The sequence below is a fragment of the Sphingomonas sp. CV7422 genome, assembly GCF_027945725.1.
Taxonomy (GTDB): domain Bacteria; phylum Pseudomonadota; class Alphaproteobacteria; order Sphingomonadales; family Sphingomonadaceae; genus Sphingomonas; species Sphingomonas kyungheensis.
The window spans coordinates 510208-624661 of the sequence record NZ_CP115900.1; the positions used below are offsets into that span (position 1 = coordinate 510208).

Annotated in this window: 100 protein-coding genes, 1 tRNA gene and 2 riboswitches (2 of these 103 running past the window's edge); of the genes, 42 read left to right on the forward strand and 59 right to left on the reverse strand. The window is 70.0% G+C overall.

Annotation, left to right across the window (positions count from 1 at the left end; genetic code table 11):
• The 4 genes from PBN85_RS02480 to PBN85_RS02495 form a co-directional block, all read right to left on the reverse strand.
• Positions 1-349 carry the 5' end (the start) of a beta-glucosidase gene (locus PBN85_RS02480; protein WP_271300044.1) on the reverse strand. Its footprint begins 1862 nt before the window's first position, so only the first 349 of its 2211 coding nucleotides appear in the window; the start codon lies at positions 347-349; its stop codon lies beyond the left edge, outside the window.
• Positions 350-429: 80 nt separating this feature from the next.
• Positions 430-1584 (reverse strand): DUF1624 domain-containing protein, encoded by a 1155-nt coding sequence (locus tag PBN85_RS02485; protein ID WP_271300045.1) that lies wholly within the window; start codon positions 1582-1584, stop codon positions 430-432.
• Between the two features lie 40 nt (positions 1585-1624).
• Positions 1625-2011 carry a hypothetical protein gene (locus PBN85_RS02490; protein ID WP_037534035.1) on the reverse strand — a complete coding sequence of 129 codons (387 nt, stop codon included), beginning with the start codon at positions 2009-2011 and terminating at the stop codon, positions 1625-1627.
• Between the two features lie 22 nt (positions 2012-2033).
• A complete protein-coding gene (locus PBN85_RS02495; protein ID WP_037534037.1) occupies positions 2034-2435 on the reverse strand; it encodes a hypothetical protein in 402 nt (133 codons plus the stop codon).
• Between the two features lie 165 nt (positions 2436-2600).
• Here PBN85_RS02495 and PBN85_RS02500 point away from each other — a divergent pair, with 165 nt between their 5' ends.
• Positions 2601-4835 carry a M3 family metallopeptidase gene (locus PBN85_RS02500; RefSeq protein ID WP_271300046.1) on the forward strand — a complete coding sequence of 745 codons (2235 nt, stop codon included), beginning with the start codon at positions 2601-2603 and terminating at the stop codon, positions 4833-4835.
• A 3-nt stretch (positions 4836-4838) separates the two neighbouring features.
• Here the strand turns inward: PBN85_RS02500 and uvsE are convergent, their stop codons facing one another.
• Both uvsE and PBN85_RS02510 read right to left on the reverse strand, forming a co-directional pair.
• Positions 4839-5993, reverse strand: coding sequence for a UV DNA damage repair endonuclease UvsE (gene uvsE / locus PBN85_RS02505; protein ID WP_037534039.1), 1155 nt, complete (start codon positions 5991-5993; stop codon positions 4839-4841).
• Positions 5990-7060 carry a DHH family phosphoesterase gene (locus tag PBN85_RS02510; RefSeq protein WP_271300047.1) on the reverse strand — a complete coding sequence of 357 codons (1071 nt, stop codon included), beginning with the start codon at positions 7058-7060 and terminating at the stop codon, positions 5990-5992. The genes uvsE and PBN85_RS02510 overlap by 4 nt, the downstream gene beginning before the upstream one ends.
• A 202-nt stretch (positions 7061-7262) precedes the next feature.
• Between PBN85_RS02510 and PBN85_RS02515 the strand changes: the two genes are divergently transcribed.
• Complete coding sequence (locus tag PBN85_RS02515; protein WP_271300048.1) at positions 7263-9878, forward strand: glycosyl hydrolase 115 family protein; 2616 nt, start codon at positions 7263-7265, stop codon at positions 9876-9878.
• 63 nt (positions 9879-9941) lie between these two features.
• Entirely contained in the window at positions 9942-10946 is a 1005-nt protein-coding gene (locus PBN85_RS02520) for an alpha/beta hydrolase (RefSeq protein ID WP_271300049.1), read from the forward strand.
• Between the two features lie 41 nt (positions 10947-10987).
• Here PBN85_RS02520 and PBN85_RS02525 read toward each other — a convergent pair whose 3' ends face one another.
• Positions 10988-11635: a glutathione binding-like protein gene (locus PBN85_RS02525; protein ID WP_271300050.1), complete on the reverse strand. Its 648-nt coding sequence runs from the start codon at positions 11633-11635 to the stop codon at positions 10988-10990.
• A 96-nt stretch (positions 11636-11731) separates the two neighbouring features.
• Between PBN85_RS02525 and PBN85_RS02530 the strand changes: the two genes are divergently transcribed.
• Together PBN85_RS02530 and PBN85_RS02535 are read left to right on the forward strand one after the other, a co-directional pair.
• On the forward strand, positions 11732-12595 hold the full coding sequence (locus PBN85_RS02530) for a LysR family transcriptional regulator (RefSeq protein WP_271300051.1): 864 nt from the start codon (positions 11732-11734) through the stop codon (positions 12593-12595).
• A gap of 130 nt (positions 12596-12725) precedes the next feature.
• The gene (locus PBN85_RS02535) at positions 12726-14867 is read left to right on the forward strand and encodes a TonB-dependent receptor (protein WP_271300052.1); all 2142 of its coding nucleotides are present in this window, start codon (positions 12726-12728) and stop codon (positions 14865-14867) included.
• A gap of 23 nt (positions 14868-14890) precedes the next feature.
• On the opposite strand, the gene PBN85_RS02540 is transcribed toward PBN85_RS02535, so the two are convergent.
• Together PBN85_RS02540 and PBN85_RS02545 are read right to left on the reverse strand one after the other, a co-directional pair.
• Positions 14891-16732 (reverse strand): glycoside hydrolase family 9 protein, encoded by a 1842-nt coding sequence (locus PBN85_RS02540; RefSeq protein WP_271300053.1) that lies wholly within the window; start codon positions 16730-16732, stop codon positions 14891-14893.
• 154 nt (positions 16733-16886) lie between these two features.
• On the reverse strand, positions 16887-19709 hold the full coding sequence (locus tag PBN85_RS02545) for a TonB-dependent receptor (protein ID WP_271300054.1): 2823 nt from the start codon (positions 19707-19709) through the stop codon (positions 16887-16889).
• A gap of 172 nt (positions 19710-19881) precedes the next feature.
• Between PBN85_RS02545 and PBN85_RS02550 the strand changes: the two genes are divergently transcribed.
• Together PBN85_RS02550 and PBN85_RS02555 are read left to right on the forward strand one after the other, a co-directional pair.
• Positions 19882-20373 carry an RNA polymerase sigma factor gene (locus PBN85_RS02550; RefSeq protein ID WP_051583416.1) on the forward strand — a complete coding sequence of 164 codons (492 nt, stop codon included), beginning with the start codon at positions 19882-19884 and terminating at the stop codon, positions 20371-20373.
• Positions 20370-21236, forward strand: a complete 867-nt coding sequence (locus tag PBN85_RS02555; RefSeq protein ID WP_037534049.1) for an endonuclease/exonuclease/phosphatase family protein — start codon at positions 20370-20372, stop codon at positions 21234-21236. The genes PBN85_RS02550 and PBN85_RS02555 overlap by 4 nt, the downstream gene beginning before the upstream one ends.
• A gap of 4 nt (positions 21237-21240) precedes the next feature.
• On the opposite strand, the gene PBN85_RS02560 is transcribed toward PBN85_RS02555, so the two are convergent.
• Positions 21241-21564 carry a YnfA family protein gene (locus tag PBN85_RS02560; RefSeq protein WP_271300826.1) on the reverse strand — a complete coding sequence of 108 codons (324 nt, stop codon included), beginning with the start codon at positions 21562-21564 and terminating at the stop codon, positions 21241-21243.
• Between the two features lie 200 nt (positions 21565-21764).
• Between PBN85_RS02560 and PBN85_RS02565 the strand changes: the two genes are divergently transcribed.
• Complete coding sequence (locus tag PBN85_RS02565; protein ID WP_271300055.1) at positions 21765-23045, forward strand: MFS transporter; 1281 nt, start codon at positions 21765-21767, stop codon at positions 23043-23045.
• A 118-nt stretch (positions 23046-23163) separates the two neighbouring features.
• Here the strand turns inward: PBN85_RS02565 and PBN85_RS02570 are convergent, their stop codons facing one another.
• On the reverse strand, positions 23164-24207 hold the full coding sequence (locus PBN85_RS02570; protein WP_037534050.1) for a rod shape-determining protein: 1044 nt from the start codon (positions 24205-24207) through the stop codon (positions 23164-23166).
• A gap of 161 nt (positions 24208-24368) precedes the next feature.
• Here PBN85_RS02570 and PBN85_RS02575 point away from each other — a divergent pair, with 161 nt between their 5' ends.
• Positions 24369-25004, forward strand: coding sequence for an exonuclease domain-containing protein (locus PBN85_RS02575; protein WP_271300056.1), 636 nt, complete (start codon positions 24369-24371; stop codon positions 25002-25004).
• On the opposite strand, the gene pnuC is transcribed toward PBN85_RS02575, so the two are convergent.
• The 3 genes from pnuC to PBN85_RS02590 are packed head-to-tail and all read right to left on the reverse strand — an operon-like array spanning position 24931 to position 28939.
• Positions 24931-25506, reverse strand: coding sequence for a nicotinamide riboside transporter PnuC (gene pnuC / locus PBN85_RS02580; RefSeq protein ID WP_271300057.1), 576 nt, complete (start codon positions 25504-25506; stop codon positions 24931-24933). The genes PBN85_RS02575 and pnuC overlap by 74 nt on opposite strands.
• Positions 25503-26597: a phosphotransferase enzyme family protein gene (locus tag PBN85_RS02585; protein WP_271300827.1), complete on the reverse strand. Its 1095-nt coding sequence runs from the start codon at positions 26595-26597 to the stop codon at positions 25503-25505. Before PBN85_RS02585 ends, pnuC begins: the two co-directional genes overlap by 4 nt.
• A 44-nt stretch (positions 26598-26641) precedes the next feature.
• Positions 26642-28939, reverse strand: a complete 2298-nt coding sequence (locus PBN85_RS02590) for a TonB-dependent receptor (RefSeq protein ID WP_271300058.1) — start codon at positions 28937-28939, stop codon at positions 26642-26644.
• A gap of 30 nt (positions 28940-28969) precedes the next feature.
• A riboswitch (TPP riboswitch) is annotated at positions 28970-29079 on the reverse strand.
• 262 nt (positions 29080-29341) lie between these two features.
• Here PBN85_RS02590 and PBN85_RS02595 point away from each other — a divergent pair.
• Positions 29342-30313, forward strand: a complete 972-nt coding sequence (locus PBN85_RS02595; RefSeq protein WP_271300059.1) for a hypothetical protein — start codon at positions 29342-29344, stop codon at positions 30311-30313.
• 40 nt (positions 30314-30353) lie between these two features.
• Here PBN85_RS02595 and PBN85_RS02600 read toward each other — a convergent pair whose 3' ends face one another.
• Positions 30354-33209, reverse strand: coding sequence for a TonB-dependent receptor domain-containing protein (locus PBN85_RS02600; RefSeq protein WP_271300060.1), 2856 nt, complete (start codon positions 33207-33209; stop codon positions 30354-30356).
• Between the two features lie 133 nt (positions 33210-33342).
• Between PBN85_RS02600 and PBN85_RS02605 the strand changes: the two genes are divergently transcribed.
• Complete coding sequence (locus tag PBN85_RS02605; RefSeq protein ID WP_271300061.1) at positions 33343-34686, forward strand: multidrug effflux MFS transporter; 1344 nt, start codon at positions 33343-33345, stop codon at positions 34684-34686.
• A gap of 24 nt (positions 34687-34710) precedes the next feature.
• On the opposite strand, the gene PBN85_RS02610 is transcribed toward PBN85_RS02605, so the two are convergent.
• Genes PBN85_RS02610 through PBN85_RS02620 form a run of 3 tightly spaced genes read right to left on the reverse strand, consistent with a single transcriptional unit; the run spans position 34711 to position 38539 of the window.
• Positions 34711-37041 (reverse strand): xanthine dehydrogenase family protein molybdopterin-binding subunit, encoded by a 2331-nt coding sequence (locus tag PBN85_RS02610; RefSeq protein ID WP_271300062.1) that lies wholly within the window; start codon positions 37039-37041, stop codon positions 34711-34713.
• A complete protein-coding gene (locus PBN85_RS02615) occupies positions 37038-38021 on the reverse strand; it encodes an FAD binding domain-containing protein (protein WP_271300063.1) in 984 nt (327 codons plus the stop codon). The genes PBN85_RS02610 and PBN85_RS02615 overlap by 4 nt, the downstream gene beginning before the upstream one ends.
• A complete protein-coding gene (locus PBN85_RS02620) occupies positions 38018-38539 on the reverse strand; it encodes a 2Fe-2S iron-sulfur cluster-binding protein (RefSeq protein WP_271300064.1) in 522 nt (173 codons plus the stop codon). Before PBN85_RS02620 ends, PBN85_RS02615 begins: the two co-directional genes overlap by 4 nt.
• Positions 38540-38649: 110 nt before the next feature.
• On the opposite strand from PBN85_RS02620, the gene PBN85_RS02625 reads away from it, so the two are divergent.
• Positions 38650-39654 carry a zinc-dependent alcohol dehydrogenase family protein gene (locus tag PBN85_RS02625; protein ID WP_271300065.1) on the forward strand — a complete coding sequence of 335 codons (1005 nt, stop codon included), beginning with the start codon at positions 38650-38652 and terminating at the stop codon, positions 39652-39654.
• A gap of 3 nt (positions 39655-39657) precedes the next feature.
• Here PBN85_RS02625 and PBN85_RS02630 read toward each other — a convergent pair whose 3' ends face one another.
• Together PBN85_RS02630 and PBN85_RS02635 are read right to left on the reverse strand one after the other, a co-directional pair.
• Positions 39658-40665 carry a zinc-binding alcohol dehydrogenase family protein gene (locus PBN85_RS02630; protein ID WP_271300066.1) on the reverse strand — a complete coding sequence of 336 codons (1008 nt, stop codon included), beginning with the start codon at positions 40663-40665 and terminating at the stop codon, positions 39658-39660.
• A 71-nt stretch (positions 40666-40736) separates the two neighbouring features.
• On the reverse strand, positions 40737-41516 hold the full coding sequence (locus PBN85_RS02635; protein WP_037534059.1) for an IclR family transcriptional regulator: 780 nt from the start codon (positions 41514-41516) through the stop codon (positions 40737-40739).
• 81 nt (positions 41517-41597) lie between these two features.
• Here PBN85_RS02635 and PBN85_RS02640 point away from each other — a divergent pair, with 81 nt between their 5' ends.
• Positions 41598-41981, forward strand: coding sequence for an L-rhamnose mutarotase (locus tag PBN85_RS02640; RefSeq protein ID WP_271300067.1), 384 nt, complete (start codon positions 41598-41600; stop codon positions 41979-41981).
• Positions 41978-42832 (forward strand): amidohydrolase family protein, encoded by an 855-nt coding sequence (locus tag PBN85_RS02645; protein ID WP_271300068.1) that lies wholly within the window; start codon positions 41978-41980, stop codon positions 42830-42832. The genes PBN85_RS02640 and PBN85_RS02645 overlap by 4 nt, the downstream gene beginning before the upstream one ends.
• Before the next feature lie 187 nt (positions 42833-43019).
• On the opposite strand, the gene PBN85_RS02650 is transcribed toward PBN85_RS02645, so the two are convergent.
• The gene (locus PBN85_RS02650) at positions 43020-43217 is read right to left on the reverse strand and encodes a hypothetical protein (RefSeq protein WP_271300069.1); all 198 of its coding nucleotides are present in this window, start codon (positions 43215-43217) and stop codon (positions 43020-43022) included.
• 77 nt (positions 43218-43294) lie between these two features.
• Entirely contained in the window at positions 43295-43636 is a 342-nt protein-coding gene (locus tag PBN85_RS02655; RefSeq protein ID WP_271300070.1) for a PilZ domain-containing protein, read from the reverse strand.
• Positions 43637-43792: 156 nt separating this feature from the next.
• Here PBN85_RS02655 and PBN85_RS02660 point away from each other — a divergent pair, with 156 nt between their 5' ends.
• Positions 43793-43933 carry a hypothetical protein gene (locus PBN85_RS02660; protein ID WP_153810798.1) on the forward strand — a complete coding sequence of 47 codons (141 nt, stop codon included), beginning with the start codon at positions 43793-43795 and terminating at the stop codon, positions 43931-43933.
• Positions 43934-43936: 3 nt separating this feature from the next.
• Here the strand turns inward: PBN85_RS02660 and PBN85_RS02665 are convergent, their stop codons facing one another.
• The 9 genes from PBN85_RS02665 to PBN85_RS02705 all read right to left on the reverse strand — a co-directional run bounded on the left by PBN85_RS02665 (position 43937) and on the right by PBN85_RS02705 (position 53796).
• A complete protein-coding gene (locus PBN85_RS02665; RefSeq protein ID WP_271300071.1) occupies positions 43937-46342 on the reverse strand; it encodes a hypothetical protein in 2406 nt (801 codons plus the stop codon).
• A gap of 297 nt (positions 46343-46639) precedes the next feature.
• On the reverse strand, positions 46640-47434 hold the full coding sequence (locus tag PBN85_RS02670) for a MetQ/NlpA family ABC transporter substrate-binding protein (RefSeq protein WP_037534064.1): 795 nt from the start codon (positions 47432-47434) through the stop codon (positions 46640-46642).
• An 11-nt stretch (positions 47435-47445) separates the two neighbouring features.
• A complete protein-coding gene (locus PBN85_RS02675) occupies positions 47446-48111 on the reverse strand; it encodes a methionine ABC transporter permease (protein ID WP_037534066.1) in 666 nt (221 codons plus the stop codon).
• Positions 48108-48842, reverse strand: coding sequence for a methionine ABC transporter ATP-binding protein (locus tag PBN85_RS02680; protein WP_271300072.1), 735 nt, complete (start codon positions 48840-48842; stop codon positions 48108-48110). The genes PBN85_RS02675 and PBN85_RS02680 overlap by 4 nt, the downstream gene beginning before the upstream one ends.
• A gap of 119 nt (positions 48843-48961) precedes the next feature.
• On the reverse strand, positions 48962-49591 hold the full coding sequence (locus PBN85_RS02685) for a hypothetical protein (protein WP_271300073.1): 630 nt from the start codon (positions 49589-49591) through the stop codon (positions 48962-48964).
• Complete coding sequence (locus tag PBN85_RS02690; protein ID WP_271300074.1) at positions 49591-50391, reverse strand: metallophosphoesterase family protein; 801 nt, start codon at positions 50389-50391, stop codon at positions 49591-49593. Before PBN85_RS02690 ends, PBN85_RS02685 begins: the two co-directional genes overlap by 1 nt.
• Entirely contained in the window at positions 50381-51292 is a 912-nt protein-coding gene (locus PBN85_RS02695; RefSeq protein ID WP_271300075.1) for a transporter, read from the reverse strand. Before PBN85_RS02695 ends, PBN85_RS02690 begins: the two co-directional genes overlap by 11 nt.
• A gap of 96 nt (positions 51293-51388) precedes the next feature.
• Positions 51389-51994 carry a biliverdin-producing heme oxygenase gene (locus PBN85_RS02700; RefSeq protein WP_271300076.1) on the reverse strand — a complete coding sequence of 202 codons (606 nt, stop codon included), beginning with the start codon at positions 51992-51994 and terminating at the stop codon, positions 51389-51391.
• Between the two features lie 11 nt (positions 51995-52005).
• Positions 52006-53796, reverse strand: coding sequence for a PAS domain-containing sensor histidine kinase (locus PBN85_RS02705; protein WP_333781842.1), 1791 nt, complete (start codon positions 53794-53796; stop codon positions 52006-52008).
• Positions 53797-53925: 129 nt separating this feature from the next.
• On the opposite strand from PBN85_RS02705, the gene PBN85_RS02710 reads away from it, so the two are divergent.
• Positions 53926-54606, forward strand: a complete 681-nt coding sequence (locus tag PBN85_RS02710; RefSeq protein ID WP_037532582.1) for a response regulator transcription factor — start codon at positions 53926-53928, stop codon at positions 54604-54606.
• The gene (locus PBN85_RS02715; RefSeq protein ID WP_271300077.1) at positions 54603-55970 is read left to right on the forward strand and encodes a sensor histidine kinase; all 1368 of its coding nucleotides are present in this window, start codon (positions 54603-54605) and stop codon (positions 55968-55970) included. Before PBN85_RS02710 ends, PBN85_RS02715 begins: the two co-directional genes overlap by 4 nt.
• On the opposite strand, the gene PBN85_RS02720 is transcribed toward PBN85_RS02715, so the two are convergent.
• Both PBN85_RS02720 and cobU read right to left on the reverse strand, forming a co-directional pair.
• Complete coding sequence (locus PBN85_RS02720) at positions 55940-58540, reverse strand: TonB-dependent receptor (protein ID WP_271300078.1); 2601 nt, start codon at positions 58538-58540, stop codon at positions 55940-55942. The two genes, PBN85_RS02715 and PBN85_RS02720, sit on opposite strands and share 31 nt — an antisense overlap.
• Positions 58541-58650: 110 nt before the next feature.
• Positions 58651-59196, reverse strand: a complete 546-nt coding sequence (gene cobU / locus PBN85_RS02725; RefSeq protein WP_051583308.1) for a bifunctional adenosylcobinamide kinase/adenosylcobinamide-phosphate guanylyltransferase — start codon at positions 59194-59196, stop codon at positions 58651-58653.
• 28 nt (positions 59197-59224) lie between these two features.
• Positions 59225-59427: riboswitch (cobalamin riboswitch) on the forward strand.
• 127 nt (positions 59428-59554) lie between these two features.
• Here cobU and PBN85_RS02730 point away from each other — a divergent pair.
• From PBN85_RS02730 to PBN85_RS02785, 12 genes are read left to right on the forward strand one after another with little or no spacing between them, the layout of a single operon-like run.
• Positions 59555-61489, forward strand: coding sequence for a TonB-dependent receptor plug domain-containing protein (locus PBN85_RS02730; protein ID WP_271300079.1), 1935 nt, complete (start codon positions 59555-59557; stop codon positions 61487-61489).
• 4 nt (positions 61490-61493) lie between these two features.
• Positions 61494-62456, forward strand: a complete 963-nt coding sequence (locus tag PBN85_RS02735) for an aminotransferase class I/II-fold pyridoxal phosphate-dependent enzyme (RefSeq protein ID WP_271300080.1) — start codon at positions 61494-61496, stop codon at positions 62454-62456.
• Positions 62453-63067 (forward strand): cob(I)yrinic acid a,c-diamide adenosyltransferase, encoded by a 615-nt coding sequence (gene cobO / locus PBN85_RS02740; RefSeq protein WP_271300081.1) that lies wholly within the window; start codon positions 62453-62455, stop codon positions 63065-63067. Before PBN85_RS02735 ends, cobO begins: the two co-directional genes overlap by 4 nt.
• Complete coding sequence (locus PBN85_RS02745; RefSeq protein ID WP_271300082.1) at positions 63064-63873, forward strand: ABC transporter substrate-binding protein; 810 nt, start codon at positions 63064-63066, stop codon at positions 63871-63873. The genes cobO and PBN85_RS02745 overlap by 4 nt, the downstream gene beginning before the upstream one ends.
• Complete coding sequence (locus PBN85_RS02750) at positions 63870-64832, forward strand: FecCD family ABC transporter permease (RefSeq protein WP_271300083.1); 963 nt, start codon at positions 63870-63872, stop codon at positions 64830-64832. Before PBN85_RS02745 ends, PBN85_RS02750 begins: the two co-directional genes overlap by 4 nt.
• Positions 64829-65599, forward strand: a complete 771-nt coding sequence (locus tag PBN85_RS02755; RefSeq protein WP_271300084.1) for an ABC transporter ATP-binding protein — start codon at positions 64829-64831, stop codon at positions 65597-65599. The genes PBN85_RS02750 and PBN85_RS02755 overlap by 4 nt, the downstream gene beginning before the upstream one ends.
• Positions 65596-66513, forward strand: a complete 918-nt coding sequence (cbiB, locus tag PBN85_RS02760; RefSeq protein ID WP_271300085.1) for an adenosylcobinamide-phosphate synthase CbiB — start codon at positions 65596-65598, stop codon at positions 66511-66513. Before PBN85_RS02755 ends, cbiB begins: the two co-directional genes overlap by 4 nt.
• Complete coding sequence (locus PBN85_RS02765) at positions 66501-67958, forward strand: cobyric acid synthase (RefSeq protein WP_271300086.1); 1458 nt, start codon at positions 66501-66503, stop codon at positions 67956-67958. The genes cbiB and PBN85_RS02765 overlap by 13 nt, the downstream gene beginning before the upstream one ends.
• Positions 67955-68971, forward strand: coding sequence for a nicotinate-nucleotide--dimethylbenzimidazole phosphoribosyltransferase (cobT, locus tag PBN85_RS02770; RefSeq protein ID WP_271300087.1), 1017 nt, complete (start codon positions 67955-67957; stop codon positions 68969-68971). Before PBN85_RS02765 ends, cobT begins: the two co-directional genes overlap by 4 nt.
• Positions 68968-69732, forward strand: a complete 765-nt coding sequence (locus tag PBN85_RS02775; protein ID WP_271300088.1) for an adenosylcobinamide-GDP ribazoletransferase — start codon at positions 68968-68970, stop codon at positions 69730-69732. The genes cobT and PBN85_RS02775 overlap by 4 nt, the downstream gene beginning before the upstream one ends.
• Positions 69729-70304 carry a histidine phosphatase family protein gene (locus tag PBN85_RS02780; protein ID WP_271300089.1) on the forward strand — a complete coding sequence of 192 codons (576 nt, stop codon included), beginning with the start codon at positions 69729-69731 and terminating at the stop codon, positions 70302-70304. Before PBN85_RS02775 ends, PBN85_RS02780 begins: the two co-directional genes overlap by 4 nt.
• 30 nt (positions 70305-70334) lie before the next feature.
• A complete protein-coding gene (locus tag PBN85_RS02785; protein ID WP_271300090.1) occupies positions 70335-72239 on the forward strand; it encodes a CocE/NonD family hydrolase in 1905 nt (634 codons plus the stop codon).
• Positions 72240-72603: 364 nt separating this feature from the next.
• On the opposite strand, the gene PBN85_RS02790 is transcribed toward PBN85_RS02785, so the two are convergent.
• The 4 genes from PBN85_RS02790 to PBN85_RS02805 all read right to left on the reverse strand — a co-directional run bounded on the left by PBN85_RS02790 (position 72604) and on the right by PBN85_RS02805 (position 77326).
• The gene (locus PBN85_RS02790; protein ID WP_271300091.1) at positions 72604-74157 is read right to left on the reverse strand and encodes a sensor histidine kinase; all 1554 of its coding nucleotides are present in this window, start codon (positions 74155-74157) and stop codon (positions 72604-72606) included.
• Positions 74154-74852, reverse strand: coding sequence for a response regulator transcription factor (locus PBN85_RS02795; RefSeq protein WP_271300092.1), 699 nt, complete (start codon positions 74850-74852; stop codon positions 74154-74156). Before PBN85_RS02795 ends, PBN85_RS02790 begins: the two co-directional genes overlap by 4 nt.
• Before the next feature lie 11 nt (positions 74853-74863).
• A complete protein-coding gene (locus tag PBN85_RS02800; RefSeq protein WP_271300093.1) occupies positions 74864-76354 on the reverse strand; it encodes a DUF4153 domain-containing protein in 1491 nt (496 codons plus the stop codon).
• A 111-nt stretch (positions 76355-76465) separates the two neighbouring features.
• Positions 76466-77326, reverse strand: coding sequence for an oxygenase MpaB family protein (locus tag PBN85_RS02805; protein ID WP_271300094.1), 861 nt, complete (start codon positions 77324-77326; stop codon positions 76466-76468).
• Positions 77327-77373: 47 nt separating this feature from the next.
• On the opposite strand from PBN85_RS02805, the gene PBN85_RS02810 reads away from it, so the two are divergent.
• Both PBN85_RS02810 and PBN85_RS02815 read left to right on the forward strand, forming a co-directional pair.
• On the forward strand, positions 77374-78117 hold the full coding sequence (locus PBN85_RS02810) for a class I SAM-dependent methyltransferase (RefSeq protein ID WP_037532540.1): 744 nt from the start codon (positions 77374-77376) through the stop codon (positions 78115-78117).
• A gap of 63 nt (positions 78118-78180) precedes the next feature.
• Positions 78181-78657: a DUF1440 domain-containing protein gene (locus tag PBN85_RS02815; RefSeq protein WP_271300095.1), complete on the forward strand. Its 477-nt coding sequence runs from the start codon at positions 78181-78183 to the stop codon at positions 78655-78657.
• Here PBN85_RS02815 and PBN85_RS02820 read toward each other — a convergent pair.
• From PBN85_RS02820 to PBN85_RS02855, 8 genes are all read right to left on the reverse strand, one after another.
• Positions 78654-79664 (reverse strand): sensor histidine kinase, encoded by a 1011-nt coding sequence (locus PBN85_RS02820; protein WP_271300096.1) that lies wholly within the window; start codon positions 79662-79664, stop codon positions 78654-78656. The two genes, PBN85_RS02815 and PBN85_RS02820, sit on opposite strands and share 4 nt — an antisense overlap.
• Positions 79665-79692: 28 nt before the next feature.
• On the reverse strand, positions 79693-80139 hold the full coding sequence (locus PBN85_RS02825) for a response regulator (protein WP_037532533.1): 447 nt from the start codon (positions 80137-80139) through the stop codon (positions 79693-79695).
• Positions 80136-81578: a sensor histidine kinase gene (locus PBN85_RS02830; protein ID WP_443026777.1), complete on the reverse strand. Its 1443-nt coding sequence runs from the start codon at positions 81576-81578 to the stop codon at positions 80136-80138. The genes PBN85_RS02825 and PBN85_RS02830 overlap by 4 nt, the downstream gene beginning before the upstream one ends.
• A 135-nt stretch (positions 81579-81713) precedes the next feature.
• Positions 81714-82472 carry an exonuclease domain-containing protein gene (locus PBN85_RS02835; protein WP_037532529.1) on the reverse strand — a complete coding sequence of 253 codons (759 nt, stop codon included), beginning with the start codon at positions 82470-82472 and terminating at the stop codon, positions 81714-81716.
• A gap of 629 nt (positions 82473-83101) precedes the next feature.
• Positions 83102-83569 (reverse strand): PH domain-containing protein, encoded by a 468-nt coding sequence (locus PBN85_RS02840; RefSeq protein WP_037532527.1) that lies wholly within the window; start codon positions 83567-83569, stop codon positions 83102-83104.
• Between the two features lie 31 nt (positions 83570-83600).
• Positions 83601-84968 carry a phosphoglucomutase/phosphomannomutase PgmG gene (pgmG, locus tag PBN85_RS02845; protein WP_037532526.1) on the reverse strand — a complete coding sequence of 456 codons (1368 nt, stop codon included), beginning with the start codon at positions 84966-84968 and terminating at the stop codon, positions 83601-83603.
• The gene (locus tag PBN85_RS02850) at positions 84968-85228 is read right to left on the reverse strand and encodes a J domain-containing protein (protein WP_037532523.1); all 261 of its coding nucleotides are present in this window, start codon (positions 85226-85228) and stop codon (positions 84968-84970) included. The genes pgmG and PBN85_RS02850 overlap by 1 nt, the downstream gene beginning before the upstream one ends.
• Positions 85225-86013: a division plane positioning ATPase MipZ gene (locus tag PBN85_RS02855; RefSeq protein WP_037532615.1), complete on the reverse strand. Its 789-nt coding sequence runs from the start codon at positions 86011-86013 to the stop codon at positions 85225-85227. The genes PBN85_RS02850 and PBN85_RS02855 overlap by 4 nt, the downstream gene beginning before the upstream one ends.
• Before the next feature lie 86 nt (positions 86014-86099).
• Here PBN85_RS02855 and panC point away from each other — a divergent pair, with 86 nt between their 5' ends.
• Positions 86100-86945, forward strand: coding sequence for a pantoate--beta-alanine ligase (panC, locus tag PBN85_RS02860; protein WP_271300098.1), 846 nt, complete (start codon positions 86100-86102; stop codon positions 86943-86945).
• A 78-nt stretch (positions 86946-87023) separates the two neighbouring features.
• Complete coding sequence (locus PBN85_RS02865; protein ID WP_271300099.1) at positions 87024-87317, forward strand: SEL1-like repeat protein; 294 nt, start codon at positions 87024-87026, stop codon at positions 87315-87317.
• A 268-nt stretch (positions 87318-87585) separates the two neighbouring features.
• On the opposite strand, the gene gyrB is transcribed toward PBN85_RS02865, so the two are convergent.
• Both gyrB and recF read right to left on the reverse strand, forming a co-directional pair.
• The gene (gyrB, locus tag PBN85_RS02870; RefSeq protein WP_271300100.1) at positions 87586-90108 is read right to left on the reverse strand and encodes a DNA topoisomerase (ATP-hydrolyzing) subunit B; all 2523 of its coding nucleotides are present in this window, start codon (positions 90106-90108) and stop codon (positions 87586-87588) included.
• Between the two features lie 240 nt (positions 90109-90348).
• Positions 90349-91404: a DNA replication/repair protein RecF gene (gene recF, locus PBN85_RS02875; RefSeq protein ID WP_271300101.1), complete on the reverse strand. Its 1056-nt coding sequence runs from the start codon at positions 91402-91404 to the stop codon at positions 90349-90351.
• A 131-nt stretch (positions 91405-91535) separates the two neighbouring features.
• Here recF and PBN85_RS02880 point away from each other — a divergent pair, with 131 nt between their 5' ends.
• Positions 91536-92000 carry a hypothetical protein gene (locus PBN85_RS02880; protein ID WP_037532511.1) on the forward strand — a complete coding sequence of 155 codons (465 nt, stop codon included), beginning with the start codon at positions 91536-91538 and terminating at the stop codon, positions 91998-92000.
• Between the two features lie 27 nt (positions 92001-92027).
• Here the strand turns inward: PBN85_RS02880 and PBN85_RS02885 are convergent, their stop codons facing one another.
• Positions 92028-92189, reverse strand: a complete 162-nt coding sequence (locus tag PBN85_RS02885) for a hypothetical protein (RefSeq protein WP_200870360.1) — start codon at positions 92187-92189, stop codon at positions 92028-92030.
• 114 nt (positions 92190-92303) lie between these two features.
• Between PBN85_RS02885 and PBN85_RS02890 the strand changes: the two genes are divergently transcribed.
• Together PBN85_RS02890 and PBN85_RS02895 are read left to right on the forward strand one after the other, a co-directional pair.
• Positions 92304-92705 carry a glycine zipper 2TM domain-containing protein gene (locus tag PBN85_RS02890; protein ID WP_037532509.1) on the forward strand — a complete coding sequence of 134 codons (402 nt, stop codon included), beginning with the start codon at positions 92304-92306 and terminating at the stop codon, positions 92703-92705.
• 66 nt (positions 92706-92771) lie between these two features.
• Positions 92772-94682 carry a prolyl oligopeptidase family serine peptidase gene (locus PBN85_RS02895; RefSeq protein ID WP_271300102.1) on the forward strand — a complete coding sequence of 637 codons (1911 nt, stop codon included), beginning with the start codon at positions 92772-92774 and terminating at the stop codon, positions 94680-94682.
• 7 nt (positions 94683-94689) lie between these two features.
• On the opposite strand, the gene PBN85_RS02900 is transcribed toward PBN85_RS02895, so the two are convergent.
• Positions 94690-95700, reverse strand: coding sequence for a cell wall hydrolase (locus tag PBN85_RS02900; RefSeq protein WP_271300103.1), 1011 nt, complete (start codon positions 95698-95700; stop codon positions 94690-94692).
• Positions 95701-95755: 55 nt separating this feature from the next.
• Positions 95756-98590, reverse strand: coding sequence for a M16 family metallopeptidase (locus PBN85_RS02905; RefSeq protein ID WP_271300104.1), 2835 nt, complete (start codon positions 98588-98590; stop codon positions 95756-95758).
• A gap of 224 nt (positions 98591-98814) precedes the next feature.
• On the opposite strand from PBN85_RS02905, the gene PBN85_RS02910 reads away from it, so the two are divergent.
• The 3 genes from PBN85_RS02910 to PBN85_RS02920 all read left to right on the forward strand — a co-directional run bounded on the left by PBN85_RS02910 (position 98815) and on the right by PBN85_RS02920 (position 103003).
• On the forward strand, positions 98815-100095 hold the full coding sequence (locus PBN85_RS02910) for an MFS transporter (protein WP_271300105.1): 1281 nt from the start codon (positions 98815-98817) through the stop codon (positions 100093-100095).
• Positions 100092-101222: a metallophosphoesterase family protein gene (locus tag PBN85_RS02915; RefSeq protein ID WP_271300106.1), complete on the forward strand. Its 1131-nt coding sequence runs from the start codon at positions 100092-100094 to the stop codon at positions 101220-101222. The genes PBN85_RS02910 and PBN85_RS02915 overlap by 4 nt, the downstream gene beginning before the upstream one ends.
• A gap of 290 nt (positions 101223-101512) precedes the next feature.
• Entirely contained in the window at positions 101513-103003 is a 1491-nt protein-coding gene (locus PBN85_RS02920; RefSeq protein ID WP_271300107.1) for a PAS domain S-box protein, read from the forward strand.
• On the opposite strand, the gene PBN85_RS02925 is transcribed toward PBN85_RS02920, so the two are convergent.
• Positions 102958-105189, reverse strand: a complete 2232-nt coding sequence (locus tag PBN85_RS02925; RefSeq protein WP_271300108.1) for a hybrid sensor histidine kinase/response regulator — start codon at positions 105187-105189, stop codon at positions 102958-102960. The genes PBN85_RS02920 and PBN85_RS02925 overlap by 46 nt on opposite strands.
• Positions 105190-105307: 118 nt before the next feature.
• Between PBN85_RS02925 and PBN85_RS02930 the strand changes: the two genes are divergently transcribed.
• On the forward strand, positions 105308-106486 hold the full coding sequence (locus tag PBN85_RS02930; RefSeq protein WP_037532503.1) for an MFS transporter: 1179 nt from the start codon (positions 105308-105310) through the stop codon (positions 106484-106486).
• Here the strand turns inward: PBN85_RS02930 and PBN85_RS02935 are convergent.
• From PBN85_RS02935 to PBN85_RS02960, 6 genes are all read right to left on the reverse strand, one after another.
• Positions 106483-108297: a DUF885 domain-containing protein gene (locus PBN85_RS02935; protein ID WP_271300109.1), complete on the reverse strand. Its 1815-nt coding sequence runs from the start codon at positions 108295-108297 to the stop codon at positions 106483-106485. The two genes, PBN85_RS02930 and PBN85_RS02935, sit on opposite strands and share 4 nt — an antisense overlap.
• Before the next feature lie 49 nt (positions 108298-108346).
• A complete protein-coding gene (locus tag PBN85_RS02940; protein WP_271300110.1) occupies positions 108347-108922 on the reverse strand; it encodes an SAM-dependent methyltransferase in 576 nt (191 codons plus the stop codon).
• Positions 108919-109560, reverse strand: coding sequence for a PIG-L deacetylase family protein (locus tag PBN85_RS02945; protein ID WP_271300111.1), 642 nt, complete (start codon positions 109558-109560; stop codon positions 108919-108921). The genes PBN85_RS02940 and PBN85_RS02945 overlap by 4 nt, the downstream gene beginning before the upstream one ends.
• Entirely contained in the window at positions 109557-110540 is a 984-nt protein-coding gene (locus PBN85_RS02950; protein ID WP_271300112.1) for an acyl-CoA dehydrogenase, read from the reverse strand. Before PBN85_RS02950 ends, PBN85_RS02945 begins: the two co-directional genes overlap by 4 nt.
• A complete protein-coding gene (locus tag PBN85_RS02955) occupies positions 110537-111526 on the reverse strand; it encodes a glycosyltransferase (RefSeq protein ID WP_271300113.1) in 990 nt (329 codons plus the stop codon). Before PBN85_RS02955 ends, PBN85_RS02950 begins: the two co-directional genes overlap by 4 nt.
• Positions 111527-111646: 120 nt before the next feature.
• Positions 111647-111955, reverse strand: a complete 309-nt coding sequence (locus PBN85_RS02960) for a hypothetical protein (RefSeq protein WP_037532492.1) — start codon at positions 111953-111955, stop codon at positions 111647-111649.
• Between the two features lie 117 nt (positions 111956-112072).
• Between PBN85_RS02960 and PBN85_RS02965 the strand changes: the two genes are divergently transcribed.
• Positions 112073-112717, forward strand: coding sequence for a nicotinamidase (locus PBN85_RS02965; RefSeq protein WP_271300114.1), 645 nt, complete (start codon positions 112073-112075; stop codon positions 112715-112717).
• A gap of 8 nt (positions 112718-112725) precedes the next feature.
• Here the strand turns inward: PBN85_RS02965 and PBN85_RS02970 are convergent, their stop codons facing one another.
• A complete protein-coding gene (locus PBN85_RS02970; protein WP_271300115.1) occupies positions 112726-113289 on the reverse strand; it encodes a GAF domain-containing protein in 564 nt (187 codons plus the stop codon).
• Between the two features lie 402 nt (positions 113290-113691).
• Positions 113692-113778: transfer RNA gene (locus tag PBN85_RS02975), tRNA-Leu, on the reverse strand.
• A 110-nt stretch (positions 113779-113888) separates the two neighbouring features.
• Between PBN85_RS02975 and PBN85_RS02980 the strand changes: the two genes are divergently transcribed.
• On the forward strand, positions 113889-114454 hold the 5' portion of the coding sequence (locus PBN85_RS02980) for a complex I NDUFA9 subunit family protein (RefSeq protein ID WP_037532486.1). The gene runs 364 nt beyond the window's last position; only the first 566 of its 930 coding nucleotides appear in the window; it begins with the start codon at positions 113889-113891; its stop codon lies beyond the right edge, outside the window.

Sequence of the window (114454 nt, forward strand, 5' to 3'; positions counted from 1 at the left end):
TGCGTTCGCGCTTGCGCGGCGCGGCGCCCTGGCTGGCGACGCCGATCCCCGCATCGCTCTGCCATTGCGGCGGAATGCCGAGCCGCGGGATGCCGGGGACGTAGCCCGCCGAGCCGAGCCGCGCCTCGGCCGGCGCCTTGAACTGCTTGGGCGGGAAGTCGGTGGCGAAATAGCCGAAGACGAGCCGGAGTTTCTCGGCGCGCGTCATCTGCGGCAGCAGCAGCGCGACGCGTCGCGCCGGCGCAAGCGCGGCATCGCCCCACGGCTGCGCGGCGGGGGCCGCCGGGGCGGCGAGCGCAGGGGCGGTCAGCGTCGCCATCACGGCGAACGCGGTGCGGGTCATGGTCATCGCGGCATCCTCTCCAAGCCCGGTGACCATGCGGATATGACGGCCGGCGTCTACTGAAAAATCGCGTCTTTCTGTCGATGTCAGAGGTAGCGCAGCCACCGGGCGGGATGCGCGCGCTTGTAGGCGGCAAAGGCGCGGGCGGCGAACCAGCACGGCAGCGCGACCGACGCGGCGACCAGCCAGATGCCGGCGACCGATCCGACGCTGACCGCCCCGGCGCTCCCCGTCAGCACGGCGGCGAGGCGATTGGCGCCATGCAGCAGATAGAGGTGGAGGATATAGACGAACAGCGGCACCGATCCGAAGCCGACCAGCACGCTGGCGACCCGCCGGGGCAGATGCTCGAACGCGGCGAGCAGTCCCGCGCCGAGGCCGAGCGTGAGCAACAGGAAATCGGCCGAGGGCGGATATTTGGTCACGTTGAGGATGCCGATCATCGTGGTGAGCGCATCCGGCTGGATCTGCCACGCCGTCGGGTCGCCGTAGCGATTGACGAGCCGCAAGAGCAGAAAGGCGGCTAGTGCCGCGCCGCTGATGCCGACGAGCAGGCGGCGACGGTCGCGCGGCGGCGTATCGCGCGCGAAGACGGGGCCGAGGGCATAGCCGAGCGCGATCACGCCGATCCACGGCAGCACCGGATACGAGGTGCGCGCCTGCCCGCCCCAGGGCAGGTCGATCATCCCGCGATCGTGCAGGATCGCCCACAGGCCATGCCCCGGCGCGCCCGGGGGAAAGCTGATCGGGTCGAGCAGATTGTGCCCGAGCGTGAGAGCGAGGCCGATGGCGAGCAGTGCGGCGCGCGGCAGATGGACGAGCGCGGCCAGCGCGAGCATCGCCAGGCCGATCGCCCAGATCACCTGCAGATAGACGAGCGACGGGGTCGGATCGAACGTCCAGGCGAAGTTGATCACCGTCCATTCGAGCGCGATCAGGAACAGGCCGCGCTTGGCGAGGAAGCCGGCGGCCGCGCGCGCGCCGCCGCGCGGCGCGGCGTAGAGCCAGGCGGCGACCCCGGTCAGCGCGACGAAGATCGGCGCGCACAGATGTGCGGCGAGCCGGGTGACGGCGAGCGCCGGCGGTACGGTGCGAAGATCGATCGGATCGCCGACCGGCACCTGCGCGAAGAAGAATTCGCGGCTGTGGTCGACCAGCATTAGCAGGATGACGAGGCCGCGCAGGGCATCGATCGAGGCGATGCGGGGAAGGCGCGCGGCGGTGGCGGCAAATGGCGTCATCCGCGCGGTATGATATTATGTCACACGCAATGCAAGGCGGTCAGCCGGCGAACGTCTCGCGCATCCACGCCACCGCGGCGTCGTAATCGAGGAAGGTGCGGCAATTGGGGGCGCTGAGATAGCGTTCGGTCTGCAATTTGGCGAGGCTGGAGCCGACCACCGCGGCGATCGGCGCGCTGGTGAGCTTGAGCGCCTTGGGCATCATCGCGGCGAGCGCGTCGATCACCTGCGTCGGCTGGATCGCCGCCTGCCGCAGGTCGGCGAGCGTGCAGAAGCTGCCGTGGCGCAGCCGGAGCGCCGCGCCGCGCGCGAGCAGGTCGGCACTGAACATCGTCGTCACGGGCAGCGACCAGAAGCCGTTGGTGACGATATGCAGCGTGCGCGTCGGCGCATCGAAGGCGATGGTATAATGATCGCTGAGAGACATGACGGTCCTTTGCCGGTCGGCGTCAGGCGAGGGCGCGCAGCGCGGGGAGCAGGACGTGCCGTTCGCGCCGCAGCCGTTCGTCGAGGCGCGCCAGAAACCGCGCCGACGCCTCGCGATAGCCCTGCCAGTCGTCGCGAATCGCGGCGACCGACCAGCGCGCGATATGCGCGCTCATCGCCGATCGCAGGTGCGAGAGATCGCGATCGAGTTCGTCACGCAGCGCGGCGAGCGCGGGCGTTGCGGCGATCAGCCGCGGCAGGACGCTGGTCTGGATATAGCGCGAGCGGGTCAGGCTGGCGGCGATCAGCCCGTGGCGCGCGCGGCAGAGCGCGTCGATGTCCGGCACCGGCGCGGTGCACGCCTGCCGCAGCGTCGCCAGGCGCGCGCCGGTGGTGGTGAAATGGTCTTCGAGGGTATCGATCATCGGTCTGGACGCGCTGTTAGGAAAGGCACGCCCTAGCAAGCGATTGTCTAACAAAGGTTAAGTTCATCGTGGACGCGTCGGCGAAGCGGCGTGCCGGGTCGCTTGCCATTGATCCGGCCGCGCACCGGTGCGAGAGAGGCGGTCTATCCGGAGATGGGACATTCGATGCGTCTTTTTGCCGCCACTGCCACGTTGATGCTGCTGTCGAGCAGCGCGCTCGCGCAAACCGCGCCGGCTGCCGCCACCGCCAGGGCGACGCTGCCCGCGAGCAACCCGTTCGCCCAGCCGAGCAGCCTGCCGCTCCAGGCGCCGCCGTTCGACCGGATCAAGAGCAGCGACTATGCCCCGGCGCTGCTCGCCGGCATGGCGGCGCAGCGGGCCGAGATCACTGCGATCACCCGGGCGCGCAGCGCGCCGACATTCGAGAATACGATCGCCGCGCTGGAACGCTCGGGCCGGCTGCTCGAGCGCGCCAGCATGGCCTTCTACGGCGTCGTCGGCGCAAACACCGACGATACGTTGCAGAAGACGCAGGCCGACCTCGCCCCCGCCTTCGCCGCGCATCAGGATGCGATCAACCTCGACCCCGCCTTGTTCGCGCGGGTCAAGACGCTGTACGACGCGCGCAGCACGCTGGGCCTCGAGCCCGAGCAATTGCAGGTGCTGACGCTGACCTATCAGAACATGGTCCGCGCCGGCGCGTTGCTGTCGCCCGCCGACAAGATCACGCTGAGCAAATACAACGCCGACCTGTCGACGCTGGAGACCGCCTTCCAGCAGAAGCTGCTCGCCGCGGCCAAGGCCGGCGCGCTGGTGATCGACGACAAGGCGAAGCTCGCCGGCCTGTCCGATGCCGAGATCGCCGCCGCCGCCGATGCCGCCAAGGCGCGCGGTATGGCGGGCAAATACGTTCTGACGCTGCAGAACACGACGCAGCAGCCCGAACTGGCGACGCTCAAGGATCGCGCGACGCGGGAAGCCTTGTTCAACGCGAGCTGGACGCGCGCGGTGAAGGGCGACGCCAACGATACGCGCGACACGATCGCGCAGATCGCGCTGCTGCGCGCGCAGAAGGCGAAGCTGCTCGGCTTCGCGACCTGGGCCGACTACGTGCTCCAGGATCAGATGGCCAAGACGCCCAAGACCGCGCTCGGCTTCATGCAGCAGCTCGGCACGCCGGTGGCGGCGGAGCAGCGCCGCGAGGCGGCCGAACTCCAGGCGCAGATCAAGGCGACCGGCGGCACTTTCCAACTCAAGCCGTGGGACTGGGACTTCTATTCGGAACAGGTGCGCAAGAGCCGCTACGACCTCAACCAGGACGAGCTGAAGCCCTATTTCGAGATCAACAAGGTGCTGACCGACGGCGTCTTCTACGCCGCCAACCAGCTCTATGGCCTGACCTTCAAGCGGCGCACCGACCTGCCGGTCTATCAGCCCGACGTGATGGTCTATGAAGTCGACGAGGCGGACGGCACGCTCGTCGGGCTGATGTACTTCGACTATTGGAAACGCGACAACAAGAACGGCGGCGCGTGGATGTCGAACTTCGTCAACCAGTCGAAGCTGCTCGGCACCAAGCCGGTGATCTACAACGTCGCCAATTTCACCAAGCCCGCCGCCGGCCAGCCCGCGCTGATCAGCTTCGACGACGTGACGACGATGTTCCACGAATTCGGCCATGCGCTGCACGGCCTGTTCGCCAACCAGACCTATCCGAGCGTGTCGGGCACCAATACGGCGCGCGACTTCGTCGAATTCCCGTCGCAGTTCAACGAACATTGGGCCTTGGACGCCAAGGTGCTGCCGCATTATGCGGTCAATTACCGCACCGGCGCGGTGATTCCGCAGGCCCTGGTCGACAAGATCAAGCGCGCCGGCACGTTCAACTCGGGCTATTCCTTCGGCGAGGCGCTCGCCGCCGCCGAGATGGACATGAGCTGGCATTCGCTCACCGCCGCGCAGGGCAAGCAGAATGCCGATGCGTTCGAGACGCAGGCGCTCGCCGCCACCGGGCTCGACGTCGCCGACGTGCCGCCGCGTTACCGGTCGAGCTATTTCCTGCACATCTGGGGCAACGGCTATTCGGCCGGCTATTATGCCTACAGCTGGACCAAGATGCTGAGCGCGAACGCGTTCAACTGGTTCGAACAGCATGGCGGCATGACCCGCGCCAACGGCCAGCGCTTCCGCGACATGATCCTGTCGAAGGGCCATACCGAGGATTACGCGCCGATGTTCCGCGCCTTCAACGGTGCCGATCCGCAGGTCGCGCCGCTGCTCAGCGACCTCGGCCTCAACGCCGACGGATCGCGCATCGCCCCCGCGGGCGGGGCGATGCCGGTCAGCGACGGCCCGGTGACGACCGCGCCGACGGCGAAGACCGGCAAGACGGGGAAATAGGCCTCAGGCCGCGATGCCCTCGTCGACGTCGGCGTCCTCGTCGGCGTCGGCGCCGTCTTCGAGCCGCGCCTCGTCTTCGGCGAGCGCGTCGGCATCATCGACGGTGATGCCGAAGCGCGCGGCGACGTCGGGGGCGTAGCGCAGCAGGTCGGGGCGCAGCCGCAGCAGGCTGAGGTCCTTCGACTTGCCCTCCATCATCACGTCGAACACCAATCCTTCGGCCATGCGCATGAAGGTGGCGAACTCGAACGGGTTGGTGAAATCGGCATGGCCGGTCCAGATCGGCGGGCGCAGCACCGTCTTGATCCGCGCGGTCGCCTTGACCGGCGCCTTGAGCAATTCGCCCTTCTTCGCCGTGGCGCGGCCGGTCTTGGCTGCGGCGCGCTGCTTGGGCGTGATCTTCTGCTTGATCTCGCGCAGCTCGGTTCGCGGGCTGGAGAAATGGATCTTCGGCCGCACGCCGGCGGGCCAGGTCGCGAGGAAGCGCTCCAGCGTCTCGCGCATGTCGAGCCGTTCGGGGTTAAGGCACCAGAAATGCTGATAGTCGAAGATCAGCCGCACGCCGGTGCGCTCGTGGATCCACAAGACGTCGGCGGCGGAGAAGCGGATGTCGTCATTCTCCAGCACCAGCCGGCGGCGGACATGCTCGGGGCATTGCTCCCAGCCGGCGATCCAGCGTTCGCGGCTGGCGTCATGATCGTCGTAGACGCCGCCGACATGGGTGATCATCACCGCCTCGTCGTCAAGCTCCATCCGGTCGAGCATCTCGGCCTGGCTCGACAGGTCCCAGATGCTCTTGGCGGTGAGATCGGGATTGGGCGCGTTGAGCAGGACATATTGCGACGGGTGGAAGGACAGGCGGATGTCATAGGCGCGCGCCTTGGCCCCGAAGGCGCGCAATTCCGCGTCGCTGTCGGCGACCATGGTGTGGAATTGCGGCATGTCGGGATGCGTCGCATAGGGCGCGATGTCCGACGACAAGCGGTACATGTCGAGCCGTTCCGACTTGAGATAGTCGAGCACGTCGTCGAGCAGTTCGAGCGAGCATTTGAGATGCGGGTTCTTCTGCCAGCGCCGCGTGTCCTGCGACTTGAGGCCGGGCCGCCCCATCACCTTGACCGGGAAGCCGAGGCGGAGCGGGCGTTCGGGGTCGGTCATGCGTCTACCTGTGCCTGGGGCAGGCCGAGGCCCGCGATGAACGTGTTCCACGCCGCGATCGGCAGCGCGCCGCCGGTCGCCTGCGCATGGCCGTTGCCGTAGCGGCCGTCCGCCTCGGGCGGGCGGTGTTCGGCGAGGAAGGCGATGAGATCGCGGCCGGTGGCGGAGCGCGCCGCGAAATGCACCCAGCCGGGCCGGTAGCCGCGGTTGGCGGCGATGACGATCTTGTCCTTGAGCCGCCCGCGCCATTGCTGCGCGATCAGCGGATGGATCTGGCAGGCGGTGTCGAGCCGGAGCAGCGCGACATCGCCGGCGACGAGCGGCGCGCTGCGCTTGGCGACGTCCATCGCCGCGCGCACCTCGGCCTTGGCGGCGTGCAGCGCGCGCGTGTCGTCGTCGTCGCCCTTGGTGATCGTCTTGGGGCCGTCGCCGCGCAGCAGCAGGCGCAGCGCCGGACCGGCATCGGCGGCGGCGGTGCGTCGCGGCGCGTTGATCAGCGCGGTGGCATCGCGCAGCGCGGTCTTGCCCCAGCGTGCCTGCGCCTCGGCCAGTTCGGGAAAGCCGGCGTCGTCCGCCATGTCGCCGATCAGCCCGATCGCGGCGAGCCAGAGCAGATCACCCTGGTCGCCGAGCGCGCCCGCCGCCCACCAGGCGAGCAGCGCGCTGGTCGGTTCGGGATCGAGGCCGTTGCCGCTGATCGTGACCGCATCCTGCGGCGTGCCGGTCGGGCGGTGATGATCGATGACCAAGGTCGGCGTGCCGGCGAGGACGGGGTCGGGACGCGTGCCGAGATCGGCGACGATCAGCAGCGCCGGGGCGAGCGCGGCGAGCCGCGCGGCGACCGCCTCGTCCCACGGGCTTTCGGTCTTGCCGATCGCCAGCGGTTCGACGGTCCGGCCGGCCCGGCGCAGCGCGCGGACGAGGATCGCGACCGCGGTCAGGCCGTCCGCATCGAAATGGCCGAGCACGACGACCGGACCGTCGCCCCCGGCGCGATCGAGCGCCTTCGCCATCGCCGCCCGCGCCGCGGCGCGTGGGTCATCTGTTTGGAAAAGCTCGCCGATCATTGCTCGGGTAACGAAGCGGGGCGATGTCGGGTCCGCCGCGCCTCACCTATGTTGCCCGCCCCCGGCGAGGGCCATCTCTTATCGCAAATCACTGTAAGACCGATTGCATCATGATCGGCATGACAGCATGGTCCGGTACGGCATACCAATCGGGCGTCCGCAGGCCGTTTCGGCGTGATGCGACGATCAAGGGAGAGGATCGATGATCGACACCGCAGTCTCGCGGCGGACGTTACTGGCGGGAAGCGCGCTCGGCGCGCTCGCCGCGCTGCCCGTGCCAGCGGTCGCGCGGGTCCTCGCCGGCCGGACGGGGTCGCAGCCGGCCTTTCCGCTGATCGTCGCGGGCGCGCCGGCGACGGTGTTCGTCGATGCCGGCGCGGACAGCGCGGTGCGGCGCGTCGCGGCGAGCTTCGCCGAGGATCTCGGGCGGGTCGGCGGCACGCGCGCGCGGGTGGTCGATACGCCGGCGGCGCTGACCGGCACGGTGGTGATGATCGGCGTGCTCGGCGCGAGCCCGGCGATCGACGCGCTGGTCGCGGCGGGCCGGCTCGACGTCGCCGACCTGCGCGGCAGCTGGGAGGCCTATCGCCGCGTCGTCGTCGATCATCCGATGCCCGGCGTCGCGCGCGCGCTGGTCATCGTCGGCGCCGACCGGCGCGGGGCGGTGTTCGGCACCTATGATCTGTCGGAGACGATCGGCGTATCGCCCTGGTATTGGTTCGCCGATGTCGCGGTGACGCGGCAGCGCAACGTGACGGTGCCGGCCGATCCGGTCGCCGACCGCCCCCGCGTCCGCTACCGCGGCTTCTTCATCAACGACGAGGATCCCTGCCTGTCGGGCTGGGCGAAGAAGCATTTCGGCGGGGTCAATGCGGCGATGTACGCGCATGTCTTCGAGCTGCTGCTGCGCATGAAGGGCAATTACCTGTGGCCCGCGATGTGGGGCAAGGCGTTCGCCGACGACGATCCGAACAGCATGGTGCTGGCGGATGCGATGGGCGTGGTGATGGGCAATTCGCATCACGAACCGATGCTGCGCGCGCAGGCGGAATGGCATCGCCACCACGACGAGGACCCGACGCGCGGCGGCGCCTGGGACTATAGCCGCAACCGCGACAATCTGCGCCGCTTCTGGCGCGGCGGTATCGAGCGGATGATGTCCAAGCCGGGCGGGCGCTATGAGTCGGTGGTCACCGTCGGCATGCGCGGCGACGGCGACGAGGCGATGGCGGAGGGCACCGCGACCGACCTGCTCGAGCGGATCGTCACCGATCAGCGCGCGATCATCGCCGACGTCACGCACCGTCCCGCCGCCGAGACGCCGCAGGTCTGGGCGCTCTACAAGGAGGTGCAGGATTATTACGACCACGGCATGAAGGTGCCCGACGACGTCACCTTGCTGTTCGCGGACGACAATTGGGGCGATATCCGGCGCCTGCCCGATCCGGCGGCGGCGGCGCGGCCGGGCGGCTACGGCATCTATTATCATTTCGATTACGTCGGCGTGCCGCGCAACTACAAATGGCTCAACACCAACCAGATCGAGAAGGTCTGGCAGCAGATGGACCTCGCCTATGCGCGCGGTGCGCGGGCGATGTGGATCGTCAACGTCGGCGACATCAAGCCGATGGAATATCCGCTGGGCTTCTTCCTCCAACAGGCGTGGAACCCGGAGGCGATGACGCCGGCGACGCTCGCCGCCTATCCGCGCGACTGGGCGGCGGCGACGTTCGGGCCGGCCCAGGCGCCGGCGATCGGCGAGATCGTCACCCTCTACAGCCGCTATGCCTCGCGCCGGAAGCCCGAGCTGATCGACGAGACCAGCTTCCCGCTCGGCGGCGTGACCGCGGACGGGCTCGACGGCGGCGTGTTCGGCGCGATGATCGCCGCCTGGGACGCGCTCGAAGCGAAGATGACCGCGGTGCGCGCGACGCTGCGGCCCGACCAGCTCGACGGCTGGTTCCAGCTGATCGAGTTTCCGATCCTCGCGGTGGCGAACCTCTATCGCATGTATTACGCCACCGCCTGGAACCGGCTGCTCGCGCGCAGCAACGACGCGCGCGCCAATTACTTCGCCGACGCGGTCGAGGCGGCCTATCGCCGCGACGGCGAGCTCACCCGCCAATATCACACGATCCACCACGGCAAGTGGGACGGGATGATGGCGCAGGTGCACATGAACTACGTCATCTGGAACGACCCGACGCAGCAGACCATGCCCTCGATCGTCCGGGTCGGCGGCGATACGCCGCGCGATCGTCAGCAGCCGCGGCCGCGCTTCGTCGCAAAGCCCGCGCCGGCGCGGGATCTGGTGGTGATCGCCGCGACCGACTTCGCCCGCACCGAGGATCGCGATGGGCTGCGCTGGACCAAGGTGGCGAACCTCGGCCATGGCGCCGGCACCGGCGCGATGGTCGCGCTGCCGCAGGGGCGGCCGTCGAGCGCGGCGGGCGAGGGCGCCTGGCTCGACTATGACGTCACGCTGCCGCGCGCCGGTGCGACGACGCTGACGCTCTACCTCGCGCCGACGCTCGACACGCTCAACCGGGGCGGGGTGCGGATCGGCGTGTCGGTCGACGGCGGCGCGATGCGGCCGGTACAGGCGGCGTTGCAGGCGACCGGCGGATCGGCGGACAAGCCCGATCAGGCGCGCTGGGCGACGGCGGTCTGCGACAACACTGTCCGCCTCGCGCTCGATCTCGGCGCGCTTGCCGCGGGGCGGCACCGGCTGCGCCTGTCGCGGATCGACGACAATGTCGTGGTCGAGACTTTGGTGCTGAGCCAGGGCGCGGCGGCACCGGCCTATCTGGGCGCGTGAGTGATGCTGCTATAATCTAGCGGTCGTCCTCATGGCGGGAGATGCGATGTGTCACGGATCGGGTTGCTGGCGTCTGCTCTCGTCGCGCTCGGCCTTGCCGGCGCGGCTGTGGCACAGTCCGGCAGGCCTGCACCGTCGCCCGCCAGGATCGCCGTCCCCAAGGTCGAGCGGGCCGGCGTGTGGCAGCCGACGCCGGGCGGAACGCAGGTGCCGCTGTGGCCGGCGGGCGTCGCTTTGGCCAAGCCGGACAGCGGCGATCATCCCGAGGCGACCGGCAACGGGTCGCCGCTGGTCGGCGGGCGGATGTGGCATTGGGCGAGCTATGTCACCCGGCCGACGATGACGCTCTACAGGCCGAAGGGGCGGAATACCGGCGCGGCGATGATGGTCCTGCCGGGCGGCGGCTTTTACGCGGTCGCGACCGACCTCGAGGGCACCGAGATCTGCGACTGGGTGGTGCGGCAGGGCATGACCTGCGCGATGGTCAAATACCGGACGCCGCAGGTCTGGGAACGGGCGGCGGGACAGCCGCAGCAGCGGCCCAAGGTGCTGCTCGGGCTGGAGGATGCGCAGCGCGCGATGGGCCTGCTGCGGCAGCGCGCCGCCACCTACGGCATCGATCCGCACCGGATCGGCGTGATCGGCTTTTCCGCGGGCGCCTATCTGGTCGCCGACATGAGCAACACGGTCGAGCGCAGCTATCCGCTGACCGATGCCGCCGACCGCCAGTCGCCGCGGCCGGACTTCGCGATCCTCGCCTACGGGGCGCGGATGCTCGACGCCGGCAAGGGCCGCAACAGCCTCGACCTCAAGCCCTGGGTGAGGATCAGCCCGACGGCGCCGCCGACGCTGATCCTCCACGCGATGAACGATCCGACCGACAATGTCCGCCAGGGCATGGCCTATGCGCTGGCGCTCACCGACGCCGGCGTGCCGGTCGACATGCGCCTGTATGCCAGGGGCGGCCACGCCTTCGGCCTGCGCCCCACCGCCGACCCGATCACCCGCGAATGGCCGGGGCAGGTGCGGCAGTGGTTGGAGGATCTGGGGGTGCTCGACGATCGCTGATCCACGCGGCCCACCCGGCGGGTAACGACCCGGCTCGCCGATCAATCGGCCGCGATCAGCGCGTGCGGCGCGCCCTCGACCTCCAGGGTCTCTGCAACGGCGGGACGATCCATCATGCGATCGTAGAATGCTGCGAGACTGGGCCAGGTCCCGAGATCGAGCGCATGCCGCAACGCCCATGTCAGCATCGTGAAGAGGTAGACATCCGGACAGGTCATGTGATCGCCGGCGAGATACCGTCGCCCGTCAAGCTGACGATCGACCCATGCGAGCCGCGGCGATACGCGGATGCGGGTCTGCTCCTGGCCGTCCGGCGTGTTGGCCAGGAAGTTCGCTGCGACGCCATCGTGCCGGTCGGGCGTGATGAACGTCTTGTGCACTTCCGTGGCGATGAAGGTCAGCCACGCCAGCGCGTGGTAGCGGGCGAGTGAACCGACCGGTGGCAGGAAATTCCGCGAGGGGTCCTGATCCGCGATCCATTGCAGGATGACCGCGCATTCTGTGAGCAGATCGCCGCTGTCGAGCCGCAGCGCAGGCACATACCCCTTGGAGCAGACCTGCCGGTATTCTCCCCCCGACCACCGATGCGCGGCAAGATCGACGCGTTCGAGCGCGAAAGGCAGTCCGGCCTCGCGCAGCAGGATATGGGGAGCCTGTGAACTGGCGCCCGCGGCGTAGAACAGGATCATCGGCCTTCTCCGTGTCTGAAGCTGGCGGCCGGCAAACAGGGACCCGATCGGTCCGAAACGCGTGATCCCGAGAGCGAGGCGTGCGAAGCTGCACCGATGTTCGACTGGCAAGACATGCGCTATTTCCTCGCCGTCGCCAAAACGGGATCATTGACGGCCGCAGCCAAGGCGCTCGGGGTCGATCACGCGACGGTCGGCCGGCGCGTCGCGCGATTGGAGGGGGCGATCGATGCGAAGCTTCTCCATCGCCTGCCGCGATCGACGCGCCTCACCGATGCCGGTGCCGCTCTCGTGCAGGCGGCCGCGGCGATGGAAGGCGGCGCGGACGCCGCGGTGCGTTACCTGCGTGGCCAGACCGACGGGGCGGCCGGGTCGGTGACCGTCAGCGTTCTGTCGGCGATCGCCGCCTTCGCCATCACGCCCGGCCTGCCGCGGCTGCTCGACGCGAATCCCGGCCTTCGGCTGACACTGTCGACCACCTTGGCCATCGCATCGCTGGAACGGGGCGAGGCCGACATCGCCATCGGGTTCGTCCGTCCCGACCGGGCGAGCCGCATCGTCCGTCAGCTGACGACCCTGCGCTTTGCCCTTTATGGTGCGCCGGGGATCGCCGGCCGCCCTTCGGCCGACTGGACCTTCATCGGTTTCGAAGAGGCGCTGGCCGATATCGTCCAGCAGGCGTGGCTGAATGACTATGCGGCGGGACGACCCTTCGTGCTGCGCACCAATGACGTCGCCACGCAGGCGCAGGCCGCCAGTGCCGGACTGGGCGTCGCGCTTCTTCCGTGCCTGGTCGGCGATGCGGTGCCTGGTCTCATCCGGCTGGAGACCAGCGCTCCTCCACCGTCACGGCCGTTGTGGATGTCCGTCCACGCAGACGTCCGCCGCTCCGCAGCCGTGCGCATCGTCATGGATCATATGGTCCGGTGCTTCGGCGTCCTATCGGTGGAACACGCTTGAATGGCCGCGTGTCCGGTACCGGCCGCCGCTACGGTTTTCGCCCGTGTCCGGACGCAGCTCATCGATTCACCCCTTGATACAATATAACATGGCGCTATGGGGCGACGCCTTGGTTCAGGGGAAAGCGATCATGACCTCCTATCTCGTCGGCGTCAGCCTGTTGTCGATCCTCGCCGCGCCGGCGCTGGCGCAGACCGGGGCCGATCCTGCCGCGCCGCCCGCGGCCTCCACGCGCGCGGCCGCGTCGAACGACATCATCATCACCGCGCCGGTGCAGCAGAGCGAGCGCGACGTGCTCCAGGGAACGTCGGTGCTCGCCGGCGAGGCGCTGACGCGCAACCTGCGGCCGACGATCGGTGAGACGCTGGCGCGGTTGCCGGGCGTGTCGGCGACGTCGTTCGGGCCGTCGGCGTCACGGCCGATCCTGCGCGGCTTCCAGGGCGAGCGCATCCGCGTGCTCACCGACGGGATCGGCTCGATCGACGTGTCCAACACCAGCGTCGACCATGCGGTGATCATCGATCCGCTGCTCGCCGAGCGGATCGAGGTGCTGCGCGGCCCGTCGGCGCTGCTGTTCGGATCGTCGGCGGTCGGCGGCGTCGTCAACGTCATTGACACGCGCATCCCGCGCTCCGTGCCCGACAAGGGCTATCGCCTCGCCGGCATCGCCAATTACGGCAGCGCCGCCAGCGAGCGATCGGTCGAGGGCGCGGGCGATGTCGCGGTCGGCCAGCATCTCGTGCTGCATGCCGACGGATCGTACCTCAAGTCCGACGATCTGCGCATCGGCGGCTATGCCTTGTCGCGCGCGGCGCGGGCGGCGGCGGCGAGCCAGATCGGCCTGCCGCAGGACAGCGAGGAGCCGATCGACTTCGCCGCCTCGACCCGCATCCGCGGCCGCCTGCCCAATTCGGCCGCGGAGACGTGGACCGCGGGCGTCGGTGCGGCGATCATTACCGACACCGGCAACCTCGGCGTGTCGTACAGCCATTACGACAGCCTCTACGGCGTGCCGATCCGCTATGCGACCGCGGTCGGGCAGGAGCAGGAGGCGCCGCGCCTCTCCGTGGTGCAGAACCGCTACGATCTGCGTGGCGAGGTGCAGACCGGCGGCGGCGTGCTCGATCGCATCCGCATCCGCCTCGGCCATGCCGATTACCGCCATTTCGAGCTGGAGGAGGACGGCAGCGTCGGCACCGCCTTCTACAACAACGGCACCGAAGGGCGGCTCGAACTGGTCCAGGCGAACCATGGCGGCTGGAGCGGCGCGTCGGGCGTGCAATATTTCAACCGGCTGTTCAACGTCGTCGGCGACGAGGCCTTTCTGCCGCGCAACGCCACCGACCAGACCGGGCTGTTCACGCTGCAACAATTCGCCAGCGGGCCGTTCCGCGCCGAAGGCGGGCTGCGTTACGAATGGAGCACGCTCGCCGCCCGCGCCGATCAGGACAATCGCTTCTTCAGCGGGCAGCGCAGCTTCCAGGCGCTGTCGGGGTCGCTCGGCGCCTCTTATGCGCTGAGCGATGCGGTGCGGATCGGCATCAACGGTTCGCGCACCGAACGCGCGCCCTCGGCGGAGGAGTTGTTTGCCAATGGCGGCCATGCGGGGACGCAGGCCTATGAGCTCGGCAGCCCCGACTTCCGGCTGGAAAAGTCATGGGGCCTCGAAGCGACGCTGCACGCGCATACCGCCGAGGTGAATTTCGACGCCTCGGCCTATTACAACTGGTTCAGCAACTATATTTCGGAGAACCAGGTCGATCCGTCGGTCTGCGTCGCCGCCGCCTCGCCGTCCGGCCGCGTCGTCGACCTGCCCTGCTTCCAGTATCAGCAGGCGGATGCGCGCTATTACGGGTTCGAGGCGGACGTGTCGGCGACGCTGTTCCGGCTGGGGCAGGTGCGCGTCAACGGCGACCTGCTCGGCGATTACGTCCATGCCTCGATCGTCGATCTGGGGCCGGTGCCGCGCATCCCGCCGGCGCGCGTGCTCGGCGGACTCGAGGCGCAGGGCGACCGCTTCACGCTGCGCGGCGAGGTCGAGCATCTGTTCGAGCAGAACCGCATCACCGCGTTCGAGACGCCGACGCAAAGCTATACGATCGCCAATGCGAGCCTCAGCCTGTCGCCGTTCGGGCGCGACAGCAAGACGACGCTGCTGCTCTCGGCGAACAATCTGTTCGACGTCAACGTCCGCCGCCACGCGAGCTTCCTCAAGGATTTCGCGCCGCTCGCCGGACGCGACCTGCGCGCCACATTGCGCTTCGCGCTATAGGCGCCGCCGCCGCGGCGTGCCGCTCAGCCCTTCGCGGGCGGCACGCTGCGCGTCGCATCGAGGAAGGCGGTGACCCAGACGAGCGGGGCGTTCCAGTTGATCGCCACCTCGTTCACCGTGAACGCCTGCCAGTCGTCGCGCCAGCAGGTCTGGCCGATACAGCCCCTGAGCTGCGCGTCGGCTTTGCTCGCGCCGTCGTTGGGGCCGCCCGACAGCACGCCGGGCGGCGGCTCCGGGAAGCGCGGATCGGCCGCCTGCGCCCAGAAGCGGTGGTGCGGATGCCGCATCGGCCGGCTGCCGAAGCCGGTGACGTAGGAGCGATCGAGCGCGTTGCGGCCGAAGACGTAGTCGGCGACGTCGATCATCGCGGCGCGATAGGCGGGGCGATGGCTGATCTGCCAGGCGACGCCGAGCAGCATCGCGCGGTTGAGCAAGGTCGCGTTGGAGCCCCAGACGTATTTCCGGCCTGCCAGCGGCAATTGGTAGCCGCTGCGCGCGCGCTCGCCGAGCAGCCGGTCGGCGAGGCGCAGCAGCTGCGCGCGGATCGCGGCTTCGGTCGCCGCGGGCAGGCGGTTGGGCGTCGTCGCCAGCGTCATCATCCCGGCGAGCGCGGTGCTGCCCCAGCTGAGATCGACGCCGTCGTCGCCCAGATAGGGCGAGGTGGTGATGACCTGGGCATAGGCCGGATCGCCGGTGGTGACGAACAATTGCGCCGCCGCCCAGAAGCGTTCGTCGCTCACCGTCCTGTCGCCATAGCCGCCGCTGCCGGTGAAGTCGGAGCTGGCATAGAGATCGGGCACGCGCGTGGCCGCCGCCCAGCCGCGTGTCGCGGCGGCGAGGGCGGCGGCGGCGAAGGCGGGGTCGCGCTCGCGCCAGATCCGCGCCGCCTGCGCCGCGACCGCGACCATGTTGAGCGTCGCCGCGGTGGTCGGCGGATAGAGGAAGCGCGGCATCGGATCGGCGGCGGGCGCGGTCGGCAGCGGCGTCCAGGCCACGTCGGCGACCTTGCTGTGGACGAGGCCGCCCGCATCGATGGTGCGGAAATCGCGCGCCGGCGCCCCGCGATCGGTGGTGAAGGCGACGGTGAGCGAGCGACCGGCGGGGATTTGCATCGCGAGTAGGAAGCGCACCTCGACCTTCGCCTCGTCGAGCAGATCGTCGGTGCCGTTGCCGTTCTCGGGCAAGGCGAGCCGTCCGTCGGCGAAGGCGTTCGCATCGCCGAGCGCGGCGAGCCGTTCGTGCAGATCGAGCAAGGTCCAGGCGGATAGGCCGCCGTTGACGACATATTTGCCCTGGTCGCCGGCATCATACCAGCCGCCGGTGGTGTCGAGCGTATAGTCGCAGCCCGGCCAGGTGACGCCGCGCTGGTCGCGGCCGTGGAAACAGGTGACGCGCTCGTGCGGATGGCCGGCGGCGCGGGCGAGGTCGGGACGCGGCACATAGCGCGCGAGGATCGGCACGCCGCTGCGCTGCTGGTAGAAGAAGCTCATCGCCGCGGTGGCGGCATCGGCATAGGGGCGATCGAGGATCGCGAACGGCTGGCTGCGCGCGCTGCCGACGGCGAGCCGATAGCGGCCGGGGCGCGTCACGCTATCGAAGCGGATGCGCGCGACGCGCTCGCCCGAGCCGGGATCGACGCCGAACGGCTCGGTCGTGCCGTGCGCCACCGTGCGCCCGGCGGTGTCGAGCAATTGCCAGTCCTGCGGCGCCTCCGTCGGCGTGGCGAGGATCGCGGTCTTGGGGCCGTGCGTCTCGTAACCGATCTGGTCGACGCGGATCGGACTGGCCGCGGGTTCCGGCGCGGGCGCCGCGGCGGCGAGGATCAGCGCGAGCGGAATCGTCCACAGGCCTCGGTTGCGTCGCATCGCTCGTCTCCCCCCAATCAGCTGCGCCTTCATAGCGACTGAAAATGCAATTGAAGCAGCTATTTAGTCTATAACTCAGGGCAGGGCCGATCGTCTCGGCCGGTGCCGCTGCCGGGGAAGGTGACGGCGCCGGTGGTGGCGCCGTCACGATCGGTCAGAACGAATATTTCAGGCTGGCGAGCGCGGTCGTCCCCGAATTGACGATGTCGGAGATCGCCAGCGAGCGGCGGCCGATATGCGCCCAATAGGTATAGCTGTTGAACAGATTGGCGATCGAGACGTCCCCCTTCACGCCATGGCCGAAATCGGCGCCGACGTGCAGGTCGACGCGCCGGATCGGCCGCACCCAGCGCTGATCCCAGCCGGTCGGCTGACCCAGATAGCTGTACGATTCGAGATAGGCGCCGGTATAGCTGTAGATGGCGTCGATCGAGAATCCGTGCAGCGCATAGAAGACGCGGCCCTGTGCGATCACGTCGGGGGCGTTCTGGATCGGCGCTTCGTTGCCGCCACCGATATCGACCTTGGTCCACTGGCGGGTCAGGTTGGCGCCGATCCCGAAGCCGCGCAGCGCGCCGGGCAGCTCGACGAAGGTCTTCTGCGTCTGGAATTCGAGCCCGTAGATATTGCCGCCGCCGCCGTTGCGCGGCTGGTTGACGAAGGTCTGGTTGGTGCCGTCGCTGGTCGCGGTGTTGAGCAGCATCGTGCCGCTGTCGTACATGTAGTTGCGCAGCCGCTTGTAATAGCCGCCGAGCATCGCATAGCCCGAGGGCGCGAAATTCCATTCGACCGACGTGTCGACGTTGGTCGCGCGGATCGCCTTGAGATCGGGATTGCCCTGCACGATCGTGGTCTTGCCGTCGTCGCCGGTCCGGCTCGTCGCGCTGCCGCCCAATTGGAAGAAGGGCGGGCGCGTGTAGGATTGCCAGATGTCGCCGCGGGCGACGATGCCGGACGTCGGCCGCCAGTTGACGAACAGGCTGGGCAGCAGCGCGTCGTAATGCGAGCGATTGCCGGCGAAGGCGCCGGGCTGCTCGACCTTGCCGACGTAACGGATCTGCCAATAGGTGTTGCGGATGTCGGTATGTTCGAAGCGGATGCCGGGGATGATCTCCACGTCGCCCGTCTTCAGCGTCGTGGTCGCATAGCCGGCGCTGACCGTCTCGCTGCCCTTGAGCGTGCCGCAATTGCGGTTGTTGACGTACAGATCGCCGCAGGTGTCGAAGCTGTTGTACGGCGTCCCGTCGAAATTGGCGGCGAATTGATATTTGTTGAAGAGGTCGAACAGCGCCTGCTTGTCGAAGCGCGGCAGCGACCATTCGTACAGGCCGGGATAGGTGTGCGCATAACGGCCGCCGGTCAGGCCCAAGGCGGCCCAGGTCGCGGTCTTGCCAAGGTAATTGGCGACATAGTCGGTCGTCCAGTCGCGGCTGGTGACGGTGCGGCGGCTGGTCTGCACCTTGGCGCCGAACGCGACCGACTGCACGATCCCGGCCTGATCCGACAGATCGCGGCTGATGTCGATCCGGCTGCCCCATTTGCGCTGGCCGCTGAACTGTGTGGTGAGCTGGCCGGCGCGGCGGGCGGGCAGCACATCGGCCGCATGGTCGAAGGCGTCGAAGATCGCCGGATTGAGCAGGGCGACCGGATATTCGTCGCGATAGCCGATCGACTGGCCGCCGAGCGGATATTTCGCGCCGTTGGTATATTTGTCCGACTGGTTGCTGCGCGCCGAGGCCTCGATATGATTGGGCCGGTTGTTGTGGCCTTCGCTGAAGAACAGTTCCGGGGCGATCTTCCAGCCGCCGAGCTGCGCCGCGCCGCCGAACGCCGCGGTGGCGAGGATCGACGTTTCGGGATTGGTCTCGAAATAATTGCGCACCGAAACCGCCGGCACGACGAGCTGGTAGCGATCCGTACCTGCCGTCTGCACCCATGACTTGGTGCCGCCGTTGAACTGCGCGAGGGTCGAATCCTGCGTCGTCATCGCCTTGGCATAGCTGCCGCGCAGATAGAGCTGCGTGCCGTCCGCGCCGTGCCAGTCGAGCGAGCCGTTGCCGCCGAAGCGGTTGGTCGCGCCGCTCGACACGCCCGCGTCGAAGCCGGTCAGCGCCGCGTTGCGTTCGGGATCGAGGCCGGGATAGGCGTGGCCCTTGGCATCGGCGGCATTGGCATAGCCCCAGCTGCCGTCGTCATGCGCCGATTGCGCGCCGCGGATCTCGCTGTTGGTATAGGTGCGCCGCTCGAAATAGCCGCTGACGTAGACGCCCATCTGATGATCGGGGCCGAAACGCGTCGACAGCGCCGCCGCGGCGCCGCCGCCCAGCCCGTCGTCGTGATATTTGCGCGCGCGCGTCTCGATCCGGCCGAGCGCGGTCAGGCTGCCGTGCGGCGCGTCGCCATAGTCGAAGGCGGTCGGCGTGCGGAAATCGACGGTGCCGCCGATCGCATCGCCGTCCATGTCGGCGCGCGACGCCTTGTTGAGCACGATCGTGTTGAGGCCGGTCGGCGGCAGCAGGCTGAGCTGCACGCCGCGGCTGTACGGCTGGCCCTGCGCGACGTTGACGCCGTTGATTAGGTTGACGTTATATTCGGAATTGAGACCGCGGATCGCGACATACATACCCTCGCCGCGCGACGCGCCGTCGACTCCGCCGATGAACGACGAGCCGGTGTTGACGACGTTGACGCCGGGCAGCAGGCCGAGCGCCTCGGCGACGTTGTGCACGGCGGTGTGGCGCAGATCCTCCTCGGAGAGCACGGCGATCGGCTGCGCCGCGGCGAACTGGATGGCGGCGGCCTGTTTGCGCGTGCCGATGACGACGATGTCGCCGGCGCGATCGTCCCGGCCCGAGGCGCCGGCAGCCGTGGCGTCCGCGGCGGCGGCCTGCACCGGCTCCTGCTGCGCGAGCGCCGGTGCGGCGCAGATGGTCATCGTGCCGGCCAGCAGCACGCTCTTGAATGGCAATCGCAACATGTCAGTCCCCCAAAATGAGTCCACCCGCCCTTCGCGGACGAAGGACGGGTGCAGCCGGAAGGACGCAGCGCCGGTGGAGATTCCCCATCGGCAAAAAGGATCGTTTTGGTCATATCCCTGTCACCGATCGGCCCTAACGTGTCGCGAGGCGATGATTGCAAGGACGGGTGGAGTGACGCTGGCGCCAATCGACGCTGCCGAAATCAACGCGCTGCGCCAGTATCTTCGCCGCCGGCTGCGCGATCCTGCCGATGTCGACGACCTGATGCAGGACGTCTATCTGCGGCTGCTCACCACTCAGGCGTCAGCAGTCGACCATGCCGCGGGCTATCTCCGGCGGATCGCCGCCAATCTGATGATCGACCGGCATCGCCGGCAGGTGACGCGGTTGTTCGACCGGCATCTGCCGCTCGACGACAGCATCGCCGCCGCCGGCGCGCTCGGTCCGGATCGCGCCGTCGCGGCGCGCCAGCAGCTGCGCCGCCTCGACGCCGCGCTCGATGCGCTGCAACCGATCGCGCGTGACACGTTCCTGCTCGTGCGCGTCGAGGGGCTGAGCCACAAGGAGGCGGCGCGGCGGATCGGCGTCACCCCCAAGGCGGTGTCGCATCACGTCGAGCGGACGCTGGCGCGGCTCGCCGACCGGTTGGAGATGGTCGAATGAGCGGCCGGCGCTCCCGCGCGCTGCGGCTGTTCGCCGCCGCGACGATCGGGCTCGGCCTCGTCGGCGCGGCACCGGCGGCGCGTCCCGACCTGCGCGTGATGACCTTCAACGTCCGCTATCCCAATCCGGACGACGGCGCCAATCGCTGGGCCGACCGGCGCGCGCTGTTCGTCGCCACCGTCCGCGCGGCGGATCCGGACGTGATCGGCACGCAGGAGCTGTTCCAGGCGCAGGGCGACGACATCGTGCGAGCGCTGCCGCGCTTCCGCTGGTTCGGGTGCGACCGGTTCGGCGGCCATGCCGACGAGCATATGGGGATCGTCTATCGGCGCGACCGGCTGCGGCTGCTGCGTCACGGTCGCTTCTGGCTGTCGCCGACGCCGTCGCGGCCGGGCAGCCTCGGCTGGGGCGCGACGCTGCCGCGGATGGCGAATTGGGGCGTGTTCGAGACGCGCGCGACGCCGCGCTGGCGGTTCCTGCTGCTCGATACGCATCTCGCCAATCGCGACAGCGAGGATGCGGTGGCGCGGCAGCGTTCGGCGGCGCTGATCGCGCGCCGCCTGCCGGCGCTGGCGCACGGGCTGCCGATCGTGCTGACCGCCGATCTCAACGCGGTGCCGGACAGCGCGGCGCATCGACGGCTGACGGCGCTGCTCACCGACGTCTGGGAGCAAGCGGAGCTGCGCGCAGGGCCGGCGGGGACCTTTCACGACTTCACCGGCGTGCCGGGCGACCGGATCGACTATATCCTGGTGCGCGGCTTCCGGCCGGTGTCGGCGCGGGTGCTGACCGATCATGACGGCAAGCGCTATCCGTCGGACCATTTCCCGGTCGTCGCCGATCTCGATCGGACCGCGCGCTGATCGCTCAGCCGCGGTGCGGGCTGAGTGCGATCACCGCCGCGCCGATCAGGCACAGGCCGGTGCCGGCGCAATCGTAGCGATCGGGCCGGACGCCTTCGACACGCCACAGCCAGAGCAAGGCGGCGGTGATGTAGATGCCGCCATAGGTCGCATAGGCCCGCCCGGCCGCCGCCGCCTCGACCCGGGTGAGCAGCCATGCGAAGGCGACCAGCGCGAGGCATCCCGGGATCAGCCACAGCGGCGAACGCCCCATCCGCAGCCACGCCCAGAAGGCGAAGCAGCCGGCGATCTCGGCAAGCGCGGCGGCGGCGTAGAGGACGAGCGTCATCGCCAGCCCATAACAGGTCGCGGCGGGAATGGGGACGCGCGGGCGTCCGTCGACGGCACCGCGACGGCGAGGCGTGATGGTGCGCGCGCCGCTGCCGCCTCGCGTCGCGCCCGTGTCGCGGAAGTGCAAGCAATGCGCGCTAGGCTCGCCGCGCCATGGCCAGCGCCCCACTCCTATCGCCCGGGCGGCCCGCCGTTTCGATGCAGCTCGGCTATAGCCTCGGCAATCTCGGCAAGAGCGTCGTGCTCACCGTGTTCGATACCTTCCTGCTCTATTATCTGGTGCGGATCGCCGGGGTGGCGCCGCTCGCGGCGGGCGGGCTGCTGGGCGCGGTGATGCTGTGGGACGGCGCGGCGGATGTCGGTGTCGCCTTCCTGACCGATCGCTCCGGCCATGTCGGCGCGTTGCGCCGGCTGGTGCTGATCGGCAGTCCGCTGTGCGCGATCAGCTTCTGGCTGATCTTCACGCTGCCGCCGGCCGACGGGTCGTGGCCGATCGCGCTCGCGGTAATGCTGTGCCGCGCCGGCTTCGCGCTCTGCGACATCGGGCACAATACGCTGATCGTCCGCTTTGCCGCCGATCCGCGCATCGCGGCGGGCGTGTCGGGGATGCGGCTGATCTGCAGTGCCGGCGGGGTCGGGCTGGTCGGGCTGGCGACCGCCGCGATCCTGACCGCGCCGCCGGCCGCGCGCGCGGCGACGATCGCCGCGGCGGCGATGATCGGCGGTGCGCTCTATGCCGGTACGCTGCTGGTCGCCGTGGTCGCGACGCGACGGCTGCCGGTGCCGCCGACGCCCGGCGGCGAGCGGCGCAGCGCTGCGGCGGTGATCGGCGACCTGTGGCGCAACCCGCCGTTCCGGCGGCTGCTCTGCCTGCTGCCGCTGCAATCGGGGCTGGTGCCGCTGTTCGTGCGGGCGCTCGCCTTCACCGGCGAGGCGACGCGCGGCGGCGCGCAATGGGCGGGACCGGCGCTGGCGACGATCGCGCTCGCGCAGGCGCTGTCGCTGCCGGTGTGGATGATCGCCGCACGCTGGCGGCGTCCGCAGGCGCTGCTGGTGCTGGCGCATGGTGCGATGCTCGTCGCGCTCGCGATGCTCGCTGCCACGCTGGGTGCGGACGTCGACGTCATCGGGCTGACGCTGATCGGCATCGCGCAGGCGGGGATGAACATGGCGATCTGGGCGATGCTGGCGATCGCGGTGCATCGCGGCGCGGGCGAGGGGGTGATGGACGAGGCGCTGCCGGTCGGCGTCTTCCTCGCCGTCATCAAGGCAAGCGGCGGGCTGGGCCATGCGCTGCTCGCGCTCGTCGTCGCCGCGGCGGCCTGCCCGCGGTGCGGCGCGACGCCGGGAATGGTCGCGACGATCGCCTGGCTGCTGCCGGCGCTGGGCTGCGGCGGCGTGCTCTGGCTGGTCCGGGGCAGGCGGCGATCGCCCGCCCCGCTTAGGGTTCCGGAGACCGTCGCATCCGCCCCTTCATGAAAGTTCATTTTATATTTGACGACGGCTGATGAATAGGTCAGACCAATCATGCCGTTAGGCATCCTCCCCAACAGGATTCTCGGGGCCGCTTCGGCGGCCCTCTTTTTTTGCCCGCCGCCTAGAGGTCGTGCAGCACCCCCTTCAGGGCATCGTCCTCGAGCGCCCGGCCGGCACCCAGCGCGACGCAGAGCAGCGGCGATTCGGCGACCGTCACCGGCAGGCCGGTGGCGCGACTCAGCGTCTCGTCGAGCCGCCGCAGCAGCGCGCCGCCGCCGGTCAGCACGATCCCCTGTTCGACGATATCGGCGGCGAGCTCGGGCTCGATCTGTTCGAGCGTCTTCATCACCACCTCGACGATCTGCGCGACGAGGTCGGCGATCGCATCGGCGATCTCGCTCTGGCCGATGCCGATCTCCTTGGGGATGCCGTTGGTGAGATCGCGGCCGCGGACGCGCATCTGCAGGTCGTTGCCGTCCGCCGGGCGGCAGGCGGCGCCGATCTGCTGCTTGATCCGCTCGGCGGTCGCCTCGCCGATCATCAGATTGTGCTTGCGGCGGATGTGCGAGGCAATCGCCTCGTCGAGCTTGTCGCCGCCGACGCGCACCGAATTGCTGTAGGCGAGCCCGCCAAGCGACAGCACCGCCGCCTCGGTGGTGCCGCCGCCGATGTCGACGACGAGAAAGCCGACCGGGGCAGTGATCGGCAGCCCGGCGCCGATCGCCGCGGCGAGCGACTCCTCGATCAGCGACACCTTGGCGGCGCCGGCGCTGGTCGCCGCCTGACGGATCGCGCGCCGCTCGACCTGCGTCGAATTGGCGGGGACGCAGATCACCAGCCGCGGGCTGCGCATCCGCCGGCCGCTGTCGCCGTGCACCTTGCGGATGAAATGCTTGATCATCTGCTCGGCGACGTCGATGTCGGCGATGACGCCGTCGCGCAAGGGGCGGATCGTCTCGACGCCCTGCGGCGTCTTGCCCATCATCAATTTGGCGTCGGCGCCGACCGCGAGCACCTTGGGCACGCCGTTTCGCGTCTCGATCGCCACCACCGAGGGTTCGTCGAGCACCATGCCGCGGCCGGCGACGAACACCAACGTGTTCACGGTGCCAAGGTCGATCGCCATGTCGTGGGAGGCGAAGCCGAAGGGCAGGGACAGGCGCAGGGGAATACCTCGTCAGCAGGAGAGACCCGCCGCATTGGGCCTGCACCGGGCAGCGTCAACCAGTGTTGCGCCCATCGGCCTGCCGCGACGGACGGATGGTTTCAGAAGGACATAGCCGCAGCTTGCCGCGCTCGTGCCGGGGGCGTAGATCGCCGGGGATCGTGGCTGCCCCTTCCCCTCCCGCCGGCAACGACGCGGCCGCATGCGACTTCGTCGTCATCGACGTCGAGACCGCCTGCGCGCGGGTGAGCAGCATCTGCCAGATCGGCATCGTCGGCTTTCGCGACGGCGGCGAGCTGTTCAGCTACGAGACGTTGCTCGATCCGTGCGACGATTTCCACCCGATCAACACGCGAATCCACGGCATCGCCGCGCATCACGTCATCGGCCGGCCGACCTTCGCGCATGTCCATGCCGCGATCGGCCGCCATCTGGCCGGGCGCGTCACCGTCGCGCATTCGTCGTTCGACAAGGGCGCGCTCGCCGCGGCGTGCCGGGTGCATGCGCTGCCGGAGATCGCGACGACCTGGCTCGACAGCGTGCGGGTGGCGCGACGCGCCTGGCCCGATCTGCCCAATCACAAGCTCGGCGGGCTGGCGCGGTTCCTCGGCATCCCGCACCGCCACCATGATGCGCTGAGCGATGCGCGCGCCGCCGGCTGGGTGATGCTGCACGCGATCGAGCAGACCGGCCTGTCGCTCGCCGACTGGCTCGCGCCGCCGGTCAGGCGGGCGCGTGCCGCCCGCGCCGCGCCCCCCGCCGCCACTGGCGATAGCCGAGAACCGCCAGCAGCGTGATCGCCGCATAGAGGCCGGCGGTCAGCCACAGGGCCTTGACGATGAACATGCCGACATAGGTGACGTCGACGATGATCCACAGCAGCCAGCTTTCTGCATGGCGGCGCGCGGTCCAATATTGCGCGACGAGGCTGAAGCTGCTCAGCGTCGCGTCCATCCACGGCAGCGCGGCATCGGTGTAGCGACTGGTCAGCCAGCCGACCGACGCGGCGGCGATCGCGCCGATGGCGAGGCCGGCGACCGCCTGCCGCGCGGGCAGCGGCGCCACCGCCACCACGCCGCTGTCGCGCACGCCGCGCAGCCAGGCGAGCCAGCCGTAGAGGATCGCGATGCCGAACGCGCCCTGCAACACCATGTCGGCATAGAGCCGCACGTCGAGGAACAGCTTGGCGTAGAGCGCGCAGGCGAGCAGGTTGACCGGCCAGCACAGCATCCGCCGCCGCGCGGTCAGCCAGATGCCCGCGAAGCTGACGACGACCGCGACGATCTCGAGCGGGCTCATCCGCCCGTCCCGCGGATCGTCGCGAGCAGGGCGCGTCCCGGCGGCGTCGCGAACCAGCCGACATGGCCGATCGCATATCCGTCCCACGCCAGCGCGGCGGCGGCGGGATCGGCGACCACCGCGGTGAAATAATCGGCTTCCGACAGCGCGAATTCGAGGTGACTGAGCGGCAGCAGCCGCGCGATCGTCGCGCGATCCGCCGCGCCGAGCGGCCGCACGGCGGCATAGCCGGCGAGCAGCGCGGTGACCGCGGCGGGATCGGCGATGGCATCGGTCTGCGGCAGGTCGAGCCAGTTCAGCATCCGCTCGATCGCGGTGGCGATATCCTGCACCGCGCAGCTGCGGTCGGCGAGGCCGAAGTCGATCACCGTCCGCACCGTGCCCTGCGGCGTCCATAGCAGGTTGGACGGATGCCAGTCGTTGTGCGTCCACAGCGACGGCTGATCCGCGAGCCCGGCCAGACCCCCGGCATGCTGCGCGAGAACGGCGGCGAGCTGCTCCTGCCACGGCCGAATCGCCAGAAAGGCGGCGAGCCGCGGCCGCGCCGCGACATAGGCCCGCGCCGCGGCGAACGGATCGGGTGCCGGGAGGATGGTATAGCTGGCGATCAGCGGCGCGGCGGCGCGCGGCGGTGCCGTATAGTCGCGCGCCGCCTCGTGCAGCCGGGCGAGCATCACGCCCGCGGCATAAGCATGGTCGTGCGACAGATAGGGCGTCCACGACTGGCGCTCGCGATACAGATCGATGCCCGGTGCGGCGACGTGCAGCTCGTAGCAAGAGGAGTCGATCGCGACCGCGCGCGCGCCGTCGTCGCTTGCCAGAGCCTGCGGCACCGGCAGGCCGACGTCGGCGAGATGCGCGATGAAGCGATGCTCTTCGGCAAGTGCGGCGACGCTGCGGATGCTGCGGTGATGCCGCTTGAGCAGCAGTGCGCCGCGATCCGTATCGATCAGCGCCGCCGCCGAGAAGGGCCGCGGCGAATGCCAGCGCAGCGCCGCGAACCGCCCCGCGGCGGGAAAGCGCGCGATCACCGCCGCCGCCTCCGCCGCAGTGATCGGCGGCCAGACCGGCGCTTCGAGCGCCTCGCCCATGCCGTGGACGCGATGCGCGTCGGGATCGGCGGCGCGCGCCACGGTCAGAAGGCGCGCGCGATCGTCGCGATCACCGCCGCGCCGCTGCCGATGTAATAGGCCGGCGCCGCGCCGGCGATGACGCTGCCGTTGCGGCCGATCGTGTCGCGCGCATTGGTCGTCACCGCCTGCACCCCCGACAGGACGTGCGGATCGGTGACGTTGATCGCATTGACGCGCAGATCGGTGCGCTTGCCGTCGAGCCAGTCGGCGAGATGCACGCCGATCGACAGGTCGAGCGTCGCATAGCCCGGAATGCTCTCGTCGTTCAGGAAGGTGGCATATTGGCGGGCGAGATATTTGCCGGCGATGCTGCCGAACAGACGGCCGTCGTCATAGATGCCGCCCGCGCCGACCTGTACCGTCGGGCTCGACACCGCATGCTTGCCGCGCGTCGGCAGCAGGTCGCCGTCGACCGGCAGGTCGTCGTCGATCCGCGCATGGAGGTATTCGCCCGAGACGTACAGGCTGACCCCGGCGGCGGGGCGGTAATCGACCTCGGCATCGACGCCATAAGAGGTCTGGCCGCCGGCGTTGAGCGTCGTATTGACCTGCGCACCGCCCGATTGGACGATCGTCGCGAGCTGGCGGTTGCGGAACGTGTAGTGGAAGCCGGTGACCGACGCCGACAGGTTCGCGCCGATGAAGCGATAGCCGAGCTCCTCGGACACGGCATATTCGTTCTTGAGCGCGTCCGTCCCCTGCGCCGCCAGCACGCCGCCCGCATAGCTGTCGTAGAGCGTGAACTCGTTCGGCGTGCGGAAATTGGTGGTGACGTTGGCGAACAGCTGCTGCCGGTCGTCGAGATCGAAGTGGAGCGCGGCGCGCGGCAGCGCGGCGAAGCTGTCGAGCCGCACGCTCGACTGCGGGCCGGGCAGATAGTTGCGGCCGTTGCGCAGCACGTCGACACCCTTGATGCCGAGCTCCAGCGTCAGCCGCGGCGTCAGCGCGATCCGGTCGGCGACGAAGGCGCTCTTGGTGACGGTGACGGTGCGCTGGTTCTCGTACGCGAGCAACCGGCCGTCGGCGGTGCGGATCGCCTTGGCGCGATAGCCCCAGCGGTCGGTCGGCGTACCGTCGGGGTTGAGGCTGGTATAGGATTGCGTGACGCGATCGGTGCCATAGTCGAACCACAAACCGGCGGTGAGGCGATGCCGCCCCGCCTCCAGCACCAATTTGGCGACGCTGCCGCCGCGGAACTGGTCACCGGTGTAATTGCCGAGCACGGTGGCGACGCCGTCGACCGCGCCGGGCAGCGTGATCGCGCCGAGCGCCTCGTCGCCGAGGAAATTGCCCTCGCTGGTCAGCTGCGTCCCATAAGGCGAGTTGCCATAGCCCCATTGCGCGTAGCTGGTGCTGTCGAAGCTCAGCGCCTCGCCGAGCCTGAGGTGGACCGGCGCGGAGGCGTAGAGGTTGCGGAACGGCGCGCGATAGAGCTTCCAATAATCGGTCGCGCCCGGCGTGTAGCGGCTCGCATAATTGAAGCCGCGTCCCTGCGCCTGCCAGTCGGCGAGCGTCGGGCTCGGATAGGTCGAGCTGTTGGCGTCATTGTACGACAGCGCGAGGCTGGCGCGATTGTCGCCCCATTCGTTGAGCAGCTTGGCGTCGACATGCTGGCGAACGTCATAGCCGGCGCCGCGCCAATTGTCGGCGCGGGTGTAGGAATAGGACAGGAAGGCCTTGAGCCCGGTGCCGGCGATCGCGCCGCTGTCGACGCGGGCGAAGGCGCGCCGTGCCGCATAGCTGCCGAGCGACAGGTCGACGAGCGCCTGCGGCCGCGCCTTGGGATCGTCGAGCGCCAGCGACAGCAGCCCGCCTGCGCCGCCGAGCGTCGGCGAGTCGATATCGACCGATCCTTGGGCGAGTCCGATCCGCCGCAGATTGCCGGGATCGGCGAATTGCGCCGGATAGGCGTAATAATAACCGATGTCGTTCTGCGGCGCGCCTTCCATCAGCACGCCGATCTCGTCCTGGCCAAGTCCGCGCAGCGTCAGACTCGAACTGGTCGACAGGCCATAGGGATCGCTCGACGCGACGGTCGCGCCAGGGAGCAGCGCGACGAGCTGGAAGGCGTTGAGCGTCGGGGCCTGTTTGACGATGTAATCGGCGGAGATCGCGCTTTCGGCGCGCGGCGTCTCCTGATCCGGCAGCAGCCCGGCGGGATCGGCGCGGCCGATCACGCGGATATCGGTGGTCTCGCTCGTCTGCGCCGCGGCGGGGGCGGCGACCGCGGCGAGCGCCAGCGTGAGCGGCGGCAGCGCACGCCGCAGCGCGAAGGGAGCATAAGGCAGATCAGCCGACATCGTTCGCATCCACGTCATCCGGAGGAACGACGGCGGACCGCGCACCCTCCCTACGCCGGTATCACCCGGATCAGGTTCAGCGGGTCGTGGGCTGCTGCCCACCTCTCAGCCACACGTCAGCGGCCCCCCGGGGAGGGCGTGGCTTAGCGGCTTTGGCGGGAGGGCGATAGGGGGTTGAGCGGTGGGTTTGGTGCGTGGTTAGGTAAAGTTCTGTATTACAGAATAATAAGTCGGACTTGTAACAATATCGAAGCAAAGAAAATAACGATCGATCATATTCCGGTGCGGCGCGGCAAATCAAAAAAGTCGGATATTGTAAGCAGTAAGCATATAGCAGATTCTATATCGCCTACCTTGGGTAATTCGGACAGCCGCGCTTCTATAAATGAGTTAGGGTGAGCGATGGGCGCGCCCGATCTGATGGAGTGCGTAATGAAGCGGCGTTTGATGACGGCGATGGTGCTGGTCCTGGCGACGAGCGGATGCGGCTCGGATGGCAAGGGCGGTTCGGCGCCGGTACCGGTGACAACAGGCAGCACGCCCGCGCCGACCCCGGCACCCACTCCCGCCCCGACGCCGGCGCCTACTCCGGCCCCGACGCCCACTCCGGCGCCGACGCCTACTCCTGCGCCGACAGCTCGCGTATACACCTACGAAAAGGCGGCCGATTTTACGAAGGATCGAAGCTTCACCGGCTATGACCGAATGGATATCAATCTTTCTGCTGGGAAATTTGTCGCGATTGCTTTGTCTTCGTCGGAAACGGGGGTGACGACCTATACCACGCAGGGCGGGACGGTCACCTTGGCTGACAGCACCGACCTGCCGGGGAAAGGTACCTACTCGGCGGGTAACGGCACGTTTTCCGTACGGCGCAAGTTGGAGTTTAACGCTTCGGGCGGTTACGTGCTGCTCGGTTTGCCGGACGGTCTCTCCAAGTACGAAAGTTTCGCCGAAGCGCAGTTCAACGATGACAAGGTCGCGCGCCTGCTCATCATTGGTTCGCCGACCAATCCAATCGAAATTCCAACCACCGGAACGTTGACGTATTCCGCGCTGATAGCGGAACAAAACAACGCAAAGGATCAGGTGGCTGCCCAAGCGTTGACAGTTGATTGCGCTACAGGGACTGTATCGGGAAATATTCCTCTCGTCGTGAAAGACGGTTCGGGTTCGGTGCCATTTACGATAACCGGAACGAAGGATGGCAGTGCCCGCATATCGGGGACGCTTAAAAGCCAGGATGGCAAAATTACGGGCACCTTTATCGGTCGCCTCTACGGCCAGGGTGCCAAGGAGATCGCGCTCTTGGTCAGCTTCAAGCTGGCCGACGGTGGCTTCGACGCAGCTCTCCTCACCGGCCGCCTGCAATAACATACAACGTGCCGGGGCCAGCGCCCCGGCACGCCACCCCTTACAGTCCGTAGGACAGGCGCAGATAGCCGAAGCGGCCGGGGATGTCGTAGGTGGTCGGGTCGTAATTGTTGAGGCTGCAGCTGAAGCAGGCCGGCGGGTCCTTGTCGAAGACGTTGTTGACGCCGAAGGTGAAGGCGAAGCGCGAGTCCAGCCAGCGCGGGCGGAACTGGAGCTGGGCGTCGCCGTAGAGGCGGCTCTTCAGCTCGTTGTCGGCGGAAATCTCCTGGACATTGTCGATATAGCGGGCGGTGATGCTCGCGGTGACCGGGCCGATCGACCAGTCGATCGTGCCGAGGCCCTTGAAATGCGGATAGGTCTGGTCGGGGGAGCCGCGCTCGGTGCCGACATAGTCGGTGGTGGTGAAGCCGCCGGTCGCCGGCGTGCTCTCGGCATATTTGAGCAGGTAATTGCCCGAGACATAGAGGCCGAAGCGACCCGCGCCGGTCTCGCCCGAACGGATCGTCAGCGTCGCGTCGATGCCGCGGGTGCGGACGCCGCCGGTGTTGAGCAGCAGGCCGTTGATCGCGGTGACGATGCCGCTCGGCGCGCGCCGGATCGCCGCGCAGCTCAGCGCATCGCCGGTCTCGGCGCAGCGGCTGAGCAGCACCTGCGCCGGGATCGAGGCGATCGCGCCCTCCACCTTGATGTCGTAATAATTGACCTCGAGGCTGAGCGCCGAGAGCGTGCCGCCGCGCGCCCAGCGCGGGCTGTAGACGCCGCCGAACAGCAGGGTCCGCGCGGTCTCCGGACGCAGGTCGGGATTGCCGCCGGTCAGCACCGGCAACTGGCCGCCCTGCGGCTCGGCATAGCTGCCGCCGGCGGGGACGCCGTTGGCGATGCAATTGGTCCGCACCGTCGCGTTCGAGGCGAACTGGCCGCCGCTCGCGCTGGTGCACGGATCGTCGATCGACGCATCGAACCGCGACTGCGCGCCGTACAGCTCGCCGATCGACGGAGCGCGCAAGGATTCGGCATATTGGCCGCGCAGCAGCAGGTCGCTGACCGGCTTCCACAAGGCGCCGCCGCTGAACGTCGTGTTGCTGCCGAAGGTCGAGTAATTGGAGTGGCGCACCGCGCCGTTGAGTTCGAGCGAGGCGATCGCGGGCAGGTCGCGGAGCAGCGGCAGGCGGATCTCGCCATAGACTTCGTCGACGTTGAACTTGCCGCTCGCCGCCTGTGCCGGGATGTCGGCGCCGAGCCCGGCCTGGATCACCGGATCGGGGGTGAAGCTGCCGAACTGGTAGCGATGCTCATAACCGATCGCGATGCCGACCGGGCCGCCGGGCAGGTCGAACAGCTCGCCCGACAGATTGGCGGTATAATCGTTGAGCGTCTGGCTGCTGCGGTCACGCTCGTCGAAGCCGATATAGCCGAGCATCGCCGGGGTGATCGAGCCGACGCCGCCGAAGAAGTTGAACGGCACGCAATCGTCGGTGCACTGGCTGACCGGGCCGATCGCCCGGGCGAGCTTGGCGGCGTTGATGTTGCCGGTGAACAGCTGCTTGGCGTCGTTGTAACCGATCACCGCATTGGCATCCCAATACCAATTATGGCCGAACAGGCGGAACTTGCCGTCGAGCGTGCCGGTCAGCGACATGGTGTCGACCTGCTGGCTGTAGGTTCGCTGGCCGGCCTCGACCAGGCGGCGGAAGATCGCTGTGTAATTCTGCCCCGGCGTCAGCGTCACGCCGAACGGATTATAGGGATTGGTCGCGTCGACCGACAGCGTGTCGAGCAGATTGCCGTTGCCGACGTCCGGGCCGATGCCGAGCGGCAGATAGGCGGCCTGATTCTGCGAGTTGCGGCGATTGTACACCGCCTTGACGCGCAGGTTGAGCGCATCGGAGAAACTGGCGCGCGCGTTGACGAAACCGCCGTAGCGTTCGACCGGGGTGAGGAAATAGTTGAACGGCGCGAAATTATAGCGGTCGGCCGCGGTGAAGGCCTTGAAGTCGCCGGTCGCCAGCGTCGGGTCGTATACCGGGCGGCCGCTCGCCACCGGTCCGCGCAGCGTCAGGTTCTGGCCGTTGACGAGGAAGCGGCCGAGCGGGGTGAAGCTGGAACAGCCGCCGATCGGGTCCGAACAGCTCGTCTGGCCGGGATTGGGATATTGCGAGATGCTGCGGTCGGCGGCGCTGACCGCTTCCTGCTTGGTGTAATAGCCGCCTGCGACGACATGGACATGATCGTCGCCGAGCCCGTAGCTGAGCTGGTAATCCTGCGTCTTGCCGTCATTGTCGCCGAGGAACTGGCCGTATTGCGCCGACGCCTTGAGCCCCTTCTGATTCTGTTTGGTGATGATGTTGACGACGCCGGCGATCGCGTCCGAGCCATATTGCGGCGAGGCGCCCGATTGTAGCACCTCGATCCGCTCGATCATCGACGAGGGGATCGAGTTGAGATCGACGGTGGCGGGGATGCCGCTCGCCGAGGCGCCGTTGACGTAGCGCAGGCCGTCGACCAGCACGAGCGTGCGCTTGGGGCCGAGATAGCGCAGGTCGAGCACCGCCGAGCCCGCGCCGACGCCGCCGCCGTCGGGCGGATTGCCGAAATTGCCCGAGCTGTTGAACTTCGAGTTGAGACCGCCCGACGAGGCGGGCAGCCGCTGCAGCACGTCGGCGACCGACGACAGGCCGGTGCGCGCGATCGCCGCATCGTCGACGGTGACCACCGGCGAGGGCTGGTCGAGCGGATCGCGGCGGATGCGCGAGCCGGTGACGACGATGTCCTCCGCCGGCGCCTCGGTGGCGGCGGGCGCGGTCGGCGTCTGCGGATCGGTGGCGAGCTGCGCCGACGCGACCTGCGCGGACAGCGCCAGCCCGGCGACCATCGCCAGACGGGAAGATCGGATCATCCAGGTCGTTGCACGCATTGCTGTTCCCCTTGTCTGCGCCCTTTGCGGTGTCGCACGATCATTATGCAGCAAAGGCGCCTGACGACCATATGATGCGACGCGATCGGGCATTTCGGTACGGATATTTTGCATAATGTTGCAATGCGGTAACAGTCGTTGCCGTCCCGACATTCGCGGGAGGCCCGAACCAGCACCGGATCAGGGACTTGGCCTTGCCGCGCAGCCTCATCGCGTCGATAGCCGCGCGATGACCGACACCCCATCGTCCGCCGGCATGGCGCCGCGCGAATTCGTCGCCTTCATCGCCGCGGTGATGGCGGTCAATGCCTTGGGCGTCGACCTGATGCTGCCTGCCCTCGCCGACATCGGCCGCGATCTGATGGTGACGGAGGCCAATCACCGGCAATGGGTGGTGACGGTCTATATGGTCGGCTTCGGCATCGGCCAGTTGGTCTACGGGCCGCTCGCCGATCGCTACGGCCGGCGGCCGGTGCTGGTGGCGACGCTGGCGGGGTTCATCGCGGCGAGCGTGTTCGCCGCCGGCTCGGCGAGCTTCGCGGCGCTGCTCGGCGCGCGGCTGTTGCAGGGGCTGATGTCGGCGTCGACGCGTGTGCTGGCGGTGGCGATCGTCCGCGACCGGGAATCCGGGCGGCAGATGGCGCGGACGATGTCGGTGGCGCAGATGATCTTCTTCATCGTGCCGATCATGGCGCCGACTTTGGGGCAGGGGCTGCTCGCCTTCGGGCCGTGGCGGGTGATCTTCTACGGCCTCGCGGTGTTCGCCGCGGTGGTGCTCGCCTGGTCGTCGCTGCGGCTCGGCGAGACGCTGCCGGTGGCGCGGCGCCGGCCGCTGTCGCTCGCCAATCTCGCCGGCAGCTACCGGCTGACGCTGACCAACCGCTATTCGGTCGGCTATGCGCTCGCCGCGTCGCTGACCTTCGGCGGGATCATCGCCTTCGTCTCGTCGGCGCAGCAGATCTTCGTCGAGGAATTCGGCGCAGGACGGCGTTTCACCCTGCTGTTCGCGGCCTGCGCCTTTTCGATGGGGCTCGCCTCCTTCGCCAACAGCCGGCTGGTCGAGCGGCTCGGCACGCGGCTGATCTCGCAGTCGGCGGTGCTCGCGCTGATCGCGCTGTCGGTGATCCACGTCGCGATCATCCTCAACGGGCACGAGACGCTGGTCAGCTTCATGATCCTGCAGGCGTCGAGCATGACCTGCATCGGCCTGTGCGGTTCGAATTTCGGCGCGATGGCGATGGAGCCGGTCGGCCATATCGCCGGCAGCGCCTCGTCGGTGCAGGGGTTCATCACCAGCATCGGCGCGGTGCTGGTCGGCAGCGCGATCGGCCAGTCCTATGCCGGCACGACGCTGCCGCTGGCGATCGGCTATCTCGGCATCGGCGTCGCGGTGCTGGCGCTGGTCTGGGTGGTAGAGAAGGGCGAGCTGTTCCGGCCGCGGATGGCGGAGGGCGCCTGACCCGGCGCCCTCCGCGGCGCGGCGCTAGAGCAATTTGTCGAGCGTGATCGGCAGGTCGCGGATGCGCTTGCCGGTGGCGTTGAACACCGCATTGGCGACCGCCGCGCCGACGCCGGTGATGCCGATCTCGCCGACGCCGCGCGCACCCATCGGCGTGTGCGGATCGGGCACGTCGGTCCACATCACCTCGATCGCCGGCACGTCCATGTGCACGGGGACGTGATATTCGGCGAGGCTGGGGTTCATGATCCGGCCGCTGCGCTCGTCATATTGCGTCTCCTCCATCAGCGCGAGGCCGAGCCCCATGATGATGCCGCCGCGGAACTGGCTCGCCGCGGTCTTGGGGTTGAGGATGCGGCCGCAGTCGAACGATCCGAGGAAGCGGCTGACCCGCACCTCGCCGGTGACCGCATTGACGCGGACCTCGCAGAACATCGCGCCGTGCGAGTGCATCGACCAATGCATCGTCTCGAGCGGCATCGGCGCGCTCGCCTCGACCACCACCGTGTCGCGCTGCGCACGTGCGAGGATCGAGGCATAGCTTTCGTGCCGCGCCGGATCGTCGAGCCGGGCGAGGCCGCCGTCCCGCCCGCCGACCGCATCGCCATCGAGCCCGGCGAGCGGGGAATCGTTGCCGGCGAGCTTGAGCAATTCGGTGACGAGCGCGCGATGCGCCGCGACCACCGCCGCACCGATCGCCGCGGTCTGCTGCGATCCGCCCGCCATCACCGTGCCGGGCAGGCTGCTGTCGCCGTAGCGGAAGGTGACCTGCTCCATCGAAACGCCGAGCCGGTCGGCGATCACCTGCGACTGGGCGGTGGCGGTGCCCATGCCCATGTCATGCGCGGCGATGTCGACGGTGACGTGGCCGTGGCGGGTCAGCGTGATCCGCGCCGCGCCGCCGGGCATGCGATAATAAGGATAGGTGGCGGTGGCGACGCCGGTGCCGATCAGCCATTCGCCCTCGCGGCGGCTGCCCGGCGTGCCGCGCTGCGCCCAGCCGAAGCGCGCCGCGCCGTCACGATAGGCCTTCTCGACCTCGCGCGACGAGAAGGGCGCACCGGTGGTCGGGTCCGTATCGGGCTCGTTGCGCATCCGCAGCTCGATCGGGTCCATGTCCATCGCCACGGCGAGTTCGTCGATCGCGCTTTCGAGCGCGAAGGTGCCGACCGCCTCGCCGGGCGCGCGCATGAAGGTGTTGGCGACCATGTCGAGATACGCGACCTCGACATCGAGCTTCATCGTCTTGCTCGCATAGGCGCTGCGCGTCGGCAGGATGAACGGTTCGGGGAGCACGTTGTGGTGGCTCATCGCCACCGTGCCGGTGTGGACCAGCGCGTCGAAGCCGCCATCCGCCTGCGCGCCGATCGCGACGCGCTGTTCGGTGACGGTGCGCCCGCCGACGATCCGGTAGACGCCCTCGCGCGACAGCATCAGCCGCACCGGTCGCCCGGCGAGCTTGGCGGCGGCGGCGGCGAGCACCTGATGCTGCCACAGCCCCTTGCCGCCGAAGCCGCCGCCGACGAACGGCGAGGTGACGTGGACCTGATCCTCGGCGAGGCCGAAGACATGGCCGAGCGACCAGGCCATGTGCGCGACCATCTGCGACGCGTCATGGACGCGCAGCGTCTCGCCCTGCCAGGCGACGGTGACCGCGTGCAGCTCGATCGCATTGTGGCTGTGACGCGGCGTCGTATAGCGCGCATCGACCCGATGCGGCGCGGCGGCGAGCGCCGCCTCGGCATCGCCGCTGCCATATTTGAGCGGCTGGCCCATGAACTGGCCGGGTTCGGTGCCGTGCGCCTTGGCCTCGCCGAAATCGGTGACCGACGCTTCGGCGACATAGTCGACGCGGATCAGCGAGGCGGCGTGATCGGCCTGCGCCTGCGTCTCGGCGAGGACGAGCGCGACCGGCTCGCCGTTCCAATAGATACGGTCGTCCTGCATGATCGGCAGGTCGTTGCCGCCGCACGCCTTTTCCGAGGTCATGAACAGGGGCATCGGCTGCATGCGCGGCGCGTTGCGATGCGTCATCACCAGTACGACGCCGGGCGCGGCCTCCGCCGCCGCGGTGTCGAGCGTCGCGATCCGACCCTTGGCGACGGTGCTGAACACCAAAGCGGCATAGGTCAGCCGGTCGAGCGGGAATTCCGCCGCATAGGGCGCGACGCCGCGCACCTTGACGGCGCCGTCGACGCGCGACACCGGCCGGCCGGTATAGCCGTGGCGTTCGCGGATCAGCGGATCGGGACGGCCACCGGGCATCCAGCTGTCCGGCGCCATCTGCACCGCGCTCTGCATCGCCGCCTGCGCGGCGCCCTTGACCGCCTGTTTGGCGTCTTCGAGGATGCTCATGCGTCCACTCCTGAAAGCTCGGCGAGCACGGCGGTGATCGTCCGCCGCGCGAGTTCGATCTTGAAGCCATTGTCGCGCAGCGGCACCGCGGCGGCGAGTTCGGCGGCGGCGGCGGCCTCGAAGCTGGCGCGCGTCGCGGGCAGGCCGCGCAGCGCCGCCTCCGCCTGCGTCGCCCGCCACGGCCGGTGCGCGACGCCGCCGAGCGCGAGGCGCACGTCGGCGATGCGGCCGTCCTCGACGCGCAGCGCCGCACCGACCGAAACGAGCGCAAAGGCATAGCTCGCGCGGTCGCGCACCTTGCGATAGGTCGATCGCGTCCCGTCCGGCAGCGCCGGCAGCGTGACGTGGGTGATGAGCTCGCCCGGTTCGAGCACCGTTTCGATCTCGGGATGGTCGCCGGGCAGGCGATGCAGGTCGACCAGCGGCAGCGTGCGCGTGCCCTGCGCCGTCGCGCAATGGACGGTGGCGTCGAGGGCGGCGAGCGCCACCGCCATGTCGGACGGATGCGTCGCGACACAGGCCTGCGACGCGCCGAGGATGGCGTGGATGCGGTTGAAGCCGTCGCGTGCGTCGCAGCCGGCGCCCGGCACGCGCTTGTTGCAGCGCGAGCCTTCGACATCGTAGAAATAGGTGCAGCGGGTACGCTGGAGCAGATTGCCGCCGACCGTCGCCATGTTGCGGATCTGCGCGCTCGCGCCGGCGAGGAGCGCGCGCGCCACGACCGGATAGTCGCGGCGGACCGCGGGATGCGCGGCGAGCGCCGCATTGCGCACGCCCGCTCCGATGCGCAGGCCGCCGTCCTCCGGCTCGATCGTGGTCGACAGGGCGGTGACGTCGACCAAGGTCGCGGGCCGTTCGACCGTCTCGCGCATCAGGTCGACGAGGTTGGTGCCGCCGCCGAGATAGCGCGCGGCCGGCGCGGCGGCGAGGCGCAGCGCCTCGTCGGTGGCGGCGGCGCGGGTGAAGGCAAAGGGGGTCATGCCGCAACCTCCTGATCGACCCTGGCGGGGCCGTAGACGTCGAGGATCGCGGCGACGATGCCGTTATGCGCGCCGCAGCGACACAGATTGCCGCTCATCCGCTCGCGCAGTTCGTCGGCGTCGAGGACGACCGTCGCGGCGAGGTCGCCGGTGACGTGGCTGGGCATGCCGCGTTCGAGCTCGGCGGCCATGCCGATCGCCGAGCAGATCTGGCCCGGCGTGCAATAGCCGCACTGGAACCCGTCATGCTCGATGAACGCCGCCTGCAACGGGTGCAGCGTCTCGCCGTCGGCGATACCCTCGATCGTCGTCACCGCGCGGCCGTCATATTGCACCGCCAGCGCGAGGCAGGAGACGATGCGCTCGCCGTCGACCAGCACGGTGCAGGCGCCGCACGCGCCCTGGTTGCAACCGATCTTGGTGCCCGACAGATGCAGCGTATCGCGCAGCAGATCGAGCAGGGAGACGCGCGGATCGTCGGGCAGCGGCACCGTGGCTCCGTTGACGGTCAGGGGCATCGCGCGTTCTCCCAATATTTCATTTAACTTAGCTCAGGCAATCGGCCTGTGCCACGGGGAAAGCGACGGGCCGTGAGGCGTTGGAGGCGGCGAACAGCAAGGATGACGTGATGCAAGCGATGACAGTTTCCGCGCCCGGCGGCCTCGACCGACTGACGCCCGCCGACCGGCCCGATCCGGGTGCGCCCGGCGCCGGTGCGATCCGCGTCGCGCTGCACGGCAGTTCGCTCAACTATCACGATCTCGGCATCGTCCTCGGCCGCATGCCGAGCGACGACGGACGCATCCCGCTCGCCGATGGCGCCGGCACGGTCGAGGCGGTCGGCGAGGGCGTCGACGAATTCGCGGTCGGCGACAGCGTGGTGTCGTGCTTCTTCCCGGACTGGCAGGACGGCACGCCGACGATCGGCGACTTCAGCCGCACGCCCGGCGACGGCATCGACGGCTTCGCGCAATCGCATGTCGTGCTGCCCGCCACCGCCTTCACGCATGCGCCCAAGGGCTATGACGCGGTCGAGGCGGCGACGATCACCACCGCCGGGCTGACCGCGTGGCGTGCGCTGGTGGTCGATGCGCAGATCAAGGCGGGCGACCGGCTGCTGCTGCTCGGCACCGGCGGCGTATCGATCTGGGCGTTGCAGATCGCCAAGGCGATGGGCGCGCGCGTCGCGATCACCTCGTCATCGGACGACAAGCTCGAACGCGCCAAGGCGCTGGGGGCGGACTTCACGGTCAACTACCGTACCGACGAGGATTGGGGGCAGACGGTGTTCGACTGGGCGGAGGGCGGCGTCGACCATGTCGTCGAGGTCGGCGGACCGGGCACGCTCGCCCAGTCGATCACGGCGGTGCGGGTCGGCGGGCATATCTCGCTGATCGGGGTGCTCACCGGCGTGTCGGGCGAGGTGCCGACCGCGGCGCTGATGGGCAAGCAGGCGCGGCTGCAGGGGCTGATCGTCGGCAGCCGCCGCGAGCAGCAGGAATTCGTCCGCGCGCTCGACGCGACCGGCATCCGCCCGGTGATCGATCGCCGCTTCCCGCTCGACCGGCTCGCCGACGCCTTCCAATATGAGATGGACGGCAACCACTTCGGCAAGATCGGGGTGGAATGGTAACGGTCAGAAGCTGGCGATCGCCTTGAGCACCTGATCGGCGCGCTCGATCAGCCCCGGCATCGCCGTGGGCAGGTCGATCGCGGCGACGCTGTGGGTGTGAAGCGCGGCGGTGTCGATCGCACCGCTGCGGATCGCGGCGATGACGCGGGCGAAGTCGGCGGCGAGCGCGTTGCGGCTGGCGAGCAGGGTCGTCTCGCGCTTGTGGAATTCCGGGTCGGCGAAGACGAGGTCGCCCTTGGCGACGCCGACCAGCACGTAACTGCCGCCATGCGCCACGCAGGCGAGCCCGGCGTTCATCGCGGCGATGCTGCCGGTCGCGTCGAACACGCAGTCGAAGCCGTTGCCGCCGCTCGCCGCGTCGAGCCGCGCGTCGGCCTGTGCGTCGGCGAGGATGGCATCGAAGCCGAAGCGGCTGCGCGCCTGGTCGAGCCGTGCCGCGCGCGTATCGAACAGCAGGACGCGCGCGCCGTCGAGCCGCGCGAACAGCGCGGTGGCAAGGCCGATCGGCCCGGCGCCGCGGACCAGCACGGTCTCGTTGCCGCGCAGCCGCGCGCGCGCCACCGCATGCGCGCCGATCGCGAGGAATTCGACCATCGCCGCCTGATCGAGCGTCAGGCCGGTGGCGTCGATCGCGGCGCGTTCGGGAAGGGCGATCACCTCCGCCATGCCGCCGTCGACATGGACGCCGAGCACCGCGACCCGGGTGCAGCAATTGGGCTTGCCGGCGCGGCAGGCGATGCAGGTGCCGCAGGCGAGATAGGGGTTGATCGTGATCACCTGCCCCACGGCGAAGGCGGAGCCGGCCGGCGCGGCGATCACCTCACCGGCGAGCTCGTGGCCCATGACGCGCGGATAGGAGAGGAACGGCTGGCGACCGGCGTAGATATGATAATCGGTGCCGCACAGGCCGACGCGGCGGATGCGGACGAGCAGCGAGTCAGGGCCGGCGACCGGCGCGTCGCGCTCGACCGCCTTCAGCGCAAAAGGTTGCTGGCACACGATCGTCAGCACGGTAGGTCCATTCTGCAAGAGAGGTTGCATATATGAAAGATGCAGCGCCGTCGTGCAAGAGCGAAACCGCGTCAGCCGGCGTGGAAGCCGAGCGTCGTCGATATGTCGGCCGCGGCGCTGCGGAGCAGCGTGCGCGCGGTCGTGATATCGACGGTCTGCGAGCCGTCGATCAGCTCGAGGAACGGAATGGTCAGCGCCGCGGCGATCTGACCGTCGAACCCGAACACCGGCACGCTGAGATCGGTGACGCCGCGGGTGATCGGGCTCTGGCGCTGGTCATGACCACGCATCCGCACCTGATCGAGCTTGCGGTCGAGCGCCTCCCGATCGACCGGCTTGGCGCTGGCGGCGATCGCCTGCGCCATCTCCGCCGCCTGCGTCTCGTCGGAGGCGAAGGCCAGCAGGACGTTGCCCGAACAGCTCGACAGCAGGTCGATCCCCGCGCCGAGCCGCAGCGAGAAACCGCGCGTCCCCGGGCTCTGCTCGCGCGTGATGACGAGGCCGCTGCCGCCGTTGAGCACGACGAGATGGCACGATTGCCCGGTCTCGATCGCCAGCCGGCGCATCGCCGGGCGCGCCGCAGCGACGAGATCCTGCGCCGGCGTGGCGCGATAGGCGAGGTCGAGCAATTTGTAGGCGACCGAATAGCGGTCGTCGCGCGGCGATTTCTGGAGATAGCCGAGCTGCTCCATCACCACGACGATGCGGAACAGCTCGCCGACCGACCGGCCGAGTCGGACCGCCATCTCGCTGATCAGGATCCCGCTCGGCTGCGTTTCGAGCAGTTCGAGGATCTCGAACGCCTTTTCCACCGCCGGCGCCGCGTAGGTGGTCTTCGAACCCGACGCCATCGCGCCCTCCCTCTTGCTCCGCTGCCATGCGAAAGCCGGCGGGGCGTGTCAAATCGCTGGCCGTGGCACGGGGGTTGCGCGATGACGCGCGACCAGACCCATGCCGAGGCCCGTGCCATGACCCGTCACCTGCTGCTGCTCGACATCGATCCGTCGTCCGACTCGATCGCCGCCTATCGCGACTGGCATCGCGCCGGCGGACCGCCCGCCGCGATCAACCGGTCGATCCGCGCGAGCGGGATCGAATCGCTGGAGATCTGGCATGTCGGCGACCGGCTGGCGATGGTCATGGAGACCGGACCGGCCTTCTCCGCGACGGCCAAGGCGGCGGCCGATGCCGCCGACCCCGACGTGCAGGCGTGGGAGGCGCTGATGGAGAAATTCCAGCGCCGCCTGCCCTTCGCCGCGCCGGGCGAGAAATGGGTCGCGGCGGAGCGGATCTATTCGCTCGACGAACAGCCGTGAGCGCGCCGCGCCCGCCGGTCAGCGGCGTGATCGATGCGCATCAGCATGTCTGGCGGCTCGACACGCCGGGGCATCAATGGCCCGACGCCGACCTGCCGGTGATCCACCGTGATTTCGCCATCGCCGATCTGCGCGCGGCGAGCGCGGGGATCGATCTCGCCGCGACGGTGCTCGTCCAGTCGCAGCCGACCGATGCGGACACCGACTGGCTGTGCTCGCTCGCCGCCGACGAGCCGCTGGTCGGGGCGGTGGTCGGCTGGGCCGACCTGCTCGCCGAGGATGCGGCGGCGCGGATCGCGACGCTCGCCGGGCGGCGCAAGCTGCGGGGGCTGCGGCCGATGCTCCAGGCGATTCCGCAGGACGACTGGCTGCTGCAACCCGCGCTCGACCCGGCGATCCGCGCGATGATCGCGCACGGCCTGCGCTTCGATGCGCTCGTCCAGCCGCGGCATCTGATGCCGCTCCATGCGTTCGCGACGCGCTGGCCCGACCTGCCGATCGTCATCGATCATGCCGCCAAGCCGGGCGCGGCGGCGGGCGGACTCGATCCGTGGCGCGAGCGGATCGCGGCGCTGGCCGGGCTGGGCAATGTCTGGTGCAAGATGTCCGGGCTGCGCACCGAACAGGCCGCAGGCGAGCCGGCGGCGGCGCTGGCGCCTTATGTCACCCATCTCGTCGCCTGTTTCGGCGAGCGGCTGATGTGGGGGAGCGACTGGCCGGTGCTGCTGGTCAGCGGCGACGATTATGCCGACTGGTTCGCGACCGCGCGCGCGCTCGCCGGATTGGATGCGGCGGGAGAGCGCCGCCTGTTCGCCGCCAGCGCGCGGCGATTTTACGGGATAAGCGACTGACGCGACGGGACTGGCGGACACCAAGCGCAGACAGCGCGGCGGGCCGGCCAACGCTCAACCAGTCGCGACCACGCCGGGGATGACCGGCGGTTCGGCCGGGCCGCCGGTCAATGGTTCGCGACGCCGCTGCCGGGCCGGCGGACCGACGACGCTCGCCGGCTCTGACGCCGCGCCGGTCGGGTGAAGGCTAGAGCCGCAGGCCGCGGCGCGTCATCTCCGAGGCCGCGATCAGGGCAAGCGGTGTTTCTGCGCGGGCGCGGAAGATGTCGGCGAGGTCGAGCAGATCCTCGTCATCGAGCGCGACGATCGACGCCTCGATCGCATTCAACCGCTCCGCCGCCGAGTCGCGCTGATGGGAAAGCCGCCTGATCCGTGTCTTGAGCATGGCGCCGTCGTAGCAGAGATGGTCGCGGTGCGAAGCGTCTCTCTACCGGCATGCCGTCACGGAACGGTACGGTGGGATCAGTGCGGCGGCCCGGCGCGCAGCCGCGTCTCGATATCGTCGAGGATGCTCGCCGGCAGCGGATGGCTGAACTCGACGCCGACCTCATGGCCGCGGTTCCAGGCGATCCAGCCCTCCAGCTTGGTCAGCTGCGGCATCGCGATCGTCACATAGGTCCCGACCGTGACGCGGCGATCGAGCAGGACGCGGCAGCCGAGATGGGTGACGTCGCAGATCGTGCACGGCTCCTCGTCGAACTTGAGCGACGAGATCGTCGACGGCCAACTGACCGGCAGGCGATCGGCCTGGCGTTCTTCCTGGGCGAGCCAGGCGGGATAGGGGGTGGGATCGACGGATGGCATGATCTTCGTCTATCATCGGATAGGTTAAGATGTGCTTCCCGTCGCGCGCGCAAAGTTTTGCCGCGCCTCGGGGGCTGTGAACCGAAGATAAACGACCGGTTCAGCATAATGGCATCGCGTCGGGCGCAAGAGCGCGGTTTTTTCCAGGAGCAAATCATGCCCGCTTTCCGCTGCCGGCTGGGACTGCACCGTTGGTCGATCAAGCCCGCGACGCTGCGTCCGGGGACGATGATTCATCGCTGCCCGTTGTGCGGGCTGATCCGCGTCCGCCACGGCAAGCGCGATCCGCAGGCGTGACCGTCACGGCACCGCCACCGCCGCGACGCTGTCGGGCATGTCGCGCAGCCGGATGAATAGCTGCGCCGGCTTCTGTCCGCCGGGTGCGGGCAGGTCGACCGCCGTCGCGGTGAAGCCGTCGGGGATCGGCTGCGCCGTGGTGAACGTCGCATCGGTGGCGATCGCCTGGGCGAGGAACAGCCGGTCGCCGCTCACCGTGCAGCGCGTGCCGCTACAGGCGATGCCGCGCACCTCGGGCAGGCGGACGACGCTGCCGAGCGGCGCCCAGCGCGTCGCGCTGCCGTCGCGCAGGATGCGGACGCGCAGCGGCCCGTGCGCGACGCCGCCGAGCGCCTCGCCCGGCACGAAGGAGACGATCCCGGTCGCGGCGTCCTGCAGGTCATAGCCCTTGCCGATGGTGAGCCGCGCGGTGACACCATTTTCGCCCGCCGCGATCTCGATCGTCTCCTGACCGGTCAGCGGCGTCGCCGGGTCGAGGCGGAAGGCGAAGGTGAAGCGCGCGTCCTGCGCGATGCGATCATCGGGGCTGAGCGTGACCGGCAGCACCCCGGCATGGACTGCCGGTGCGACGCTCTTGTGCAGGATCACCGGCAGCGGCCGCGCCGGCGCCACCGTGACCGCGATCGTCTTGCGGCGGTCCCCGACGAAGCGCACCTCGGCGGTGAGGCGCTCGCCGGCGGGGAGCGCGCGCAGCGCCGCGGGATCGGCCGGCGCCAGCACGAGCTGATCGGCGCGGTCGGAGCGGGTCAGCGCGCCGGGACGGAGGAGCACGCTGCCGAGCCGGACTTCGCGCACCTGATCGAGCCGCGAGCCGCTGAGCAGCGCATTGTCGTCGCCGGCGGACAGCGTCAGCGCGTCGAGCCGGCCGATCTCCTGCAACGCCGGCAGCGACAGCGTCGCGGGCGCGGCACCGGCGGCGCCCTGGACCGTCAGCGTCACCGTCCCCGGCGCGGCCTTGTCGAGCGGCACGTCGACGAGCAGGCCGCGCTCGCCGTCCTGCTTCCACGTCAGCGGTTGCGGCGCGCCGTCGCCGCGCCGCATCGTCACGCCGGTGACGCAGCCGCCGCCCTCGCCGGCGAGCGCGAGCGTGTTGGTGCGGCCGATGACGAGCGAGGCGTCGGCCGGCGCGCTCCACTGGTTCGCCATGGGACGCGACAGGCGGAAGCGCGGCCCGTCGAAGGCGGTGAACCCCCAATTGCCGCGCAACTGCCCGGCGACGGCGCCGGTGAAGCCGGCGGCCGGCAGCGACTGGTCGAGGACATAGCCGCCGCGACGCGGATCGGCGTGCGCGGGCAGATCGACCGTCGTGCCGCCGCTGCCGGTGGCGCGAATCCGCACGTCGCGCGCGTAACGCGTCGCATAGACGAGCGGCGCGCCCTCGACCGGCAGCACCGAGCCCGCGCTCGCGCAGACCAGCCCGACGTCTTCGCCCTTGCGCAACGGCGGCGGCTTGGCCGCCTCGATCGCCGGCAGGCCGACGACCATCACCGAGGCCGGCTTGGCGAAGGACAAAGGCGTGTTGAGCAGCAAGGTCAGCCGGCTGTCGTCCATCCGCGCCAGCGCCGGCACGAATTGCAGCTGCGTCGACTGGAAGGCGCCGAACAGCCGGAAGATATCGCGGACGACGCCGATATACGAGCTGTAGGAGCCATAGCCCGCCTGCGGCGTCGCGCTGAGCTGGAAGGCGAGATCGGTCGGCGCGCCGGCGAGCGTATCGGCGAGCGCCGAACTGTGCGTGTCGGCGAACAGCAACGTCTCGCGATCGCCGGTCAGGCAGGCGGCCTGCAATTCGACCGGCTGTTGCAGGCATTCCGCCTTGAGCTTGATCGACAGGCTGCGGGTGAGGATCTGGGAGGTGGCGCTGACGCTCGACGGGTCCTGCCGCTCGGCCTCGAGCAGCACGTTGAGGAAGGTGTCGAGCCGGGCGCGGTCGAGCGTCGCCTGGTTCAGGTCCTGCACCGCGCGGACGAAGGCGCCGGGCTGTTTGCGCACCGCGCTCGCCACCGCGTCGCTGCTGCCGCCCTTGACGGGGAGGATGAACAAGGCGAGCTGCTGCGCACCCTTGGGGACGATCAGCGACAGCGTGCCGCCGTCCTGCTTGTCGTGGCGCTTGCCGGCGAGCGTGTCGAAGAACCAGTCGTGCGGCGGCCGCTCGACCGCGCCGCGCAGGAAGCTGGCGACGATGCGGAACTTCTCGGTGCCGGCGGGCGGCGAATCGAGCTTGATCGAAATGCGGTCGCCCTCGCTGAGATTGGGCACCCAGGCGAGCGGTAGCGTCGCGCCGTTATGCGTCACCGCGACGTCGAGCCGCGGCCCGACCAGATCGAATTGCGCCGGCGCCGCCTCCACCCGCCATGCGGCGGCGGCGAGGAGGGCGACGAGAGACAGGGAAGGAAGATAGCGCGGCATGGGTTCGGCGGCGATCCGGGTCCGATACGACAGGGCCGCGCTTGTGCCGCGCGCTTGTGTTCCAATTGAGGCTGTTGGCGTGATTTCGTCCGGCTTGATGTCTGTGCGGGTGCGGCGTGACCGGGTTCGCGCAGAGGCGCGGAGGACGCAGAGGGGCAGTCCCCCGGTCAGCGCGGCCCTGTCATCGTCAGGCCTGAGCGGATCGGCGACACCAGCCGCAAACGCTACACCTCCGCGTCCTCTGCGCCTCTGCGCGAAATCCCATTCCCAGCGCAACGGCCATCGCGCCAACCGAATCTAGAACGCCGGCAGCACCGCCCCCTTGTAGCGCCGTTCGATGAAGGTCTTGATCGCCGGGCTGCGCAAGGCCGCGATCAGCTTGACGACGCGCGGGTCGTTCTGTTCGCCGGCGCGGCCGACGACGAAATTGACGTAGGGTGATTTGGCATCCTCGATCACCAAGGCGTCACGGATCGGGTTGAGCTTGGCGTCGAGCGCGTAATTGGTGTTGATCATCGCCAGATCGACCTCGCCGAGCACGCGCGGCAGCGTCGCCGCCTCGAGCTCGCGGAACTGGAGATGCTTGGGATTGGCGGCGATGTCGCGCAGCGTCGACAGGGCGTTGGTCGGATCCTTGAGGCGGATCAGCCCGGCGCGCTGGAGCAGGAGCAGCGCGCGGCCGCCGTTGCTCGGCTCGTTGGGCAGGGCGACGGTGGCGCCGTCGGGCAAGGCGGCGAGCGTCTTCCAGCGGCGCGAATAGCCGCCGAGCGGCTCGACATGGATGCCGGCATAAGGCGTCAGATGCGTGTCGCGCGCGGCGTTGAACTGGTCGAGATAGGGCTTGGTCTGGAAGTAGTTGACGTCGATCTGACGCTGGTCGACCTGCAGGTTGGGCTGCACATAGTCGTTGAACACGCGGATATCGAGCGTGATGCCCTGTCTGGCGAGCACCGGCTTGACCTGTTCCAGGATCTCGGCGTGCGGCACCGCGGTGGCGGCGACGGTGAGCGTATTGGCATCGGGCTTCGCGCCGCCCGAACAGGCGGCGAGCGCGGACAGCGTCAGGGTGGCGAGCAGCAGACGGCGGTGCATGGGCAGGACCTTCAACGGCGGGTGACGTGGCGGGCGAGACGGTCGCCGCCATATTGGATGAGCTGGACGAGCGCGACGAGCAGCACGACGGTGACGATCATCACGTCGGTCTGGAACCGCTGATAGCCGAAGCGGATGGCGAGATCGCCGAGCCCGCCGGCACCGACAACGCCGGCCATCGCGGTGAAGGAGACGAGCGCGACCGCGGTCACCGTCGCACCGGCGATCAGCCCGGGCAGCGCCTCGGGGATCAGCGCGCCGGTGACGATCTGCCGCGTCGTCGCGCCCATCGCCTGCGTCGCCTCGATCGTCGTCCGGTCGACCTCGCGCAACGCGCTCTCGACCAGCCGCGCATAAAACGGCGCGGCGCCGACGACGAGCGGCGGGATCGCCCCGGCGACGCCGAGCGATGTGCCGACCAGCGCCATGGTCAGCGGGATCATCACGATCAGCAGGATGATGAACGGTACCGAGCGCAGCACGTTGACGATCGCACCGAGCACCGCATTGCCGGCCCGGCTGGCGAGCAGCCCGCGCTCGCCGGTGAGATAGAGCAGCACGCCGAGCGGCAGGCCGAACAGGATGGTGAGCAGCAGCGAACCGCCGAGCATCGCGAGCGTGTCGAGACAGGCCCGACCGATCTCCGCCCAGTCGACGTTGGCGAACAGCCCGGTCATGCCGCCACCGCCGCCAGCATCCGCTGCGTCGCCGGATGGCGCGCATCGGCGAAGATCGCGTCGACCGCGCCGGTCTCGACGATCCGCCCGGCCTCGATCACCGCGACGCGATCGCACAGGCCGCGCACCACCTCCATCTCGTGGGTGATGAGGACGATGGTCAGGCCGAGCTCGCGATTGAGGTCGCGCAGCAGTTCGAGCACATCGCGCGTCGTCTCGGGATCGAGCGCGCTGGTCGCCTCGTCGCAGAGCAGCACGTCGGGATCGGTGGCGAGCGCGCGGGCGATGCCGACACGCTGGCGCTGGCCGCCCGACAGCTGCGCCGGATAGCGATCGCGCAGTTCGGCGAGGCCGACGCGGTCGAGCAGGGCCTCTACCTTGGCGCCGCGCTCGTGGCGCGACACGCCGGCGAGGCGCAGCGGAAAGCCGACGTTGTCGGCGACGGTGCGCGAGGCGAGCAGGCCGAAGTTCTGGAAGATCATCCCCATCCGCCGGCGCAGCGCGCGCAGCTCGGCGGCGGAGAGACGCTCGATCGACGTGCCGTCGACCTCGACATGGCCGGCGCTCGGGCGTTCGAGGCCGTTGAGCAGGCGGATCAGCGTCGACTTGCCGGCGCCCGAGCGGCCGATGATGCCGAACACCTCGCCTCTGGCGATCGACAGCGACACGCCGTCGAGCGCCGGCGCGGTGCCGCCGGGATAGAGTTTCTGGACATCGGTCAGCCGGATCATGATCGCTGCGTCATCGCCTTCGCACACAAAGCCCGAGCCTGTGGCGGATCGCCGGACGGCGCGCCAGCCCGGGCGGGCTTGGGGGCGCTAAAGGCTGGTTTGCCGATGCCGAGCGGCGATCATTGCCGGCGCAGCGCGCGCATCGCGTCGATGCTGTCCCGGCGCGCGCGCGCTTCGCTCGCGGACATGGCCGGCTGTGCGGGGGCGGCGGACGGCGTCGGTGAGGGCGGGGCGGGCGGCGGGGCGGTCGGTGCGGACACGGGTGAAGGCGCAGGCGAGGGCGCGGCGGCGGCGGTGGCGATCGGCGCGGGCGGATCGTCCCCGCGCACGGCCGCGGCCAGCGCCTCGGCGAGCAGCGGCGTCGCCGGGATGATCGGAATCGCCGCATCGGTGGCGGCGGCGTGCGGGCGGCGGGGTCGGCGGGCGCGCGCCGCGACCGTATCGACCGCCGTCGTCGCGGGCGATTCCGGTTCGGCCGCGGGGGTCGCCGGCACGTCGATGACGCGGTGCGGCGGCGTCGGCGCATCGCTGCTGCCGTGATGACCGACGACGAAGCCGACCCCCGCGGTCGCCGCGATGCCGAGCGACACCGCCACCGAGGTCGAGGCGCGCCGCGACGTCTTGATCCGCTGCAAGGTCGGCAGATCCGCCTCTTCGGCGGGCGGCGCCGGGCGGGACCCGTCGCGGCCGAGACCGAGGATCGCGTCGATGCTCGCGTCGAGCCGCTTGTCGTTGAAGCCGGATGACATCAGCCGTGCTGCGCCAGCGGCGGGGCGTCGGTGGCATCCTCCGCGGTGAGCATCAGTTCGGGCAGCAGCGTCGTGTGCAGCATCCAGCGCTCGTCTCCCTCGATGCCGATCGCGGTCAGCTGGTTGGTGCGATAGGCGCCGGTATCGATGCCGATCCGGTTGTTGCGCACCACCGGACGATGTTCCGACACGGTATGGCCGTGGACGACAATCATGCCGTGCGGGCGATCCGAATCGAGGAAGTCGTCGGTGATCCACAGCATGTCCTCCGCCTTCTGGCGGCGCAGCGACACGCCGGGGCGGATGCCGGCATGGACGAACAGATAGGCGCCGTGGCGATGATAGAGCGGCAGGCGCGCGAGCCACTGGATCGCCTCCTCGCCGACGGTCGCGGCGGCGGTGCGCAGCTTGTCCATCGTCGGCGGGCCGTCGAGCACCGCATCCTCGACGCCCCAGCTCAGCAAGGTCTCGCGCCCGCCGAACTTGAGCCACTGGCGATAGGCGTACAGGCTGCCACCGAGCGCATCCGCCATCATCTCCTCGTGATTGCCCTTGAGGACGATGAAACGATCGGTCGCGGCAGTAAGGTTCATGCAGCCGCGCACCATCTTCGCCGAATCGGGACCGCGGTCGACGATGTCGCCGAGCAGGATCATCCGCGTCGGCACCGCCGTGCGGCTCGCCTGGTCGCGCTCGATGATGTTCATCAGCCGGCGGAACAGGTCGTAGCGGCCGTGGACGTCGCCGATCGCATAGACCCGGGTCACATCATCGCCGTCGGGGCCGGGGTCAGCGGGCATCGCGCCTCCGTAGATCGAGCGACAGCGACAGGCCGGCCGAGGCCGCCGCCGCGCCGCGCGACAGGCCGACGGTGGCGAAGCCGGTGGCGCGCAGCGGCGTGCCGCGCAGCCGCGTCGAGGCGCCGGCGAACAGCTCGTGCGCATCGTCGACCAGCCGCGTCGCGGCGCGCGAATAATGATAGGAGGCGAGCAGGAAGCTGTTGCTGTCGAGCGCATAGGAGGCGCCCGCCGAGGCCGCCGGTCCGTCGCGCAGCCGGTAGAGCGCGGTATCGCCGAGGAAGCGATAGCTGAACGCCGCAAACGGCGTCACCTTGCCGATCGGATAGGAGACGTCGACGCCGGCGGCATAATCATTCTCGCCGCTCGACAGGCGGCTGCTCGCGGTCGCGGTGTTGATCTTGGCGCGGCCGGAGAGCTGCACCTCGAGCGGGGTCGAATCGGAGACGATCGTATAGCTCGCGCCGAGCGTCAGATCGCCGAAGCCCTGGTTGGTGCGGCGGACCGGCGCGGTATCGGGGGCGACGAGGATCGGTGTCGAATCGATCCCGGTGAAGATCGTCGAGCGGCTGCGGATGCGCATCCACGGCAGCGAGGCAGACAGCGTCCAGTCGCCGACCCGCAGCCGCGCGCCGAGCGCCGAACTCCAGATCGAGGTGGTCGAGCCGGTGCCGAACTTGCCCTGCGCGTAGATCGTGCCGAGCGAGAGGTCGGCGGTGGTGTCGTCGGCGCGCATCCGCTCCATCGCCTGCGGCACGCTGCTCGGCGACACGGTCGAGGTGCCGCTCGACGGGGACAGAGGTGCGGCGACGTCGAAGCGGATCGGCTGCGCCGTGACGCCCGCCTGTCCGTCCTGCGCCGCTGCCGCCTGGCTCGCCGCGAGTGCGGCGATGGCGGAGCCCAAGCGTATCGCCCGCTGCCTCATATCGATCTCCCTGTCCGGGAGACGTATCATGAATCGGTTATGGTTAATCGATAATTTGCGTTGTTCCGGAGGATATTAGCCGATCTGCGTCTCCGCTCGGCGCAGCATTGCGTCGGCGAGCGCCTGGACCCGCGCGAAGGCTGCCTCCGCCCCGGCGACGACGCGCGCCTCGGCCGCCGCGTCGAGCGGCACCGCGTCGAGCGCGGCGGTGAAGGCGCGCCAATAGGCGGCGGGCCCCGCCGCCGCCGGGGCGAGATGGCGCGCGCCGAACGTATCGGACAGGCCGAGCCGCGCCGCCGCCTTGCGCAGCAGCGCCGCCCCCATCCGCGATCCTTCCGCGACATAGAGCCAGCCGAGCGCGGTGGCGGGATCGACGGTCCCTGCCGCGGGGAAGAGCGGCGCCGCGCCGTCGGGCAGCGCGCTGTCGAGGTCGGCGAGGTCCTGACGCAGCGCAGGCAGGTGGCGTCGTTCGGCGAGATCGGGCAGCCAGGCCTGTACCGCCGGATCGGTATAGAGCGCGTCGATGTCGCGATGGAACAGCCACTGCATCGTGGCGAAGCGCGTGTAGGCCGCGCGCGTCGCGAAGCTGCCGACCCCCGATACGGTGGTATCGAGCCGCTGGTGCGTCGCCTCGGTCAGCGCCTTGAGCCGCCTGGCGCGGCCGGGGGCGGGTTCGGTCATCATCGTCTCCGTCAGGAAGAGGGGGGCGTCGTCGAGACGGGCAGCTCGATCGTGCACAACAGTCCGTCCGCCTCAAGCACGAAGCGGGTCTCGGCGTCGAGCTGATAGGGCAGGGCGCGTTCGATCAGGTCGCGGCCCTGGCCGCTGCCCTGCGCGGTGGCGGAAGGGTCGGCGGGCATCACCACCGCCGACTCGCGCCAGACGATCGACAGGCGCGGCGCGCCGTCGGCAGCGGTGACGAGCGACCAGCGCACGGTGAGATGCGCCTGCGGCTGGCCGAGCGCGCCATATTTGACCGCATTGGTGGCGAGCTCGTGCAGCGCCATCGCGACCATCTGCACCGATGACGAGCGCAGCCGGATGCCGGCGGGACCGTCGAGCACGATCCGGTCGGAGACGCCGGCGATCACCGACAATTCGCCGCGCAGCAGTTCGTCGAAACACACCCGGTCGACATCCTGCAGCCGCGACAGCAGTTTCTGGACACGCGCCAGCGCATCGAGCCGGTCGATGAAGCGCGCGCGGAAATCGGGCAGGTCGCGGCTCGACCGCGCGGTGCGATCGGCGATCGAGCGGACGAGGTTGATCAGGTTGCGCGTGCGATGCTGCAATTCGGCGACGAGCATCTCGAGCCGTTCCGAATTGGTGATCGCATCGGTGACGTCGACGCTGATCCCGCCGATCCGCTCGACCAGCTCGCCGCCGCTGCTCAGCGCGAAGACGGTGTCGTGGATCCAGCGCAACTCGCCGTCGGGGCGGCGGATGCGATAGGTGCAGGTGCGCTGCTCGCCCGCCGTCGCGCGGCGGATCGCCTCGAATGCGACCGCGCGATCCTCGGCGACGACCAACGTCGACCAGGGCGGGGCCTCCTCGCCGCCCGGCGGCAGGCCGTAGAGCGGGGCGAAGGCGGCACTGGCATATTCGAGCCGCAGCGTCGTCGCCTCCCGCACCCACAATGCGTTGGATGAGGCATCGCCGAACTGACGGAAGCGCGTCTCGCTCTCCTGCAACGCCCGTTCGATCGACAGCCGCTGGGTGAGATCGACGGTGACGACGAGCAGATGACCGGGCCGGTCGTGGACGTCCGCCATCGGCGTGACGGTGCTGTTCGCCCAGATCAGCTCACCGTTCGGGCGGACATAGCGTTTGTCGAGCACCGCGGATTGCCGTGCGGTGATCGCATGGGCGAGCGCGCGGCGTGAGGCCGGCAGATCGTCCGGATGAGTGACGTCGACGACGGTGCAGCCGAGCAGATCGGCTTCGCTGCGGCCGAGGATCCGGCACAGCTCCTGATTGACGCTCAGGAAGGCGCCGTCGGAGCCGATCACCGACAGGCCGACCGAGGCATAAGCGAAGATCGCATCGAGCCGCGTCGCATGGTCCGCCGCGCGCAAGGCTTCGGCCCGCTGCGCGGTGACGTCGCGCTGCACCGACAGCCAGGCGGTGATCGTGCCGGCGGCGTCGCGGATCGGGTCGATCGTCCAGTCGACGACATAGCGGCTGCCGTCCTTGCGATAATTGACACCTTCGCCCTTGAAGCTCGCCCCGGCGACGAGCGCGGCGCGGATCTCGGCGAGCACCGCGCGATCGGTGTCGGCGCCTTGCAGCAGCCGCGGCGTCGCCCCGATCAGCTCGTCGTCGGCATAACCGCTCAGCACTTGCATCGCCGGATTGGCGTAGAGGATCGTCGGGCCGGGCGATTCGATACGGGCGTCGGTGATCAGGATCGCATGCGTGGCGGCGGCGAGCGCCGCCCAGGCATCGGGCGGTCCAAAGGTGGAAATGGCGCGTTGGTCGTTGATCTTTCGGCCTTTCCTTCGAAGGCACCCGCCTTAGCCACGCCACGCCGGCGAATCCAGTTCACCGCGGCGTCCGCCGGTCCCGGTGAAAGCGCTTGACGGATCGATGCGGGAATAGCGTTTAGTCGCGGCATGACGCTCCAACTGCTTCTGGTCGAAGACGATGCCGCTTATGCCGCGGCGCTGGCCGACGAACTGCGCGGCATCGGCCATACGGTGACGGTCGCCGGCGACGGCCGCGCGGCGCTGACCGCGATGAACGAGGCGGCGTTCGATGCGGTGATCCTCGACCGGATGATGCCGCGGCTCGACGGCATGTCGGTGTTGCAGACGCTGCGCAGCGGCGGGATGACGCTGCCGGTGATCATGCTCACCGCGCTGTCGGCGTCGCAGGACAAGGTCGAGGGGCTGGAGGCGGGCGCCGACGATTATGTCGTCAAGCCGGTCGCGGCGTCGGAACTGCAGGCACGGCTGACCGCGATCCTGCGCGGGCGCGGCTGGACCGCGTCGAGCGCCGACACGTTGCAGGCGGGCGATATCGTCGTCAGCCCGACGACGTTCCGGGCATGGCGCCGCGGCCGGCCGATCGACCTCGCCAAGCTCGAACTCAAGCTGCTGATCGAGCTGGTGCGCAACGCCGATGCGGTGCTGACCCGCGCGATGCTGATCGAGCGCGTCTGGGGCTATGACTTCATGCCCGACACCAATCTGGTCGACGTCCATATCCGCCGGTTGCGCCGCAAGCTGACCGAGGGCGGCGACGACGATCCGATCCAGACGCTGCGCGGCATCGGCTATATGCTGCGCGGATGAAGCCCGGCCTGCGGTCGCTGACGGTCGGCTTCCTCGCCGCCTTCCTCGTCGCGACGGCGGGGACCGGTTATGCGACCTATCGGCTGACGATCGGCACGATCACCGATCTGGTCGATCGCCGGATCGAGAACGTCAGCGCGCTCGTCGCCGCCGACGGCGCGCGGGACGGCGCACCGGTGCTGCTCGCGCGGATCGATGCGCTCGCCGGGCGGCGCGATACCGGCGATATCGGTTTCCAGCTGACCGATGCGGCGGGGCGGCGGCTCGGCGGCAACGTCACGCTGACCCGGCGGTTCGCGCCCGGCTACAGCGACGTGCGGCGGCTCGACCGGATCCAGGGGCTGACCGCGGGGCGCGCCTTCACCCGCCGGGTCGGCGACGGGCTGACGCTGACCACCATCGCCGAAACCGAACCGTTCGACGGCTATGGCGGCGTGAGGCTGCGCATCTATCTGTTCGGCTACGGGCTGATCCTCGTCGTCGTGCTGGGCGGGCTGATCGTCTTCGGCCGGACGATCGCGCGGCGCTTCGCGGCGACGCGGCGGACGGTGGAGGCGATCATCGCCGGCGACATGCAGCGGCGGGTGCCGGTGACGGGGGCGCAGGACGAGTTCGATTCGCAGGCGCAGGCGTTCAACCGGATGCTCGATCGCATCGCCGAGCTGATGGCGGGGCTGCGCAACGTCTCGAACGACGTCGCGCACGACCTGCGGACGCCGCTCGCGCGGCTGCGCAGCCGGCTGACGACGATCGCGGCGGGCGCCGTGCCGGAGACGGCGGTGGCGATCGACCAGGCGATCGGCGAATGCGATTCGCTGCTCGCGATGGTGGCGGCGATGCTGCGGATCGCGGAGATCGAGACGGGACGGCGCACCGCCGGCTTCGCCGCCACCGACCTGACGATGCTGATCGGCGAGATCGGCGAGACGCTCGCGCCGGTGGCGGAGGAGAGCGGCCATCACCTGGTCGTCGATGCCGCGCGGCCGGCCTGGATCGTCGGCGATGCGCGGCTGATCGAACAGGCGCTGATCAACGGCGTCGAAAACGCGCTGCGGCACACGCCGGCCGGGTCTCGGATCGTGATGGGAATCGCGATCGTCGGCGATCGCGCCGTGGTGCGGATCGCCGACGATGGGCCGGGGATACCGGCGGAGCAGCGCGCGCTGGCGCTGCGGCGGTTCGGCCGGCTCGAAGCGAGCCGCCAGCGGCCCGGCCACGGCCTGGGCCTGCCGCTGATCGCCGCGATCATGCGGCTGCACGGCGGCGAATTGCACCTCGCGGATGGCGAGCCCGGGCTGGTGCTCGGGCTCGCCTTTCCGCGCGATGCGGACGATCAGAAGCGGACGGTCGCTTCGAGACCGTAGGTGCGCGGCGGGTTGAAGTTGGCATAATCGCCGAGGATGCCGCCATAGTTGGTCGAGACGAGCTGGCCGTTGGCGCCGTAATTGTACACCGGCGACGAATTGGCCGACGAACGACGGTAGATGTAGGTCGTGTCGAGCAGGTTGCGCACCCAGAAGGCGAACGTGACCTTGTTGTGATCCGACACCGCGATGTCGGCGAGCGACAGGCGGCCGTTCATGATGAAGCTGGCGTCGGTCTTGGTCGGTTCGAGCTGGAAGCTGTACTGGCTGCTCGCGTAATTGCCGTCGAGGTGGAAGCGGACGGTGGCGTCGCCGTTGCCGACCGGCACCTTATAGTCGATCGCGCCCGACGCGGCGTTGCGCGGCGTGTAGACGATGTAGAGCTGCTGCGCCGGGGCACCCGGGGTCAGCGGGTTCACCGCCGACGGTGCCTTCCAATAGGTATAGGCGTAGGAGCCCGTCAGCGTCAGGCCATCGACTGGTGCCACGGTCAGGTCGGCCTCGATGCCGCGGATCTTGCTCTTGCCGGCGTTGATCGTCTGTTCGATGTGAGTGCCCAGCGTCGGGCTCGAGCCGTTGGTGTCGTAATAGTCGAAGTCGAACTGCGTGCCCGACCGGTTCATGATGTAGCCCGCCAGGTTCAGGCGCGCCTTGTGGTTCCAGAAGTCCATCTTGGAGCCGATCTCATACGACTTGACCGCTTCCGGACCGAAGGCGTTGAACGCGAGCGAGCGGTCGTTGGCGCCGCCGGCGCGGAAGCCGGTGGCATATTTGGCGTAGAGGTGGACGTCCGGCGTCGCATCGAACGCGACGTTGACCATCGGGTCGAAGCGGCTGATGCTGTTGCGGAACCCGAACGGCGACACCGTGCCCGGGGTGGCCAGGTCGGCGCGGTTGTTGACAACGTAGAGCGTGCCGTGGCGCTTGTCCTTGGTCCAGCGACCGCCGAGCGTGACGTGCAGCACGTCGTCGAGCGCCGCCGGCGTGAAGGTCAGATTGCCGAACAGCGAGTAATTGTGATCGCTCGCCTGGCTGGCGCGGGTGATGAACTGGCAGCTGTTGGCGAATTGCGGCACCGTCGTCGCAAGCGTGTTGTTGCACGACGGATCATACTGCTGATAGCCCGAATTGCTGCTGCTGATCGCATTGGCATTGCCGGGGATCGGGCTGCGGATGGTATAGGCCGTGCCGTTGGTGTTCCACAGGTTGCTGAGCGGCGTCGCGGCATATTCGGTCGCATGTTCGGTGTAATAATACGCACCGACGACGTAATCGAGCTGCGGCACGCTGCCGACCGCCTGCAATTCCTGGCTGAACTGGTGCTGGCGCAGGAACGACAGGCTGTAGCGGCTGAACGCCGAGCTCGGCGTGAACGTCTGACGCTCCGGACCACCCGAATTGTCCCACTGGTCGGTGCTGACGCCGCGCCATGCGGTGATCGAGCGCAGCTCGACCGCCGGGGCGACGCTGTAGCGCAGGTTGGACGAGACGCCGTGCGTGATGTCGACGCTGGGCTGCTGCGGCACGCCGACGTCGGCGACCGTCTGGCGATCGGGGTGGACGCCGACCAGCGGCGCCTTGGGCGCGATGCAGACGGGCTTGGTGTTGCCCGCAGCAATGGTGCCGCCGCACGGGGTGGTCGTGCCCGGCAGGACCAGCGACAGGCCGTTGTACGCGCCGACGGTATAGTTGTTGGGATTGTAGCTGATCAGCTGGCTGTACTGCGGCGTGTTCTCGTCCTTCGCATAATCATAGGCGAAGTCGGCGGTGAGGCCGTCGACCGGCTTCCAGCGCGCGGCGATGCGGCCGCCCTTGCGATCGTAATAGTTCCAGCCGGTCGAACCGGTGAGCGGATCCTTCACGGTCGGGTCCTGGTGCTGGATGACGCCGTCCAGCTTCAGCGCGATATTGGCGAAGGACGGCAGGTCGAGGTGCGCGTCGGTATCGTAACTGCCGTAATTGCCGACGCCGCCGGTGACGCGGCCACCGAACTGGCCGGTCGGCGCCTTGGAGACGAGCGACAGCGCGCCGCCTTCGGTGTTGCGGCCGAACAGCGTGCCCTGCGGGCCCTTCAGCACCTCGATCCGCTCGATGTCGAACAGCGCCGCGTTGAGGCCCTGCGTCTTACCCAGCGCGACGCCGTCGATATAGACGCCGACGCCGCCGTCGCGGGCGGTCTGGTTTTGGTCGTAGGGGACGATGCCGCGGATACCGATGGTCAGCGCCGACTGGCGCGCTTCGAAGGTCGCGACGCGCAGCGACGGAATGGTGCCGTCGGCGAGGTTGAACAGGCTGAGGACGTGGCGGTCCTGCAGGCCCTGCGTGGTGAGCACGCTGATCGAGATCGGCGTCTTCTGCAAATTGGTCTCGCGCCGCGTCGCGGTGACGACGATGTCCTGCAACTGGCCGCCGCCGGTGTCCGGATCGGGATCGGCGACGACGCTGGGCGCCGCGGCGGGATCGCCCGCGGTGGTCGACTGCGTCTGCGCCAGCGCGGGTGCGGCGCCGCCGAGCGCCAGCAATGCGGCCCCGGTCAGCAGATAGGTACGGGCGTGGGTAACCTTGGACATGCGACGTCCCCCTGATCTCGTTTGTTGGATGATCCGGGCCGTTAGGGCTGTCCTGCGTAGTCTCCGTGACTGTTCGGTGACGCCGTCAGAATGGTAGTTTCATCTTGCGTTCATTTAGCGAGATCGCCGGGCGCTGCCGTGTCGTGCGGAAAGGGCTGCAACGGCAACACCCTGCCGGCGACGACGAAATAGACGTCGTGCATCACCGCCGCGACCTGCTGGTGCAGCCGCCCGGCGGCGTCGCGGAAGGCGCGGCCGAGCGGGTGGTCGGGGACGATGCCGAGCCCGACCTCGTTGCTGACCACGAACACCGGCCGGCGGGTCGCGGCGAGCGCGGCGCAGAGCGCCTCGCCCTGCGCGGCGAGGTCATGCCCGCCGAGCATGACGTTGCTCAGCCACAAGGTGAGGCAATCGACCAGGATCGCGCCCTCGTGGATGGCGGCGATCGCCTGCGGCAGCGCGACCGGGCAGTCGATCGTCCGCCAGCGATCGTCGCGATCGGCGCGGTGGCGGGCGATCCGCTCTGCCATCTCGTCGTCATGCGCCTCGGCGGTGGCGAGATAGTGGAGCGGGCCGGCGGACCGCTCCGCCGCGGCCTGCGCCAGCCGGCTCTTGCCCGAGCGCGCACCGCCGAGGAACAGCGTCTTGGCTGCGATCATCTTGCCTTCATCTCCGCATCGGCCTAGGGGCGCCGACACGACAGGTTCCCAGAGATGGGATGAAAAGGGAACCCGGAAGCGAGCGTGACGCTCGTCATCCGGGGCTGTCCCCGCAACTGTGACCGGCGAGTCCTGCTCCCCGCGTGCCACTGGATCGAAGCGATCCGGGAAGGCCGGGCAGGGTGACGACCCGGAAGCCAGGAGACCTGCCTGTCGCGGTTGTCCTTCGTGCGGACGGGGTGTTCCGGGCGATCGAGGGTTTCCTCGCGTGACGACGGTGTTGGGGGCGCGCGACGGACCGGTTCCGGCGATGAGCGGCGCGTGCCTCCGTTGTTGCGAACGGGGGGAAACCATCGTGAAGACCTATGCCTGCCTGATCCTGTTGCCGTGCCTCGCGGCAACCCCGCCTGCCCTTGCCCAATCGGCGCAGGCGACCGGCGACCTCGCGCGTGCCGCCGCCGCGGGCGACGACATCATCGTCACCGCCAATCGCGCCGCCCGCCCCGCCAATACCGTCGGCCAGGCGGTGACGGTGCTCGACACCGCGACGATCACGCAGCGGCAGGCAGTCGTCGTCTCCGACCTGCTGCGCCAGACCCCCGGCGTCACCGTGGTGCGCAACGGCGGCGTCGGCACCGCCACCTCGGTCAACATCCGCGGCGCGGAGAGCGACCAGACCGTGGCGCTGATCGACGGCATCAAGCTCAACGATCCGTCGTCGCCGGGCGGCGGCTTCGATTTCGGCGGGCTGCTGATCGGCAATATCGCGCGGATCGAGGTGCTGCGCGGCGCGCAGTCGGTGCTGTGGGGCAGCCAGGCGATCGGCGGCGTCGTCAACCTCATCACCCGCCAGCCGACCGAGCAACTGTCGGTCAATGCGCGCGCCGAGGGCGGCTGGCACGGGACCGGCCAGGGCTTCGCCAACGTGTCGGGCAAGATGGGGCCGGTCGCGGCGAGCCTCGGCGGCGGCTATTACACCACCGACGGCATCTCGGCCTATGCGCCCGGCACGGAGCGCGACGGCTATCGCAACTATGCCGCCAACGGCAGCCTCGGCATCGCGCTCGCGCCGAACGTCTCGGTCGACCTGCGCGGTTTCTACTCGAACGGCCGTACCGACATCGACGGTTTCCCGCCGCCGACCTACAGCTTCGGCGATACGCGCGAATATGGCACCAGCGAGCGCTGGACCGGCTATGGCGGGCTCAATGCCGCCTTGTTCGACGGCCGCTTCCGCAACCGCCTCGGCTATGCGCACACCGACAGCAACCGCCACAATTACGATCCCGACGGCGATCCGCGCGAGACCTTCGCCGGCAAGGGGCGCAACGACCGGATCGAATATCAGGGTGCGGTCGACCTGACCCAGGCGGTGTTCGCGACCTTCGGCGCGGAGCGCGAGGTGTCGCGCTTCACCACGTCGAGCTATGGCGGCACGCCGACGGTGGGCCGGGCGCGCATCTTCAGCGTCTATGGCCAGCTGGCGGTGACGCCGATCGCCGGACTGACCGCGACCGGCGGCATCCGCCACGACGATCACAATATCTTCGGCGGCGCGACGACGGTATCGGGCAGCGGTGTCTGGTCGCCCAACGACGGCAAGACCGCCTTCCGCGCCAGCTATTCGGAAGGCTTCAAGGCACCGACCCTGTACCAGCTGCAAAGCGAATACGGCAACGCCGCGCTCCGGCCGGAACGATCGCGCGGCTGGGACGCGGGCGTGACGCAGAAGGCGCTCGACGGCGCGATCGAGGCGAGCGCGACCTATTTCCGGCGCACCTCCTTCGACCTGATCAACTTCGTCTCCTGCGCCGAACCGCTGACCGGCATCTGCGTCGACCGGCCGTTCGGGACCTATGACAATGTCGCGCGCAGCCGGGCGCAGGGCGTCGAGTTCGCGCTGACGCTGCGCCCGGTCGAGGCGCTGACCTTCAGCGCCGCCTATACCTATCTCGACGCGACCAACCGCTCGACGGGCACCGCCAATTTCGGCCGGGCGCTCGCCCGCCGGCCCGACAACAGCGTCACGGTCAACGCCGACTATCGCTGGCCGTTCGGCCTGACCACCGGCGCGACGGTCACCGCGGTCGGCGACAGTTTCGACAATGCCGCCAACACCCGGCGGCTCGACGGCTATGTCCTCACCGACGTGCGCGCCGCCTTCCCGGTGTTCGCGCATCTCGAAGTCTATGGCCGGATCGAGAACCTGTTCGACGAGCGCTACCAGACCATCTACCAATATGGTCAGCCGGGCCGCGCCGCGTTCGGCGGCATCCGCCTGACCTATTGAACCGATGCGCGACGTCGCCGCTTTTGCCGAATTCACCGCGCACGGCGGGCGGGTGGCGGCGGCGCGTGCGCGCTTCGGCGGCGACGACTGGATCGACCTGTCGACCGGCATCGCGCCGTGGAGCTGGCCGGTGACGGGGCCGCTCGGGCTCGAGCGGCTGCCCGAGCCGGCGGCGATCACCGCGCTGGAGGCAGCGGCGGCGGCGGCGTTCGGCGTCGCCGATCCGGCGCGGGTGGTCGCGGTGCCGGGCAGCGATCTGGCGATGCGGCTGCTCGCCCCGATCCTCGCCGCGGAGCGGCCGGCGGTGCGCACGCCGGGCTATGCCGGGCATCGCGCCGCCTGGCCCGATGCCGAGCCGGTCGCGGACGAACCGGGTGACCACGATTTGTTCGTGCTGGCCAGCCCCGCCAATCCCGATGGCCGCCTGCTCGATGCCGCGACGGCGGAGCGGCTCGCCGCGGCGATGACATTGGTCGTCGACGAGGCCTATGCCGATCCCGCGCCCGACCTCGCGCCGCGTGCGTCGGACCGGCTGATCGTGTTGCGGTCGTTCGGCAAATTCTACGGTCTGCCCGGCGTGCGGCTCGGCTTCGTGATCGCCGGCGATCGCGTCGCGGCGGCGCTCCGCGCGATGCTCGGCGACTGGCCGGTATCGTCGGCGGGGATCGCGATCGGTACCGCCGCCTATCGTGACCGCGCCTGGCAGCAGGCGCAGCAGCAGCGCATCGTCGCGGCGGGCGCGGCGCTCGATGCGCTGCTCGCCGCGGCGGGGCTGGCCTGCGTCGGCCGGGCGCCGCTGTTCCGGCTGATCGCCTGCGACGATGCGGCGGCGCTGTTCGCGACGCTCGCCGATCATGCTATCCTGACCCGTCCCTTCGCCGATCGCGCCGACCGGTTGCGCATCGGCCTGCCGCCGCCTGCCGCCGCGGCGCGCCTCGCCGCCGCCTTCGAGGAGTTTCGCCGATGACCGTCCCGCCGCCCGACGACCACGCCCGGCACAATGCGCGGATGGAGCGGGTCGCCGCCGCCCGCGCCAAGATGCAGGCGCGCCGCACGCTCGAACGCGGGCTGCTGATCGTCCACACCGGCAACGGCAAGGGCAAGTCGTCCTCCGCCTTCGGCATGGCGATCCGCAGCATCGGCTGGGGGATGAAGGTCGCCATCCTGCAATATGTGAAGGGCAAGTGGGAGACCGGCGAGCGCAACTTCTTCGAGGCGCATCCCGATCTCGCCACCTTCGAGGTGATGGGCGAGGGCTTCACCTGGGACACGCAGGATCGCGCGCGCGACATCGCCGCGGCGGAGGCGGCGTGGGAGCGGTCGAAGGCGATGATCCTCGATCCGGACGTCGACTTCGTCATCCTCGACGAACTCAACATCGTGCTGCGCGACGGCACGCTCGGCATCGCGCCGGTGGTCGACTTTCTCAAAGACCGCCCGCTGACCAAGCATATCTGCATCACCGGGCGGCATGCCCGCCCCGAATTGCTGGCAATCGCCGATCTGGTCACCGACTTCACCGAGGTCCGCCACCCGTACAATGCCGGGTTCAAGGCGCAGAAGGGCGTCGAATATTGATCCGTCGGCTCGCCCTCGTTGCGGCGGTGGTGCCGCTCGCCTCGGCGACGCTGCCGCGCGCGCCGCGGATCGTCTCGATCAATCCGTGCGTCGACGCGGTGCTGATGCAGGTCGCCGATCCGCGCCAGATCGCCGGGATCAGCCATTATTCGCAGGATCCGCGCGCGACCTCGATCCCGCTCGCGCAGGCGCGGCGCTTCACGGCGACGTCGGGGACGGCGGAGGAGGTGGTGGCGCTGGCTCCCGATCTGGTGCTCACCGGCGCGCATGTCGCGCCGGCGACGATCGCCGCGCTGACCCGGATGAAGATCCGCATCGTCCAATATCCGGTGCCCGACACGGTCGAGGAGAGCGAGGCGCAGGTGCGCGACATCGCGCGCGTCGTCGGCCATGCCGCGCGCGGCGAGGCGCTGGCGGGCCGGATCGCGGCGGCGGCGCGGCCGGCGGCGGTGACGCCGGTGCCGGCGCTGATCTGGCAATCGGGCGGGCTGGTGCCGGGCACCGGGACCTTGCCCGCCGACCTGCTGCGCCGTGCCGGCTTTCGCGACATGAGCGCGGTCTATGGCCTCAAGAAATGGGACGTGCTGCCGCTCGAATATCTCGTCGCCCGGCCGCCGCGCGTGCTGCTGTCGACCGCCGCGGCGGATGTCGGCGACGACCGCATGACCTCGCATCCGGCGGTGCGGCGACTGGCGCGGCGGATCACCGTCGCGCCCTATCCGACGTGGCTGATGAATTGCGGCGGCCCGACGATCATCGCCGCGATGGCGCGGCTGCGAGAGGTGCGGCAGGGAGTGGGGGCATGACGCGGCTCAACATCGGTCTGATCGTCGCGCTGCTGTGCGTCGCGGCGCTGTCGGTCGCGGCGGGCAAGGTGTGGGTGCCGTGGGACGCCTGGACCGCCGCCGATCCGCGATCGATCATCATCGTCCAGCTGCGCCTGCCGCGCACCGTGCTCGCGCTGCTCGTCGGCGCGGCGCTCGGCCTGTCGGGGGCGGTGATGCAGGGCTATCTGCGCAACCCGCTCGCCGATCCGGGGCTGTTCGGCGTGTCGACCGGCGCGGCGTTCGGCGCGGTGCTGGCGCTCTTCTTCGGCTATGCCGCGCAATTGTGGCTGCTGCCCGGATTCGCGCTGATCGGCGCCGGGCTGACGATGGCGCTGCTCGCGGTGATCGCGGGGCGCTCGGGCAGCCTGATCCTGTTCACGCTCGCCGGCATGATCCTGACCAGCATCTTCGGCTCGCTGACCAGCCTTGCGATCAGCCTCGCGCCGACGCCGTTCGTCTCGTCGCAGATCGTCACCTGGCTGCTCGGCGCACTGACCGACCGCAGCTGGGACGACGTCAGGATCGCCGCGCCGCTGATCGCGCTCGGCGCAGGCCTGTTGTTCACCACCGGGCGCGCGCTCGACGCGCTGACGCTCGGCGAACAGGCGGCGCGGTCGATGGGGGTCGATCCGGTGCGGTTGCAGCGCATCGTCATCGCCGGCGTCGCGCTGACCGTCGGCGCGTCGGTGGCGGCGGCGGGGCAGATTGGTTTCGTCGGGCTGATCGTCCCCCATATGGTGCGGCCGTTCGCCGGCCATCGCCCGTCGGCGACGCTGCTGCCCGCCGCGCTCGGTGGCGCGCTGCTGCTGACGCTTGCCGATGCGCTGGTGCGCATCCTGCCGACGGTGAGCGAGTTGCGGCTCGGCATCGCCATGTCGATGCTCGGCGGGCCGTTCTTCCTCTACCTGCTCATCGGCATGCGGCGGAGGCTGGCATGAGCGGATTGATCGCCGACGGAATCGGCCTGACGCTCGGCGCGACGCGCGTGCTCGACGCCGTCAGCCATGCGTTCCGGCGCGGGCGGGTGACGGTGCTGCTCGGCGCCAACGGGGCGGGCAAGAGCAGCCTGCTCGCCTGCCTCGCCGCGCTGCGCGCGCCCGACCAGGGCGCGGCGCGGCTCGACGGCGTCGCGGTGCAGGCGGTCGACCGGCGGGTGCGCGCGCGCGCGATCGGCCTGCTGCCGCAGGCGGCGGACGTGCATTGGGACATTGACGTCGAGACGCTGGTCGGGCTCGGCCGGCTGCCGCATCGCGGCCGCTGGGGCGAGACCGAGGCGGATCGCGCCGCGGTGTCGCGGGCGCTCGCCGCGACCGACATGACCGGCTTCGCGCGGCGCGGCGTCGAGCGGCTGTCGGGCGGCGAACGCGGCCGCGCGCTGCTCGCCCGCGTGCTCGCCGGCGAACCCGACTGGCTGCTCGCCGACGAACCGCTCGCCAGCCTCGACCCCGCCCACCAGCTCGACGTGCTGGCGCGCCTGCGCAGCGTCGCCGATGCGGGCAGCGGTGTGATCCTGGTGCTGCACGATCTCCACCTTGCCGCGCGGATCGCCGACGATGCGGTGCTGCTTCGCCACGGCCGCGTCGTCGCGGCGGGCGCAGCGGAGGCGGTGCTGACCGCGCCGCTGCTCGAACAGGCGTTCGGCGTCGCGGTCGAGATCGGCATCACCCCCGCGGGGCAGCGCTTCATCCTGCCGATCGCCCGGTGACGCATGCGCCGGCGCTGCTCGCGATGCTGATCGTCGAGGCGGTGTGCGGCTATCCGGCGCGCTGGCCGCATCCGGTGATGGCGGCAGGCGCGCTGATCGACTTTGTCGAGCGACGCTGGAACCGCGGCGGGGCGGGGCGGCGGCGGATCGCCGGGGTCGCGCTGGTCGCGCTGCTGGTCGGCCTGTCGGCGCTGATCGGCACGGCGATCGAGCGGCTGGCGGATGGTGTCGGGGGCTGGGGCCTGCTCCTCGTCGTGGCGGTCGGGACGACGGGGCTGGCGCAGCGCAGCCTCTACGATCATGTCGCGGCGGTCCGCGCGCCGCTCGCCGCGGGCGATCTGGTCGCGGCGCGCCGGGCGGTGGCGATGATCGTCGGGCGCGATACGGACGGCCTCGACGAGGCGGGCGTCGCGGTCGCGGCGATCGAGAGCCTTGCGGAGAGCTTCTGCGATGCGGTGATCGCGCCGGCCTGCTGGTTCCTGCTGCTCGGCCTGCCCGGCCTGTTCGCCGCCAAGGCGATCAACACCGCCGATTCGATGATCGGCCACCGCACGCCGCGTCACGCCGCCTTCGGCTGGGCGGCGGCGCGCGCCGACGACGCCGTCAACTGGCTGCCGGCGCGGCTGGCGGGCGTGCTGATCGGCGTTGCCGGCGGCGGCGGCTGGCGGACGATGGCACGGGATGCGCGGCATCACGCCTCGCCCAACGGCGGCTGGCCCGAAGCGGCGATGGCGGGGGCGCTCGGCCGGCGGCTCGGCGGGCCGGTCAGCTATGACGGCGAGCCGGCGGCGCGCACTTGGCTGGGGCAGGGGCGCGCGCCCGATGCCGCCGATCTGACGCGCGCGCTGCGCATCTACGGCATGGCCTGCCTGCTGTTCTGGATGCTGATCGGAGGGCTGGCATGGCGGCGGTGATGCTGCAGGGCACCGGCTCCGACGTCGGCAAGTCGGTGCTCGTCGCCGGCCTGTGCCGGGCGCTCGCCAATCGCGGCCTGACCGTCCGCCCGTTCAAGCCGCAGAACATGTCGAACAACGCCGCGGTCACCGCCGACGGCGGCGAGATCGGCCGCGCGCAGGCGTTGCAGGCGATCGCCGCGCGCGTCGCCCCCAGCGTCGACATGAACCCGGTGCTGCTCAAGCCGCAGAGCGACCGGACGTCGCAGCTCGTCGTCGCCGGCCGCTCGCAGGGGACGCTTGCCGCGGGCGACTATTGGCGGCGCAAGCCCGATCTGCTTGGTGACGTCTGCGCCGCCTACCGCCGGCTCGCCGCGCAAGCCGATATCGTCGTCGTCGAGGGCGCGGGATCGCCTGCCGAGATCAACCTGCGCCGCAACGACATCGCCAATATGGGCTTCGCCCGCGCCGCCGGGGTGCCGGTGGTGCTGGTCGGCGATATCGACCGCGGCGGAGTGATCGCTTCGCTGGTCGGCACGCAGGCGGTGATCGATCCCGACGATGCGGCGATGATCCACGGCTTCCTCGTCAACAAATTCCGCGGCGACCCGACGCTGTTCGACGACGGCCTCGCCGCGATCGCGGACCGCACCGGCTGGCCGAGCCTCGGCCTCGTGCCGTGGCTGGCGGAGGCGGCGCTGTTGCCGGCGGAGGATGCGGTGGCGCTCGGCCGCGGCGCGGCGGGCGGCGGCGTCACGGTGGCGGTGCCGATGCTGTCGCGCATCGCCAATTTCGACGATTGTGATGCGCTCGCGCACGAAGCGGGGATCGATCTGCGGATGATACCGCCGGGCACGCCGCTGCCGGGCGATGCCGCTTTGGTCGTGCTGCCGGGCAGCAAGGCGACGATCGCCGACCTCGCCTTCCTGCGCGCGCAGGGGTGGGACGTCGATCTTGCCGCGCATGTCCGCCGCGGCGGGCGCGTGCTGGGGATTTGCGGCGGCTATCAGATGCTCGGCCGGACGATCGCCGACCCGCTCGGTATCGAGGGGCCGGCGGAGACGGTCGCCGGGCTCGGCCTGCTGCCGGTCGATACGGTGATCGATGCGGACAAGCGCGTCCGGCCGGTCGCGGGACGGTTCGCAGACGGCGGCGCGGCCTTCGCCGGCTATGAGATCCACGCCGGGGTGACCCGCGTCGCTGCCGGCACCGCGCCGCTGCTGCGCTTCGCCGACGGGGCGGACGACGGTGCGGTGGTCGCCGACGGGCGGATCGCCGGCTGCTACGTCCACGGCCTTTTCGACCGCGCCGAGGCGCGCGCGCACCTGCTCGCACCGCTCGGCGTCTCTTCGGACGGGCTCGACCGGCGCGAGGCGATCGACGCGGCGCTCGATCGAATTGCCGCTACATTGGAACGGTCGATGGCAATCGACGCCCTGATCATTTTGGCAAGGACCGCCCGATGACCGAAGACGATGTTCGCGCCCATCTCGACGCGCTCGCCAAGCCGCGTCGCAGCCTCGGCCGGCTGGAGGATATCGCCGTATCGCTCGCGCTGACTCAGCAACGGCTCGATCCGCGCACCCGGCCGCGGCGGATCGTGCTGTTCGCCGGCGATCACGGCTGCGTCGCCGACGGCGTCTCCGCCTGGCCCTCGGCGGTGACGGGCATGATGGTGGCGACGATCCTCGCCGGCCGCGCGACGAGCAGCGCGCTCGCCGCGGCGCACGGGTGCGACCTGCGGCTGGTCGACGTCGGCGTGGCGAGCGCCAGGCCGGTCGCGCCGCCGCCCTTCTTCCGCGATGCGCGCGTCGCTGACGGGACGGTCAGTCTCGCGCATGACGCGGCGATGACGGCGGCGCAGTTCGACGCGGCGTGGCGCGTCGGCGTCGAGGAGGCGCAGGCCGCGGTGGCGGACGGCGCGGCGCTGCTGATCGCGGGCGAGATGGGGATCGGCAACACCACCCCCGCCGCGGCGCTGACCACCTTGCTGACCGGCCTGTCGCCGGTCGAGGCGGTCGGTGCCGGCGCCGGCGCCGATGCCGCGATCGTCGTGACCAAGGCCTGTGTCGTGACCGCGGCGGTGGCGCGGGCGACACCGTTGCTCGGCCACGACGACCGCGCCGCGATCGCATCGGTGGCAGGCTATGAGATTGCGGCGATGGCGGGCTTCTTCGCCGAGGGTGCGGCGCGCGGCGCGACGCTGCTGCTCGACGGATATGTCGCCACCGCGGCGGCGCTGGTCGCCGCGCATCTCGCGCCGGGCAGCGAGCGGGCGATGATCGCCGGTCACCTCTCGGTCGAGCCGGGCCATGGCGCAGCGCTCGCGCAGCTTGGCCTGACGCCGATGCTCGACTGGGGGATGCGGCTCGGCGAAGGGAGCGGCGCACTGGTCGCGCTGCCGCTGGTCGACGCCGCGGCGGCGCTGCTCGCCGATGTCGCGCGGCTCGACGCGATCGGCGCCGAGCGCGCCGATTGAGCCGCGCGCCGGCCTGGGCGCCGCCGCTGCTCGCGGTGCAGTTCCTCACCCGCCTGCCGGTGCCGGGGCTGGCGCGGCTGAGTGCGGCGGCGGCGGCGGACGGCTTCGCGCGGGCGATGGCGTGGCTGCCGTTGATCGGCGCGGCGATCGGACTGGTCACCGCCACGGTGTTCACGGCGAGCGCGATGCTGTGGCCGCCGGTGATCGCGGCGCTGCTCGCGCTCGTCGTCGAAGCACTGCTGACCGGCGCGCTGCACGAGGATGCGGTCGCCGATTTCTGCGACGCGTTCGGCGGCCATGCCCGCGGTGAAGAGGCGCTCCGCATCCTGCGCGACAGCCGGATCGGCAGCTATGGGGCGCTCGGGCTCGGCCTGACCGTCGCGCTGCGCTGCGCCGCGATCGTCGCCCTGCCGCCGGCGCTGGCGGTGGCGGCGATCGTCGCGGCGGCGACACTGGGGCGGCTATGGGCGGTGCTGCTCGCCGCGATCCTGCCGCCGGTCGGCGCGGGGACGGCGGCGCGGACCGGCGGGGTGCCGCCGCGGCGGGCGCTGCTCGCGCTGCTGGCGAGCGTGCCCGGCGTCGCGCCGCTTGCCTGGCTGATGCCGGCGGCGGTGGCGATCCAGGCCGCGGTCGCGCTGGTGCTGCTGCCCGCGCTCGCCCGCCTCCTGCGGCGGCGGATCGGCGGCAGCACCGGCGACGGCCTCGGCTTCGCGGTCGCGATCGGCCAACTCGCGCTGCTGCTCGGCGTCGCGGCGCGATGAGCGGCGAGGTGCTGCTCGTCCGCCATCCGCCGGTGGCGCAGCATTGGGCGGGGCGCTGCTACGGCCGCTCCGACATGGGATGGAGCCGCGCCGGCGCCGCGCTCGCCCGGCGGCTGGCGGCGGAGCTGGCGGTCGAGACGTTCGATGCCATCGTCCATTCGGGCGCGATCCGCACCCGGCGACTCGCCGGCTGGGTGGCGCGGCGCGGCGGCGGAGCGACGATCGCCGATCCGCGCTGGGTAGAACGCGATTTCGGCAGCTGGGAAGGTCGGTCGTGGGATGCGATCTGGCGGGAGACGGGCGATCTGATGGACCGGATGATGACCGATCCGCACGGCTTCCGCCCCGGCGGCGGCGAGACCGGTGGCGAGCTGTCGCGGCGCGCGCTCGCGGCGTGGGACGCGCTGCCGCAGGGCGGGCGGGTGCTGGTGGTGACGCATGGCGGCCCGATCGCGGCGATCGGCACCCATGTCGCCGGGCGGCCGCTCGAACGGATGATCGAGGCGGTGCCGGCGTGCGGCGCGATCCTGCGCCTGCCGCGCGACGCTTGCAGCGGCGGCGGCAGGCGCTAGCATAGGTCATCCCTTCTGTCGGAGATCCACATGCGCGCATCCGTCCTGCTGTTGTCCACGCTCGCCCTGCTGCCGATCGGCGTCCAGGCGCAGCAGCAGCCGGCGGGGGACATCCCCGCGCATTTCAAGCTGGTCGACACCGCCAACGATTATATCAAGCGCGAAGTGATGATCCCGATGCGCGACGGGACCAAGCTCTACACGGTAATCGTCATCCCCAAGGGCGCAACCAACGCGCCCATCGTGCTGACCCGCACGCCGTACAATGCCAAGGCGCGCGCCAACCGCAGCGACAGCGCGTCGATGCTGGCGACGCTGCCGCTCGCCGACGAGATCTTCGTGAAGGGCGGCTATATCCGCGTCTATCAGGACATTCGCGGCAAATACGGGTCGGAGGGCGATTACGTCGTGACGCGGCCGGTGATCGGGCCGCTCAACCCGACCAAGGTGGATCACGTCACCGACGCCTATGACACGATCGACTGGCTGGTGAACAAGGCGAACCTGCCGCAGTCGAACGGCCGCGTCGGCATGATCGGATCATCCTACGAAGGCTTCACCGTGGTGATGGCGCTGCTCGCGCCGCACCCCGCGCTCAAGGTCGCCGCGCCGGAAAGCCCGATGATCGACGGCTGGATGGGCGACGACTGGTTCCATTACGGCGCTTTCCGCCTCGCCAATATCGCCTGGCTCGGCGGGCAGACCGGCTACAAGGGCGGCGGCACGGTGCCGCCGACCGGCGGTTGGGACGATTACGACAATTTCCGCGAGGTCGGCTCGGCGGGCGACTGGGCGAAGAAGTCGGGCTACGACCAATTGCCCTATTGGACGCGGATGTCGCAGCATCCGGCCTATGATTCCTTCTGGCAGGGTCAGGCGCTCGACAAGCTGCTTGCCGCCAACCCCTCCAACGTCCCGACGATCTGGGAACAGGGTCTGTGGGATCAGGAGGATATGTACGGCGCGATCACCGCCTGGGAAGCGCTGAAGGCGAAGGGCAAGGCGGGCAACAATTATCTGGTGATGGGGCCGTGGCGGCACAGCCAGGTCAATCGCGAGGGCCGCAGCCTCGGGCCGTTCCAGTGGGACGGCGACACCGCCGCGCAATTCCGCGAGCAGATGGTGCTGCCGTTGTTCGACCAGTATCTGAAGGACGGCCCGCCCGCCAATCTGCCGCAGGCGGCGATCTACAATACCGGCGAGAACCACTGGGATCGGCTGGCGCAATGGCCGCTCGCCTGCGAGACGGGCTGCGCCGCGCCGCTCAAGCCGATCTATTTGCAGGCGGACGGCGGCCTCGGCTTCGCCAAGGGCGCGGCGGGCGGCGACAGCTATGTCTCCGATCCCGCCAAGCCGGTGCCGCACCTGCCGCGCCCGGTCAATTTCAAGGACGGCCGCTGGGGCGACTGGCTGGTCAGCGACCAGCGCGGCTCGGACGGGCGGACCGACGTGATGACCTATTCGACGCCGGTGCTGACCGAGGCGATGCGCGTCTCCGGCGCGCCGATCGCCGATCTCTATGCCGCGACGACCGGCACCGACGGCGATTTCGTCGTCAAGGTGATCGACGTCTATCCGGCGGAGAATGCCACCGATCCGAAGATGGGCGGATACCAGCTGCCGATCAGCCTCGACATCTTCCGCGGCCGCTACCGCGACAGCTTCGCGCATCCGAGCGCGATTCCGGCCAACAGGGTGCAGCATTATCGCTTCCGGCTGCCGACGGTGAACCACGTCTTCCAGCCGGGGCATCGCGTGATGGTGCAGGTCCAGTCGAGCCTCTTCCCGCTCTACGACCGCAATCCGCAGACCTATGTGCCGAACATCTTCTTCGCCAAGCCGGCCGACTATCGCAAGGCGACGGTGACGCTGCGCCGCGGCGGCGCGACGCCGAGCGCGGTGCTGCTGCCGGTGGTGCCGGTGGCGCAGCAATAGGCGCCGCGAGCAAAGCGCCTCCGCGCCTCCGCGTCGATCATCGTCTCGCGTGTCGGGAGACCGCATCGGTGTTTCGCGCAGAGGCGCAGAGGCGCAGAGGACGCAGAGGGGATAGGCTTATGGCGGCGCGCTGCGGCTATAGCGGCGGGTCGGGTTCGAGAACGCCGCAGCCTCGATCCGTCATGCCCGGTTCGTTCCGGCATCGACGGTGTCTCATGAGCCTGAGCGGTCGAGCCTGCGGAACGGTGGACCCCGGAACCAGTCCGGAGTGACGGCAGCTTCGAGGCGACGTCCCGAAGTTCAAAGATCTCGCGCGGTTACTGCCACCCCCTCTGCCTTCTCCGCGCCTCTGCGCGAACCCAGCTCAGCCGTCGACCCGCGGCAGAACGATCTCGAACACCGCCGCCCGCGCCTCGGCCAGCGCGATCGTCCCGCCGCTCGCCTCGATCAGCGAGCGGGCGATGGCGAGGCCGAGGCCGGTGCCGCCGCTGCTGCGACGGGTGGTGAAGAAGGGCTCGAACAGGCGGGCGACGTCGCCGGGCTCGATGCCGGGGCCATCGTCTGCGATCCGCAGCGTCACCGTCGTCGCGGTCGACGCGCCGGTCACCGTGGCGGCGGACGCGCCCGCCTGCCGGCTGTTCTCGAATAGCGTCTCGAGCGCATGTTCGAGCGTGGCCGCGGGCACCGCGACGGCGGGCGGCGGCGCGGACCAGGCGATCGCGATGCTGAAAACGGTGCTGCGATAGGCGTCGGCGGTACGCGCGACCACCGGGAGCGGGTCGGTCGCCGCCGCGACGGGCGCCGCCATATCGGCGCGCGCCAGTTCGAGCAGCCGCGTCACCAGCAGCGCGAGCCGCCCGGCATCGGCATCGGCATTGGCGAGGAAGCGGCTGCGGTCCGCCGCGGCCATGTCGGCATGATCCTGCATCAGCTCGATCGCGCCGCGGATGCCGGCGAGCGGCGTCTTGAACTCGTGGCTCATCGCATAGGCGAAGTCGCGCAGATAGCGCGACCGCCGATCGATCGCCGCGCTCATCGCCGCGAAATCGGCGTAGAGGCCCTGGATCTCGATCGCCGCGGTCGGCGGCACGTCGGGGATCGCGCCGCGACCGCTTGCCACCGCGCGCGTCGCCTGGCCGAGCCGTTCGATCGGCCGCGTCACCCCGCGCGAGATCACCCCGCTCAGCACGATCAGCAGGGCGAAGATCGCCGCGACGCCGATCGCGATCTTGCCGCGATCCTCGTAGAGGCCGCGGAACAGCGCCCGCGCCGAGCGCGACAGCAGCAGCACGCCGACCACCCGCCCGCCGACGACGATCGGTCGCGCATGATGGACGCGGATCGCCGCGGCGCGCGACAGCCATTCGAAGCGATAGACGGCGCGATAGGCGCCGTTGCGGCGCAGCACCGTCGCCGGTCGCCCCGCCAGCGCGGCGGCGACTTCCGGCAGCTGTGCGTAGCTGCCGCGCGCCGCGCTGCCGGCGACGATCTGGCCGCGATCGTCGAGCAGCACGATGCCGGCGAGCGTCGTCCTCTGCGTCGCACGCAGGATCGGCGCGAGGCGGGGCGCGACGATGCGGGCGTCGGCGGCGACCGTGCCCGCCGGGGCCGGGGACGGACGTTCGGGCAGGATCGGCGTCTGGCTGAGATCGACGCCCTCGCCGGGCGGCACGATCCGCCGCGGATAGAGCCGGCCGTCGCCGCCCGGCCATTGCGCCGCCGCGGCGGCCGCGAGCGCCGCGCCCTGCGCGACCAGCTCCGCCTCGGTCTGGCGGACGAGGGTATTTTCGTAGACGCGCAGGAAGACCGCGCCGAAGCCGGGCAGCGCCGCGACGAAGAACAGGGTCGCGAACAGGATGGTGCGCAGCCGCAACCGCGGCCAGCGGCGCTTCGCCCACTCCTTGCCGCGCGCGATCACGCGGTGCCGCAGGCGCCGAGCCGATAGCCGATGCCGGCGCGCGTCTCGATCAGGTCGTCGCCGCCCGCGGCGGCAAATTTGTGGCGCAGGTTGCGGATATGGCTGTCGATCGTCCGGTCGGTGACGGCGAAGCCCGGGCCGTGCAGCCGATCGATGATCGCATCGCGGCTGAACACCTTGGCGGGCATCGAGGCGAGCAGCCGCAGGATCGAGAATTCGGTGACGGTAAGCCCGACCTCCTGCCCCGCCCACAGCGCGCGCCAGCCGTCGAGATCGAGCCGCAGCCGGCCGTGGGCGAGGCTGCGTCCGTCCTCCAGCGCGGGCGGGCGTGCGGCGGTGCGGCGCAGGATCGCCATCACCCGCGCCACCACCTCGCGGGGCGAAAAGGGTTTGACGACGTAGTCGTCGCCGCCGAGCTCGATGCCGAGGATGCGGTCGATCTCCTCGTCGCGACTCGACAGGAAGAGGATCGGCACCTCGCTGCCGGCGCGCAGCCGGCGGCACACCTCCAGCCCGTCGAGCCGCGGCATGTTGATGTCGAGGATGACGAGGGCGGGGGCGTGGCTGCCGGCAAGCGCCAGCGCCGCCTCGCCGTCGCCGGCCTCGATCGTGTCGAGGCCGGCCTTCTGCAGGGCGAAGACGAGCAACTGGCGGATATGGGGATCGTCGTCGACGACGAGGACGGTGCGCGGCATCGGGCATAGGATCACGGCTGTTGCGCTCCCGTCAATCGGCGAGCGGGCGGCGCGGCGCCGGATCCCCGGTCCGCGAGCAGCGCTTTGGCTGCGACCAACCGGCGGGCGTTGCGTGGGCTCCAGCCATTCCAGCTCGATTGGCCTTCTTCCATCCCGGTTTGCATCCAGTAGCGGGTGTACGCGATCCGGTCGTGCAGCCGCGGCAAGCCGGCATGGCGTTCGAGCATCGCCAGCGGCACCAGCGCCCCCGGGCCGAGCCGTGCGAAATACGCGAGGTCGAGCGGCGGGCCGCTGCGCCCCTTCGCCAGCGCGACGCGCGCGTTCCAGTCGGCGGCGACCGCCGACAGGTCGACGACGCTGCACGCGGCGAGCACCAGCGTCAGCGCCAGCGCATTGGCATTGATCAGCCATGCCGCCGAGCGCCGCCCGAGCAGCCGCCACAGGATCAGCATCAGCCCGGTCGCGACCAGGGCCATCCAGATCAGCGCCGCGAGCCGCAGCGGGGTGAGGCCATAGGCATCGACATAGTCGATCAGCCGCAGCGCGCTCGACGCGACGAGCAGCACGTTCTGGCCGATCCATGCCGTCACCAGCCAGCGGATCGGCGGATGGGCGGCGCTCGGGCTGCCCGGCGACAGCATCGTCAGCACGAAGACCGCGGCGAGCAAAGCGGTGACGATCAGCGCATAGGCGCCCTGATGCGCATAATCCGCCATCGTCACGCCGTCGGGCAGCGCCGCGCCGCTCCACAGGAAGACGAGGTCGAGCCCGTTCTGGATGGCGAAGACAGCGTTGAACGTCGCCAGCGACAGGATCAGCGTGCCGGGCCGGAGCAGCGGCGGCACGGTCTGCCCGCCCGGCGCCTGCCAGCGGGTCGCGCCCGCCGCCGGGCGGAGTGTCGCCCAGACCGGCAGCAGCACCGCCAGCGCGAAGGCAGTGCGCCAGATCACCGTCCGGATATCGGGCAGGATCATGCTGTCGAGCGCGCGGGCGATCAGCGGATTGGCCGTGGCGAACAGGATCAGGAACAGCAGGGCGCCGCCGAGCGGCACGATCAGCGCCGCCGCCACCGCCGTCACCGTCACGCGCGGGTGCAGCCGGTGCGCGCGGATATGCGCAAGCCGTCGGCGATCGCGCCATGGCCCGACGACCGCGGCGAGCGCCAGCCTGCCGAGCCGCACCGCCCAGCTCGCGGCATCGTCGAACCGCCGCCGCGGCAGCGTCGCCGCCAGTCCGGTCGCGGTCAGGAACAGGCAGAAGGCGAGCAGATTGGGCTGATCGGCATAAGCGGCGATCGCCAGCATGGCGGCAACCAGCGCGATCCGCGGCTGGCGATGGCGGATCACCGCGGGGCGCAGCGCGGCGAGCGCGATCAGCCAGCCGAGCATCGCCAGCGGCAGCAGCACCTCCGCGCGATTGACGATCAGTTCGAGGACCAGCAGCAGCAGCGCGGCGACCCCCGCCTTGGCTGCCACCGATATCGTTCGTCGTCGCATCGTCATGCCGGGCCTCCTTATGGTCGGGAGGCGGGTGTGACGGATCGCGATGCTGCGCGGCGTGCCGCCGGCGTCTGCGTTGTGCGGGGATCGTGTGCAGATCCGGTGCAGCCGGCCTCAGCCCTGCTGGCCCGCCCGCTTCGCCGAGCCGTCGCGCAGCGCCCAGCGCAGCACCGAGCCGATCCCGGCCATGCCGGCGCGCACCGCGGGTCGGGCGAGCGGCCGGCGGTCGAGTCCGTGCATCCGCGCCGCCCAGTCGGGCAGCAGGTCGATGCCGCCCTGCATCAGCAACGCCTGCGCCGGCGCCATCGCGGGCCGCGCGGGCGGCTGGCGCAGCAGCGCGCGCGCCACCTCGCGCGTGCGATGATCGACGCGCAGCTGCGGGCGGACCGCGGTGAGATAGGCATCGAGCGCGGCGCGGGTGCGCGGAACCGCGGTGGCACCCAGTTTCTCGGCGACGACGGCATATTCGCCGAGGTAGCGATCCTGCTCGGCGACGGGGAAGGCGGGGTCGCGATAGCGGCGGTGCGCGGCGAGGAAGCTCGCGACCTCGGCGACATGCACCCAGGTCAGCAGGTCGGGATCGTTGGCGCTGTAGCGCGTGCCGTCGGGCAGGATGCCGGCGACGCGATCATGGATGCGGCGGACGCGCGCGATCAGCGACTCGGCGGTCGCGGTCGCGCCATAGGTGGTGCCGGAGATGAATTGCGCGGTGCGACGCAGCCGGCCGAGCATGTCGGCGCGGAAGTTGGAATGGTCCCAGACGCCGGCGAGCGCACCGGGATGGAGCATCTGGAGCAGCAACGCGGCGACGCCGCCCGCCATCATCGCGGTGAAGTCGCCATGCACCACCCACGCCGACGAACCGGGGCCGAACAGTCCGTCGTCGCCGGGCGGGCGGGTCAGGTCGACCGCACCGTCGCCGAACCCGACCAGCCGATGCACCTCACTCTGGATCGCGTCGCGAAGATCGGTCATGCTGTGACATCTAGTGCGGCCGGGCGGCCAATCCAGGAGGACGAGTGATGCGGCTGGCTTTATCGATGTTCGCGGCAGCGGCGCTGACCACCGCGGTGGTGGCGCAGGACAAGGCGGCGCCGGCGGGCCCGGCGATCACCCGCGCGCTCGCCGATCCGGCGCGCGCCGATCAGGCGGGCGACGATGCGCGGCGGCAGGCGGCGGCGGTGCTCGCCTTCTCCGGGGTCAAGCCGGGCGACACGGTGATCGATTACCTGCCGGGTGCGGGCTATTGGACGCGGATCTTCACCGGCGTGGTCGGGCCGAAGGGCAAGGTCTATGCCTTCTGGCCCGCCGCCGGCGCCAAATACGCGACCAAGAGCCTGCCGGCGTTGCAGGCGCGCAACCTCGGCAACGTCGTCGCCCAGGTGCAGGCGACCGATCTGCCGACCGCGCCGCAGCCGGTCGACCTGTTCTGGACCGTGCAGAATTATCACGACATCGCCAATAACGGCGCGGGCGAGCCGGCGCTGCGCGCCTTCGATGCGGCGGTGTTCAAGCTGCTCAAGCACGGCGGCACCTATGTGGTGATCGACCACGCCGATGCGCCCGGCACCGGCCTGTCGGGTACCGAGACGCGGCACCGGATCGATCCGGCGGCGGTGCGCCGGCAGATCGAATCGGCGGGCTTCCGCTTCGCCGGCGCAAGCCGGGTGCTCGCCAACCCGGCCGACGATCACAGCAAGCCGGTGTTCGATCCCGCGATCCGCGGCAAGACCGATCAGTTCGTGCTCAAGTTCCGCAAACCCTGAGCCCTCGCCGATCTTTTTGCGGCACGGCGCGTTGTCCGGGCTGATCTAGCCCAAGGAGCGCCCGTGACGTCGATCGCCAAGACCCTTGCCGCCGGCGTCGCCGGCGGTCTCGTCGCCAGCCTGGCGATGAACCTGTTCCAGTCGGTGAGCGCCTCCGCCTTCGGCCAGACCGGCAGCAACGAAGACCCCGCCACAATCAAGGCCGCCGACACCGCCAAACAGGCGGTGACCGGCGAGGACGTGACGCAGAAGCATCGCGAAACCGCCGGCAGCCTCGTCCATTATGCGACCGGCGTGGCGCTCGGCGTGGGCTATGCGCTGGCGGTGCGGCAATGGCCCGAATCCAAGGCGGGTTATGGCACCGCGTTCGGGGTGGGCGTCGCGACGTTGCTCGACGATCTCGCCGTACCCGCCTTCGGCTGGGGTCCCGGGCCGACCGAAACGCCGCCGGCGACGCACGCCTATGGCCTCGCCAGCCACGTCGTTTTCGGGCTCGCGCTCGAAGCGACCCGCCGCGCGACGCTGGCGGCGGTCGACTAGATCGCGGCGCGCACCGTCGCGCAGACGCCGCGCTCGCGCGGTTCGTAGAGAATCGTGGTATGCAGGCTCTGCGCCATCGCCTGGAGGAGGCGTGTGCCGAGCCCGGTGCCCTTGGGCGCGGCCCCCTCGGCCATGCCGCAGCCGTCATCCTCGACCGACAGGCGGAAGCCCTCCGCCTCGCGCAGCATGGTGACGCGGATTTCGCCGCCGTCGCCGGTGGGATAGGCGTATTTGCACGCGTTGGTGACAAGTTCGGTAACGATGACGCCGAGCGACACCGCCCTGTCGGTCGGCAGCCGGATCGGTTCGGCGTCGAGGTGCAGCGTATGGGGCGCGGTGTCGCACGAGAGCGTGTCGTTGAGCTCGCGGATCAGCGAACCGAGATAGTCGCGCATGTCGACGCTCTCGACGTCATTCGCCGAATAGAGGCAACGGTGGACCTGCGCGATCGCCGCGATCCGGCGCTGCGTATCGTCGAGCGCGGTGCGCGCGGCCGGATCGGCGAGCGCGCTCGCCTGCAACCGCACCATCGCCGAGACGAGCTGGAGCGAATTGGCGACGCGATGATTGACCTCGCCGAGCAGCGCCTCGAGCCGTGCGTTGCTGGCGCGCAGGTCTTCCTCGACCCGCGCCTTCTCACGCGCCAGCCGGCTGCGGTCGAGCACCTGGCCGAAGCTGTTGGCGAGCAGGTCGAAGAAATCGTCGCCGATCGACTTGACCACATAATCCGCCGCCCCCGCCTTGAGCGCGGCGATCGCGATCCGTCCCTCGTCCGACCCGGTGACGTAGACGACCGGCGGCATCGCCGGCAGCTCGGCGAGCTGCGCGAGCGTGTCGAGCCCGTCCATGTCCGGCATGTAGTGATCGACCGCGATCAGGTCGAACGGCGCGGCGGCGGCGAGCCTGACCCCCTCGGCGCCCCCCGCCGCGGTGGTGACACGATAGCCACGCCGCTCCAGCCCGCGCGCGGCGAGGCGGCGCAGACCATCGTCGTCGTCGATGTACAAAACGCTGGGGAGGGCGGGGTCGGTCAGATCAATGACCCTCGAAGGCGGGAACCTGGATCACCGACAGGAACAGGCCGAGCTGGCGGATCGCCTGCGCGAAGCTTTCGTAATTGACCGGCTTGGTGATGTAGACGTTGCAGCCGAGATCGTAGCAGCGCTGGATCTCGATCTTGTCGTCGGTGGTGGTGAGCACGACGACGGGGGTGCGCTTGAGCGGGCTGCCCTCCGCCTTGATCCGCTGGAGGATGTCGGTGCCGCTCATGTCGGGCAGGTTGAGGTCGAGCAGGATCAGCGCCGGGCCGTTCTTGGCGGGGCCGTCCTCCGCCTCGAACAGATGGTGCAGCGCCTGGGTGCCGTCGGTGAAATGGCGGATGTCGTTGAGGATGCCGGCACGACGGATGTTCTTCTCGATCAGCCGGGCGTGGCCCTCGTCATCCTCGATCATGACGATGCCGACGGATTGATGGGCATTCATGCAGCGCTGTCCTGACTGACGTATGTCTTTGGAAGGTTGAGGCGAAATGTCGATCCGCGGCCCGGTTCGCTATCGACGTCGATCGTCCCGCCGAGCCGATAGGCGAGCGCCCGGACATGCGCCAGCCCGATTCCCTCACCGGGCTGGTCCTGCCGGCCGGAGCGGCGGAACAGGTCGAAGATGCGCTGGTGATCGCGCGGATCGATGCCGCGGCCGTTGTCGGTCACCGACAGGATGACGCGGTCGCGCTTCGCCTCGCCGGAGACGATGATGACGCCGGGGCGGCCGGGTTCGAGATATTTGGTCGCATTCTCGATCAGGTTCGACAGGATCTGTTCGATCGCAACGCGATCGGTGACCAGCGACGGCATCGGCCGCCGTACCGAAAAGCTGATGCCGCGGTCGTCGAGCAGGTGGCGGATCGATCCGGCGACGGTATCGGCGATGGCGGCGGGATCGATCGGCTCAGGCGTGATGACGCGGCGGCCTTCGCGCGACAATTTAAGGATGGCGTTGATCAGCCGGTCCATCTTCTGCGTCGAAGTGCGGATGAAGCCGATCGCCTCGGGCAGATCCTCGCGCACCGCGAGCCGCGCCTCGTCGCTGACGATCTGCGGCGCCTCCGCCTCGGCCCGGTCGACCAGCTCGGCGAGCGGGGTGGTCGCGGCGGCGAGCTCGGCGGTGAAGCCCATCACGTTGACCAGCGGCGAGCGCAGATCGTGGCTGACGATATAGGCGAAACGCTGGATCTCTTCATTGGCACGGCTGAGGTCGGAGGTGCGTTCGTGCACCGTCTCCTCGAGTCGCTCATTGAAGTCGCGCAGCCGGTCGCGCGACCGCGACAGATCGCGGGTGTACCCGATGATGGTGAGCAGCGAGGCGAGCGCGACGAGCGCGAGCAGCACCGCGGCGACGCCGAGGATGATATAGAAGGCGCGCACGCTCGCCTGCTGCGCCGCATCGCGCTGGGCGAGCAGGCGGCGTTCGGTGACTGCCATCCGTTCGAACGTATCGCGGATGGTCGTCAGCCGGCGGACGCTCGCCTCGGTGCGGAACAGGGTGGTGGCGGTATCGGCATGACCGCTGTCGATCAGACCGATCGTCCGCGCGCGCTGCGCGAGCAACGTGCTGACCTCGCGTTGCAACAGCTTCAGGGCGGCGACCTGGTCGGGATTGTCGCGGGTGAGATCGGCGATGCGCGCGAGCGCCGCCGGGGTGGCGGCCGACCAGCGGTGATAGGCGTCGCGATAGTCGGGGTTGGCGGTGAGCAGATAGCCGCGTCGCGACGCCTCGCCCTGTTCGATGAGGCGACGCGCGTTGCTGATCGCCAACTCGACCTGATAGGTATGCGCGACGGCGGCGGTATGCGCCTCGTTCTGCCGCGACGCCCAGCCCGCACCGGCGCCCGCGGCGACGAGCGCGAGAAACCCGAGCGCCATGAAGACGACCAGCGCGCGGCCGAGCCGGCCTTCCGAAATGATGAATGGATTGCGGACTTTGCTCAGCACCGCCCAGCCTTACGCGAGCCGATGTCGTTACGCCAGCGATGCTGCCGGTAAAGCCGTCAACCGAGGCTAGAGCAGCAGATCCTGCGCGCTGGGCTTGCCGACCGCGCCCCCGCCGCTGCGCCGGTCCATCTCGGCATTGGCGGTGAAGCGGATATCGGGATCGCGATCGGTCAGGAAGGCCATCAGGCTCTCATGGTCGAGCTCGCTCCACGCCTTGCCGCGGTGCGGGCCGTAGCGGACGCGCGGGATCAGCCCCGGATCGCGCGACCATTCGAGCAATTGCGCGACGCTCGCCTCGTTGAGCTGGTCGCGCAGATGATGCGCGGTGACATAGGCGTCCGGGAAGGCGCGGTGGACGGGCAGGCCGCGGCTCTGGTCGAGCCCCGCCGGCCGCCGCCAGTAGCGCAGCACCTGATTGGAGAAGCTCGGCGAATCGGGCCACAGCCGCAGCGCGCATTTCCACGTGCAGATCCAGTCCTGGCCATGGGTCAGGTTGGGCGTGCAGAATTGCTGCTCAAAATCGGCACGATGCGCGGCGAGCGCGACGCGGCGCGGATAGGGGTCGAGCACGCGGCGCGCGACATCGTGCCACCAGGGGGCGTCGGCGACATCCTCGTCGAGGATATGGTGGATCGCCTGGGTGATCGGCGGGATCGCGCGCCCCGGATTGACGAGGATCGCCCCGCCCTCGCCCTCCAGCTCCCACCGGCCGCCGGGCTGGAGCGCGACATCCTGCCAGCCGATCTCGCACACGCCATGTGCGGGCGGTGCGCTGCCGGTGGTTTCGAGGTCGATGACGCGGATGATCTGGGGGGTCGGACGCATTACCTGCTAAATGGGCGCTCGCCGCGGCTTTTGCCAGCCTTGCGTCCGGCGGGTGCCGGAACGGCGAGTGGCTGACGTCGCCGTGATCGCGCGAAGCCGCGAAACCCCTCCGCGCCTCCGCGTGAACTCCCTTCTTCGCGTCCTCGCGTCTTCGCGTGAGATCATCATCGCTCGGCGGGCGGTCCTCAAAATGAGTTCACGCGGAGGCGCGGAGGGGGTGTCGCGATGGGGGCATTCGGGGTTGCTGGATAGCTTTCCGTCTCAAAGAGAACGGCCGGCCCAGCATCAGTGCTCCCGGGGAAAGCGGGAGCCCAGTGTTCTTCGTGCCATAGACGGCTGTTCCGCGTCGCCACTGCATTCCCGCCTGCGCGAGACCTCTGCGAAAGTAGCAATCTTACCTGCTCACGTACCACTCCGGCGCAGGCCGGGGTCCAGTTTGGTGAAGCCTTGCAATCAGTTACAACGGCCTCCCATCTGGGCCCCGGCCTGCGCCGGGGCGGTTTCGAAACTTTCGCAGAGGTCTCGCCTGCGCGGGAATACTGACTTAACCTGTGTGGTGGCCGTTCCAGAGTTTTACCTTGCGGAACTTGGGTGCTGATCTCCGCCCCACCGTTCGCGCCATAGTCTATTCAGCGGTAATCGCGCTCGTCGTCGATATCCATTTCGCGGACGCCGCGCAGGCGGCGGGCGCGGTCGACGAGTTTGCGGATGCCTTCGCGGCGTTCGCGCGCGGCGGGGATGTCGCGCAGCACGAATTGCGCATTGCCGGTCGTCCGGTCGCTCGAGGTGATGGTGATCGTGCCGATGTCGGTGATCTGGTTGACCAGCGAATAGTCGACCCGCACATCCTTGATCCGATAGAGTTCGATCTCGTCGATCGATTTCATTACCAGCCCGCGGCGCACGATCAGCCGCTGGTCGGTGATCTCATAGGCGGCGGCCAGATTCTGCAGCCAGCGCACCGCGATCACCACCAGGCCAACGCCGATCGCGCAGGACAGGATGGTCAGCCAGCCGGTGAAGCTGCCGAACAGCCAGCGATTGGTGCTCGAGCGGAAGCTGTCGACCGCGCGTTCGGCATCATAGGTCCCCACCATGGCGCCGAGCCTATCGGCTGCGCGGTGGCTGTCAATCACGCGCCAACCCTTCGGCGGCGAGCGCGGCGTCGATCTCCGCGAGCAGCGTGGCGAGCCCCGCCGCATCGTGCGCCTCGGCACGGGCGGTGAGCGCATCCTGCGTGTTGGAGGCGCGCAGCAACCACCAGCCATGCGGCGTGGTGACGCGGACGCCGTCGATCGCCACCACCTCGACGCCCGCGGCGACGAGCCGGTCGCGGATCGCGTCGACCGCGGCGAACTTGCGCGCCGGATCGACCGGAAAGCGCAGGTCGGGCGTGTTGACCAGCGGCGGCATCGCCGCGCGCAATGCGGTGAGCGAGCGGCCGCTGCGTGCCACCGCGCCGATCAGCTGCACCGCGGCGTGGAGCGCGTCGTCGAAACCGTACCAGTCGTGCGCGAAGAAGATATGGCCGCTAAGCTCGCCGGCGATCGGCGCGTCGTGCGCGATCATCGCCTCCTTCATCAGGCTGTGACCGGTCGGGCCCATTATTGGCACGCCGCCGAGCGCGGCGATGCGATCGAAGACGAATTGCGAGGTCTTGACGTCGGCGACGACCGCGGCGCCGGGGCAGGCGGCGAGCACCGGCTCGATCAGCAGGCTGAGCAACTGATCGCCCCAGAGGACGCGGCCGTCGCCGTCGACCGCGCCGATCCGGTCGCCGTCCCCGTCGAAGGCGATACCGAAGTCGAGCCGTTCGCGCCGGACCAACGCCTTCAGATCGGCGAGGTTATGCTCCTCGGTCGGATCGGGATGGTGGTGGGGGAAGCGGCCGTCGACCTCGGTGTAGAGCAGGTGATGCTCGCCGGGCAGCGCCGCGGTCAGCCGCGCCACCGCCGGGCCGGCGGCGCCGTTGCCGCAATCCCAGCCGATCCGATAGGCGCCGCCGCGATGCCCGGCGAGCAGCCGCGCGACATAGGAGTCGAGCACGTCGACCTCGGTCACCTGACCGGCGCCCTCGCTCCACGCGCCCCCGGCGGCGATGCGCGCGAGGTCCTGGACGTCGGCGCCGTAGAAGGAACGATGGCCGAGCACCATCTTGAAGCCATTGTCGTCGCGCGGATTGTGGCTGCCGGTGACGTGGATGCCGGCATCGACGGCGAGCGTCGCCTCGGCGAAATAGAGCATCGGCGTCGGCCCGATGCCGATCCGCACGACGTCGACGCCGCCCGCGGTCAGCCCGGTGACCAGCGCCGCTTCGAGGTCCGGCGAGGACAGGCGGCCGTCGCGGCCGACCGCGACGCGGCGGCCGCCCGCGGCGCGGACGCGCGTCGCGAAGCTGCGCCCGATCGCGCGCGCATCGTCGGTGCCGAGGTTGCGGCCGACCGTACCGCGCACGTCATATTCGCGCAGGATCGCCGGCGACAGACGATGCGCCATCAGCCCCGCCGCAGCGCGCCGAGCAGCAGGTCGCGCGCGGCGTTGAGCTCGATGCTCGCCTCCGACGAACCACCGCGATCGGGATGCGCCTCGGCGACGAGGCGGCGGTGCGCGGCGCGGATCTCGCCCTCGTCAGCGTCGGCGCGCAGGCCGAGCAGCCGGCGGGCGCGCTGCGTCTCGGTCAGCCGCGCCGGCTTCGGGGCGGGCTTGAGGTAACGCCAGGCGAACCAGATCAACGCGATCGCGAGCAGCCACTTCACGCGGCGACCACCGGCGTGCTGTGCTCGGGCAGTTGCAGCGCGCTCATCATCTCGCGCAGCTCCTGGCGCGAGGCGACATGGCCGAGGCCCATCGCGCCGAACTCCTTGGAATCGATCATCGTCAGCCCGGCCGGGAACAGCTCGCGATAGATGACGCGCTCGCCGAGGCCGGGGATGATGCGGAAGCCGACCCGCTTGGCGAGCTGGCCGAGCGCATCGGAGACGCGGCGCATGTTGCGCGCCTCGATATGCTGCAGGCGGTTGCGCAGCACCACCCAGTCGATCTGCGTGCCGTCGGCGCGCGCGCGCTGCTTGCGGGCATCCCAGATCAGTTCCGAATAGAAGCTCGGCCGGGTGACGTTGAACGTCTCGGGATCGACCTGGCCGATCAGGTCGAAGTCGACGAAACTGTCGTTCATCGGCGTGACCAACGTGTTGGACAGCGCGGCGGCGGTGCGGGCGAAATAATCGTCGCGACCGGGCGTGTCGACGATCAGGAAGTCGGCGCCCTCGGACAGGCGGCCCCAGGTCTCCTCGAACACCGACTCGCTTTCGCCGTCGTGCGTCGCATGGACCGGCATCGGCAGCGCGCTGCCGGTGCGTTTGATCGTGGCGGCGCGATTGTCGAGATAACGGCCGACGGTGCGCTGGCGATGGTCGAGGTCGAAACACGCGACCTTCGCCCCCTTGGCGGCGAGCGCGATGGCGACATGGACGGCAGTCGTCGACTTGCCGGTGCCGCCTTTCTCATTGGCGAAGACGATGACGTGTGGCCCTGCGGGCACGGTTCGTTCCTTATCGATGCTGGCGGGTTGCTCGGTCACGACGCTCTTCATAGAAGCCGCGCGCTCATTGTTCGAGGGATTAAACGGTGCTGACGATCCGAGACCTGGACGGGCTGCGCGCGGCGGTCGCCGCATGGCGCGCAGAGGGCGCGACGATCGCGCTGGTGCCGACGATGGGCGCGCTGCACGCCGGCCATATCGCCCTGGTCGAGGCGGCGCGGCGGCCGGGGACCAAGGTGATCGTCTCGATCTTCGTCAATCCCAAGCAGTTCGGGCCGGACGAGGACCTTGCCCGCTATCCGCGCCGCGAGTCGGCGGACGTGCGGCTGCTCGCCGAACACGGCTGCGACGGCGTCTGGCTGCCGCCGGTCGAGGCGATGTATCCGGCGGGCTTCGCCACCGGCGTGACGGTGAGCGGGGTCAGCGACTCGTTCGACGGCGCGGCGCGGCCCGGGCATTTCGACGGCGTCGCCACCGTCGTCACCAAATTGTTCAACCAGACGCGCGCCGACATCGCCTATTTCGGCGAGAAGGATTTCCAGCAGCTCGCCGTGATCCGCCGCATCGTCGCCGATCTCGACATGAGCGTGGAGATCGTCGGCGTGCCGATCCAGCGTGACGACGACGGCCTCGCGCTGTCGTCGCGCAACATCTACCTCGACGATGCGCAGCGGGCCAAGGCGGTCGCCTTGCCGCGCGCGCTCGGCGTCGCGGCGCGGGCGATCGGGCGCGGCGACGATGTCGAGGCGGCGCTGGCGGAGGCGCGGGCGGCGCTGCACGCGGCCGGCTTCGCCGTCGACTATATCGCGCTTGCCGATGCCGAGACGCTCGCGGAATCGCCGGCGGCGGATCGCCCGCGCCGGTTGCTCGCCGCCGCGCGGATGGGCGCGACGCGGCTGATCGATAACGTCGCGATCGAGCCGATCGGCTGAAACGTGCGGTTCCTGCGACGTTAACCATTTTTCAGGACCAATCGCGCAATCTGCCGTCATGATCGATGGGGGCAACCAATGGGCATTAGTTCGAAAAGCGCGCAGTTCCTGCTAGACAGCCGCATCGCCGACGCGATGCAGGGCCAGCCGGAGGCGTTGTACGACCTCGGCATCTGCTACCAGACCGGCACCGCCGGCGCGGGAGTCGACCTGATCGAAGCCCACAAATGGTTCAACCTCGCCGCGGTCGCCGGTTTCCGTGACGCGGCCGGCGCGCGCGCCGAAGTCGCCGAAGACATGACCGCGCGCGAGATCGCGCTGGCGCAGCGCCAGGCGCGCGACTGGCTGGGGATGACGCGCCGCGCGGCTTGAGGGTAGCGCGACGGTCTGCCGGTTCGATGAGACGTTGGCGCCTGTGAGGGCGCGCTTTGGCGGACGTCTTCCCGTATGTCCTTCCGATGCTCCACCCCGGCGAAGGCCGGGGTCCGGCAGGGTGAAGCTCACGGGAGACTGACCACAGTTTCCCAACTGGGACCCGGCCTTCGCCGGGGCGGTCGACAGGATTTTCCCACAAACTCTGTTCGCGCGCTGATTCGGCGAGCCGACGGTGTGGCGCTTCAATTATCGCCGGCTCTAACCTTTACACATCCAGATTGGCGACGTTCAGCGCATTGTCCTGGATGAACTCGCGGCGCGGTTCGACGACTTCGCCCATCAGCTGGGTGAAGATCACGTCGGCGGCCGAGACGTCGTCCGAGGTGACGCGCAGCATCGTCCGGTTCGACGGATCGAGCGTCGTTTCCCACAATTGCTCGGCGTTCATCTCGCCGAGGCCCTTGTAGCGCTGGATCGCCAGCCCCTTGCGCCCGGCGGCGAGGATCGCGTCGAGCAATTGCGACGGCCGCGCGACGAGGCTTTCGCCGCGCGTCTTGGTCGCGGTGACGCTGCCGATCTGGCCGGCATTCTCCTCCGGCTCGTCGCCGTTGTCGGGCAGCGGCTCGGCTTCGGCGGTCGCCGCGACGCCCTTGATCGGGATCAGCCGGCCCGCCGCGACGAAGCTGTCCGCCTGTTCGGCGGCGAGGCCGTGCAGCTTACGCGCCTCGGCGCTGGCGAGGAAGCTCGCCTCGACGATATGATGGTCGGTGACGCCGCGCCACAGCCGCTCGAAGTGGATGCCGCCGTCCTCGGTCAGCCGCGCCGTCCAGCGCGCCTCCTCGTCCCCCGATTCGAGCCGGCGCGTCACCTCGGCGACGGTCGCGGCGCGCTGGTCGCGGCTGAACTCGGGGTCGAGCGCACCGGCGAGCGCCAGCACTTCGATGATCACCGGATCGTAGCGGCGCGGCACGTAGCGCATCAGCGTGCGCATGCGGCGGGCATGATCGAGCAGGCTCTTGAGGTCCGCCCCCGAGCGCGTGCCGCCCGGCGCTTCGAACAGCATCGTCGAGACGCCCGCATCGACCAGATATTCGTCGAGCGCGGCATCGTCCTTGAGATAGACCTCCGACCGGCCCTTGGTCGCCTTGTAGAGCGGCGGCTGCGCGATGAAGAGATGGCCGCGGGTGATCAGCTCGGGCATCTGCCGGTAGAAGAAGGTCAGCAGCAGCGTGCGGATATGCGCGCCGTCGACGTCGGCGTCGGTCATGATGACGATCTTGTGGTAGCGCAATTTGTCGGCGTTGAAGTCGTCGCGGCCGATGCCGGTGCCCATCGCCTGGATCAGCGTGCCGATCTCGCGGCTCGAGATCATCCGGTCGAAGCGTGCTCGCTCGGTGTTGAGGATCTTGCCGCGCAGGGGAAGGATCGCCTGGAAATGGCGGTCGCGCCCCTGTTTGGCCGAGCCGCCGGCCGAATCGCCCTCGACGAGGAACAGCTCCGACTTGGCGGGGTCCTTCTCCTGGCAGTCCGCCAGCTTGCCGGGCAGCGAGGCGATGTCCATCACGCCCTTGCGGCGGGTCAGTTCACGGGCACGCTTGGCGGCCTCGCGCGCCGCGGCGGCGTCGATGATCTTGCCGACGATCGCCTTGCCGTGCGCCGGATTCTCTTCCAACCACTCGGCGAGCTTGTCCGCCATCAGCGATTCGAGCGGCTGGCGCACTTCGGAGCTGACCAGTTTGTCCTTGGTCTGGCTGCTGAACTTGGGATCGGGCAGCTTGACCGAGACGATCGCGGTGAGGCCCTCGCGCATGTCGTCGCCGGTGAGCGTCACCTTCTCCTTCTTGAGCAGCCCCGACTTCTCCGCATAATTGTTGAGCGTGCGGGTCAGCGCGGCGCGGAACGCGGCGAGGTGGGTGCCGCCGTCGCGCTGCGGGATGTTGTTGGTGAAGGCGAGGACGTTCTCGTAATAGGAATCATTCCATTCGAGCGCGACGTCGATGCCGACTTCGTCGCGCTGGCCGTTGATCGCGATCGGCTCCGGGAAGAGCGGCGTCTTGGCGCGGTCGAGCCATTTGACGAAGGCGGCGATGCCGCCCTCGTAATAGAGTTCGACCGTCTTGGGCTCGTCGTGGCGCGCATCGGTGAGGAACAGGCGCACGCCAGAGTTGAGGAACGCCAGTTCGCGATAGCGGTGTTCGAGCTTCTCGAAGTCGAATTCGGTGATCTTGAACGTCGCCGGGCTGGGCAGGAAGGTGACGCGCGTGCCCTTCTGGCCGGGCGCGGCGGGGCCGACGACCTTGAGCGGGGCGACGGCGTCGCCGAAGGCGAAGCGCATGTAATGTTCCTGGCCGTCGCGCCAGATGGTGAGGTCGAGGAATTCGCTCAATGCGTTGACCACCGAGACGCCGACGCCGTGGAGGCCGCCCGACACCTTGTAGGCATTGTCGTCGCTGGTATTCTCGAACTTTCCGCCGGCGTGGAGCTGGGTCATGATGACCTCGGCCGCGGATACGCCTTCCTCGGGGTGGATGCCGGTCGGGATGCCGCGGCCGTTGTCGGTGACGCTGACCGAACCGTCGGCGTTGAGCTGGATGTCGATCCGGTCGCAATGGCCCGCCAGCGCTTCGTCGATCGCATTGTCGCTGACCTCGAACACCATATGGTGGAGGCCCGATCCGTCGTCGGTGTCACCGATATACATGCCGGGGCGCTTGCGGACCGCGTCGAGGCCCTTCAGCACCTTGATCGACGAGGCGCCGTATTCGTTCGCATTCTGGGGTTCTGCCATAGCGAGTATATAGGGATTGCGGGGGCGGAACGAAAGCGAAATGGGGCGGGGTGGGCGCCGTGCCTCCTCTCCTTTCGTCATCCCGGCGCAGGCCGGGAAACATGGTTGCGATGACGCCGGCGTCGGCGCGCCTCACGCCTGTTCCGTGACGATGGATTCCGGCCTGTGCCGGGATCACGACAGAGGGGCGGGAGGACGGGAAATCAGGCCTGTGGATGCAGGTCCGCGCACCGCCGCCCGTTACCCCAGCTCGACCCGCGTCGCTGCGTCGCCGATCGCGGCGAACAGCGCCGGCTCGGTGCCGGTCATCCACACCTGCCCGTGCGCCGCGAGCCGCTCGAACAGCGCGGCGCGGCGCAGCGGGTCGAGATGCGCGGCGACCTCGTCGAGCAGCAGGATCGGCGGCTGGCCGGTGCGTTGCGCGACCAGCTCGGCATGGGCGAGGACGATGCCGAGCAGCAGCGCCTTCTGCTCGCCGGTCGAGGCGAGCGCCGCCGGCTGCTGCTTGCCGAGATGCGTGACGAGCAGGTCGACGCGATGCGGTCCGGCGAGCGCGCGTCCCGCGGCGGCGTCGCGCGCGCGGCCGGCGCGCAGCAGGTCGCGCAGTTCCGCCGCATCGCTCTGCCGGCCGGTCAGCGCGAGCGCGGCGCGGGCGAACACCCCCTCCGGCTGCGCCGCCAGCCCGTCGCCGAGCAGCGCGACCGTCTCTTCACGCGCCTCTGCGATCGCGCCGCCATGATCGGCCATCTGCGCCTCGAGCGCGGTCAGCCAGTCGGGATCGGCGGGCAGTTCGGCGGCGAGCAGCCGGTTGCGCGCGCGCATCGCCGCTTCGTAGCGTGCCGCGTGATGCGCATGGCCGGGGCGCAGCGCGAGCGTCAGCCGGTCGAGGAAGCGGCGCCGCTCGCCGGCGGGCTCGACGAACAGCCGGTCCATCGCCGGGGTCAGCCACAGCACGGTCAGCCATTCGGCGAGCGTATTGGCGGTCGCAGTCGCGCCCTGGATGCGCAACTGGCGGCGATCGGGTGCGCCGGGCAGTGTGCCGGTGGCGATCTCGACGTCGCCCGCCGGCGCGGCGAGCGTCGCGGCGATGCCGAAGCCACCCGCGCCGCCCTGCCGCTGCATGTCGGCGAGCGCCGCCCTCCGCAGCCCGCGGCCGGGGGCGAGCAGCGACACGGCTTCGAGCACGTTGGTCTTGCCCGCGCCATTCTCGCCGGTCAGCACGACGAAACCGGGACCGGGCGCGAGCGGCAGCGCCGCATGGTTGCGGTAATCGGTCAGGACCAGGCGCGAAAGCATTGCCGGTTCGCCTATAGCAAAGCGGGCAGGGGTGAAATCATCCTCGCATCGCAACGTGCTGCGCGCAGCGGAACCCGGCTTCGGGCCGCACCGTTGGAGGGCGACGAACCGCAGCAACCGGGACAGTGATGATGGATTACAAGAGACTCGGCTTCGGCCTCGCCGCCTTCGCGGCCGGCGCGGCGGCATGGACCGCGGCGACGGCGGCCTTCGGTCCCGCGCCGGGATCGCGCCCGCGTCGGCCTGCAGAACCGCCGAAGCCGACCGGCGGCGTCGGAGCGGTGCCGGGCGACAGCACGACCAGCCCGATCGCGCCGCGTCCGGCGACGATGGCCGCCGCGCCGGTCGGCATGGCGGAGACCGAGAAGCATTTCGAGGAACGCGCCGGCAACCCCGCCGCCGAACACGTCCCCACCGACCTGATGGGCGACAGCCATCCGGGCAACGACAGCCGCGCGGTCGACGCCTTCCGTCCCGATCCCACCGCGGTGCCGAGCGACGCCGAGAAGGAAGCGCTGCGCCCCGCCACCGGCCCGGCGCCGACGCTGGTCGCCGATCGCGGCAGCGGCTTCAGCGAGGCAGCCGGCGCGGCCTGATCCCGGCGGGGCGCGGCGTGCGCCCCGTCAGTCGTTGCCGAGCAGCGACGATTTGCGCGGGATCGTCTCGCCCTTGGGCTGACCCTTGTCGAGCGTCTCGCTCGGGCGGCGCGCGTCGCCGGGCTGCTGATGCTCGGTCGACAGATTGGGGTCGCGCGTCTCGGTGGTCGATTTGAGATCGTCTTTCATCGCTTCTCTCCTTCGTATTCCGACCAACCGTCGGTCCGCCCGGCGCGTTCCCGGGATGCAACCAACTGTTGCACAGGGCATTTGATTTGCATCGACACGAACAGGGAGGATGCGATGCGGACGATGATGATGGCGGCGGCGGTGGCTGCAACGACGCTGGCCGGCTGTTCGAGCTACGGCACCGACACGCGCTACCGCGGCTATTCTGCCTATGACTACAACCGCGTCGATCCATCGTACGGCGGCTATTATGCCGATCGCTATTATGTCGACGGGCCGCGCTATCGCGAACGCCGGCTGTCGTCGCGCGATCGCATCTATCGCGGCGAGAATGGCCAATATTATTGCCGGCGCAGCGACGGCACGACCGGCCTGATCGTCGGCGGCATCGCCGGCGGCGTGCTCGGCAACATCATCGCGCCGGGCAATTCCGGGCTGCTCGGCACGTTGCTGGGCGGCGCGGCGGGTGCGGCGGTCGGCCGCTCGGTCGATCGCAACAACGTGCGCTGCCGCTAGCGGCGGCTTGCGGCGGCGTGGCGAGGCGTTAAGCGTCAGGGCTATTGCCCGTATGCCGGAGTTCCGATGCGCCTGATCCTCGCCGCCGCCCTGCTTGCCTCGACCGCCGCACCCGCCGCCGCGCAGGCGCTGCATCAATATGGCGCACTCGCCATCGCCCCCGCCGGCGATCGCGTCGCGGCGATCGAGAGCAACGGCAGCCGGAGCGTCGTGACGGTGCGGTCGGTCGCCGACGGGCATGTCGTCCGCACGATCGATCCGTGCAAGACGTGCAGCTATGCCGGGCTGACCTTCGCGCCCAACGGCGACATCGTCCTGCTCGGCCGCGAGACCGGATCGGTGCGGCTGATCTATGCCGATGCGACGACGACGCGGACGATCGCGACGATCGCCGGCATCGCCCAGACCCCGCGCGTCTCGCCCGACGGCAAACGGGTCGCATTGCTCGTCACGCTCGGTGCCGCCAAGGAATCGGGTGCGACGCAGGCGGGCGTGCGGATGATCGGCGAGATCGGCGAGAAGAACGACGAGCAGCGGCTGGCGGTGTTCGACATCGCCCGCCCGGCGACGAATGTGACGCCGATCTCGCCCGCCGGCCGCTACGTCTACGAATATGACTGGACGCCCGACGGTCGCGGCTTCGTCGCGACCACCGCGCTCGGCAATGGCGACAACAATTGGTGGGTGGCGTCGCTCGACGCGATCGACGCGCAGAGCGGCGCGGTGCGCTCGATCGCCAGGCCGGCGACGCAGCTCAACCAGCCGCGCGTCTCGCCCGATGGCCGTACCGTCGCCTTCATCGGCGGGCTGATGAGCGATTTCGGCTCGATCGGCGGCGACGTCTTCACCGTGCCGATCACCGGCGGCACGCCGCGCAACATTACCGCGGGCGCCAAGTCGACGGTGACGACGATCGACTGGACCGCGGCGGGCCTGCGCACCGTGACGCTGTCGGGCGATCAGGTCCAGTTCGGCACGCTCACCCCCGGCGCGGCGGTGACGCCGGGCTTCGCCAAGCCGGCGAGCAGCAGCGCGGGCGACGGCCGCGCGGTGTTCAGCGCCGACGGCCGCGTCGTCGCCGCGGTGGTGCAGGACTACGAGCATGCGCCGGCGATCTATGCGGGGCCGGTCGCGGCGACGGGCGCCGCGGGCGTGCGCCAGATCACCCACGACAATGACGCCGCGCCGGCGATGACGCGCGCGCGCAGCGTCGCCTGGACCAACGAAGGCTTCAACGTGCAGGGCTGGCTGCTCGCGCCGCGCGAGGCGCCGGCGGGCGGCAAGGCGCCGATGATCACGATGGTGCACGGCGGCCCCTCGGCGGCGTCGATGCCCGGCTATGTCTCGGCGGGATCGATGAACGGCGCGCTGCTCAAGGCGGGCTATTATGTCTTCCTGCCCAACCCGCGCGGCAGCTACGGCCAGGGTGAGGCGTTCACCGTCGCCAACAAGCGCGATTTCGGCGGCGGCGACCTGCGCGACATCCTCGCCGGGATTGACGCGGTCGAGCGCGTCGCGCCGATCGACGACAACCGCCTCGGCCTGGGCGGCTGCAGCTACGGCGGCTTCATGGCGATGTGGACCAACACGCAGACCAATCGCTTCAAGGCGATCGTCGCCGGTGCCGGCCTGTCCAACTGGGTGAGCTATTATGGCACCAACGGCATCGACCAGTGGCTGCTGCCGTTCTTCGGCAAGACGATGTACGACGACATCAAGGCCTATGAGGACGTGTCGGCGGTCTATCACGCCAAGACGGCGAAGACGCCGACCTTCATCTACGTCGGCGAACGCGACATCGAGGTGCCGCCGACCCAGTCGATCGAATGGTGGCACGCGCTCAAGGACCGCGGCGTGCCGGTCAGCCTGGTGATCTACCCCGACGCCGGCCATTGCGTCACCGCGCCCGACCAGGCGAGCGACGTGCGGGCGCGCGCGATCGCCTGGTTCGATCGCTATGTGAAGAACGCCAAATAATAGGCCTTCACATCAGCGGCTTGCCCGAATCCTTCCACTTGTCGAGCACGGTGGAGGCGGGCGGCAGCAGGTCGGGCGTCGGCGTCGCGACCGGTTGCGGCGGCGGCGCGGCGCCGGGGGCGACCGGCAGCGGCGCGGCGGCGGCGATCAGCGCCGGCGGCGGGACGAGCGGCGGTTCGGCGAGGCGCAGATGCGGGCCGGGCAGCGGCTCGCCGCCACGATAGCGTTGCGCGAAGGCGGCGCTCGTCCCCCAGAATCCTTTCCAGCGGTGGAAGAGATGCGCGCCGACCACATCGGTCATCACCATGGCGCGGTTCCACGCCGGCGTGACGGCATAGGTATGGTAATGCGTCGCCAGCCCGACCGGCGCGAAGACATAGCCGGCGAGCGCCATCGCCGCATGCCGCGCCGCGCGCGTCCAGCCGCTGCGCGACGGCACCCGCGCCAGCGCGCCGTCGCAGGCGAAGCTGAATTGGCAGCCGGCATGCTCCGATCCCTGATAGACGACGCCGCACACCGTCGCGGGGAAGGCGGGGTGGCGCGCGCGGTTGAGGATCACCTGCGCGACCGCCGACTGGCCGGCATCCGCTTCCGACGCGGCCTCGTAATAGATCGCCGCGGTGAGGCAGTCGAGCGCGCGCGCCCGATCCTGCGCGCTCGCGCCCGCCATCGTGAAGGGCGGTGCGACGCTGGCGCCGGCACGCAGCGCGGCGGCGAGCGCGGCGGCGGAGATCGGCGCGGCGGGCAGCGCGGTCGTGCCGGTGACGCCGACCGCGGGCGCGGCGCTCTCGCCGTCGGGGGTGGCGGGCATGGCGGCGTAGAGCAGCGCCGCGCCGGGAAAGTGATCCTCCGCCTCATAGCCGGCGGGCGCGGGCAGGGGCGGCGCCGCGCCGCCGTGCGCGACGATCGCCCGCCAGCCCGACAGCCCGGCGAGCAGCACCGCGACCGCCAGCGCCAGCGCGGCGAACGCGCGCCAGTGCCGGGTGGTCAGGCGGATCGTCTGCATCGGCAGCGGCATAGGCCGCCAATAGCTTACATCCGGTTGCGCGTCGCCCGCCGGTTGAAGGGGCGGCCTACCGCAGCGTCGGGCTGTCGAGGTTGAGCTGCGCCTCGGTCAGCGTCTCGGTTTCGGGGCGCGCGGCCTTGAGCGGGGTGAGGAATTGCTTGGCGTCGCCGACCACCGCGACGCTCGCCGCCTTGGGGTCGAGCAGCGCGACCGCCGCGGACTGGACCGCGGCCGGCGTCACCGCCTCGACCTTGCTGGTGTAGCTCTGCAATTCGGTGAGTGGCACGCCGTCGAGCACATAGCCGCCGATCAGCCCGGCGATGCCGCCGGTGGTCTCGACCGTCCGCCCGAAATTGCCGACCAGCACCGCCTTGCGTGTCGACAGCTCGCTGTCCGGCACCGGCGCTGCGCCCATCCGCGCCATCTCGGCGGTGATCAGCGTCACCACCTCGGCGGCGGTGGGGTTCTTGGTCTGGGTCCGCGCCGCGAAGCTGCCGACCGCGCGCGCCGCATCGACGCCGCTCGACGCGCCGTAAGCGAGGCCACGCTTGATCCGCACCTCCTGGTTGAGCCGCGACGAGAAGCCGCCGCCGAGCACGGTATTGGCCACCGCGAGCGGATAGTAACGCGGATCGGCGCGCGGGATCGCCGGGCGTTCGACGACGACGCCGGCCTGACCGGCGCCGGGCATGTTGACGACGATCGTCCGCGGCGCGGGCAGCGCGGCGAGCGCGACCGGCGCGGCCGCCGCCCCAGCAGGCGCGCGCCACTGGCCGAGCTGCGCGGTGGCGAGCGCCCTGGCCTGCGCCGGGGTGACGTCGCCGACCAGGATCAGCGTCGCCTGATCGGGGCGCCAGGTGCGTGCATAGGCGGCGGTGACGTCACCGCGGCTGATCGCCTTCAGCGAGGTCGGCGTACCGCCACCGGGCGCGCCGAACGGTGATGCGCCGAAGGCGGCACGGTCGGCGACCATCGCGGCGAGCTGCGACGGATTCTTGAACGCGACGGTGACCGCATCGACCTGCTGCGCGCGGGCGCGTTCGAGCTCGTCGGGTGCGAACACCGGATGCGTCGCGACATCGGCGAGGATCGTCATCGCCGGCGCGAGCTGATCCGATTTGACCGTCACCGAGACGCTGCCGCCCTCGTTGTCCGAGCCGGCGCCGATCGAGCCGCCGAGGCTTTCGACCTGTCGCGCGATCTCGGTCGCCGAGCGCGTGGTCGTGCCCTTGGTCATCAGCGTCGCGGCGAGGTTGCTGACGCCCGAACGGTCGACGGGGTCGAGCATCTGCCCGCCGGTGGCGACCAGATAGGCGGTGGCGATCGGCAGGTCGTGGCGTTCGACGGTGATGACGCGCAGCCCGTTGGCGAGCCGCGTCTCGACCGGCTGCGGCAGATTGGCCTTGACCGGCGCGGCGGGGGCGGGCGGCTGGATACGCTCCGCCTCGCTGGCGGGGGTGACGATCGCGATCTGCGCGGGCGGGGTGAGCGGCGCGGTCTGCACGGTCGCGGCGACGGTGATCCGGTCGCCGCTTTGCCCGGCCGGCTTGGCGGTGTCGGGCAGGTAGCGGATCGTCGCCGCCTGCTCGACGCCGAGATAGCGGCGCGCGACGCGCTGCACGTCGGCGGCGCTGACGCGGGCGATTTCGGCGAGCTGACGGTCGGCGGCGCGCGGATCGCCGTCGATGATCACCGACGAGGCGAGGATGCGCGCCTTGCCCTCGGCGGTCTCGCGGCTCTTGATCGCGGCGGTGAGGATCTCGTTCTTCGCCTCGGCGAGTTCGGCGGCGCTGACCGGCGCGTCGCGGAAGCGCGCGATCTCGCGCGCGAGGCCGGCCTCGCCCTGTTCCACCGTCTTGCCGCCGGCGAGGATCGCATAAGCGATGAGGTTGCCGGTGCCCTGCTTGCTGTCGAGGAAGGCGGAGGCGTCCTGCGCCAGCTGGTCGCGATAGACGAGACTTTCGTACATCCGGCTGCTCTCGCCGGTCGACAGGATCGTCTGGAGCACGGTCAGCGCCGGAATGTCGGCGTCGCGATCGGCGGGGACGTGCCAGCTCATCAGCACCGCGGGCAGCGGCGTATTGGGTTCGTAGACGGTGTAGCGGACCGCCTTGGTGCGCGGCGGCTCCTGCACGGTGACGCGCGGGATCGGCGTCGTCGGCTTGGCGATCTTGCTGAAATACTGGTCGACCCAGGCGTTGAGCTGCGCCGGATCGAAATTGCCGGCGACGACGAGGATCGCATTGTCCGGCCGGTAATAGGTCGCATGGAAGGCGCGGACGTCGTCGATCGATGCGGCTTCCAGATTCTCGATGCTGCCGATCGTCGAGCGCGCATAGGGATGCGTCGTATAGGCGGCGGCGGACAGATAGGTGGAGAAGAGCTTGCCATAGGGGCGGGCGAGCGTCGACTGGCGCAGCTCCTCCTTCACCACGTCGCGCTCGGAGGCGAAGCTCTTCGGCTCGACGACCAGGCTCGCCATCCGGTCCGCTTCGGCGAACAGCAGCCGTTGCAGGTGGTTGGCCGGGATCACCTCGTAATAATTGGTGTAATCGTCGTTGGTCGAGGCGTTGTTATAGCCGCCGACATCCTCGGTCAGCCGGTCCATCTGTTCGGAGACGAGATTGCGCGTCGCCTTGAACATGAGATGTTCGAACATGTGCGCGAAGCCCGAACGGCCGCGCGGATCGTCCTTCGAGCCGACGTCGTACCAGACCTGCACCGCGACATTGGGCGTGCCGGTGTCGCGCAGCGCATAGACGCGCAGGCCGTTGGCGAGCGTGCGTTCGGTGAAGGCGATCGGCTTGACGGCGGCGGTGGCGGCTTGCGGAACACTCTGGGCGGTGGCGGCGAGGGGCAGGAGCGCGGCCCCGAGCAACAGGGCGGCACGAACGAGACGCATGGATGAGGGCTCCGGCTGGTGATGATGCAGGTTGAGCCGGCAGCGCGAGCGGTGTCAATCGGCCTCGCGCAAGGCGCACATGACACCGAATTCATCTTAAGGCTAAGTAACTTAAGTTGCTAGATAATCCTCCAAAATGGCGGCGTGCTGAAACGCCAGCGCCAGAAGTCGATGCGGCCAAACCGGCCTGATCGAGTTGAGCCCCTCGAACCCGAGGGCAAGGCATGGCGACGCAGGCACTTACCGGATCATCCGCGACAGGATCGAACGACCGGAAACGGGCGACGACGGCGCTCCAGGCGCTCAATTTCTTCATGGCCGACATGCAGGCGGGGATCGGGCCGTTCCTCGGCGTCTTCCTCCAGCAGCGCGGCTGGACGTCGGGGCCGATCGGCACGGTGATGTCGGCGGGCGGCATCGCCGGCATGATCATGACGGTGCCGGCGGGTGCGTTCATCGATCATACCGAGAAGAAGCGGCTGGTGGTGATCGTCACCGGCATCTGCACGGTGATGGCGTCGTTCCTGATCCTGCTGTCGCAATCGGGATGGGTGGTGACGGTCAGCCAGGTGGCGACCGCGATCGCCGGCGCGGCGATCGGCCCGGCGGTGACGGGCATGACGCTCGGCGTCGTCCGCCAGCGCGGCTTCAACGCGCAGAACGGCCGCAACCAGGCCTGGAACCACGCCGGCAACATGATCGGCGCGGGGCTGTCGGGTTTCCTCGGCTGGAAGTTCGGCATGCCGGCGATCTTCTACCTCGCCGCCGCCTTCGGCGTGCTGGCGATCATCAGCGTGCTGATGATCCCGGAACGCGCGATCGACCATCAGGCGGCGCGCGGTCTCGAAAACGGCGAGGACGACGACGACGGCAAGAGCGGCGGTCAGGCGGAGGGGTTCAAGACCTTGCTCGCCAACAAGCCGATGCTGATCCTCGCCGCCGCGCTTGCCTGTTTCCACCTCGGCAACGGCGCGATGCTGCCGCTCTACAGCCTCGCGGTGGTCGGCGCGGGCAAGGGCAATGCGGCGCTGTTCACCGCGACCACCGTGGTCGTCGCGCAGGCGGTGATGATCGTCGCGGCGCTGGTCGCGATGAAGATGTCGGCGGGGCGCGGCTATTGGCTGGTGCTGCTGATCTCCTTCGCGGCGCTGCCGCTGCGCGGGTTCCTCGCCGGCACGTTCATCGAACATTGGGGCGTATGGCCGGTGCAGGCGCTCGACGGCATCGGGGCCGGCTTGCAGAGCGTCGCGGTGCCGGGGCTGGTCGCCTGCCTGCTCGACGGGACGGGGCGGGTCAACGTCGGCCAGGGCGCGGTGATGACGATCCAGGGGCTCGGCGCGTCGCTCAGCCCGGCGATCGGCGGCTGGATCGCGCAGGCGCTCGGCTATCACGCCGCCTTCCTGATCCTCGGCAGCTTCGCGCTCGCCAGCCTCGGCCTGTGGATCGGCTTCGCCGGCCTGCTGCGCCCGGCGTGCGAAGGCAAACATCGGGAGACGACGGCATGAGCGGGACGATCAGCTGGGTGCATGTCGGCGATCTGCATGCCGACGAGGCCGACGACTGGCTGGGGACCCGCCGGCTGGAGGCGATCGTCGCCGATCTTGCCGGCGTGCGCGAGGGGATCGATTTCGTCTTCCTGCCCGGCGACAATGCGAACCACGCCACCGCCGACCAATATGACCGGATCCGCGCCGCGCTCGCGCCGCTGACGCTGCCGGTCTTCACCATCCCCGGCGACCATGATTTCGAGGACGGCACGCTCGCCGCCTTCCGCGCCGGCACGCCCGCGGCGATGCGGCCGTTCGCGCGCGGGATCCAGGGCTATCGCTGCCTGTTCCTCGACATCGTCAGCGCCGGCAGCGGCGGGCCGGATTTCCGCATCGGCGCCGGCCAGCGCCGCCGCCTCGCCGAGACGCTCGCCGACGCGGACGATGCCGGAGAGACGCCGCTGGTCTTCATGCACGCCTATCCCGGCGACCTCAGCGACGGCGGCGAGGCGATCGCCAGCCTGTTCGCCGAGGCGGGCGTCGCCTTCGTCGACACCGGCCATACCCATTACAACGAGCTGCTCAACGACGGCCGCGTCGTCTATGGCGCGACCCGGTCGACCGCGCAGATCGAGGAGGCGGACGGCGCGGCGGGCTATACGATCGTCAGCGTCCATGACGGCGTGCCGAGCTGGACCTTCCGCCCGATCGGCGCGGGGGCGGCGGGCTGCCCGCATGTCCAGATCGTCTCGCCCGCCGACGTGCGGCTGCTCACCCGGCCGCACGATCCCCGCCACGTCCCCGCGCCGGGTGAGATCGAGGTGGTGGCGCGCGTGTTCGGCGAGGCTGCCGCCGCGCCGGTGGCGGAGGTCGCCGGCCGTTCGGTGACGATGCACCCCGTGCCCGGCGTCGCGGCGACGTGGCAGGCGGCGGTGACGATCGCCACGCCGGGGCTGCATCCGCTCAGCGTGCGCAGCGGGGCGGCGGTCGATACGATCGACATCCTCGTCCGCGACCGCAAGGATCGCCCCAAGCGCGGCCGCCCGGTGGTGCCGGGCCATGCCGTCCACACCATCGGCGCCTGGCCGTCGCGGCATATCCTCGGCGCGCAGCTCGGCCCCAATCGCAACGGCGGCGGCTGGTAGCGCAAAAGCACCAGCGGCTAGTGCAAATACCGGCGTGATTCCGCGGCCGGACGCCGTGATTTGCGGTCGACTTCGCCACGGCCTTGGCGGACAAGGCACCTGTCGACACAATGGTGCGACGACAGGGGGTTAGCCATGGTTGCAGCAGACGGACGCGATCCCGCCGGATCACCAGCCGGTAAGCGCCGGCACCGGCCTGGTAGCCGGCGATAAGCCATACCGAAACGGTTCCAATTCCGGCACCCTTGCCGATTGCTGCCGACGAACGTCTTGAATAACGCGGGTTCTGCTTGGATCGCTATCTTCTCTCCGCCGATCGCATCGTACCGGTCGCCCCCGCCCCGGCGGTGCAGGCGGCGATCGATGCCTTTGCGGCACGGCTCGACGGCACCGACCCCTTCGTCGTCGGCTTTCGCGATGCGGTGCTGCCGATGGCGATCAGCGATCCCACTCTGCCGGACGCGCCGATCATCTACGTCAATCCGGCCTTCGAGCGGCTGACCGGCTATGCCGCCGCCGAAATCGTCGGCCGCAACTGCCGCATGCTGCAAGGGCCGCAGACCGATGCCGATGCGGTGCAGCGGCTGCGCGCGGCATTGGCGGCACGCGAGCGGGTCGAGGTCGACCTGCTCAACCATCGTCGCGACGGCAGCGCCTTCTGGAACCGGCTGACCGTGATGCCGGTCTTCGGCGGCGACGGCGCGCTGACCTATTTCGTCGCCTCGCAGGCCGACGTGACGCTCGAACGCCACCGGTTGATCGCGCTGGAAGAGGATCGCGCCAAGCTCGCCGGCGAGGTGGCGGCCCAGGGCCTCGCGCTCGCCGAGCGCGAATTGCAGTTGCAGCTCGCCCTGCGCGCCGGCGGGCTCGGCTATTGGAGCTTCGACATCGCGACGCAGACGCTCGACGTGTCGCCGGGGTGCAAGGCGATCTTCGGCTATGATGCCGACATGCCGTTCGACTATGCCGCCTTCGCCGCGGCGGTGCATCCCGACGATGCGGCGATGGTCGGCGAGGCGATCCGGGCGACGATCAACGATGCCGCCGAATGCGCGCTCGATTACCGCATCGTCACGCCGGCGGGCGAGATGCGCTGGGTGCAGACCCGTGCCGAGATCACCCAACGCCGCGACGGCGAGGCAGCGATGATGATCGGCTTCTCGACCGACATCACCGCGCGCAAATTCGCCGAGGAGCATCGCGTCACGCTCGCGCAGGAACTGACCCATCGCGTCAAGAACACGCTGGCGACGGTCAGCGCGGTGGTCGGCCAGTCGCTGCGCAACGCGACCTCGGTGACGGAGGCAGAGGCGGCGATCGCCGGGCGCATCGCCAGCCTCGGCGCGGCGCACGACCTGCTGATCCGCGACGAGGTGGAGGGCGCGACGCTGCGTGAGGTCGCCGAGCGCGCGCTGATGCCGTTCATGGACCGCGCGCACGAGGTGTTCACGATCGACGGCCCGGAGGTGCGGCTGTCACCGGCGGTGACGCTCGCGGTGTCGATGGCCTTGCACGAGCTCGCCACCAATGCGGCGAAATATGGTGCGTTGTCCGCGGCGGGCGGGCGTGTCGACCTCGCCTGGCGGCATATCGATCCTGCCGACCCGCATCGGCTTCGGCTGTCGTGGCAGGAGAGCGGCGGGCCGCCGGTGACGCCGCCGACGCGCACCGGCTTCGGCACGCGGATGATCTCACGCGTGCTGTCGCAGCATGTGCGGGGTCAGGCGACGATCGATTATCCGCCCGAAGGCGTGCGTTTCATCGTCGACGCGGTGATCTGACCCGGCGCGACGCGCTCGAAGACCGCGGCGAGCGCATCGATCGAATAGGGTTTGTGGAGCAGCTCGAACTCGCCAGCACCCTGCCGCGACAGGGTTTCGCTATAGCCGCTGGTCAGAATCACCGGCAGCGCCGGCCAGCGCGTCCGGACCAGCCGGGCGAGCTCGATGCCGTTCATCCCCGGCATCATCACGTCGGAGAAGACGACGTCGAACGGCTCGTCGGGCCGCTCCAGCCAGCCGATCGCCTCGCGCGCGTTGCGGGCGAGCGCGATGTCGTGGCCGAGGTCGCTCAGCGCGGCGGTGGCGAAGGCGCCGACCTCGGGATTGTCCTCGACCACCAGGATGCGCAGCGCCGTATCGGCCGGCGTGGCGGCGACCGCGGCCGCCGGCGGCGGCGCCGCGGCGCGCTCGCGGGGCAGGAACAGCGTAAAGGTCGTGCCCTCGCCGAGCCGGCTGTCCACCAGCACCTCGCCGCCCGATTGCTTGGCGAAGCCGAACACCTGCGACAGGCCGAGCCCGGTGCCGTGGCCGACTCCCTTCGAGGTGAAAAAGGGTTCGAAGATGCGGTCGAGATGATCGGGCGGGATGCCGGTGCCGGTATCGGTGATCGCGATCTTGAGGAAGTCGCCGCTGCGCGCGTCATGGTTGCGCACCGGCGGGATATGGTCGCAGGCGCCGACCGCGATCGTCAGCCGCCCCTCGCTGCCCATCGCGTCGCGGGCGTTGACCGCCATGTTGACGATCGCGGTCTCGAACTGGCTGACGTCGGCATGTGCGAGGCAGGGGTTTTCCGGCAGGTCGAGGTCGACCGCGATCAGCGCGCCGGCGAGCATCTCCATCATGTCGGTGAGGCTGCGGATCGTGTCGCCGACGTCGAACACCTCGGGGGTCAGCGACGAGCGGCGGGCGAAGGCGAGCAGCTGGCCGGTCAGCTTGCTCGCCCGGTCGGCGGTCTGCGCGATCGCATCGATATAGCGGTCGCGCCGCGCCTCGGTCAGCCCCGGCCGGCGCAGCAGGTCGGTCGAGCCGCGGATCACCGTCAGCAGATTGTTGAAGTCGTGCGCGATGCCGCCGGTGAGCTGGCCGAGCGTCTCCATCTTCTGCGCCTGACGCAGCGCCTCGTTGGCGCGGGTCAGCGCCTCGCTGCGTTCGGCGACGCGGCGTTCGAGCGTGTCGTTGACGTCCTGCACCGCCGCGAACAGCCGTGCATTGTCGATCGCGATCGCCGCCTGTGCCGCGATGCCGACGAGCAGCCGTTCGTGGCGGGCATGGAAGCGGCCGGGCTCGGGATCGCCGAACAGCAGCCCGCCGAGCACGTCGCCCGAGCGCGACACCACCGGCGCGGCGAGATAGCTGCGCACCGGCAGGTGCCCCGGCGGCAGGCCGTCGAACGGCGCGTTGCGGCCATAGCGCGGGTCGGCGAGGATATCGTCCGATCGCACCACGCCTTCGTTGCGGAAGGTCGGTGCGAAGACCGCGGTGGCGCGCGGGCGGCCGAGCGCCTCGAAATCCTCGCGGCGCGCGCCGGACAGCGTGTAGAGATGCAGGCGTTCGCCCGTTTCGTCCCACAGATTGTGGAAATAGGCGCCAAAGGCGGCACCGGTCAGCGTCACACCGGCGTCGGTGACCATCTGCACCAGCGGTTCGAGTTCGAGTTCGGCGGCGAGTGCGGCGCCGATCCGGTTGAGCGTTTCGAGGCTGTGCGTCTCGGCGCGCAGTTCCTCCTCCATCGCCACCGCCTGTGTCACCTCGATCACCATCGCCAGCAACCCGGCCGGCGCGCCGTCCGGCCCCGGCACCGGCGCATAGGTAAGATCGAAGAACAGCGCCGCCGGATAGCCGTCGCGAAACAGGGTGATCGGCTGGCGTGAGAAGGTCAGCGGCGCGCCGGCCAGTCCGGCGCGGAGCACCTCGCGGTTGAACGCCGCCGCTTCCGGCATCGCTTCGATCACCGGCTGCCCGAGGATCGCGGGATGATAGCGGCCGACGATGCCGGCATAGCCGTCATTGTAGAGCAGGCGACCATCCTCGCCCCACAGCAAGGCCATCGGCAGCGGCGATCGCAGCATCACCTCGACGGTGGTGGCAAGGTGCGCCGGCCAGTCGGTGCGGCGACCGAGCGGCGAGGCGGCCCAGTCATGCGCGGCGATCCGTCCCGCCATCTCGCCGCCGCCAATCGGAACCACCCTCTTCCCCCGTCCGTCATCGTTATTCGCGTGGCGGCTAAACCGGCGAGACATCGAGTTGATCCCCGGCAGGCGATCGGCACGCGACGGCGGCGCAGCGACCCGCTAGTCGGGCGCGATGAGCAGCCAGACCCAGCCTGCCGGGATCAGCCCGGGGCTCACCGCCATCTTCGCGATCGCCTGCGGGATGATGGTCGCCAATATCTATTATGCGCAAGCGCTGATTGGCGCGATCACCCCGGCGCTGGGCCTGCGCCCGTCGGTCGGCGGCATGATCGTGACGCTGACCCAGCTTGGTTACGGGGCGGGACTGTTCTTCATCGTCTCGCTCGCCGACCGGATCGAGAACAAGCGGCTGATCCTGGTGCTGACCCTCGGCGCCTGCGCCGGACTGGTCGGCTGCGTGCTGGCGCGCAGCGCGACCGGATTCCTGCTCTGCTCGTTCGTCACCGGCTTCTGCTCGGTGGGCACCCAGATCATGGTGCCGCTCGCCGCGCATCTCGCGCCCGAGGAGCGGCGCGGGCAGGTCGTCGGCAATATCATGGGCGGTCTCATCACCGGCATCATGCTCGCCCGGCCGCTCGCCAACGGCCTTGCCGCGCTGTCCGGCTGGCGGACGGTGTTCGGCGTGTCGGCGGTCGCCATGGCGCTGCTCGCGCTGCTGATCGCGCGAACCGTGCCGGCCTGGCGACCGCGGCCGACGCTCGGTTACGGCGCGCTGCTGCGATCGGGGCTGTCGCTGCTGGTACGCACCCCGGCGATCCGGCGGCGCACCGCCTATCAGGCGATCATGTTCGTCGTGTTCAACCTGTTCTGGACGACGGTGCCGCTGCTGCTCGCGCAGCGCTTCGGCTTCGGGCAGGAGGGGATCGCCCTGTTCGCGCTCGCCGGCGCGGGGGGCGCGCTCGCCGCGCCGATCGCCGGGCGGCTCGGCGACCGGGGCTATATCCGCGCCGGCACCGCGGTGGCGCTGGGCACGGCGATCCTCGCCTTCCTGCTCGCCGGCTGGGCGGGGGCGGCGCATGCCCTGATCCTGCTCGGCCTCGCCGCCGTCCTGCTCGACGCCGCGACGCAGCTCAACCAGGTGCTCGGCCAGCGCGTGCTGTTCTCGATCGCCCCGGAAGCGCGCGGGCGGATCAACTCGGTCTACATGACCATCGTGTTCGTGGGCGGCGCATCCGGATCGATGCTCGCGACGCTGACCTACAGCTACGGCGGCTGGACGATGACCGCGGCGGTCGGCGCCGTGCTGACCGCCGCGGCCTTCCTCCTGTTCTTGACCGAACCGCGCGGCTAGCGCTTCGCCGCCGCGATGTAGCGCGTCACCTGCTCGTCGAGCACGTCGAGCGGCAGCGCGCCCTGATCGAGCACCGCTTCGTGGAAGTCGCGGATGTCGAACTTGGGGCCGAGCTCGCGTTCGGCGCGGGCGCGCAAGGCGGCGATGCGCTGCTGGCCGACCATGTAGCTGGTCGCCTGTCCCGGCCAGTTGAAATAGCGATCGACCTCGCGCGCGATGTCGGTGTCGGACACCGAGCTGTTGGCGCGGAAATAGGCGATGGCGCGGTCCCGGTCCCAGCGCTGCGCGTGGATGCCGGTATCGAGCACCAGCCGGATCGCCCGCCACATCTGCAACGACAGCATGCCGAAGCGCGCATAGGGATCCTTGTACAGGTGCATCTCGTCCGCCAGCCGCTCGGCATAGAGGCCCCAGCCTTCGACATAGGCGCCATAGCCGCCGAACTTGCGGAACTTGGGGATGCCGGTCAGCTCCTGCTGCCGCGCGATCTGGAAATGGTGGCCGGGCGCGCCTTCGTGCGCGGCGATGCCGGCGACCTGCACCTTCTGCGTCTGCGTCATGTCGACGAGGTTGACGTAATAGATGCCGGGACGCGATCCGTCCGCCGACGGCGGGTTGTAGAAGGCGGTGGAGGCGGTGCGCTCCCGCCACGGCTCGACCGCGCGCACCTCGAGCGGCGCCTTGGGCAAGGTGCGGAAATAGCGCGGCGCGGCGGCCATCGCCCCGTCGATCACCGCGCGGGCATCGGCGAGATAGGCCTGCCGGCCCGCCGCGGTGTTGGGATATTTGAACTGCGGATCGGTGCGCACCTTGTCGGAGAATTGCTCCAGCGTGCCGGTGAAGCCGACCTCCCGCAGGATCGCCATCATCTCGGCCCGGATCGCGGCGACGCGGGCGAGGCCGAGCGCATGGATCTCGTCGGCGGTCATGCTGGTGGTGGTGGAGCTCTTCAACCGGTCGGCATAGTAAGCCGCGCCGTCGGGCAGGTGCCAGGCGCCGTAATTGCCCGTCGACAGCGGCTCGATCGCATCGAGCGTCGCGAACAGCTGGTCGTAGCCGCGGCGGAACGGGCCGACCAGCGCCGCCGAGGCATCGGCGATCAGCGCCTGTTTGGTCGCCGCCGGTACGGTGAGCGCCGAGACCTTCTTGCGGAAGTCGGCGAGCAGCGTCGAATCGGCGCCGCCGTCGAACGGCGCCCCGGTGATCACCGCGCGGGCATCGGCGCGGACGGGGGCGAAATTGACCTTGTTGGGGATGATCCCCGCCGCCGCCTGATCGCGCATCGTCGTGCTGACTTCGCGCATCACCCGCTCGGTATCGCGCAGCCGGGCGATATAGGCGCGCGCATCCTCGACCGTGTCGATCTTGTGCGTGTTGATCAGCAGCACCGGAATGTCGCCCGCCGGGCTGCCGTTGGTCGACACCGGGAAGTTGAGCCTGCGGAAGCGGAGCGATTCGCGGCCGCGCGTCACCTCATAGTCGAACAGGCGATAGCTGACCTGCGCGCTCTCGCCGAGCTGGTCGGGGCGGAAGCGGGCATGCATCGCGGCGCGCTGGCGTTCGGCAAGCGCCTGGTCCGCCCGCGCGCCCGCCTCGGTATAATCGTCGAGCCGGTCCTGATGCGTCTTGAGGCCGAGCTGGCTGAGCGATTCGGGATGCCGATCGAGCTGTTCGTCGAACGCGGCATCGAGGAACTGGAGCAGCGCGGCATCCTGCGCGGCGGTGGCGGCGGTGGCGGCGACCGGCGGGGCGGCATCGGCCTGGACGACGGGGGCCGCGGATAACAACAGCAGGGCAAGGGCAAGACGCATGGATGGATCCCGGACGCGGGGCGGAGCGCCCGGCTGCGGCAATCTTACGTCACCGGCGGATCGCGGCAAGCACCTGCCAGCGCCGCGTCGCCCGGATCGGCGTCACCTGCCACGCGACGCCGGTTGCGGCGAGGAAGCGCTGGTTGATGCCGGCGGCGGTCTGCGCGAAATCGTAGAAGTCGATCCGGTGATGCGCGAGCACCAATCGTCCGCCACGGCGCACCACCCGGCCGACCGCGCGGGCGACCGCCGCCATCGCCGCCGGGTCGAGATAATAGAGCAATTCGGCCACTACCACCGCATCATAGACCGGCCGCGGCAGAGGTGCCGGCAGCACCAGCGTCAGCGCGCGGGAACGCGGCCAGCGGCGGATCGCCGCGGCGGTGAGCGCGGTGCCCTCGCGCGTGCCTTCGGTGGCGTCGAGCCGGCGCGCGCGGGGGGCGATCGCGGCGCTGTTCGAGCCGTTGCCGCTGGCGAGTTCGAGCACCCGGCCGAGCGGCGCCGGCCCGAGGCCATGGAGGATCGCGGCGCGCTTGATCGCTTCGTCGCGGTTGGTGAAGGTCCGCCACGGATCGTCCTCGGCGGCGAATTTGGCGGCGAAGCCGTCCAGCCGGATCGCGCTCACCGCGCGCCCCCGAACCGCTCGATCGGTTGCGCGAAGGCGCGCAGCTCGTGCGCGGCGATCGCGAAACCGGCAGGGTCGTCGCGGATCGCGCCCAACTGCGTGCGGTGCCGCGCGATCAGCAGGCGTTTGAACGCGCTGCCGCCGGGGACGGGCAGCGTCAGCCCCTGTACGTCGCCGCGGCGGCGTGGCGGCCAGACCCGATAGCTCAGCCGGCGGGCACGGCCGGGCAGGCGATCGAGCGCCGCGGCGACGGCGCGATGATCCGGGTGGGCATCGTCCGCCGCCGGCCCGACGATCAGGTCGGCGCCGGCCGACAGGCGGCGCAGGTGGCGCACCGCGTCGCCGACGTGGCGGGGCAGGTCGCCGTCGGGAAGCGCGAGGCAGCGCAGATCGCGCGCGCTGACGCCGAGCATCAGCAGCGCGCGCCGGCTCTCGCGGCGGCGTTCGGCGACCAGCCGCGCGCGCGGCCAGCGCCGGCTGCCGGGATGCGATGCGCCGCCGTCGGACACGATCACCACCGACACCGCCGCGCCGATCGTCTTCAGCCGGCGGATCAGCCCGGCGGCGCCGATGATCTCGTCATCGGGGTGCGGCGCGACGATCAGCGCGCGGCGGATGCCGGCGAGGCGCAGCCTCACAGCGCCGGTGCCAGCAGTCCCTCGCCGACCGCGCGGCCGACGCGCAGCCGCTGCGCATCGGGGACGGGCTGGCGCAGATAGACCGAGAGGTCGGTGAGCGTCGCCGACAGCGGATGCGCGACGAAATGGCCGGCGAGGCCGACCGCCTCCTGCGCGACGGTGATCGCGCGCGTCGCGGCCTCGGTCACCGCCAGCCGCGCCGCGGCGATGCGCGCCAGCCGCGCCTCGCCGTCGTTCGCGAACCAGGCGTCCGCCGCAGCCCGCACCGCCGCCGCGGCCTGTTCGGCGAGCGTGAACACTTCGGCGAGCCGGGCGGTCTGGAACGGATCGTCGGCGCGGCCGGTGGCGACGAGGTGGTCGCGTGTACGGTCGCACACGGCCGCGACGCCGCCGGCATGGACCGCGACGAAGCGCAGCGCGCCGCCGCTGAAGTGCGGCTCGCGTGCATAGACATCGGCCGCGCCGATCCGCGCCGTCGCCGGGACGATGGCGTCGTGCCAGCGGACCTGATGCGTCTCGGATCGCTGCATGCCGGTGGTCCGCCACCAGTCGCGGTCGATCGCCGGCGGCGTCGCGGCGAGATCGAGCAGCAGCAGCCGGGTGCCGTCCTCCGCCTGCGCGGTGACCAGCGCATGGCTGAGCACACCGGCGCCCGAGGCATAGCTCTTGCCGCCGCCCAGCCGGTCGCCGACGAGCCGCAGCGGCGCATCGGCGAGCGCCGCATTCCACACGCCGAGCGTCGCCCCGCCGCGCAGCGCCTCGCCGAGCGCGGCGACCTGCGCCGGCGTCGCGTAGCGGCGGACGATCTGCACCGCATCGACATGGCCTTCGAGCAGCCGGCCGAGCGGCAGATCACGCCGGCCGGTGGCGTAGAGCGCGCGGAGCAGGGCGAGATAGGCGTCGGTATCGGTCGGATCGCCGGGCGGGGTCTCGTCCCAGCCCTGCGCGCGGATCGCATCGCGCAGCAGATCGCGCATCATGCCGCTTCCTCCTGCGGCTGCGCCTCGAGCGCGGCCAGCGCCGCCTCGGCAAGGCCGAGGGGCAGCAGCGCCGGCTGGACCGAAGCGGCCGGGACGACGCGCATCGCAAAGGCCTCGCCATTGGGGCAATCGCGCGCGACGCCGAGGATATGGTCGGCATCGAGCCCGATCACCGCGCCGAGCCGGCCGCGGCTCGCCGGATCGTCGATCGTCGCGAACGCCCGCCGCGCGGCGGCCTGCGCGCGCGCCTGCCAGGCGATGCCGGCGGGATGCGCGACCTGCGGCAGATCGCCGTCGTCGAGCCGGCGCAACTGGCCGGCCAGCCCGCCGTCGACCCGGCCGATCCGCCGTGACGAGGTCTCGACCACCATCGCCGCATCGCGCCGGACGCGGAAGCCGGCGCGCGCCGCCTCGTCGAGCAGATCGGCATCCTCGCCGTGCGGCAGCGTGCGAAAGCCGCCGAGCGCGCGATAGCAGGCGGCGCGGACGGCGAGATTGGCGCCGCCTCCAAAATGGTGGCTGGCGCGATCCTCCCAGTCGACCGGATCGAGCCGCCGGCGATAGGCGTGGAGCCGGTCGAAATAGCGTTCGACGCGGCCTTGCAGGGGATCGGCGCTGCCGTTGCGGCGAACGATGCGGCCGGCGGCGACGTCGGCGAGGGCGAGCGCGGCAGACCCGGCGGCGATCCAGTCGGCGGCGGGGGTGCTGTCGGCATCGGTGGTGAAGAGCAGCGCGTCGGCATCACCGATCCGGTCGAGCGCCATAAGCATCGCCGCCCGCCGGGCCCGACCCGCATTGGCATCGGCCTGGCGCGGGCCGATCGCGATCCGGATCGGACGGTCGGCGGCAGCGGCGCGGAGCAGCGCCTCACTGCCGTCGCTGCACCCGTCGAGGTAGAAACAGCTGGTCACCGCGCCGGCAGGATCGCAGCGCCGCAATGCCGCGAGCAGCCCGGGCAGGGCCCGTTCCTCGTTGCGGACGGGCACGCAGACCAGGACCGGGCAGGGTGACAGCAGCGCAGACCTCCAAACCGCGGTGCCGGGACCGCGGCGCCGGCGTAGCGGTTTATCGTCTGTTCGTCGTAACTTATCGTATTGATCCATGTGTCAGGCGGCGGCGACGCCGGTGCCGTCGAACTCGGCGAAGGCGGCGCGGACCTCGTCGGCGAGCGTCGCGTCGGCGATGGCGACGGAGACGCGGACCGCCCCGGCGAGCGGCGCGTCGTCACGCGGTTCGGGCGTGGGAGCGGCCGCGGCCTCGTCGCTGCCCGCCTGTTCGACGCCGGTGGTGTTCGCCGCGCCGTCGGCGAGGACGCGGATCGCCTCGCGCGGCACTTCGAACTGCTGCACCAGGCGTTCCACCGTCATCTCCGCCTCACGGCGGGTGGCGAAGCGGGCGGTCAGGGTCGTGCTCATCATCGTCTCCCGGCGGCCGTCGTGGTCGCCATGCGGTCAACGCCCGGCGCAGGGTGTTCGGGCGCAGGCGAATCGTCATGGCGTTGCGGCGGCACGGCGACGCGCTACACAGCCGCCATGACCAGCCGAGCCCATCCGTCCGACGGCGCCGAGGCGCTCGTCATCGTCGATCCGCAGAACGACTTCTGCCCGGGCGGACGGCTCGCCGTCGCCGGGGGCGATGCGGTGATGGCGCCGATCGCCACGCTCGCCGAACGCTTCGCGCATGTCGTGGTGACGCAGGACTGGCATCCCGCCGGCCATGGCTCACTCGCGAGCAGCCATGCCGGCCGCGCGCCGTACGAGGTGATCGCGATGCCCTATGGCGACCAGGTGCTGTGGCCCGACCATTGCCTGCAACGCAGCGACGGCGCCGATTTCCATCCGGCCGTGGCGGCGGCGGTCGCGCACGCGCGGCTGATCGTCCGCAAGGGGATCGACCCGGCAGTCGATTCCTATTCCGCCTTCTTCGAGAATGACCGGAGGACGCGCACCGGGCTCGCCGGTGCGTTGCGCGATCTCGGCGTGACGCGCTGCGTCTTCGTCGGTCTGGCGTATGATTTCTGCGTCGGCTGGTCGGCGCTCGACGCGCGGCGCGAGGGGTTCGCCGCGACGATCCTGCGGCCGCTGACCCGCGCGATCGCGATGCCGGCCGGTTCGGGGACGAGCGTCGACGCGATCGACCGCGCGCTCGCCGCCGCGGGCGTCACCGTGCGCGACTGAGCCGGCGCTCAGACGTCCGAATCGAGGCGGAGTCTCCATGCGGTCGGCGCCGCCGGCGGTTCGGGCGGCAGCGTCTCGGCGATCGCGCGTTCGGCCTCGCGCGCCATGCGCACCAGCAGCGACCGGTCGAAACCGGCGGCGAGCGGCGCATTGTCGGCGACGCAGATCGCACCGAGCGCCATGCCGCCGTCGTCGTGGATCGGCACGCCGGCGTAGAATCGGATATAGGGATCGCCGGTCACCGACTCATAGCCGGCGAAGCGCACATCGGTCCGCGCGTCGGGCACGACCAGCGCCCGCCCGCCCTGCTGGATCGTTACCGCACAAAAGGCGGTGCTGCGAGCCGTCTCGGCGTAACCGAGGCCGCGTTCGGCAAGCAACAGCTGCGAGCGCCGGTCGATGATCGAGATGGCGGCAAAGGGGGTGCGATAATGATCGCGGACCTCGTCGACGATCCGCAGCAATTCGCTGCTGCCGCGCAAGCTCACCACCCGGCTGCGATCGACCGCGCCCTGCCGCTTCTTCTCGGCGGAGAAGGCTTGAAACCAATTGTCGACGTTCGGTTCCTGCACATCACTCTCCCTTCGTCACGCTTACGGGGTATCGAAGGAGGCGACGACTTATGCAAAGGGAATTGCATCGCAAGATGGGGCGGCCTGTCTCGCATCGGGGATTTGCGGGCAACGCGTCGAGCAATTGCCGGTCAAAGTGGTTCGGTTATCGGTTAATGACATATTAGCCGTCTTGTCGTCCGAAGCTGATGCCTGCTCTGGGATGGCGCTTAAGGTCTGCGCGACAACTTCGTGAGGGCGTGGACGGCGAGTAGCGGGTCGCGGCAAGTCATGCCCGGTAGCGCGAAGGTGCAGGAGCGGCAGGCCGAAGATCTTCGCCCGATGCCATTCGCGCCCGTGCCTCCTCGAAACGAGCAAAAGCCCGCGACCGTTCGGATCGCGAGCCTGCTGCTCTTTGGAAAATGGTGCCCAGAAGAGGACTCGAACCTCCACGACCTTGCGATCGCCAGCACCTGAAGCTGGTGCGTCTACCAATTCCGCCATCTGGGCACGGGGTAGGCGGCGGCCTTTAGGGGGCGGTCGGCGCGCTTGTCAACACGGGTTTCACGGGGCAAGGGGCGAAACATCAGCACAGCGACGAAAAAAATGAGGCCCGGGCGATGAAAGACAAGCTGGTTACGATCTTCGGCGGCGGCGGATTCGTCGGTCGCTACGTGGTGCAGGCGCTGCTGCACGGCGGTGCGCGCGTCCGCGTCGCCGAGCGCGATCCGCGGCATGCGTGGTTCCTCAAGCCCTTGGGTGGGCTCGGTCAGACCCAATTCGTCGCCGCCGACGTGACGCTGCCCGAGACGGTGGCACGCGCGGTGCAGGGCGCCGATGCGGTGATCAACATGGTCGGCGTGCTGGCCGGCGATTTCGAGCGCGTCCACGTCGGCGGCGCGCGCATCGTCGCCGAGGCCGCGGCGGCGGCGGGCGTCGAAACGCTCGTCCATATGTCGGCGATCGGTGCCGATGCGCAGGCGCGATCCGCTTATGGCAGCAGCAAGGGGCGCGGCGAGGAAGCGGTGCGCGCCGCTTTCCCGGGCGCGGCAATCATCCGCCCGTCGATCGTCTTCGGGCGCGAGGATCAGTTCATCAACCGCTTCGCCGCGATGATCGGCAAGGCGCCGGTGGTGCCGGTGCTGCGCGCCGGCGTGAAGTTCCAGCCGGTGTTCGCCGGCGACGT

Bases quoted from the DNA above. Each gene is read 5' to 3' on its own strand.
- PBN85_RS02485 (WP_271300045.1), bottom strand. From the start codon at position 1,584: ATGACGCCATTTGCCGCCACCGCCGCGCGCCTTCCCCGCATCGCCTCG.
- PBN85_RS02490 (WP_037534035.1), bottom strand. From the start codon at position 2,011: ATGTCTCTCAGCGATCATTATACCATCGCCTTCGATGCGCCGACGCGC.
- PBN85_RS02495 (WP_037534037.1), bottom strand. From the start codon at position 2,435: ATGATCGATACCCTCGAAGACCATTTCACCACCACCGGCGCGCGCCTG.
- PBN85_RS02500 (WP_271300046.1), top strand. From the start codon at position 2,601: ATGCGTCTTTTTGCCGCCACTGCCACGTTGATGCTGCTGTCGAGCAGC.
- uvsE (WP_037534039.1), bottom strand. From the start codon at position 5,993: ATGACCGACCCCGAACGCCCGCTCCGCCTCGGCTTCCCGGTCAAGGTG.
- PBN85_RS02510 (WP_271300047.1), bottom strand. From the start codon at position 7,060: ATGATCGGCGAGCTTTTCCAAACAGATGACCCACGCGCCGCGGCGCGG.
- PBN85_RS02515 (WP_271300048.1), top strand. From the start codon at position 7,263: ATGATCGACACCGCAGTCTCGCGGCGGACGTTACTGGCGGGAAGCGCG.
- PBN85_RS02525 (WP_271300050.1), bottom strand. From the start codon at position 11,635: ATGATCCTGTTCTACGCCGCGGGCGCCAGTTCACAGGCTCCCCATATC.
- PBN85_RS02530 (WP_271300051.1), top strand. From the start codon at position 11,732: ATGTTCGACTGGCAAGACATGCGCTATTTCCTCGCCGTCGCCAAAACG.
- PBN85_RS02535 (WP_271300052.1), top strand. From the start codon at position 12,726: ATGACCTCCTATCTCGTCGGCGTCAGCCTGTTGTCGATCCTCGCCGCG.
- PBN85_RS02540 (WP_271300053.1), bottom strand. From the start codon at position 16,732: ATGCGACGCAACCGAGGCCTGTGGACGATTCCGCTCGCGCTGATCCTC.
- PBN85_RS02545 (WP_271300054.1), bottom strand. From the start codon at position 19,709: ATGTTGCGATTGCCATTCAAGAGCGTGCTGCTGGCCGGCACGATGACC.
- PBN85_RS02555 (WP_037534049.1), top strand. From the start codon at position 20,370: ATGAGCGGCCGGCGCTCCCGCGCGCTGCGGCTGTTCGCCGCCGCGACG.
- PBN85_RS02560 (WP_271300826.1), bottom strand. From the start codon at position 21,564: ATGACGCTCGTCCTCTACGCCGCCGCCGCGCTTGCCGAGATCGCCGGC.
- PBN85_RS02565 (WP_271300055.1), top strand. From the start codon at position 21,765: ATGCAGCTCGGCTATAGCCTCGGCAATCTCGGCAAGAGCGTCGTGCTC.
- pnuC (WP_271300057.1), bottom strand. From the start codon at position 25,506: ATGAGCCCGCTCGAGATCGTCGCGGTCGTCGTCAGCTTCGCGGGCATC.
- PBN85_RS02585 (WP_271300827.1), bottom strand. From the start codon at position 26,597: ATGGGCGAGGCGCTCGAAGCGCCGGTCTGGCCGCCGATCACTGCGGCG.
- PBN85_RS02590 (WP_271300058.1), bottom strand. From the start codon at position 28,939: ATGTCGGCTGATCTGCCTTATGCTCCCTTCGCGCTGCGGCGTGCGCTG.
- PBN85_RS02595 (WP_271300059.1), top strand. From the start codon at position 29,342: ATGGGCGCGCCCGATCTGATGGAGTGCGTAATGAAGCGGCGTTTGATG.
- PBN85_RS02600 (WP_271300060.1), bottom strand. From the start codon at position 33,209: ATGATCCGATCTTCCCGTCTGGCGATGGTCGCCGGGCTGGCGCTGTCC.
- PBN85_RS02605 (WP_271300061.1), top strand. From the start codon at position 33,343: ATGTTGCAATGCGGTAACAGTCGTTGCCGTCCCGACATTCGCGGGAGG.
- PBN85_RS02610 (WP_271300062.1), bottom strand. From the start codon at position 37,041: ATGAGCATCCTCGAAGACGCCAAACAGGCGGTCAAGGGCGCCGCGCAG.
- PBN85_RS02615 (WP_271300063.1), bottom strand. From the start codon at position 38,021: ATGACCCCCTTTGCCTTCACCCGCGCCGCCGCCACCGACGAGGCGCTG.
- PBN85_RS02620 (WP_271300064.1), bottom strand. From the start codon at position 38,539: ATGCCCCTGACCGTCAACGGAGCCACGGTGCCGCTGCCCGACGATCCG.
- PBN85_RS02625 (WP_271300065.1), top strand. From the start codon at position 38,650: ATGCAAGCGATGACAGTTTCCGCGCCCGGCGGCCTCGACCGACTGACG.
- PBN85_RS02635 (WP_037534059.1), bottom strand. From the start codon at position 41,516: ATGGCGTCGGGTTCGAAGACCACCTACGCGGCGCCGGCGGTGGAAAAG.
- PBN85_RS02640 (WP_271300067.1), top strand. From the start codon at position 41,598: ATGACGCGCGACCAGACCCATGCCGAGGCCCGTGCCATGACCCGTCAC.
- PBN85_RS02650 (WP_271300069.1), bottom strand. From the start codon at position 43,217: ATGCTCAAGACACGGATCAGGCGGCTTTCCCATCAGCGCGACTCGGCG.
- PBN85_RS02655 (WP_271300070.1), bottom strand. From the start codon at position 43,636: ATGCCATCCGTCGATCCCACCCCCTATCCCGCCTGGCTCGCCCAGGAA.
- PBN85_RS02660 (WP_153810798.1), top strand. From the start codon at position 43,793: ATGCCCGCTTTCCGCTGCCGGCTGGGACTGCACCGTTGGTCGATCAAG.
- PBN85_RS02665 (WP_271300071.1), bottom strand. From the start codon at position 46,342: ATGCCGCGCTATCTTCCTTCCCTGTCTCTCGTCGCCCTCCTCGCCGCC.
- PBN85_RS02670 (WP_037534064.1), bottom strand. From the start codon at position 47,434: ATGCACCGCCGTCTGCTGCTCGCCACCCTGACGCTGTCCGCGCTCGCC.
- PBN85_RS02675 (WP_037534066.1), bottom strand. From the start codon at position 48,111: ATGACCGGGCTGTTCGCCAACGTCGACTGGGCGGAGATCGGTCGGGCC.
- PBN85_RS02680 (WP_271300072.1), bottom strand. From the start codon at position 48,842: ATGATCCGGCTGACCGATGTCCAGAAACTCTATCCCGGCGGCACCGCG.
- PBN85_RS02685 (WP_271300073.1), bottom strand. From the start codon at position 49,591: ATGTCATCCGGCTTCAACGACAAGCGGCTCGACGCGAGCATCGACGCG.
- PBN85_RS02690 (WP_271300074.1), bottom strand. From the start codon at position 50,391: ATGCCCGCTGACCCCGGCCCCGACGGCGATGATGTGACCCGGGTCTAT.
- PBN85_RS02700 (WP_271300076.1), bottom strand. From the start codon at position 51,994: ATGACCGAACCCGCCCCCGGCCGCGCCAGGCGGCTCAAGGCGCTGACC.
- PBN85_RS02710 (WP_037532582.1), top strand. From the start codon at position 53,926: ATGACGCTCCAACTGCTTCTGGTCGAAGACGATGCCGCTTATGCCGCG.
- PBN85_RS02715 (WP_271300077.1), top strand. From the start codon at position 54,603: ATGAAGCCCGGCCTGCGGTCGCTGACGGTCGGCTTCCTCGCCGCCTTC.
- PBN85_RS02720 (WP_271300078.1), bottom strand. From the start codon at position 58,540: ATGTCCAAGGTTACCCACGCCCGTACCTATCTGCTGACCGGGGCCGCA.
- PBN85_RS02735 (WP_271300080.1), top strand. From the start codon at position 61,494: ATGCGCGACGTCGCCGCTTTTGCCGAATTCACCGCGCACGGCGGGCGG.
- cobO (WP_271300081.1), top strand. From the start codon at position 62,453: ATGACCGTCCCGCCGCCCGACGACCACGCCCGGCACAATGCGCGGATG.
- PBN85_RS02750 (WP_271300083.1), top strand. From the start codon at position 63,870: ATGACGCGGCTCAACATCGGTCTGATCGTCGCGCTGCTGTGCGTCGCG.
- PBN85_RS02755 (WP_271300084.1), top strand. From the start codon at position 64,829: ATGAGCGGATTGATCGCCGACGGAATCGGCCTGACGCTCGGCGCGACG.
- PBN85_RS02765 (WP_271300086.1), top strand. From the start codon at position 66,501: ATGGCGGCGGTGATGCTGCAGGGCACCGGCTCCGACGTCGGCAAGTCG.
- cobT (WP_271300087.1), top strand. From the start codon at position 67,955: ATGACCGAAGACGATGTTCGCGCCCATCTCGACGCGCTCGCCAAGCCG.
- PBN85_RS02780 (WP_271300089.1), top strand. From the start codon at position 69,729: ATGAGCGGCGAGGTGCTGCTCGTCCGCCATCCGCCGGTGGCGCAGCAT.
- PBN85_RS02785 (WP_271300090.1), top strand. From the start codon at position 70,335: ATGCGCGCATCCGTCCTGCTGTTGTCCACGCTCGCCCTGCTGCCGATC.
- PBN85_RS02795 (WP_271300092.1), bottom strand. From the start codon at position 74,852: ATGCCGCGCACCGTCCTCGTCGTCGACGACGATCCCCATATCCGCCAG.
- PBN85_RS02800 (WP_271300093.1), bottom strand. From the start codon at position 76,354: ATGACGATGCGACGACGAACGATATCGGTGGCAGCCAAGGCGGGGGTC.
- PBN85_RS02805 (WP_271300094.1), bottom strand. From the start codon at position 77,326: ATGACCGATCTTCGCGACGCGATCCAGAGTGAGGTGCATCGGCTGGTC.
- PBN85_RS02810 (WP_037532540.1), top strand. From the start codon at position 77,374: ATGCGGCTGGCTTTATCGATGTTCGCGGCAGCGGCGCTGACCACCGCG.
- PBN85_RS02825 (WP_037532533.1), bottom strand. From the start codon at position 80,139: ATGAATGCCCATCAATCCGTCGGCATCGTCATGATCGAGGATGACGAG.
- PBN85_RS02830 (WP_443026777.1), bottom strand. From the start codon at position 81,578: ATGGCGCTCGGGTTTCTCGCGCTCGTCGCCGCGGGCGCCGGTGCGGGC.
- PBN85_RS02835 (WP_037532529.1), bottom strand. From the start codon at position 82,472: ATGCGTCCGACCCCCCAGATCATCCGCGTCATCGACCTCGAAACCACC.
- PBN85_RS02840 (WP_037532527.1), bottom strand. From the start codon at position 83,569: ATGGTGGGGACCTATGATGCCGAACGCGCGGTCGACAGCTTCCGCTCG.
- pgmG (WP_037532526.1), bottom strand. From the start codon at position 84,968: ATGGCGCATCGTCTGTCGCCGGCGATCCTGCGCGAATATGACGTGCGC.
- PBN85_RS02865 (WP_271300099.1), top strand. From the start codon at position 87,024: ATGGGCATTAGTTCGAAAAGCGCGCAGTTCCTGCTAGACAGCCGCATC.
- gyrB (WP_271300100.1), bottom strand. From the start codon at position 90,108: ATGGCAGAACCCCAGAATGCGAACGAATACGGCGCCTCGTCGATCAAG.
- recF (WP_271300101.1), bottom strand. From the start codon at position 91,404: ATGCTTTCGCGCCTGGTCCTGACCGATTACCGCAACCATGCGGCGCTG.
- PBN85_RS02880 (WP_037532511.1), top strand. From the start codon at position 91,536: ATGGATTACAAGAGACTCGGCTTCGGCCTCGCCGCCTTCGCGGCCGGC.
- PBN85_RS02885 (WP_200870360.1), bottom strand. From the start codon at position 92,189: ATGAAAGACGATCTCAAATCGACCACCGAGACGCGCGACCCCAATCTG.
- PBN85_RS02890 (WP_037532509.1), top strand. From the start codon at position 92,304: ATGCGGACGATGATGATGGCGGCGGCGGTGGCTGCAACGACGCTGGCC.
- PBN85_RS02895 (WP_271300102.1), top strand. From the start codon at position 92,772: ATGCGCCTGATCCTCGCCGCCGCCCTGCTTGCCTCGACCGCCGCACCC.
- PBN85_RS02900 (WP_271300103.1), bottom strand. From the start codon at position 95,700: ATGCCGCTGCCGATGCAGACGATCCGCCTGACCACCCGGCACTGGCGC.
- PBN85_RS02905 (WP_271300104.1), bottom strand. From the start codon at position 98,590: ATGCGTCTCGTTCGTGCCGCCCTGTTGCTCGGGGCCGCGCTCCTGCCC.
- PBN85_RS02910 (WP_271300105.1), top strand. From the start codon at position 98,815: ATGGCGACGCAGGCACTTACCGGATCATCCGCGACAGGATCGAACGAC.
- PBN85_RS02915 (WP_271300106.1), top strand. From the start codon at position 100,092: ATGAGCGGGACGATCAGCTGGGTGCATGTCGGCGATCTGCATGCCGAC.
- PBN85_RS02930 (WP_037532503.1), top strand. From the start codon at position 105,308: ATGAGCAGCCAGACCCAGCCTGCCGGGATCAGCCCGGGGCTCACCGCC.
- PBN85_RS02935 (WP_271300109.1), bottom strand. From the start codon at position 108,297: ATGCGTCTTGCCCTTGCCCTGCTGTTGTTATCCGCGGCCCCCGTCGTC.
- PBN85_RS02950 (WP_271300112.1), bottom strand. From the start codon at position 110,540: ATGATGCGCGATCTGCTGCGCGATGCGATCCGCGCGCAGGGCTGGGAC.
- PBN85_RS02960 (WP_037532492.1), bottom strand. From the start codon at position 111,955: ATGAGCACGACCCTGACCGCCCGCTTCGCCACCCGCCGTGAGGCGGAG.
- PBN85_RS02965 (WP_271300114.1), top strand. From the start codon at position 112,073: ATGACCAGCCGAGCCCATCCGTCCGACGGCGCCGAGGCGCTCGTCATC.